General features: G+C 58.6%; 103 protein-coding genes, 1 tRNA gene, 1 pseudogene and 1 riboswitch (1 of these 106 cut by a window edge). Of the genes and pseudogenes, 64 read left to right on the top strand and 41 right to left on the bottom strand.

Annotation, left to right across the window (positions count from 1 at the left end):
* Nucleotides 1–100 precede the first annotated feature (100 nt).
* From HMPREF2562_RS07970 to HMPREF2562_RS07985, 4 genes are all read right to left on the bottom strand, one after another.
* Nucleotides 101–4147 (bottom strand): Pls/PosA family non-ribosomal peptide synthetase, encoded by a 4047-nt coding sequence (locus HMPREF2562_RS07970; protein WP_070549849.1) that lies wholly within the window; start codon nucleotides 4145–4147, stop codon nucleotides 101–103.
* A complete protein-coding gene (locus HMPREF2562_RS07975; protein ID WP_070549850.1) occupies nucleotides 4144–4974 on the bottom strand; it encodes a MarR family winged helix-turn-helix transcriptional regulator in 831 nt (276 codons plus the stop codon). The genes HMPREF2562_RS07970 and HMPREF2562_RS07975 overlap by 4 nt, the downstream gene beginning before the upstream one ends.
* 157 nt (nucleotides 4975–5131) lie before the next feature.
* Nucleotides 5132–5428 carry a rhodanese-like domain-containing protein gene (locus tag HMPREF2562_RS07980; protein ID WP_016421494.1) on the bottom strand — a complete coding sequence of 99 codons (297 nt, stop codon included), beginning with the start codon at nucleotides 5426–5428 and terminating at the stop codon, nucleotides 5132–5134.
* A 153-nt stretch (nucleotides 5429–5581) separates the two neighbouring features.
* On the bottom strand, nucleotides 5582–6055 hold the full coding sequence (locus HMPREF2562_RS07985; protein ID WP_005510088.1) for an inorganic diphosphatase: 474 nt from the start codon (nucleotides 6053–6055) through the stop codon (nucleotides 5582–5584).
* Nucleotides 6056–6179: 124 nt separating this feature from the next.
* On the opposite strand from HMPREF2562_RS07985, the gene dacB reads away from it, so the two are divergent.
* The 21 genes and pseudogenes from dacB to HMPREF2562_RS08090 all read left to right on the top strand — a co-directional run bounded on the left by dacB (nucleotide 6180) and on the right by HMPREF2562_RS08090 (nucleotide 31791).
* Entirely contained in the window at nucleotides 6180–7664 is a 1485-nt protein-coding gene (gene dacB / locus HMPREF2562_RS07990) for a D-alanyl-D-alanine carboxypeptidase/D-alanyl-D-alanine endopeptidase (RefSeq protein WP_224784057.1), read from the top strand.
* 48 nt (nucleotides 7665–7712) lie between these two features.
* The gene (locus HMPREF2562_RS07995; RefSeq protein ID WP_070549851.1) at nucleotides 7713–8993 is read left to right on the top strand and encodes an amidase family protein; all 1281 of its coding nucleotides are present in this window, start codon (nucleotides 7713–7715) and stop codon (nucleotides 8991–8993) included.
* Nucleotides 8977–10059: a tRNA lysidine(34) synthetase TilS gene (gene tilS, locus HMPREF2562_RS08000; RefSeq protein ID WP_256374815.1), complete on the top strand. Its 1083-nt coding sequence runs from the start codon at nucleotides 8977–8979 to the stop codon at nucleotides 10057–10059. Before HMPREF2562_RS07995 ends, tilS begins: the two co-directional genes overlap by 17 nt.
* A gap of 121 nt (nucleotides 10060–10180) precedes the next feature.
* A complete protein-coding gene (gene hpt, locus HMPREF2562_RS08005) occupies nucleotides 10181–10765 on the top strand; it encodes a hypoxanthine phosphoribosyltransferase (RefSeq protein WP_016421490.1) in 585 nt (194 codons plus the stop codon).
* Between the two features lie 267 nt (nucleotides 10766–11032).
* Nucleotides 11033–13711 carry an ATP-dependent zinc metalloprotease FtsH gene (gene ftsH / locus HMPREF2562_RS08010; protein WP_070549852.1) on the top strand — a complete coding sequence of 893 codons (2679 nt, stop codon included), beginning with the start codon at nucleotides 11033–11035 and terminating at the stop codon, nucleotides 13709–13711.
* 9 nt (nucleotides 13712–13720) lie between these two features.
* Nucleotides 13721–14296: a GTP cyclohydrolase I FolE gene (gene folE, locus HMPREF2562_RS08015; protein ID WP_016421488.1), complete on the top strand. Its 576-nt coding sequence runs from the start codon at nucleotides 13721–13723 to the stop codon at nucleotides 14294–14296.
* An 86-nt stretch (nucleotides 14297–14382) separates the two neighbouring features.
* Complete coding sequence (folP, locus tag HMPREF2562_RS08020) at nucleotides 14383–15324, top strand: dihydropteroate synthase (protein ID WP_016421487.1); 942 nt, start codon at nucleotides 14383–14385, stop codon at nucleotides 15322–15324.
* Between the two features lie 5 nt (nucleotides 15325–15329).
* Nucleotides 15330–15734, top strand: coding sequence for a dihydroneopterin aldolase (gene folB, locus HMPREF2562_RS08025; RefSeq protein WP_016421486.1), 405 nt, complete (start codon nucleotides 15330–15332; stop codon nucleotides 15732–15734).
* Nucleotides 15731–16243: a 2-amino-4-hydroxy-6-hydroxymethyldihydropteridine diphosphokinase gene (gene folK / locus HMPREF2562_RS08030; RefSeq protein ID WP_016421485.1), complete on the top strand. Its 513-nt coding sequence runs from the start codon at nucleotides 15731–15733 to the stop codon at nucleotides 16241–16243. The genes folB and folK overlap by 4 nt, the downstream gene beginning before the upstream one ends.
* Nucleotides 16244–16245: 2 nt before the next feature.
* Nucleotides 16246–16752: a DUF3180 domain-containing protein gene (locus HMPREF2562_RS08035; RefSeq protein WP_016421484.1), complete on the top strand. Its 507-nt coding sequence runs from the start codon at nucleotides 16246–16248 to the stop codon at nucleotides 16750–16752.
* Nucleotides 16749–18020, top strand: coding sequence for a DUF6779 domain-containing protein (locus HMPREF2562_RS08040; RefSeq protein ID WP_016421483.1), 1272 nt, complete (start codon nucleotides 16749–16751; stop codon nucleotides 18018–18020). Before HMPREF2562_RS08035 ends, HMPREF2562_RS08040 begins: the two co-directional genes overlap by 4 nt.
* Nucleotides 18021–18084: 64 nt before the next feature.
* Nucleotides 18085–19005, top strand: a complete 921-nt coding sequence (locus tag HMPREF2562_RS08045) for a Rossmann-like and DUF2520 domain-containing protein (RefSeq protein ID WP_070549853.1) — start codon at nucleotides 18085–18087, stop codon at nucleotides 19003–19005.
* 97 nt (nucleotides 19006–19102) lie between these two features.
* A pseudogene (panC, locus tag HMPREF2562_RS08050) lies at nucleotides 19103–20044 on the top strand (pantoate--beta-alanine ligase); the annotation flags it as partial.
* A 314-nt stretch (nucleotides 20045–20358) separates the two neighbouring features.
* The gene (gene panD / locus HMPREF2562_RS08055) at nucleotides 20359–20781 is read left to right on the top strand and encodes an aspartate 1-decarboxylase (protein ID WP_016421480.1); all 423 of its coding nucleotides are present in this window, start codon (nucleotides 20359–20361) and stop codon (nucleotides 20779–20781) included.
* 247 nt (nucleotides 20782–21028) lie between these two features.
* Nucleotides 21029–23206, top strand: a complete 2178-nt coding sequence (locus HMPREF2562_RS08060; protein WP_016421479.1) for a PhoX family protein — start codon at nucleotides 21029–21031, stop codon at nucleotides 23204–23206.
* Nucleotides 23207–23256: 50 nt separating this feature from the next.
* The gene (gene lysS, locus HMPREF2562_RS08065) at nucleotides 23257–24789 is read left to right on the top strand and encodes a lysine--tRNA ligase (protein ID WP_038626637.1); all 1533 of its coding nucleotides are present in this window, start codon (nucleotides 23257–23259) and stop codon (nucleotides 24787–24789) included.
* Nucleotides 24790–24860: 71 nt separating this feature from the next.
* Entirely contained in the window at nucleotides 24861–26354 is a 1494-nt protein-coding gene (locus HMPREF2562_RS08070; protein WP_049190673.1) for a metallophosphoesterase family protein, read from the top strand.
* Between the two features lie 122 nt (nucleotides 26355–26476).
* Entirely contained in the window at nucleotides 26477–27883 is a 1407-nt protein-coding gene (locus HMPREF2562_RS08075) for an acyl-CoA dehydrogenase family protein (RefSeq protein ID WP_070549854.1), read from the top strand.
* A 42-nt stretch (nucleotides 27884–27925) separates the two neighbouring features.
* Nucleotides 27926–29137 carry an acyl-CoA dehydrogenase family protein gene (locus tag HMPREF2562_RS08080; RefSeq protein WP_016421475.1) on the top strand — a complete coding sequence of 404 codons (1212 nt, stop codon included), beginning with the start codon at nucleotides 27926–27928 and terminating at the stop codon, nucleotides 29135–29137.
* A gap of 219 nt (nucleotides 29138–29356) precedes the next feature.
* On the top strand, nucleotides 29357–30814 hold the full coding sequence (locus HMPREF2562_RS08085) for a purple acid phosphatase family protein (RefSeq protein ID WP_048731772.1): 1458 nt from the start codon (nucleotides 29357–29359) through the stop codon (nucleotides 30812–30814).
* Nucleotides 30815–30963: 149 nt separating this feature from the next.
* Nucleotides 30964–31791, top strand: a complete 828-nt coding sequence (locus tag HMPREF2562_RS08090; RefSeq protein WP_049190674.1) for a hypothetical protein — start codon at nucleotides 30964–30966, stop codon at nucleotides 31789–31791.
* 112 nt (nucleotides 31792–31903) lie between these two features.
* On the opposite strand, the gene HMPREF2562_RS08095 is transcribed toward HMPREF2562_RS08090, so the two are convergent.
* Nucleotides 31904–33622, bottom strand: coding sequence for an AMP-binding protein (locus HMPREF2562_RS08095; protein ID WP_038626623.1), 1719 nt, complete (start codon nucleotides 33620–33622; stop codon nucleotides 31904–31906).
* Nucleotides 33623–33995: 373 nt separating this feature from the next.
* On the opposite strand from HMPREF2562_RS08095, the gene HMPREF2562_RS10965 reads away from it, so the two are divergent.
* Nucleotides 33996–34133 carry a hypothetical protein gene (locus tag HMPREF2562_RS10965; RefSeq protein WP_160310025.1) on the top strand — a complete coding sequence of 46 codons (138 nt, stop codon included), beginning with the start codon at nucleotides 33996–33998 and terminating at the stop codon, nucleotides 34131–34133.
* A gap of 111 nt (nucleotides 34134–34244) precedes the next feature.
* Here HMPREF2562_RS10965 and HMPREF2562_RS08100 read toward each other — a convergent pair whose 3' ends face one another.
* A complete protein-coding gene (locus HMPREF2562_RS08100) occupies nucleotides 34245–34958 on the bottom strand; it encodes a hypothetical protein (RefSeq protein WP_049171884.1) in 714 nt (237 codons plus the stop codon).
* Nucleotides 34959–34960: 2 nt separating this feature from the next.
* Nucleotides 34961–35710 (bottom strand): hypothetical protein, encoded by a 750-nt coding sequence (locus tag HMPREF2562_RS08105; protein WP_222865188.1) that lies wholly within the window; start codon nucleotides 35708–35710, stop codon nucleotides 34961–34963.
* A 384-nt stretch (nucleotides 35711–36094) separates the two neighbouring features.
* Here HMPREF2562_RS08105 and HMPREF2562_RS08110 point away from each other — a divergent pair, with 384 nt between their 5' ends.
* The 7 genes from HMPREF2562_RS08110 to HMPREF2562_RS08140 all read left to right on the top strand — a co-directional run bounded on the left by HMPREF2562_RS08110 (nucleotide 36095) and on the right by HMPREF2562_RS08140 (nucleotide 43612).
* Nucleotides 36095–36661 (top strand): hypothetical protein, encoded by a 567-nt coding sequence (locus HMPREF2562_RS08110; protein ID WP_246819342.1) that lies wholly within the window; start codon nucleotides 36095–36097, stop codon nucleotides 36659–36661.
* Nucleotides 36658–37959, top strand: coding sequence for a hypothetical protein (locus HMPREF2562_RS08115; RefSeq protein ID WP_049171882.1), 1302 nt, complete (start codon nucleotides 36658–36660; stop codon nucleotides 37957–37959). Before HMPREF2562_RS08110 ends, HMPREF2562_RS08115 begins: the two co-directional genes overlap by 4 nt.
* Nucleotides 37946–38845, top strand: coding sequence for a hypothetical protein (locus tag HMPREF2562_RS08120; protein WP_049190678.1), 900 nt, complete (start codon nucleotides 37946–37948; stop codon nucleotides 38843–38845). Before HMPREF2562_RS08115 ends, HMPREF2562_RS08120 begins: the two co-directional genes overlap by 14 nt.
* A gap of 115 nt (nucleotides 38846–38960) precedes the next feature.
* On the top strand, nucleotides 38961–40580 hold the full coding sequence (locus tag HMPREF2562_RS08125) for an Hsp70 family protein (RefSeq protein WP_016421465.1): 1620 nt from the start codon (nucleotides 38961–38963) through the stop codon (nucleotides 40578–40580).
* Nucleotides 40580–41173, top strand: coding sequence for a hypothetical protein (locus tag HMPREF2562_RS08130; RefSeq protein WP_016421464.1), 594 nt, complete (start codon nucleotides 40580–40582; stop codon nucleotides 41171–41173). Before HMPREF2562_RS08125 ends, HMPREF2562_RS08130 begins: the two co-directional genes overlap by 1 nt.
* Nucleotides 41170–42765 carry a serine/threonine-protein kinase gene (locus HMPREF2562_RS08135; RefSeq protein ID WP_016421463.1) on the top strand — a complete coding sequence of 532 codons (1596 nt, stop codon included), beginning with the start codon at nucleotides 41170–41172 and terminating at the stop codon, nucleotides 42763–42765. Before HMPREF2562_RS08130 ends, HMPREF2562_RS08135 begins: the two co-directional genes overlap by 4 nt.
* 46 nt (nucleotides 42766–42811) lie before the next feature.
* Nucleotides 42812–43612: a hypothetical protein gene (locus HMPREF2562_RS08140; RefSeq protein WP_224433510.1), complete on the top strand. Its 801-nt coding sequence runs from the start codon at nucleotides 42812–42814 to the stop codon at nucleotides 43610–43612.
* Here HMPREF2562_RS08140 and HMPREF2562_RS10790 read toward each other — a convergent pair.
* The gene (locus HMPREF2562_RS10790) at nucleotides 43609–43803 is read right to left on the bottom strand and encodes a DUF4236 domain-containing protein (RefSeq protein WP_016421461.1); all 195 of its coding nucleotides are present in this window, start codon (nucleotides 43801–43803) and stop codon (nucleotides 43609–43611) included. The genes HMPREF2562_RS08140 and HMPREF2562_RS10790 overlap by 4 nt on opposite strands.
* 231 nt (nucleotides 43804–44034) lie before the next feature.
* Here HMPREF2562_RS10790 and HMPREF2562_RS08145 point away from each other — a divergent pair, with 231 nt between their 5' ends.
* The gene (locus HMPREF2562_RS08145) at nucleotides 44035–44493 is read left to right on the top strand and encodes a hypothetical protein (RefSeq protein WP_038626607.1); all 459 of its coding nucleotides are present in this window, start codon (nucleotides 44035–44037) and stop codon (nucleotides 44491–44493) included.
* A 254-nt stretch (nucleotides 44494–44747) separates the two neighbouring features.
* The gene (locus HMPREF2562_RS08150; RefSeq protein ID WP_070549855.1) at nucleotides 44748–47465 is read left to right on the top strand and encodes an ATP-dependent Clp protease ATP-binding subunit; all 2718 of its coding nucleotides are present in this window, start codon (nucleotides 44748–44750) and stop codon (nucleotides 47463–47465) included.
* A 123-nt stretch (nucleotides 47466–47588) separates the two neighbouring features.
* Here HMPREF2562_RS08150 and HMPREF2562_RS08155 read toward each other — a convergent pair whose 3' ends face one another.
* Entirely contained in the window at nucleotides 47589–48434 is an 846-nt protein-coding gene (locus tag HMPREF2562_RS08155; RefSeq protein WP_049189576.1) for a hypothetical protein, read from the bottom strand.
* Entirely contained in the window at nucleotides 48434–48994 is a 561-nt protein-coding gene (locus tag HMPREF2562_RS08160) for a hypothetical protein (RefSeq protein WP_049189575.1), read from the bottom strand. Before HMPREF2562_RS08160 ends, HMPREF2562_RS08155 begins: the two co-directional genes overlap by 1 nt.
* A gap of 130 nt (nucleotides 48995–49124) precedes the next feature.
* Here HMPREF2562_RS08160 and HMPREF2562_RS08165 point away from each other — a divergent pair, with 130 nt between their 5' ends.
* Nucleotides 49125–49958 carry a DUF1266 domain-containing protein gene (locus HMPREF2562_RS08165; RefSeq protein WP_049189574.1) on the top strand — a complete coding sequence of 278 codons (834 nt, stop codon included), beginning with the start codon at nucleotides 49125–49127 and terminating at the stop codon, nucleotides 49956–49958.
* Nucleotides 49959–50291: 333 nt separating this feature from the next.
* Nucleotides 50292–50468 (top strand): hypothetical protein, encoded by a 177-nt coding sequence (locus tag HMPREF2562_RS10970; RefSeq protein ID WP_005510144.1) that lies wholly within the window; start codon nucleotides 50292–50294, stop codon nucleotides 50466–50468.
* 39 nt (nucleotides 50469–50507) lie between these two features.
* Here HMPREF2562_RS10970 and HMPREF2562_RS08170 read toward each other — a convergent pair whose 3' ends face one another.
* Together HMPREF2562_RS08170 and HMPREF2562_RS08175 are read right to left on the bottom strand one after the other, a co-directional pair.
* Nucleotides 50508–51695 (bottom strand): lipase family protein, encoded by a 1188-nt coding sequence (locus HMPREF2562_RS08170; protein WP_070549856.1) that lies wholly within the window; start codon nucleotides 51693–51695, stop codon nucleotides 50508–50510.
* 137 nt (nucleotides 51696–51832) lie between these two features.
* Nucleotides 51833–52765 (bottom strand): HhH-GPD family protein, encoded by a 933-nt coding sequence (locus HMPREF2562_RS08175; RefSeq protein ID WP_070549857.1) that lies wholly within the window; start codon nucleotides 52763–52765, stop codon nucleotides 51833–51835.
* Nucleotides 52766–52794: 29 nt separating this feature from the next.
* Between HMPREF2562_RS08175 and HMPREF2562_RS08180 the strand changes: the two genes are divergently transcribed.
* Nucleotides 52795–53427: a carbonic anhydrase gene (locus HMPREF2562_RS08180; protein WP_042388218.1), complete on the top strand. Its 633-nt coding sequence runs from the start codon at nucleotides 52795–52797 to the stop codon at nucleotides 53425–53427.
* A 4-nt stretch (nucleotides 53428–53431) separates the two neighbouring features.
* Complete coding sequence (locus tag HMPREF2562_RS08185) at nucleotides 53432–54142, top strand: hypothetical protein (protein WP_016421452.1); 711 nt, start codon at nucleotides 53432–53434, stop codon at nucleotides 54140–54142.
* Here HMPREF2562_RS08185 and radA read toward each other — a convergent pair.
* Both radA and HMPREF2562_RS08195 read right to left on the bottom strand, forming a co-directional pair.
* Entirely contained in the window at nucleotides 54139–55698 is a 1560-nt protein-coding gene (radA, locus tag HMPREF2562_RS08190; protein WP_016421451.1) for a DNA repair protein RadA, read from the bottom strand. The genes HMPREF2562_RS08185 and radA overlap by 4 nt on opposite strands.
* Before the next feature lie 292 nt (nucleotides 55699–55990).
* Nucleotides 55991–56677 carry a hypothetical protein gene (locus HMPREF2562_RS08195; protein WP_016421450.1) on the bottom strand — a complete coding sequence of 229 codons (687 nt, stop codon included), beginning with the start codon at nucleotides 56675–56677 and terminating at the stop codon, nucleotides 55991–55993.
* A 154-nt stretch (nucleotides 56678–56831) separates the two neighbouring features.
* On the opposite strand from HMPREF2562_RS08195, the gene HMPREF2562_RS08200 reads away from it, so the two are divergent.
* The 3 genes from HMPREF2562_RS08200 (at nucleotide 56832) to rlmB (ending at nucleotide 59952) form a co-directional block, all read left to right on the top strand.
* Complete coding sequence (locus tag HMPREF2562_RS08200; protein ID WP_016421449.1) at nucleotides 56832–57407, top strand: CarD family transcriptional regulator; 576 nt, start codon at nucleotides 56832–56834, stop codon at nucleotides 57405–57407.
* Nucleotides 57408–57546: 139 nt separating this feature from the next.
* Complete coding sequence (gene cysS / locus HMPREF2562_RS08205; protein WP_042388940.1) at nucleotides 57547–58950, top strand: cysteine--tRNA ligase; 1404 nt, start codon at nucleotides 57547–57549, stop codon at nucleotides 58948–58950.
* Nucleotides 58951–59007: 57 nt separating this feature from the next.
* Nucleotides 59008–59952, top strand: a complete 945-nt coding sequence (gene rlmB / locus HMPREF2562_RS08210; protein ID WP_016421447.1) for a 23S rRNA (guanosine(2251)-2'-O)-methyltransferase RlmB — start codon at nucleotides 59008–59010, stop codon at nucleotides 59950–59952.
* Between the two features lie 554 nt (nucleotides 59953–60506).
* Here the strand turns inward: rlmB and HMPREF2562_RS08215 are convergent.
* The 3 genes from HMPREF2562_RS08215 to HMPREF2562_RS08225 are packed head-to-tail and all read right to left on the bottom strand — an operon-like array spanning nucleotide 60507 to nucleotide 63018.
* Nucleotides 60507–61379, bottom strand: a complete 873-nt coding sequence (locus HMPREF2562_RS08215; RefSeq protein WP_049189572.1) for a metal ABC transporter permease — start codon at nucleotides 61377–61379, stop codon at nucleotides 60507–60509.
* Nucleotides 61379–62059, bottom strand: coding sequence for a metal ABC transporter ATP-binding protein (locus HMPREF2562_RS08220; RefSeq protein WP_049189571.1), 681 nt, complete (start codon nucleotides 62057–62059; stop codon nucleotides 61379–61381). Before HMPREF2562_RS08220 ends, HMPREF2562_RS08215 begins: the two co-directional genes overlap by 1 nt.
* A gap of 2 nt (nucleotides 62060–62061) precedes the next feature.
* Complete coding sequence (locus tag HMPREF2562_RS08225) at nucleotides 62062–63018, bottom strand: metal ABC transporter solute-binding protein, Zn/Mn family (RefSeq protein WP_070549858.1); 957 nt, start codon at nucleotides 63016–63018, stop codon at nucleotides 62062–62064.
* Between the two features lie 317 nt (nucleotides 63019–63335).
* Between HMPREF2562_RS08225 and HMPREF2562_RS08230 the strand changes: the two genes are divergently transcribed.
* The gene (locus HMPREF2562_RS08230; protein WP_070549859.1) at nucleotides 63336–64442 is read left to right on the top strand and encodes a LacI family DNA-binding transcriptional regulator; all 1107 of its coding nucleotides are present in this window, start codon (nucleotides 63336–63338) and stop codon (nucleotides 64440–64442) included.
* Nucleotides 64443–64544: 102 nt separating this feature from the next.
* Nucleotides 64545–65168: a flavin reductase family protein gene (locus HMPREF2562_RS08235; protein WP_070549860.1), complete on the top strand. Its 624-nt coding sequence runs from the start codon at nucleotides 64545–64547 to the stop codon at nucleotides 65166–65168.
* On the opposite strand, the gene HMPREF2562_RS08240 is transcribed toward HMPREF2562_RS08235, so the two are convergent.
* The 3 genes from HMPREF2562_RS08240 to HMPREF2562_RS08250 all read right to left on the bottom strand — a co-directional run bounded on the left by HMPREF2562_RS08240 (nucleotide 65150) and on the right by HMPREF2562_RS08250 (nucleotide 67909).
* Nucleotides 65150–65626 carry an META domain-containing protein gene (locus tag HMPREF2562_RS08240; RefSeq protein WP_070549861.1) on the bottom strand — a complete coding sequence of 159 codons (477 nt, stop codon included), beginning with the start codon at nucleotides 65624–65626 and terminating at the stop codon, nucleotides 65150–65152. The genes HMPREF2562_RS08235 and HMPREF2562_RS08240 overlap by 19 nt on opposite strands.
* A 14-nt stretch (nucleotides 65627–65640) precedes the next feature.
* Nucleotides 65641–66018 (bottom strand): hypothetical protein, encoded by a 378-nt coding sequence (locus tag HMPREF2562_RS08245; RefSeq protein WP_070549862.1) that lies wholly within the window; start codon nucleotides 66016–66018, stop codon nucleotides 65641–65643.
* Between the two features lie 238 nt (nucleotides 66019–66256).
* Nucleotides 66257–67909, bottom strand: a complete 1653-nt coding sequence (locus HMPREF2562_RS08250; RefSeq protein ID WP_070549863.1) for a threonine/serine exporter ThrE — start codon at nucleotides 67907–67909, stop codon at nucleotides 66257–66259.
* Between the two features lie 360 nt (nucleotides 67910–68269).
* Between HMPREF2562_RS08250 and HMPREF2562_RS08255 the strand changes: the two genes are divergently transcribed.
* Nucleotides 68270–68345, top strand: a tRNA-Thr gene (locus tag HMPREF2562_RS08255).
* Nucleotides 68346–68476: 131 nt separating this feature from the next.
* Here HMPREF2562_RS08255 and HMPREF2562_RS11130 read toward each other — a convergent pair.
* Complete coding sequence (locus HMPREF2562_RS11130) at nucleotides 68477–68611, bottom strand: hypothetical protein (RefSeq protein WP_256374817.1); 135 nt, start codon at nucleotides 68609–68611, stop codon at nucleotides 68477–68479.
* 132 nt (nucleotides 68612–68743) lie between these two features.
* Here HMPREF2562_RS11130 and HMPREF2562_RS10900 point away from each other — a divergent pair, with 132 nt between their 5' ends.
* The 3 genes from HMPREF2562_RS10900 (at nucleotide 68744) to HMPREF2562_RS11090 (ending at nucleotide 69997) form a co-directional block, all read left to right on the top strand.
* Nucleotides 68744–68923 carry a hypothetical protein gene (locus HMPREF2562_RS10900; protein ID WP_141744786.1) on the top strand — a complete coding sequence of 60 codons (180 nt, stop codon included), beginning with the start codon at nucleotides 68744–68746 and terminating at the stop codon, nucleotides 68921–68923.
* Nucleotides 68924–69062: 139 nt separating this feature from the next.
* On the top strand, nucleotides 69063–69635 hold the full coding sequence (locus HMPREF2562_RS08265) for a TetR/AcrR family transcriptional regulator (protein WP_070549875.1): 573 nt from the start codon (nucleotides 69063–69065) through the stop codon (nucleotides 69633–69635).
* Nucleotides 69635–69997: a DoxX family protein gene (locus HMPREF2562_RS11090; protein WP_016421436.1), complete on the top strand. Its 363-nt coding sequence runs from the start codon at nucleotides 69635–69637 to the stop codon at nucleotides 69995–69997. The genes HMPREF2562_RS08265 and HMPREF2562_RS11090 overlap by 1 nt, the downstream gene beginning before the upstream one ends.
* 810 nt (nucleotides 69998–70807) lie before the next feature.
* On the opposite strand, the gene HMPREF2562_RS08275 is transcribed toward HMPREF2562_RS11090, so the two are convergent.
* Nucleotides 70808–72310, bottom strand: coding sequence for a hypothetical protein (locus HMPREF2562_RS08275; protein ID WP_070549865.1), 1503 nt, complete (start codon nucleotides 72308–72310; stop codon nucleotides 70808–70810).
* Between the two features lie 546 nt (nucleotides 72311–72856).
* On the opposite strand from HMPREF2562_RS08275, the gene HMPREF2562_RS08280 reads away from it, so the two are divergent.
* Together HMPREF2562_RS08280 and HMPREF2562_RS08285 are read left to right on the top strand one after the other, a co-directional pair.
* Complete coding sequence (locus tag HMPREF2562_RS08280; RefSeq protein ID WP_016421434.1) at nucleotides 72857–73231, top strand: hypothetical protein; 375 nt, start codon at nucleotides 72857–72859, stop codon at nucleotides 73229–73231.
* Nucleotides 73232–73369: 138 nt separating this feature from the next.
* Nucleotides 73370–74212 (top strand): PaaI family thioesterase, encoded by an 843-nt coding sequence (locus tag HMPREF2562_RS08285; protein ID WP_038626554.1) that lies wholly within the window; start codon nucleotides 73370–73372, stop codon nucleotides 74210–74212.
* A gap of 9 nt (nucleotides 74213–74221) precedes the next feature.
* On the opposite strand, the gene HMPREF2562_RS08290 is transcribed toward HMPREF2562_RS08285, so the two are convergent.
* The 3 genes from HMPREF2562_RS08290 to HMPREF2562_RS08300 all read right to left on the bottom strand — a co-directional run bounded on the left by HMPREF2562_RS08290 (nucleotide 74222) and on the right by HMPREF2562_RS08300 (nucleotide 76294).
* Nucleotides 74222–74995, bottom strand: coding sequence for an esterase/lipase family protein (locus HMPREF2562_RS08290; RefSeq protein ID WP_070549867.1), 774 nt, complete (start codon nucleotides 74993–74995; stop codon nucleotides 74222–74224).
* Nucleotides 74985–75704: an esterase/lipase family protein gene (locus tag HMPREF2562_RS08295; protein WP_038626550.1), complete on the bottom strand. Its 720-nt coding sequence runs from the start codon at nucleotides 75702–75704 to the stop codon at nucleotides 74985–74987. Before HMPREF2562_RS08295 ends, HMPREF2562_RS08290 begins: the two co-directional genes overlap by 11 nt.
* Nucleotides 75705–75871: 167 nt before the next feature.
* On the bottom strand, nucleotides 75872–76294 hold the full coding sequence (locus HMPREF2562_RS08300) for an HIT family protein (protein WP_070549868.1): 423 nt from the start codon (nucleotides 76292–76294) through the stop codon (nucleotides 75872–75874).
* A gap of 80 nt (nucleotides 76295–76374) precedes the next feature.
* Between HMPREF2562_RS08300 and purD the strand changes: the two genes are divergently transcribed.
* From purD to HMPREF2562_RS10975, 3 genes are all read left to right on the top strand, one after another.
* Complete coding sequence (gene purD, locus HMPREF2562_RS08305; protein WP_070549876.1) at nucleotides 76375–77649, top strand: phosphoribosylamine--glycine ligase; 1275 nt, start codon at nucleotides 76375–76377, stop codon at nucleotides 77647–77649.
* 247 nt (nucleotides 77650–77896) lie between these two features.
* Nucleotides 77897–79024: a pyridoxal phosphate-dependent aminotransferase gene (locus tag HMPREF2562_RS08310; RefSeq protein WP_070549869.1), complete on the top strand. Its 1128-nt coding sequence runs from the start codon at nucleotides 77897–77899 to the stop codon at nucleotides 79022–79024.
* Nucleotides 79025–79840: 816 nt separating this feature from the next.
* Complete coding sequence (locus HMPREF2562_RS10975) at nucleotides 79841–79996, top strand: hypothetical protein (protein ID WP_162837147.1); 156 nt, start codon at nucleotides 79841–79843, stop codon at nucleotides 79994–79996.
* A gap of 66 nt (nucleotides 79997–80062) precedes the next feature.
* On the opposite strand, the gene trpB is transcribed toward HMPREF2562_RS10975, so the two are convergent.
* A complete protein-coding gene (gene trpB, locus HMPREF2562_RS08315) occupies nucleotides 80063–81388 on the bottom strand; it encodes a tryptophan synthase subunit beta (protein ID WP_065421709.1) in 1326 nt (441 codons plus the stop codon).
* A gap of 418 nt (nucleotides 81389–81806) precedes the next feature.
* On the opposite strand from trpB, the gene HMPREF2562_RS08320 reads away from it, so the two are divergent.
* Together HMPREF2562_RS08320 and HMPREF2562_RS08325 are read left to right on the top strand one after the other, a co-directional pair.
* Nucleotides 81807–83237 carry a TrkH family potassium uptake protein gene (locus HMPREF2562_RS08320; protein WP_048733103.1) on the top strand — a complete coding sequence of 477 codons (1431 nt, stop codon included), beginning with the start codon at nucleotides 81807–81809 and terminating at the stop codon, nucleotides 83235–83237.
* Nucleotides 83230–83931, top strand: coding sequence for a potassium channel family protein (locus tag HMPREF2562_RS08325; protein WP_070549870.1), 702 nt, complete (start codon nucleotides 83230–83232; stop codon nucleotides 83929–83931). The genes HMPREF2562_RS08320 and HMPREF2562_RS08325 overlap by 8 nt, the downstream gene beginning before the upstream one ends.
* 10 nt (nucleotides 83932–83941) lie before the next feature.
* Here HMPREF2562_RS08325 and HMPREF2562_RS08330 read toward each other — a convergent pair whose 3' ends face one another.
* Nucleotides 83942–84283 carry a cupin domain-containing protein gene (locus HMPREF2562_RS08330; RefSeq protein ID WP_049189687.1) on the bottom strand — a complete coding sequence of 114 codons (342 nt, stop codon included), beginning with the start codon at nucleotides 84281–84283 and terminating at the stop codon, nucleotides 83942–83944.
* Between the two features lie 6 nt (nucleotides 84284–84289).
* A complete protein-coding gene (locus tag HMPREF2562_RS08335; protein ID WP_049189686.1) occupies nucleotides 84290–85048 on the bottom strand; it encodes a thiamine phosphate synthase in 759 nt (252 codons plus the stop codon).
* Between the two features lie 70 nt (nucleotides 85049–85118).
* Nucleotides 85119–85241, top strand: a riboswitch (TPP riboswitch).
* Nucleotides 85242–85248: 7 nt separating this feature from the next.
* Between HMPREF2562_RS08335 and thiO the strand changes: the two genes are divergently transcribed.
* Genes thiO through HMPREF2562_RS08355 form a run of 4 tightly spaced genes read left to right on the top strand, consistent with a single transcriptional unit; the run spans nucleotide 85249 to nucleotide 88760 of the window.
* A complete protein-coding gene (thiO, locus tag HMPREF2562_RS08340) occupies nucleotides 85249–86424 on the top strand; it encodes a glycine oxidase ThiO (protein ID WP_065421710.1) in 1176 nt (391 codons plus the stop codon).
* Nucleotides 86425–86437: 13 nt separating this feature from the next.
* Complete coding sequence (gene thiS / locus HMPREF2562_RS08345) at nucleotides 86438–86671, top strand: sulfur carrier protein ThiS (RefSeq protein ID WP_049189685.1); 234 nt, start codon at nucleotides 86438–86440, stop codon at nucleotides 86669–86671.
* A 2-nt stretch (nucleotides 86672–86673) separates the two neighbouring features.
* Nucleotides 86674–87558: a thiazole synthase gene (locus HMPREF2562_RS08350; RefSeq protein ID WP_206540532.1), complete on the top strand. Its 885-nt coding sequence runs from the start codon at nucleotides 86674–86676 to the stop codon at nucleotides 87556–87558.
* A complete protein-coding gene (locus HMPREF2562_RS08355) occupies nucleotides 87558–88760 on the top strand; it encodes a ThiF family adenylyltransferase (protein WP_049189684.1) in 1203 nt (400 codons plus the stop codon). The genes HMPREF2562_RS08350 and HMPREF2562_RS08355 overlap by 1 nt, the downstream gene beginning before the upstream one ends.
* Before the next feature lie 36 nt (nucleotides 88761–88796).
* On the opposite strand, the gene HMPREF2562_RS08360 is transcribed toward HMPREF2562_RS08355, so the two are convergent.
* A complete protein-coding gene (locus tag HMPREF2562_RS08360; RefSeq protein ID WP_016421418.1) occupies nucleotides 88797–90383 on the bottom strand; it encodes an alkaline phosphatase D family protein in 1587 nt (528 codons plus the stop codon).
* 209 nt (nucleotides 90384–90592) lie between these two features.
* Here HMPREF2562_RS08360 and HMPREF2562_RS08365 point away from each other — a divergent pair, with 209 nt between their 5' ends.
* Entirely contained in the window at nucleotides 90593–92404 is a 1812-nt protein-coding gene (locus HMPREF2562_RS08365) for a BCCT family transporter (RefSeq protein ID WP_049189683.1), read from the top strand.
* 216 nt (nucleotides 92405–92620) lie between these two features.
* Here the strand turns inward: HMPREF2562_RS08365 and HMPREF2562_RS08370 are convergent, their stop codons facing one another.
* From HMPREF2562_RS08370 to HMPREF2562_RS08390, 5 genes are all read right to left on the bottom strand, one after another.
* A complete protein-coding gene (locus tag HMPREF2562_RS08370; RefSeq protein WP_016421416.1) occupies nucleotides 92621–93559 on the bottom strand; it encodes an amino acid ABC transporter permease in 939 nt (312 codons plus the stop codon).
* Nucleotides 93559–94245, bottom strand: a complete 687-nt coding sequence (locus tag HMPREF2562_RS08375) for an amino acid ABC transporter permease (RefSeq protein WP_042388211.1) — start codon at nucleotides 94243–94245, stop codon at nucleotides 93559–93561. Before HMPREF2562_RS08375 ends, HMPREF2562_RS08370 begins: the two co-directional genes overlap by 1 nt.
* Nucleotides 94246–94264: 19 nt before the next feature.
* Nucleotides 94265–95206 (bottom strand): glutamate ABC transporter substrate-binding protein, encoded by a 942-nt coding sequence (locus tag HMPREF2562_RS08380; protein ID WP_016421414.1) that lies wholly within the window; start codon nucleotides 95204–95206, stop codon nucleotides 94265–94267.
* A gap of 15 nt (nucleotides 95207–95221) precedes the next feature.
* The gene (locus HMPREF2562_RS08385) at nucleotides 95222–95950 is read right to left on the bottom strand and encodes an amino acid ABC transporter ATP-binding protein (protein ID WP_042388208.1); all 729 of its coding nucleotides are present in this window, start codon (nucleotides 95948–95950) and stop codon (nucleotides 95222–95224) included.
* Between the two features lie 120 nt (nucleotides 95951–96070).
* Nucleotides 96071–97351, bottom strand: a complete 1281-nt coding sequence (locus HMPREF2562_RS08390; RefSeq protein ID WP_070438806.1) for an MFS transporter — start codon at nucleotides 97349–97351, stop codon at nucleotides 96071–96073.
* A 259-nt stretch (nucleotides 97352–97610) separates the two neighbouring features.
* Between HMPREF2562_RS08390 and HMPREF2562_RS08395 the strand changes: the two genes are divergently transcribed.
* From HMPREF2562_RS08395 to HMPREF2562_RS08410, 4 genes are all read left to right on the top strand, one after another.
* Nucleotides 97611–98060, top strand: a complete 450-nt coding sequence (locus HMPREF2562_RS08395; protein ID WP_070438830.1) for a MarR family winged helix-turn-helix transcriptional regulator — start codon at nucleotides 97611–97613, stop codon at nucleotides 98058–98060.
* Nucleotides 98061–98094: 34 nt separating this feature from the next.
* A complete protein-coding gene (gene purB / locus HMPREF2562_RS08400; RefSeq protein ID WP_070549871.1) occupies nucleotides 98095–99525 on the top strand; it encodes an adenylosuccinate lyase in 1431 nt (476 codons plus the stop codon).
* Nucleotides 99526–99710: 185 nt separating this feature from the next.
* Nucleotides 99711–100640 carry an alpha/beta hydrolase gene (locus HMPREF2562_RS08405; protein WP_070549872.1) on the top strand — a complete coding sequence of 310 codons (930 nt, stop codon included), beginning with the start codon at nucleotides 99711–99713 and terminating at the stop codon, nucleotides 100638–100640.
* A gap of 336 nt (nucleotides 100641–100976) precedes the next feature.
* On the top strand, nucleotides 100977–102953 hold the full coding sequence (locus HMPREF2562_RS08410; RefSeq protein ID WP_016421407.1) for a vWA domain-containing protein: 1977 nt from the start codon (nucleotides 100977–100979) through the stop codon (nucleotides 102951–102953).
* Between the two features lie 2 nt (nucleotides 102954–102955).
* Here HMPREF2562_RS08410 and HMPREF2562_RS08415 read toward each other — a convergent pair whose 3' ends face one another.
* From HMPREF2562_RS08415 to HMPREF2562_RS08445, 7 genes are all read right to left on the bottom strand, one after another.
* Nucleotides 102956–103651, bottom strand: coding sequence for a VOC family protein (locus HMPREF2562_RS08415; protein WP_049173075.1), 696 nt, complete (start codon nucleotides 103649–103651; stop codon nucleotides 102956–102958).
* A gap of 120 nt (nucleotides 103652–103771) precedes the next feature.
* Entirely contained in the window at nucleotides 103772–104347 is a 576-nt protein-coding gene (locus tag HMPREF2562_RS08420) for an NADPH-dependent FMN reductase (protein ID WP_016421405.1), read from the bottom strand.
* Nucleotides 104348–104389: 42 nt separating this feature from the next.
* Entirely contained in the window at nucleotides 104390–105394 is a 1005-nt protein-coding gene (gene nrdF / locus HMPREF2562_RS08425; RefSeq protein WP_080971523.1) for a class 1b ribonucleoside-diphosphate reductase subunit beta, read from the bottom strand.
* Entirely contained in the window at nucleotides 105391–105855 is a 465-nt protein-coding gene (nrdI, locus tag HMPREF2562_RS08430; RefSeq protein WP_080971522.1) for a class Ib ribonucleoside-diphosphate reductase assembly flavoprotein NrdI, read from the bottom strand. Before nrdI ends, nrdF begins: the two co-directional genes overlap by 4 nt.
* Nucleotides 105856–106206: 351 nt before the next feature.
* A complete protein-coding gene (locus HMPREF2562_RS08435; RefSeq protein WP_016421402.1) occupies nucleotides 106207–107169 on the bottom strand; it encodes a MaoC/PaaZ C-terminal domain-containing protein in 963 nt (320 codons plus the stop codon).
* A gap of 53 nt (nucleotides 107170–107222) precedes the next feature.
* Nucleotides 107223–108581 (bottom strand): 3-oxoacyl-ACP reductase, encoded by a 1359-nt coding sequence (locus HMPREF2562_RS08440; protein ID WP_049173074.1) that lies wholly within the window; start codon nucleotides 108579–108581, stop codon nucleotides 107223–107225.
* Between the two features lie 47 nt (nucleotides 108582–108628).
* Nucleotides 108629–109951 (bottom strand): acetyl-CoA C-acetyltransferase, encoded by a 1323-nt coding sequence (locus tag HMPREF2562_RS08445; protein ID WP_070549873.1) that lies wholly within the window; start codon nucleotides 109949–109951, stop codon nucleotides 108629–108631.
* A gap of 296 nt (nucleotides 109952–110247) precedes the next feature.
* Here HMPREF2562_RS08445 and HMPREF2562_RS08450 point away from each other — a divergent pair, with 296 nt between their 5' ends.
* From HMPREF2562_RS08450 to HMPREF2562_RS08465, 4 genes are all read left to right on the top strand, one after another.
* Nucleotides 110248–111141, top strand: a complete 894-nt coding sequence (locus HMPREF2562_RS08450; RefSeq protein ID WP_070438796.1) for a phosphoribosylaminoimidazolesuccinocarboxamide synthase — start codon at nucleotides 110248–110250, stop codon at nucleotides 111139–111141.
* 5 nt (nucleotides 111142–111146) lie between these two features.
* Nucleotides 111147–113378, top strand: coding sequence for a S9 family peptidase (locus HMPREF2562_RS08455; RefSeq protein ID WP_370449653.1), 2232 nt, complete (start codon nucleotides 111147–111149; stop codon nucleotides 113376–113378).
* Between the two features lie 4 nt (nucleotides 113379–113382).
* Nucleotides 113383–114054, top strand: coding sequence for a 5,6-dimethylbenzimidazole synthase (gene bluB / locus HMPREF2562_RS08460; RefSeq protein ID WP_049173072.1), 672 nt, complete (start codon nucleotides 113383–113385; stop codon nucleotides 114052–114054).
* A gap of 133 nt (nucleotides 114055–114187) precedes the next feature.
* On the top strand, nucleotides 114188–114677 hold the 5' portion of the coding sequence (locus tag HMPREF2562_RS08465; RefSeq protein WP_222865562.1) for a polysaccharide deacetylase family protein. 320 nt of this gene lie beyond the right edge of the window; 490 of the gene's 810 nt are visible here — the first part of the coding sequence; it begins with the start codon at nucleotides 114188–114190; its stop codon lies off the right edge, out of view.

A 114677-nucleotide genomic window follows, 5' to 3' on the forward strand; every position in this document is an offset into this window, starting at 1 on the left:
TCCGAAAAATGGCTTGAAAGTGTCATAAACTCTCACAGTTTCACATTTGCAGCCCGTTGTGCCTACCAGGCTCCTACCTAAGCCCCCCACTCAATCCGGGCTACTTCTTGGCCACCACTGGCTCAATTGGGTTACCTCGCCAGGAGGTGTGCGCAGGAACATGGTCACCGCGCATGACGAGAGAACCGGGTTCGACGCGGCAGCCGTCGTCAAGCACAGATGCCGGCAGTGCGACTGAGTGCGGTCCTAGGACGGAGCCGTGTCCGATGTGGACGGTGTCGAGCGTCATCACGCGGTCGGTGAACAGGTGCGTCTGAACGACACAACCACGGCCGACAGAAGCGCCCCGCTCGATTTTGACAAGGTCGGTCTCGGGCAGCCAGTACGTCTCCAGCCACACCCCGTGGCCAACGTTCGCGCCGAGCAGACGCATCGCGCGTGCGATACCGCCGGTGGCCATCGCCGGGTTCAGGTACCACGGTGCGGCAACCATTTCGACGAATGCATCCTGCAGCTCATTGAGCCAGACGAACTTGCTCCACAGTGGGTGATCACCGGGCTTGTGCTTGCCGACGCACACCCACTTGGCCACGACCGTGATGAGCAGCCCCAGCACACCAACAATCAGTAGCACGGCAGGGGAGAGCAGCCACGCGACCAGCAGGCCGAGCAGGGCAGCGCCAACGCCACCTGCAGTGACCAACTCCGCGGTGAACATGCCAAGGGCCTGCAAGATAAACAGCGTGACCGTAGCCAACATGAGAGAGACCATCGGTGCCAGGACGCGCAGTGTCTCGACGATGCCGCGGGCGACCTTCAATCCCGTAGTCGGACGGTAGGTCTGCGCCGACTCATCGCTGGAGACGGTGCCCACGCGGCGCATGCGCTCTGGCGGCGAACCCCACCAGTTGGAGCCGGACTTGGTCTTCTTCGGGGTAGAGGACAGCACGGCCACCAGCGAGTTCTTCGCCAGCTTGCGTTCTGGAAGCGTGATGCCGGAGTTGCCCAGGAAGGCGCGCTTGCCGATGCGGGAGTCACCCACCAGCAGCCAACCGCCGCCGAGCTCGTAGCTGCCGACCATGGTGTCGTCAGCCAAGAAGGACTCGTCCTTGACGTGCAAGAACTTCGGAATACCGATCGCGGTGGAGACTTCGCTGTCGTGACCAATTTGGGCGCCCAGTGCACGCAGCCACAGCGGCGTCAACATGGAGGCGTAGATGAAAAATAGGTCGTGACGGGCAGCGTCCATCAGGCGAATTGTCGCCCACGACTGCCAACCCACGCGCGAACGCACCGGGAACACTCCCGGCTTCAGGCCGATGCTGAACAGGCGCACGAGAATCAGCGTCAGCAGGGCATACACCGCAACACCGACGAAGGTGGCGGGAATAGCCCACAGCACGGCGCTACCCAGCGTTGGCCAGAGATTCGAGGTGGTTAGCTCGGTGGTGCCGTCGATAAGCCCCGTGCCCCAACCGATGACAGCAGCCATCGCGACCGCAGCGGACAGCGGTACGAGTGTCAGCAAAACAGCGGTGAGACCGTAGATAGCCACCCAGTGGCGGCGAGCCGGCGGAACTTCCTCCGGGAAGCGGTGCTTGGACCGGCCGACCTTGCGAGCCGGGGAACCCGACCAGCGCGCGCCAGCCTTGACCTTCTTCTCACCGGTGACGGTGGAACCCGCCTCGATGTGAGCGTCATTGCCAATACGCGCGCCGGGCAGCAGCGTTGAACGGGCACCGATGCGGGCGTGCTTGCCAATAGTGACCTCGCCGACGTGGACGACATCGCCATCGACCCAGTATCCGGACAGGTCTACCTCCGGCTCGATCGAGCAGTAATCATCCAGTTTGACCAGACCCGTCACCGGCGGCAGCGCGTGCAGATTCACACCCTTACCAATGCGGGCACCCAGCATACGGGCGTACCACAGCACGAACGGAGCACCCGCTACTGAGTGGGCACCGGAGCTCTCTGCCAGACGTTCGGCCGCCCATAGTCGCAGATGTACCGAACCGCCACGCGGGTAATCACCCGGGGTGATGTTGCGCGTGAGCAGGCGTGTCGTCGCCGCGTTGATGGGCATGACCCCCAGCGGGGTCAGGAACAACACGGCCAGTACGGTCACCAACCAGCCTGGTAGTGTCAGCGGCCCGCCGATAACCCAGTTGATAATCGCAAGCCACGTTACCCAGCGCATGCCACGTGCCCACTGCAGCGGCACCATGAGGCAGACCTGCGCCCAACGGGTCTTACGGGAGACAGGCGTCGGCTCGGGCACCTTTTCCAGGTGAGCGGTGGGGTCGCTGGTGTCGTCGGCAAGCATGTCGTCGCTGATGAAACCGCGCGCTACCAGCTCTTCAGCGAGATTGCCCAGGCGCGGGTGGTCGTAGAGATCGCGCACGGCGACCTGTGGGGCGCGCTGGCGAATGCGCGCAATGACGCTCGCCGCCGCCAAGGACGTGCCGCCCAGGGCGAAGAAGTCCGAGGCCGCGCCGGGCGCAGGTACGGACAGCACGTCCGCCCAGATATCGGACAGCCACTTCTCTACAGGGCTCAGCTTGTCGACGTCGCCCTTACCCGCACGCGCAGGCAGTGGCCACGGCAACGCCGCCTTGTCGACCTTGCCGGAGGTACGAACCGGCAGCTCATCCATGATGTGCAGGCGTGGCACCATCGCGGCTGGCATGGCATCGCGGAGAGTATCCATGCACTTGTCGTAGTCCATGGCTGCGGCGTCGCCACCGGCGCCGACGTAGCCGACCAGGATGGAATCGCCAGCACCGGTCTTCTGCACCACGACAGTCGCTTGAGTAGCGCCGGGGAGGGCAGCCAGGTGCGCCTCGACCTCGCCGAGCTCAATTCGCCGACCGCCGATTTTCACCTGATCGTCGACGCGGCCGGTGAAGTACAGTCCGTCCTCGTCCATGATGACGTGGTCGCCGGTGCGGTACGCGCGCTCCCAACCGAGAGCTGGCAGCGGTGCGTACTTCTCGGCGTCCTTCTCCGGGTCCAGGTAGCGTGCGAGTCCCACGCCGCCGATGACCAGCTCGCCCTTGGTGCCCGGTGGGACGGGGTTGCCCTCTTCGTCGATGACGGTGAGGTCCCAGCCGTCCAGAGGAAAACCGATGGTCACGGGCTTGCCGGGCCTCAGCTCGATGCCGGAGGCCACGACGGTGGCCTCGGTGGGGCCGTAGGTGTTCCACATTTCGCGCTCTGGGGTGGACAGGCGCTCGACCAGCTCTTGCGGGCAGGCCTCGCCGCCAACGATGAGCAGGCGCACGCTGTCGAGCGCCTCGGCGGGCCACAGGCCGGCCAGCGTCGGAACTGTGGAAACAGCGGTGATGTGGCGGGAAATCAGCCATGGGCCCAGGTCCACGCCGGAGCGCACCAGCGAACGCGGAGCCGGCACCAGGCAGGCACCATTTCGCCAGGCCAGCCACATTTCCTCACAGGAGGCGTCGAAGGCGACGGATAAGCCGGCGAGAACGCGGTCATCCGGGCCGAGCGGTCCTTCCGGGTGGTTGGCCAAGAACCAGCGGGCCTCCGCATCGACAAAAGCGGCGGCGCTGCGGTGGGTGACCGCCACGCCCTTGGGCTTGCCGGTGGAGCCAGAGGTGAAAATAATCCAGCAGTCATCGTCAGGAGTGGGCTCCTGCGAGATGATCTCGCGTGCGCTCGGCGGCGTCGGTTCCGTCTCTTCCTCGTCGGAGTCGGCGTCGGAGTCCAGCGGGCGGGGGCGATTACGTGCCGTGGAGCCAGCCAAATGCAGGCCTTCAGCATCGAAGTAACCGGCGATACCGGCCTCGCCGAAGACCATTTCTGCACGCTCGTCGGGGTCATCCGCGTCCACCGGAACGTAGGCGGCACCGGCGGCCATGATGGACAAAATTGCCAGGTAGAGCTCGCGGCTTCCCGACGGCATCCGCACACCAATGCGGTCGCCGCGACGGATGCCCTGTTCGTACAGCCACGTAGCTGTGGAATCAATCTCGTTGATCAACTCCGCATACGTGACGACAACCTCGCCGTCATCGATGGCCTCAGCCTCGGGGAACCTTCGCGCGGTCGCCCGGACAATGTCAATGAGTGTGCGCTCAAGCGGCTGTTCCGTAGCGCGTAGGAACTTCGCTTCAGTGGTTGTCACTTGAGAGCCCCCTTCTTATTCTTCTTCTTGCGCTTTTTCTTCTTCGACTTCTTACGTTTAGGACGCGGGGCATCGCTTGACGACGTCGCCTGCGTCTTATTCTCCGCCATGTCCTTGGTGTCTGTCTCAGTGGCCGTGACCTCTGGGATAGCGGCCTCGGGGTTCTTCGCGCCGGCATCGGTTTCGGGGCTTGCAGCGGAGTCGTCGGCAAGCGATGCAAGCAGCGCGCGTACCTCGGGTGCGCATTCGGCGACGGCGGCGCGTTCGGCTCTGCGGAGTGAGCGTCGCAGAGATGCGCGGGTGGTGTTGCCCGTTTCTGTCAGCGCGATGAGCTGGCGGCGTCGATCCTTGGAGTCTCGGGTGCGTTCGACTAGATTTGCCGACTCCAGAGAGTCAATCAGGCGAACCATGTCAGAGCGGTCCATGCCGAGCAGCGCGCTCAGCTCGGTTTGAGCCATGTCGCCGCCATCGGCGATGGCCTCCAGAACCCAATAACCGCGGATGGAAATCGACTCAATCTGAGTGCGGCCAAGAGCCGCGTTGACACTGGCGCGGACAGCCGCATCGAGCTGCGCCAGGCACCAGGACGCGGATTTGCGCAGGGCGGCCGGTGCGACGGCGAGTTCGCTTGCGGAGCCGGGCTTGCACTTGGACTTAGTTCTGGCCTTAGCACTGGCCTTGTTTTTGGCTTTCGCTCCCTTGCGGGCCTTCTTCGCCTTGGTGCTGCTCTGTGCGTCGACAGCAGGCACCTTCGCGTCTACGTCGGGTGCCACACCACCGCTGGTGTCGGCTGAGTCCGCCGAGGAAAGTACGGATGAATCAGACATACTTCCCATACTAGACAATCTGGGGAACCATCAATAATGGGACATGGCCAACTAATAATGCCCATGTTTGCCTGCGGATTGTTAGAAGGTCGGTGCTTTGGGGTGGGTAAATAAATGAAAAACTGCCCTGCAGGTAGGCAGGGCAGTTGTAGTTGATTTAGTTGGCCTTCTCCATTGGGCGGCCGAAGTGCTCCCAGTCGATCATGCCGCCGGTGATGACGATGGTGTCGATACCGTTCTTCTCCAACCAGGAAGAAACCTGAGCGGCGCGTCCACCGGAACGGCACATCAGGTAAATGTCGGAATCCAAATCCAGCTCGCCGTAGCGGGACGGAATCTCTTCCATAGGGATGTGAACGGCGCCGGTGGCGTGGCCGTCATCCCACTCCATCTGTGAGCGGACGTCAATGATCTGTGCGTCTTCGGGTACTTCGGATACGTTTACGGTTTCCATAGTGCGCACTATACGCAATCTGGCCTTATCGCCGGAAGCACCAAGGCCGCCGGAGGAAAACTCCGACGGCCGTAGCGCTGAATCACAGGAATTGCGTCAAAGGTGTGAGCCCCAGGAAGGGGGATTGGCTAGCGCAATTCTTACTTGTGGCTCTTACTTGTGGCGCTCGATAGCCTCAGCCAGGATGCGCTCAGCCTCAGCCTTGTCGCCCCAGCCCGAACCGGAAACTTCCTTGCCCGGCTCCAGGTCCTTGTAGTGGACGAAGAAGTGCTCAATCTCGTCCTTGGTGAACTGGGAAACATCGTCGATGTCCTGGTAGTGGTCGAAGCGGACATCATCCAGGACGCACAGCAGCTTGTCGTCGCCGCCGGCCTCGTCGGTCATCTTGAAAACGCCGAGCGGACGAGCCTTGACAATAACGCCCGGGAAAACCGGCTCCGGCAGGATCACGAGAGCGTCCAACGGGTCGCCATCCTCGCCGAGGGTCTCATCGATGAAGCCGTAGTCGGCCGGGTAGGCCATTGGGGTGAACAGGTAGCGGTCGAGGTAGACCTTGCCGGTCTCGTGGTCGACTTCGTACTTGTTGCGCTGACCCTTCGGGATCTCAATAGTGACCTCAACGCTCACGGCGATGACTCCTTATAATCGGTGTACACTTCTCTGACGGCTATCTTATGCGAAACCCGCTCAAAACCGTTTATTTGTGCACCTTAAGTGAGGTTTTGTTTCCAGGAAGAAGGTGTTTGTGACCGTGGGCAGTACCGACTCTGACAGCTCCAAAACCGCCGCTAAGGGCACGGAAAAATCGCCCAGTTCCGTAAAATCCGGCAAATCCAAGAAGTCGCGCGGACTGAAAATCGGCGGTGCCATCGCCGGTGTTGTCGTTATCGCAGCGGGCAGCGGCGCAGCGGTTGTCATCAATAACAATCGTCAGATTGCTGTCGATGCACCGCCCGCGGTCAGTCATGTCTCTGCTCCTGTGACGGCGGCGCAGTCTTCGCTTGACGACGGCGCTCTGGCCCAAAAAGTCAGCGCCATCATGGACGCTGCTGCGGCCGATCCAGCCTTCGGTGAGCTGCATGGAATTGTTAGCGATGCTACGACCGGCCAGAAGCTGTGGGGGATCAATGACACCGCGGTGGCCATGCCGGCGTCCAGCATGAAGATTCTCACTGCGTCTGCCGCACTGTTGGACTTAGGTGAAGATCATCGGGTTTCCACCCGTGTCTCCCGGGTCACGGGCACTAATGACATCGTTTTGCACGGCGGGGGTGACCCCACCTTAAGCAAGGACGGGGAAGGGTTCTTCCAGGACTCGGCTTCAATCGCTGAGTTGGCGAAAAAGATTTCCGTGGTCATTCCGGAGGGGGTCGGCAAGGTTTATCTCGACAACTCTCTATTCACCGAGAGTTTCCACGAGACCTGGGAGCGTGCGGGGCTGGAGGACGGCTACATCGCACCGGTGGAGTCGGTGATGATGGACGCCGGTCGTATCGATCCGACGAATGAAGAATCGCAGCGCAGCGCCACGCCCGCCGCGGATGCCGCTGATGCACTGGCCCAGGCGCTTGGTGCGGAAAACGGAGGCAGCCTGAGGGATGCGGCCAAGGATGGTCAGTCACTGCCTCTGGATCCAGACCCCGTCGCGCTCGTGCAGTCGGCCCCGCTGGTTACCCGTGTGCACGAGATGATGAACTACAGTGACAACGTGCTCGCCGAGTCCATTGCCCGTGAGGTGGCTATCTCTCGCGGCCTGCCGCCGACCTTTGAGGGGGCCGCACGTGCCGTGCGTGACGCTCTCTCGGAGCACGGTTTTCCTCTCGATGGCGCGGTGCTGTCGGACTCCAGCGGCCTGAGCACGGATAACCGTATTTCTCCGCAGCATCTCTCCGAGGTGCTCAATTCGGCCGCGGGTCCGGTGGAATCGGCCGAGCAGGGGGGACTGGCGGAGTCGCAGGAGTCGTCGGAAAGCACTGCGTTGCGGTTGCGCCCACTGTTGGATAGCTTGCCAGTGGCGGCGGTGTCCGGCACTCTGGCGACGCGCTTTGCTGGTCAGTCCGGGGCGGGCATCGTCCGTGCGAAGACAGGCACGCTGAATAAAGCCTCGGCGTTGGCGGGATATGTGGTGACGAAGTCGGGACAGGTACTGACGTTCGCACTGATTTCCAACGAGGCGAGCCTGTTGCCGGCAAGAGCTGCGTCCGATAAGGCAGCGAGCGCCCTTGCGGATATCTAAACTGAGATTCATTTGCCACTGAAAATAATTTGAGGAGATGAATCCGCAATGGCCTCTCACACTTCCGCGATTAGGAACTTGCCAACCGTTCACGAGATTGCCGCACAGGTTCGCGAGGGAAAGCTAAGCCCGGTGGACAGCGTGCAGCGCAGTCTCGACGCTATCGCCAGACTGGATGGAGGGATTCATGCCTTCCGTGAAGTGTGGACGGATAGGGCTCTGCAGGCTGCGCGGGAACTCGAGCAAAGCGAGAAACTCTCGGAGTTGCCGCTCGCAGGTGTGCCATTTGCGCTGAAGGAAAACACCGCTCTAGAGAACCCGTTTGTCCAGCAGTTGACTAGCGCCGGTGCAATCGCGGTGGGAACTACGGTGAATCCGCAGTTCTGTACGTGGGGGACGACGACGCTGCCGGGACTGGCCGTCGACAATCCGATTCTGCCGGGGCACACTCCCGGTGGGTCCTCCGGTGGATCCGCAGCGGCTGTCGCCGCTGGGATGGTTCCGTTTGCGCAGGGCAACGACGGCATGGGGTCACTTCGTATCCCTGCAGCGTGCTGCGGGCTATCGACTCTGAAGGCGACCCCGGGAACAATGCCGGGGCGCGTGGGCGGCAATGACTGGTACGGAATGTCTGTCCAAGGGGTGCTCACAGTCAATAACGAGGACTTGCGCCTGATCACCAAGATCCTCACAAATGGCATAGTGGATGCGGAGGACCCGGCGAAGACCCTGCCTGAAAACTTCGCAGTCAGCGTGGACACCACTGCGCCCGTATTCGGTTTGAAGGCTGCACCGGAGTACGTCGATGCGGCGCAACAGGCGGCGAGAGTATTCGCGGACAAGGGCTTTGCCGTCTCGGAAAAGAACATGCCGTACCCGCTGAACCCACTGCCGATGCTCGCGCGCTGGACTGCGGGGGTGGCGGATCAGCTTCGCGACGAGCCGCGCCCTGATCACCTGGAGTGGCGCAATCGAGTCCACGCCGGCATTGGTCGCTTGCTGCGTTTCACAATCAATGGCCGCCAAGTGGCACGCGATGGCGCTCGCATCGAGCGTGAGCTACCGGGTGACACCATCTTGATTACCCCGGCTCTGGCCAAGAACCCACCGCGAATCCGCGCGTGGCATCGCATGCCCTGGATTGTGAACCTGCTGTCCAATCTGCGTTTCACTCCCTACGTCTCGACGTGGAATTACCTGGGATTCCCGGCTGGCATCGTTGTGGAACCGACCTCTGGGTTGCCGGTGCAACTGATTGCGCGCCCGACCCAGGAGCGAATTCTGCTTACCGCGATGGAAACCATCGCAAGTGGTGGGCGCGTTGGCTAGACCTTTTTGGCCGGACCGCAGCCCTCATTTCCTCATCATTCGGCAAGCTGTCCGCGCGATAGTGCAGCAGGTGGGGCAGGAATTGGGCAGCGGTGTCGTCATTGGGCTTTCCGGTGGTGCGGATTCGCTGGCCCTGACCGCCGGGGCCTGTGCGGAAGCTCTCGGGCCCAAGGGTGCGCTGGCCGGCCGCAAAGTCCACGCCGTCGTAGTTAATCATCAGCTTCAGCAGGGCTCTGCAAAAGTTGCCGAGCGCGCCGCCCACATTGCTCGGGGGATGGGGGCTACGGCCGAGGTTATCGCGGTCGATATCAACAACAATTCCGACCGTGGTCCCGAATATGAGGCGCGTTTGGCACGACACGCAGTGCTACGGGAGGTCGCCCAATCTCGAGGTGCGGCGCTGATGCTCGCCCACACCTTGGACGACCAGGCGGAAACAGTTTTGCTGCGGCTGGCCAGGGGAGGCGGTCCGCAAGCGCTGTCCGCCATCCGCGACAACCTCACGTGGTCTGACGGGACTCGGATTCTGCGCCCGCTGCTCGGTGTGCGACGCTCAGATACTCAGCTCTGCTGCGAAGAGCTGGGCTTGAAGGTGTGGCACGACCCGCACAACCATGACGACCATTACGCCCGCGTCCGGGTTCGAAAGACGATTTTGCCGCTGCTGGAGCAGGAGCTGGGTCCGGGAGTTGCGGAAAATCTCGCTAAGACTGCGGCGATTGCAGCAGTCGACAATGACTTTTTGGACGCTCACGCCGAGTCAGCTCTGCATGCGCTGCTGGGGGAGGAAGAGGCGTTGGCAAGCGGGAGTCTGTCTGTGCGAGGGGTGGCTGAGCTCGACGACGCCATCGCGGTGCGCGTCCTCGCACGTTGGTTGAGGCAGGCGGGTGCGGAGCCCAGCAGTAAACAGATCGGCATGGTGTTGGCGCTCGTGCACCGCTATCACGGCCAGGGCGAAGTGCCGGTGACCCGTGGTCGCGATGGTGCTGACAGAAATGCCAGGTTGGTCGTTGAGCGAAAAGATGGCACTCTACAATTGGTAATGAATCGTCCCGCGGTGCCTTAAGAAGGGTGCCGCAATCCAACTTCCGGCGGCTGAGAACAATCGGTTGCCATAGCTCTGAACTTGCACTGGGGCAGTTACGCTCCATCGACACGCCGCCATAGAAGTGCGGAAAGGAAATGCGATGCATGATGTGAAGGATTTCAACGTCCCCGCAAACCCCTACGGCGATGAGGTAGAGGCAGTTCTCATTGGCGAAGAGGAGCTGCATGCTCGCATTGACGAGATGGCGCATCGTGTGAATGAGAAGTACAAGGATGCCGACAGCGATCTGATTCTGGTCGCAGTGCTCAAGGGTGCGGTGTTCTTCCTGACTGACTTTGCTCGTCAGCTCAGCATTCCCAGCCAGATGGAGTTCATGGCGGTTTCCAGTTACGGAAACTCCACCTCGTCGTCAGGCGTGGTGCGTATTTTGAAGGACCTGGATCGAGATATTGAGGGACGCGATGTTGTGATCGTCGAGGACATCATTGACTCCGGCCTGACCCTGTCCTGGTTGATGAAGAACCTGCGCAACCGTAATCCGCGCTCCCTGGAGGTCATTACGCTGCTGCGTAAGCCGGAGGCTGTGCGCACCAGCCTGGATGTTGCGGATGTTGGCTTCGACATTCCGAACGAGTTCGTCATCGGTTACGGCCTGGATTACGCCGAACGTTACCGCGATTTGCCGTACGTCGGCACGCTTCACCCGCGCGTTTACCAGGGCTAGGTCTGTCTTCGGCGCTATTGCACAGTGCCGATGCTTGACGACGGGCATTGCGCGCGTACCTCCGGCAGTTCTAGCTGTCTTCTAGCGATGAAAAGTAGGAGTTGGAAACTTTTTTCGGTTGCGATGCGTTATGCCTACTGTGGGGTCAGGTGCCATGAGCCCTGGCCCCACGTTGTGTCATTGATGTGTCTTCGAGAAGAACTCGTTGATGCGTACAATTAATAAAAGCAACTAATAGATGTAGAGAGCGAAAAGCGAACCCACTGTATGGACAAGAAAAAGGTGTTCCGGTTTGCCACCGTTGCCGGCATCATCCTGATTATCCTCTTTGCTATTACTCAGCTGGCGGATGATTCCCGGGAATACCGCGAGGTGGATACGTCCGTTGCCCTGACCCAGTTGGATAAGGGCAATGTCACGGAAGCTCAGATCGACGATCGCGAACAGCGAATTCGCCTCACCCTGAAGAAGGGCGTGGAGGTCGAGGGCACTGAGGACGTCACGAAGGTGATGACCAAGTACCCAGCGCGTGCGACCGACCAAGTCTTTGACAAGGTCACCGCCGCCGAGGGCATGGAGAAGTTCGATACCAAGGTCACGCAGGATTCCTTCCTGATGTCCACCTTGGGCTTCCTGCTGCCGATGGTGATCTTCTTCTTCGTCATCATGTACTTCTTCAGCCGCATGCAAGGCGGCAAGAACGGCATGTTCGGCTTTGGTGGCAACCGCGCCAAGCTGCTGAACAAGGAGACCCCGACCAACACGTTCGAGGATGTTGCTGGTGCCGATGAGGCCGTCCAGGAGCTCGACGAGATTAGGGATTTCCTGCAGCACCCAGCTCGCTACGAGGAGCTCGGCGCGAAGATTCCGCGTGGTGTTTTGCTCTACGGTCCTCCAGGTACCGGTAAGACCTTGCTGGCCCGCGCCGTCGCTGGTGAGGCAGGAGTGCCTTTCTACACCATCTCGGGTTCGGACTTCGTTGAAATGTTCGTCGGTGTCGGTGCCTCTCGTGTCCGTGACCTGTTTAATCAGGCCAAGGAAAACAGCCCGTGCATTATCTTCATCGACGAGATCGACGCCGTCGGCCGCCAGCGTGGTGCCGGCATGGGCGGTGGTCATGATGAGCGTGAGCAAACCCTGAACCAGCTGCTGGTGGAGATGGATGGTTTTGGTGATCGTCAGGGTGTGATCATCATGGCTGCGACCAACCGTCCGGATATTCTCGACCCGGCGCTGCTGCGTCCGGGCCGTTTTGACCGACAGATTCCGGTGGGCGCACCAGACCTGAAGGGCCGCGAGGCAATTCTGAAGGTCCACGCCCGGAACAAGCCGCTTGGACCGGATGCGGATCTGACGTCGCTGGCGAAGCGCACCGCCGGTATGAGCGGTGCTGATCTGCAGAACGTGCTGAATGAAGCTGCGCTGCTGACCGCTCGCGTCAACGGCAACATCATTACTGCGGATGCGCTGGAAGAGGCAGTCGACCGAGTTATCGGCGGTCCGCGCCGTACCTCCAAGGTGATTTCCGAGCAGGAGAAGAAGGTCACCGCCTACCACGAGGGTGGCCACACCCTGGCTGCGTGGGCGCTGAAGGACATTGAGCGTGTTTACAAGGTCACCATCTTGGCTCGCGGTCGCACTGGTGGACATGCGCTGACCGTCCCCGAGGACGACAAGGGCATGTATAACCTGCCAGAGCTCTTTGCCCGTCTGGTCTTCGCCATGGGTGGTCGCGCTGCCGAGGAGCTGGTTTTCGGACTGCCGACTACCGGTGCTTCTGCCGATATTGAGCAGGCCACCAAGATTGCTCGCGCCATGGTGACCGAGTACGGCATGTCGCCGGAGCTCGGCCCGGTGAAGTACGGGGAGGAGCAGGGCGACCCGTTCGTTGGCCGCGGTGGCAGCGGCTCTCTGGACTACTCTCCGGAGGTGGCAGCAACCATTGATCAGCAGGTTCGTTTGCTGATCAATAAGGCTCATGACGAGGCCTACGCCATCTTGAAGGAAAACCGCGACACTCTCGATGTTCTGGCTGAGAAACTGCTGGAGAAGGAGACTCTGCGTCGTCCGGATCTGGAAGTTATCTTCACCGATGTCGTTCCCCGTGAGCGCCTGAACTTCTTCGATAGCGACACTAAGCACCCGGCCGATGGCCGCGAGCCGGTGAAGACACCGGTGGAGTTGGCAATCGAGCGCGGCGAGGAACCGCCGAAGCGTGTCAACATCTTCGCGCCGGTGCGCCGCCGCGAACCAGAGAACCAGGACGCGGGCAACAACGGCAATGGTCAGGGGCCGGCAGGCTCCGCTGGTGCCGGTAATGCTAGTGTCCCGGGTCTGCCGGGCGCCCAGCAGGACCGACCGAATGTTCCGGTTTACGGTGGCACCCCACCGCCGGCTGGTTGGACCGCTCCAGGTTGGCCGCCGAAGGATACCGGCAGCACGCACGGTTCGGCTCCCGCACCGGCACCGGCGCCTGCGCCGACTCCTCGCCCGGAGGGGCAGAACCAGCCGGGTTCGCAGGAAGGCCAGGGCAACGCGCGTGGCCAGCACCCGGGCACTGCTAAATACCCGGCAGGTGCGCCGGACTTCGGCTCGAAGGCAACCGGTACGGGTAGTAACGGTGGCAACGGCCCCGCGAATATCCCTGCCCCTCCGAAGATGCCGTGGGACAGGCAGGGCGGACGTCACCGCCAGGACAACTCTGGCAGCGATGCCACCCCGACTACGGTGATGCCGTCGGCAGGACAACAGCAGGAGCTGCGCGGATTCCGCCTGCCGGATAACGAGCAGCCGGAACACACAGAACGTCCGGAAAACCCGAAGAACGCCGACAATTCCGATGACAAGGGGGCACAGATGCACGATTCGGATAAGGACGGCGTCGTCAAGCGAAACGAAGACAACAGCGCCTGGCAGGACAAGCCGGACACCAACGAGGAGCGATAAGTACACATCATGGAGCGCGAATTCGATCAGGGGCGGGCCGAGGCTGCGGTTCGTGAACTGTTGATTGCCGTCGGTGAGGATCCCGACAGGGAAGGCCTGAAGGAGACACCGGCGCGAGTGGCGCGAGCCTACCGTGAGGTTTTCGCGGGCCTGTTTGAAGATCCGTCTGAGGTGCTGGCAAAGACCTTCAACGAGGATCATCAAGAACTCGTTTTGGTGAAGGACATCCCGATTTACTCCACCTGTGAGCACCATTTGGTGCCGTTCTTCGGCGTTGCCCACATTGGTTACATCCCGGGCAAGGACGGTCGTGTGACGGGCTTGTCCAAGCTCGCTCGTCTGGTCGATGGCTATGCGAAGCGCCCGCAGGTGCAGGAACGTCTGACCAGTCAGGTTGCGGATGCCTTGGTGGAGCGGCTGGATCCGGCCTCGGCGATCGTCGTCATTGAAGCGGAGCATCTCTGCATGGCCATGCGCGGTATCCGCAAGCCGGGTGCGCGCACGGTGACCTCAGCCGTCCGCGGTGGCTTCAAGACGGATGCCCGTTCGCGCGCAGAGGCAATGGCGCTCATCCGCAAGAGCTAACGCAACAGTTAAATGGTCGATTGGAAAGGCTGGACAACAAGGTGACTGAATCCCCCTTGCAAGCGCAGGCAGGACAGCAGGCGGAGATGGGTATCGAGAATCAGCTCTGCAAGGTGATGGGCATTGTCAACGTCACCGAGGACAGCTTTTCCGATGGCGGCCTGTACAAGACCTTCGACGCGGCGATTGCCCATGCGCACGAGCTGCTCGCTGAAGGCGCACATATTCTCGACATCGGTGGCGAGTCCACTCGCCCCGGCGCACACCGCGTTTCCGAGGATGAGGAAATTGCCCGGGTCGTGCCGGTGGTCCGTGAGCTCGCGGCAGACGGGCACCTGATCAGCGTCGATACTATGCGCGCAAGTGTCGCAGAGGCAGCAATCGCCGAGGGCGCGGTGTTCATCAACGATGTCTCTGGCGGTCTCGCAGACCCCAACATGTACGCAGTCTGCGCCGATGCCGATGTGCCCATCTGCCTGATGCACTGGAAGACCGATCGCTTCGGCTCCGCTTCTGGACGCGCCGAAACTCACCCGGACGGCATTGTCGCCGATGTCCGTGAGCACCTGCTTCAGCTTGTCGACGGTGCCATGGGCGCCGGCATCGTCGAGGAAAATATTGTCCTGGATCCAGGCCTGGGCTTTGCCAAAAACGCCGATGACAATTGGGCGCTCCTCCACGGCCTGCCGGAGCTTATTGACCTCGGTTTCCCCGTATTGGTCGGTGCCTCCCGCAAGCGTTTCGCCGCCGCCGTTGGCAGTGAGGCTCGCGCGCCAAAGCAGGCTGATGCTGCGACTACCGCAATTTCCGCGCTGTCCGCAGCGGCGGGCGCATGGGCGGTTCGAGTTCACAATGTGGCCGACAACCTCGACGCAGTGCGGGTGGCGCAGGCATGGAACCTTGGCCGCTCACTGACCGGTTACACCGCGGCCGGCGACTATCCGGAAGGTGGCTCTAACCGCGCTGCACAGCACGATGAGTCTCCTGCTGAATCGCCAGCCGAGGCGGCTCTGGAAGGAGACGAGTAGAAACAGTGGCTGATCGCATTGAACTCAAAGGTCTGAAAGCCCGCGGCTACCACGGCTGTCTCGACTTCGAGCGCCGCGATGGCCAGGACTTCATCTGTGATGTCACCCTGTGGTTGGATTTCTCCGGTGCCGCTGCCAGCGACGAGCTGGACGACACCGTCAACTACGCCGACATCGCAGCCACAGCGCACGGAATTTTGACCGGCACTCCGCGCAACCTCATCGAAACCGTCGCGACCGAGATTGCCGAAGCAGTGCTTGCCGACGACGATGGCCGCGCCGAACGCGGATTGTCCCCACTGTTACATGCGGTGGAAGTAACCATTCACAAACCGCATGCGCCCATTCCGCTCGACTTTGATGACGCTGCGGTAACAGCCCGCCGTTCGCGGAAGAAGCGGTTGGCATGATTCGCGCCGTTCTTTCTATCGGCGCGAACATGGACCGCGCGCGAGAAAACCTAACTGGTGTGCAGGCCTTCTTCGCCGATGAATTGGTCGCAGCCTCAAAAATTTATGCCACCCCACCTTGGGGTGGGGTAGAGCAGGGTGACTTCCTCAATGCCGTGCTCATTGTCGATACGTCCCGGACACCAATGGAGCTGCTGGAAGCTGGTTGGAAACTGGAAAATGACGCTGGTCGAGTGCGCGAAATTCACTGGGGACCACGGGCGCTCGACGTGGACATTGTGCAGGTCACTGACAAGGACACCGGCGAGGAGATCATCTCTGACGATTCGACTCTGACCCTGCCGCATCCGTGGGCAACCGAGCGTGCCTTTGTACTGGTGCCGTGGCTCGATGCCGACCCGGATGCCGAATTGGGGGGAGTTCGGGTCGCGGCACTCGTCGATAAGCTGGCACCTGAAGACGTAAACGCAGTGCGTCTAGCAGACAGCGCGGATGGAGAAGAGGCCTAGAGATGAAACCGACCTCACCGATTACGTTGGCTGCATCTGCGCTGGTTCTCGCACTGGCGTCATGGATGATCGTGGCACAGTTTTTCGGTGCGCTCGGGCCACGAAGTTGGTGGGACCTGGGGTTTCCCTGGTTGCTCACAGCTGTCTGTGTGGCGGCAGCGCGGTGGATTAAGTCGGTGCTGAAAGAGGGGAAGGTCGGGCAGGATCGCAGCCAGGTGCAGCCGTTAACGTTGTCGCGATGGCTGGTGGTCGGTACGGCATCCGCGTGGTTGGGTGCGATTCTCGGAGGACTGTACGCCGGTGGCGTGCTGTGGGCCTTGCCGAAGTGGACGGAGCTTGCGGCCGCACAGGCCGACGGGCCGATCATGATTGTCGGCACAGTATCCGGCATTGTGCTCGCTGCGGCGGGGCTGTGGCTGGAAAAAGTTTGCCAATTGCCAACTGATGGCGAAAATTCTTCGCCTCCTAGCGGGGAAATGGGAACTAACTCGGTAGGGTGGGAGTTATGACTGACCTCTCCAACGCCGGTAATGACCCGAAGCGCTCGGGTGATGCCGCATATTTTCAGGGCGACGCGGCAGCTACTTCGTCGGATATGGCCGAGTCTCCGTCTCCGTCGCCTTCTTCGGCTTTCGAAAGCTACTCCGCTGGGGCTAACTCCGGGGCTGATGCGGCATATGCAGATGAGCAGAGCAATGATGTGACGAAATTCAGTTCTACCGATGGTATGACGGAGAAAACCGCCGTCATTCTCATGGTTGTGCTGCTGGTGCTCGCGGTGATTGCCAGTATCGTCATGCTCTTTGCCTCCTCTGCCGGGTGGATGAAGGTTGCCGTGCTGCTGGCGTTGTGGTCGGCAGTTATCGGGGCTGTGCTGGTGACTCGATACCGCAAGACCATTGCGCTGGAGCGCAAGCGGTTGGAGACAATCGAGGAACTGCACAAGGTGGAGCTTGACCGCGAGCTGGCTACTCACCGTGAGCAGGAGCTGATTCTCGAGCAGAACTACCTGGACTCGCTTGAGGGTAACAACGATGACAACATTGCGGCGCTGCGCGCTGAGGTCTTTGCACTGCGTGCCCAGCTTGCTGAGTTCATGGGGGAGGATTTCGACGACGAGCAGGTTGCTCTTCGCGCCCAGGCCGAGCGTCTGCGTGAGCTCGACTCGCCACAGCAGGCCTCGCCGATGAAGGATCCGACCGGTCACGACCGGCCGACACCACGCGCGACTTCCCACCGCGCTGAGATGACCGCTAACGGCACTGTTGGCGTTCATACCCAGCACGGCGGCACGGGCTCCGCTTCCTCCGCTTCGCCGGTTGAAGACGCCGAGGCCACCGACATGCGCCGTACATTCTCGCCGTCTGGCCAGCCGGTTGACGTCCACGAAGTCGCCGATTCCAAGGATGACGAAGCCGTTTCCAAGGAGAAGTTCTCCACTAACTCTTTCCGCGCCATCAACTGGCAGGAAACCCCGGCCGAGGACGCCGCAGAGGATGATTCTCAGGGCGGTGCTCACGAGGCACACGGTGCACGGCACCCATTCGCTGCGCCGGAATCGGACGATGCCTCGGACTCTCCGACTCGCCAGCTGCAGGCCATTCGCGATGAGGACCTCGCAGAAGAGCCAGCTCAGAAACCGGCTCAGGCTCCTGAGCAGGAGCCTGCAAGCCACGGTCGGCGCCGTGCTGAGGACAACAAGGGCAGCCTGACGGTTGCCGAGCTGATGGCGCAGATGCGCAAGAAGAGGGAGCAGCGCGAGGACGAAGAGGCCTAGTCGCTTACCGAGTATGCGCGGCCTACTCACTGCACATAGCTGGTTTGGTCTAACCTAGTCAGTCATGACGCAAAGCCAGCATGATTCCCATCCCCATCGGACAACCGCTCCGCGGTTGGCGGTGGGGATTATTTCTGCCGGAAAAGTCGGGGTCGCGCTCGGCCAGGCGTTAGAGCACTGTGGGCATCGTGTCACTCACGTGGTCGCGCGCTCACCAGAATCTGTCACACGAGCGCATCTACGTCTCCCGAACGCACAGGTTAGTAGCATTGCCGACACAGCTTCCACCTGCGAGCTCATCGTCATCGCCGTGCCGGATCGCGCCATCGCAGAGGTCGCGGAGGAAGTCGCCCGCCATGTCGGCCCCGGACGCATCGTCATGCATACTTCTGGTTCCCTCGGGCGTGCCGTGCTCGATCCGGTCGCACTCACCGGCGCGCTGACCATCGCCGCCCATCCCGCAATGACATTCGCAGGGCTTGACGACGACTCCGAGCTCCTGACCGGCTGTCCATGGGGCATCACTGTTGGGGATGAGCTCGCGAAAACAGTCAGTGAACTGCTCATTGGTGAACTCGGCGGTCGTCCGGTGTTCATCAACGAACGTCACCGCGGTCTCTATCACGCGGCTATGGCCCATGGCTCAAACGGTCTGGGCGCAGTTGTGGTCGATGCAGTAGAAATGCTGGCAACCACTATCGGCGGAGATACAGCAGCCGAAGACACCGACCTAGCTGAGCTGCGTCGAGGCCAGGCCGCCGAGCTGCTCCGCCCACTGCTGGAAGCTTCATTGGACAATGCCTTGAGGTGGGGTTCCCGGGGGCTGACTGGCCCGGTGACGCGGGACGACCTTGGGACCGTCGTCAAGCACGAACGTGAAATTGAAGCGGTGGCACCGGAAATGGGAACCGCCTACCTGGCCCTTGCCGAGCGCATCGCCGAGCTGCACGGCGCCAACGAGGTTTTGCGGTACCTACGCCGATGAGCTGAGCGGACTGGCTGTTCTGGTCATCCGGGATGTGGCGTAAGGTATTGCCGTCGGGCGAAAAGTTTGGTCCGGTAGATCTGAACGCGGAGGAAACATGACGGGTTATACCGCCGGAGAGACAACTGTTCACAAGACTATTGCGGGAATCGCGCAGGTCACCCGTGCGTTGCGGAAGACCGGGCGGCCGGTGGTGCTCGTACCTACGATGGGTGCGCTACACCAGGGGCACCTTGAACTAGTACAGGCCGCGAAGACGCTGCCGCGCGCTGTTGTGGTGGTGTCGATTTTCGTCAATCCGCTGCAGTTCGGTGAGGGGGAGGACTTTGACGCCTACCCGCGGACTCTGGAGGAAGACGTTGAGAAGCTCCGCGCTGTCGGTGCTGAGCTGGTCTTTGCGCCGAACGCGAAGGAGATGTACCCCAACGGTTTCCGCACGACGGTGCAGCCGGGGCCGCTGGCTTCGGAGCTCGAAGGTGCTACTCGCCCGGGGCACTTTGCCGGTGCGTTGACGGTGGTCAACAAGCTTTTCAACATCACCAACTGCACTGATGCCGTTTTTGGTGAGAAGGACTACCAGCAGCTGTGCCTGATGCAGCAGATGGTCACTGACCTGAATATGCCGGTGCAGTTGCACGGTGTACCGGTGATTCGCGAGGCCGACGGGTTGGCTATGAGCTCCCGCAACCGCTATCTGTCCGAGGAGCAGCGCAATCTCGCAGTAACCCTGTCCGCTGCGCTGACTGCCGGTGCTTTTGTCGCGGACCGTGGTGCGGATGCTGTGCTGGAAACCGCGCGTGGTGTGCTCGCCAGCCAGCCTGAAGTCGAGTTGGATTACTTGGAGCTGCGTGACGCTGCGCTCGCCCCGCTTTCCGACGAGGCGTTGCGCGGCGACGGCCAGGAGACTGAAGCTCGCCTGCTGGTTGCTGCGAAGGTCGGCACTACTCGTCTCATTGATAATGTTGGCTTGATTCTGGGTGCGCCGCGCCCGGATTCGGCAAACGGTTTCGGGCAGCTCGGGCAGAAGGACGCCGAAATTGCGTCGGCGGCTCTGTCGGCGGCGGGGCTGGACGGCGAATTGACTGAGGAAGAGGCCGCTGAGTTGGCTGAGCTGCAGGAAAAGGTTCGTGCTGCTCGAGATGCTCGTCTGAAAGATGAGTCCAGCAGAGAAACTCTGAAGAACGCTGGCTTTGGCGTTGAGCAGGACAGCGAGTAGGACGGCTTTTAGAAGTAGTTTCTCGTGGCTGGGAAGTTGTCGTATTATAGTGTGCCGACTAATAACCTGCCACGCTAAGGGGTGCCGCGGTAGGCAAGCATCCAGGGGACAAATCCAGGAAGGGACCTACCTTTTTCATGTTTCGCACTATGTTGAAGTCCAAGATTCACCGCGCCACGGTGACTCAGGCTGATCTTCACTACGTTGGATCGTGCACGATTGACGCTGATTTGATGGAAGCGGCCGACCTGCTTGAAGGTGAAGCCGTCGACATCGTCGATATCAATAATGGCAACCGGCTTACTACTTACTGCATTACCGGAGAGCGCGGCTCGGGCATCATTTCCATCAATGGTGCCGCCGCTCGTCTGATATCGCCGGGTGATCTGGTTATTATCATCGGCTACGGAATGATGGATGACGCTGAGGCGCGTACGTACAAGCCGAATGTCATCTTCGTCGATGAGGACAACAAGATTCTGGAAAGTGGCAACGACCCGGCGGATGTGCCGGAGGGTTCTGATTTGAAGAATCCGCGTAGCCCGGAGAACCAGGGCTAGTCCACGTAGCCCGCAGAGCTGGGGCTCGACTGCGTAGTTGGAGAGAAGAGTCGAGCCGGAGAATCACAACACCAGGGTGTTCACTTTGCGTTAAAGCGCAAGTCATTAGACCGTCAGCTAAAGCTCATTGGCGAGTTGATTTTTAGAAACCGAAAGGTAACGCAACGTCCTTAGCTTCTTAGAGGATCTAAAAGTTTTAGTTTTCCATTTCCTCACCTAGTCGAAGCTATACAAAGGCGGTCTCCCCGTGGTTCGTATTGGCAAGAATCTGCTGACAAATCCTTTTGCTACCTCTCGCAGCTCTCTGACCTGCACTTACAAGTGTGGTAATGCTTGTGCTGACGATGCTCCGAACGAGTTCTCGGACAACCAGTACTTCGGTGATGTTGCGAAGGAGGCGTTCTCCCAGCGCGCATTCTCCCGTCGCGCGGCACTGAAGGTCACTGGTGCTAGTGCTCTTGCGGTCGGCGGTGGCGCCGTGCTGGCCGCTTGCTCCTCTGATGATTCGGGCAGCGCCGCAGGTGGCTCCGACGCCTCCGGTACCGCTGCTGCCGGTGACGGTAGCAAGGGCGAATCGCCGGAGGGTATGCGTTTCGACGCCGTCAAGCCGAACACGGAAGACGCAGTCGTTATCCCGGACGGCTACGAGCAGAATGTTCTGATTCGCTGGGGCGACCCAATCCACGAGGGTGGCCCGGAGTTCGACTTTGACAAGCAGACTCCGGAAAACCAGCTGAAGCAGTTCGGCTTCAACAATGACTTCGCTGGCCTGATTAAGGCTGAAGACGGCACACTGCTGTACGTCTGCTCGCACGAGTACACCACCGAGCCGATGATGTTCCGTGCTTACAAGAAAGAAGATGCTACTAAGGAGCAGGTCGACATCGGACTGGCTGCCCACGGCCAGACCATCCTTGCTGTGGAAGAGGATGACAAGGGATTCCTGAAGCCAATTCTCAGCGACAAGCGTAACCGTCGCATTACTGGCTTCACCGAGTTCACAGTCGACGGCCCGGCTGCTGGTCATGATCTGCTGAAGACCAAGGCTGACCCGACCGGTATGAAGGTCGAGGGAACTTTGAACAACTGCTCCGGTGGTGTTACTCCGTGGGGTACCTACCTGTCCGGTGAGGAGAACGTTGACCAGTACTTCGGCAACGTTGGCAAGCTCGACGACGAAGAAGCTGTTAAGAAGCTCAAGCGCTACTCGGTCAAGAATGAAGAGCTGTCCGACCGCGCGTGGGAGAAGTACTACGACCGCTTCGATGTCTCCAAGGAGCCGAACGAGCCGAACCGCTTCTTCTGGCTGGTAGAGATTGACCCATCTGACCCGAACTCCACCCCGGTCAAGCACACCGCACTGGGCCGTTTCAAGCATGAAGCCGGTCAGATCTACGTCACCGACGACGGCACGGTCGTGTGCTACTCCGGCGACGACGAGCGTTTCGAATACATCTACAAGTTCGTCTCCTCCCGCAAAATTAAGGAGGGGGACCTCAAGCACAACATGGGCATTCTGTCCGAGGGCACGCTCTACGTCGGTAAGTTCAACGGTAATTCCGAGTCCGAGATTGACGGCTCCGGTGAGCTGCCGAAGGACGGCCGTTTCGACGGTGACATTGAGTGGCTTCCGCTGATGACCGCCAAGGCAGACGGCAAGCACGAGTCCCACGTTGATGGCATGACCGCCGAAGAGGTTTGCATCTACACCCGCATCGCCGGTGACAAGGTCGGTGCGACCCGTATGGACCGCCCGGAGGATATCGAGCCGTCTCCGAAGACCGGTAAGATCTACGCGGCGCTGACCAACAACAAGTACCGCGGTAAGGCTGGCGCGAAGGACGACAAGGGCAAGGAACGCAAGGATGGTGCAGGGCGCCCGCTTGCCGACGCCGTCGAGGTCGCACCAATCACCGAGAACAAGAATGGCCTTGTTCTGGAGATGGAAGATGACCACGCCGGTACCAAGGGCAAGTGGAACCTCCTGCTGGTCTGTGGTGACCCGAACGAGGCTTACACCTACTTCGGTGGCTTCGACAAGGAATCGGTCTCGCCAATTTCCTGCCCGGACAACGTCGCCTTTGACGAGTACGGCAACCTGTGGGTTTCCACCGACGGCAACGCGCTGGACTCCAACGACGGCCTTTTCGCCGTTGCCGTCGAAGGCGAGCGTCGTGGTGAGACCAAGTGCTTCCTGACTGTTCCGGTTGCTGCAGAGACCTGTGGTCCGCAGATCTTCTCCAACCGCGTGATGGTCAACGTCCAGCACCCGGGCGAAATCGAGACGGATCAGGGTCATCCAGTCGGCGACAACCCGGACCCGACCACCAACCCGACCTCGCACTGGCCGGACGGCGGCAAGGAGCAGCCACGCCCGGCCGTCGTTCAGGTTGTACGCACTGATGGCAAGAAGATTGGCGTCTAAAGGGCACTCAACTAGCAGGTCGGCGGTGTAGTCGGCTAACCTTTATAGCCGTGACTGACGCGAAGAAGACCCCTGAAAACACCGCCACCGTTCCTGAGCAGCTGCGCATTCGCCGCGAGAAGCGTGACCGCCTGCTCGAGGCTGGAATTCAGCCGTACCCGGTTGAGGTTCCCCGTACTCACTCTCTCAAGGATGTCCGTGAAGAGTGGGGTCACCTCGAGGCTGGCGAGGAGACTCAGGATGTCGTGACCGTCATTGGTCGTGTCATGTTTATTCGTAACACCGGCAAGCTCTGCTTTGCCGCTCTGCAGGAGGGTGACGGCACGACCCTGCAGGCCATGCTTTCCAAGGCTGAGGTCGGCGAGGACGCCCTGGCTGCTTGGAAGTCGGACGTAGATATGGGCGACTTCGTCCTCATTACTGGCCGCGTAATTTCTTCGCGCCGCGGCGAGTTGTCCGTGATGGCTACGAAGTGGCAGATGGCCTCGAAGGCTCTGCGTCCGCTGCCGGTGTCGTTCGCTGATCTGTCCGAGGACAGTCGCGTGCGTCACCGCTACACGGACCTGATTATGCGTGAGCAGGCGCGTACTAACGCACTGACTCGTATCAAGGTCATCCGCGAGCTGCGCCACGCCCTTGAGCGTCGCGGTTTCCTCGAGGTCGAAACCCCGATGCTGCAGACTCTGCACGGCGGTGCAGCTGCACGTCCATTCGTGACTCATTCCAACGCTTTGGACATCGATCTCTACCTGCGTATCGCGCCGGAGCTTTTCCTCAAGCGCTGCGTCGTCGGCGGTATGGAGCGAGTCTTTGAGATCAACCGTAACTTCCGCAACGAGGGTATCGACTCCTCGCACAGCCCGGAGTTCGCGATGCTGGAGTACTACGAGGCATTCGGCACCTACGATGACTCCGCCCGCACCGTCCGCGAGGTCATTCAGGAAATCTGCGTCGCGGTCTTCGGTTCGACGACCGTCACGCTTGCCGACGGTACGGAGTTCGACTTCGGCGGCGAGTGGAAGCAGATTGAGATGTACCCGTCGCTGAACGAGGCACTTGCTCGCAAGTTCCCTGGTCAGCCGGAAGTCACTATTGACTCGACCGTCGAGGAGCTAAAGGCAATCGCCGATGTGATTGGCCTTGAGGTTCCGGAGAAGGGCGGCTGGGGCCACGGCAAGCTGGTTGAGGAAATCTGGGAGCTGCTCTGTGAAGACCAGCTCGACGGTCCTATCTTTGTCCGCGACTTCCCGGTCGAGACCTCTCCGCTGACTCGTCAGCACCGCTCCAAGCCTGGCGTGACCGAGAAGTGGGATCTTTACGTCCGTGGCTTCGAGCTGGCTACCGGCTACTCCGAGCTGGTTGACCCGGTTGTCCAGCGTGAGCGCTTTGAGGATCAGGCGCGACTGGCCGCTGGCGGCGACGACGAGGCCATGGTTCTGGATGAGGACTTCCTGCACGCAATGGAGCAGGGCATGCCGCCTACGACCGGTGTGGGCATGGGCATTGACCGCCTGCTGATGGCCCTGACCGGCCTTGGCATTCGCGAAACCGTGCTGTTCCCGATCGTGAAGCCGGAAGCGTAAGCGACTGAATTCATGTGTAGTTATCCCGGTGTTATCACCGGGATTATTTTTATCCCGTAATTTCTTCACCCGTGAATTCGGTAAATGGGAATAAGAAAATTGATCGGCGATCCGTATTGCGCTTGGGAGCAGTAGCGGGTGCGGGGGCTGTAGCGGTTGCCGTCAATAGCGTCGGGACGCGAGCAGTTGCATCGGCGGCCCCGAACCAGTCGCCGTTTCCATTCACCGGGTTGACCAGCGGCCTTGTTGTGACGGACCTGGAAGTCGTGACCGTGACCGATACGTCGGTGACATTTTCGTGGGCGACGTATGCAGGCCCACATCCAGCGTGGGGGAAGCTGGCTCCACTGGCGCCAGCCGACACTGAAGTTGCGCTAGTGCCAGTCGATGCCGATGAGGGCGGCGAGCTACCCGTGGTACATAAGGACGAGACGCAGGTTGGCTACCACTTTGTGACCGTCGATAAGCTGCGCCCTGGAACCACGTACCGTTTCGAATGTCGATCGAATGGACTGGTCGCCGAGCCGGGATTAATTACCCGAAACCTCCCCAATGCACCCGAGCAAACTGGACAGTTCACGACGTTGGTCGCTCCGGAAGGGGAGTACCTGACCACGATTGCCATCCTCAATGACACGCATATTGGCGAAAATGGGCACGGTATTATCACCGGCGATTTCCCCGCTCCTATCTTTTCTGAACCGGGTGCCGCGCCGTATCCCGAGGTCATGCTGACGGCTGCGCTCGCCGAGCTGCGGGGGATGGGGATTGAAAAGGTTTTCGTCAACGGTGATGCCACGTCGGAAGCACGTCCGGCGGAGGTGCGTCGATTTGCCGAGATTATGAATACTTTTGGTGCTCAGGAGCGGCAGTGGTTTGTCACCCGCGGCAATCATGATCGTCCGCATAAGCCGGATGCCGATCCATCTGCTGGCTACGACGAATTCCCGGTTTTGGAGGGTACCGAGAATCATCGCGATCCCTTCGGTGTTCTCCTGGGGCGTCCGCGGCAGGAACTGTGGGTCACTCAGCAGGGGCCGGTCCGTGTCATAGGGCTGGATTCATCGAAGTTGGATGAGTCCGGCGGCGAAATTAGCCCGGAACAGTTCGATGCACTGGAGCGGGAATTGCAGCGTGACCCCAGTAAGCCGACAGTTGTGCTGGCTCATCACCCAATTACCTCCGAGGCTGGTTGGACACATGCTGCCGGGCCCACCTTCATTCTCAACAGCGCTGATGCACGACGCTTGCAGCAGATGCTTAACGACGCTCCGGGTGTATTCTTTGCGGGGGCAGGTCACACCCACCGTGCAAAGCGTACTCGCGGTGATTTTGGTGCCGGCGTTGATTATTTGGAGACCGGCGCGTGCAAGGCATACCCCGGTGGCTACACACTGCTGCATGTCTACTCCGGTGGTTACCAGGTTAATTTCCATCGTTTGAGCAGCGAAGATGCGCTTGCATGGACTGCGCGTGCCCGTTGGGCGATGTACGGCTTCGAGCCCGAGGCGCTGCTTGGTGAGCTCGCTGATCGCAACTACGTTGTTAACCGCGTTATCGCCTGACAAGTTAGAAACCTGAAAGTTTTCTGTTGCTTGGCAATGTTTTTTCAATTCCTGTGACAACGGTCACGTGATTCATTTATTGTTATGCCAGTAATAGTTCTGACTCGAAAGGCCATGATCACATGAGCGAGAAGAAGAACCGCGAAGATTCGACTGTCGGCCGCAATAACCCTGGTCGCGACGCTATCGGAGCGGCAATGCGGTTCATCACGTCGATTACTGGTTCGGACTTCGCCCAGAAGTACGACCTTCAGCCAAAGATCGACCGCGTGGTGTACCAGTCCACCAAGTCCGGTTTTAAGACCCTTGGTGCCGCGAACCGTCAGTTTAAGAAGATTTCCGGTTCCGGTAAGCCGGAGCGTCCGGCTGAGGAAGCCCAGGCTGCACAGGAGGCCGCAGCCGAGGAGAAGGCAAAGAAGCTCTTCGACCTCACCCCGACCGAGGATCAGCAGATGATCGTCGAGACGGTTAAGGAGTTTGCTGAGTCGCGCTTGCGCGAGGCTGCTTACAAGTCCGACCACGAGGCAACTCCCCCGGAGAATCTCGTCTCTGAGGCTTCTGAGCTGGGCGTCACTATGATCAACGTCCCGGTGGCTTTCGAGGGCATCGCTACCGGCGAGGACGTCACCACCAACGCGCTGGTCGCGGAGGCTCTGTCCTACGGTGACATGGGTCTGGCTCTGGCAGTGCTGGCTCCGGCCGGTGTCGCTGCCACCCTGACCGCTCACGGCTCCGACTCGCAGCAGAAGACCTACCTGCCGGCATTCGCTGGCGAGAACGTCCCGGCCGCCGCTGTTGTTCTCGCAGAGCCGCGCCCGCTTTTCGACGCACGCAAGCCTGAAACCACCGCAAAGCGCGAGGGCGATTCGCTGGTCCTCAACGGTGTTAAGTCCTTCGTTCCGAACGCCGGCGCAGCTGAGCTGTTCATCATCGGTGTTGAGCTCGAGGGTAAGCCGGCTCTGGTTATCGTTGAGTCCGACACTGAAGGTCTCCACGTTGAGGCTGACCCGTCCATGGGTCTGCGCGGTGCCGCAATGGGTCGCGTCATCCTGAAGGATGTCAAGGTTCCGGCCGAGAACATTCTCGGCGGCGCTAGCACCTCGGCTGCAGACCGTGAAGAGGCATACCTCGACATTCTGCGTCGTTCCCGCCTCGGCTGGGCAGCTCTTGCAATGGGTACTTCTCAGGCAGTTCTCGACTACGTCATTCCTTACGTCAATGAGCGTCAGGCATTCGGCGAGCCGATTTCCCACCGCCAGGCAGTGGCCTTCATGGTCGCCGACATCAAGATTGAGCTCGATGGTCTCCGCATGATTACTCTCCGCGGTGCTTCCCGCGCTGACCAGGGTCGCGGCTTCGCTCGCGAGGCAGCTCTGGCTAAGACCTTCGCCACTGAAAAGGGTATGAAGATTGGTTCCGACGGTGTGCAGCTGCTCGGTGGCCACGGCTTCACCAAGGAGCACCCGGTTGAGCGTTGGTACCGTGACCTCCGCGCAATTGGTGTCGCCGAAGGCATCGTCGTTCTGTAAACCGCTAGATACTTCAGCCGAAAAGAATTAAGAGGAAAGAAAATGATTAACCTCGAACTGCCGAAGTTCCTCAAGGCGGGCGCGTCCCAGTCGCATCAGGCCGCCGCTGAGATCTTCCGACCGATTTCCCGTAAGTACGATCTCGCTGAGCACGAGTACCCGAAGGAACTCGACACCCTTGCCTCCATGATGGACGGCATGGCAGATGGTGGCCGTGGCTTCTCCGGTGCTTCCGGTGGACGTGGTGACGATAAGAAGCCGAAGCGCACCGGTGTAAAAAACGGTGGCAACATGGCTTCGCTGCTCAACGTTATTGAGACCTGCTGGGGTGACGTGGGTCTGACCCTGTCCCTGCCGTACCAGGGTCTAGGTAACGCAGCTATCGCAGCTGTTGCTACCGATGAGCAGCTGGAGGCTTTCGGTAAGACCTGGGCTTCCATGGCAATTACCGAGCCGTCCTTCGGTTCTGACTCCTCCGCAGTTTCCACCACCGCCAAGCTCGATGGTGATGAGTACGTCATCAACGGTGAGAAGATCTTCGTCACTGCTGGTGAGCGTTCCGACTCCGTCGTTGTGTGGGCGACCCTGGACAAGTCCAAGGGCCGTGCTGCCATCAAGTCCTTCCTGGTGAAGAAGGGCACTCCGGGCTTCACCGTTGAGCGCCTGGAGGAGAAGCTGGGTATTCGTTCCTCGGATACCGCAGTGCTCCGCCTGGACAATGTCCGCGTTCCGAAGGAGAACCTGCTGGGTTCCCCGGACATTGATGTTAAGAAGTCCTTCGCCGGCGCAATGGCGACCTTCGACAACACTCGTCCGCTGGTTGCGGGTATGGCCATCGGCGTCTCCCGTGCTTCGCTGGAAGAGCTGCGTCGCATCCTGGAAGAGGCTGGCATCGAGATTGACTACGATGCACCGGCACACACCCAGAGCGCTGCTGCAGCTGAGTACCTGAAGCTGGAGTCCGATTGGGAGGCTGCATACCTCCTGGCTCTGCGCGCTGCGTGGATGGCTGACAACAAGCAGCCGAACACTCTGGAAGCTTCCGAGTGTAAGGCCAAGGCCGGCCGTGCAGGCACCGAGATTTGCCTCCGTGCCGTTCAGCTGGCAGGTACCTTCGGTTACTCTGAGCGTAACCTGCTGGAGAAGTGGTCCCGCGACGTCAAGATCCTGGACATCTTCGAAGGTACCCAGCAGATTCAGCAGCTGGTCGTTGCTCGCCGCACCCTGGGCCTGTCCTCCAAGGAACTGAAGTAGTTACAGTTTCAGAGCAATCTACATACTGGTGAGCCGGTAAAAGCTCACAAAGATGCTCAAGCCACATTTTCCTAAAACACCGTCCTGCCATGACTTGGTAGGCGGTGTTTTATTTTGCGCTGTTTTGGCCGTGTGTCTCTTGTCGTTGCGTTCCTATTTTTCTGAGATTAGAGGGAGAGTTCATCTAATTTTCATCTTTAGGTTCTAGGCTTATTTGCCATGAGCATTTCCCGCCGGGCCTACCTCTCTGTTGCAACTCTTGCTGCAAGTTCAATGGCCGTCGCGAAAACCTCGGGAGCGTACGGCCTTGAGTACGTCACGTCGGGTCTGGGGCTTACCCAGTCGGATTCCAAGTCGTGGCAGGTACTGGCTAGCGACTTGGAGGTCATCACTGTCACAGACACGTCAGTGGCATTTACATGGGCAACATATGCTCCGGGAGTGCAGACAGCGTATGGCTTCATTAAGCCGACCGTTCCTTCGGATGAGCGGGTGCTGCTTGGTCCTGCGGATTCAACGCAGTTAGAGCTCGTGCACGAGGGGTACTCAGAGTCGGGCTACCACCATGTGGTCATTGACGGGTTGGAGCCGGGACGGGAGTACCGCTTTGAGTGCTGGTCACACAACTGTCGCGCGGTTCCGTCGCTGAATATCACCATGAGCAAAACGGCACCGGAGAAGACAGGCGTCGTAAGCACTCTGCCAGCGCTGGAGGGTGCACATTTGGCGACGTTCGCGCTGACGAATGACACACACATTGGTAAGCCCAATCATGACGGCATTCGCATTGGCAACCTCGGTCTTTCCTCCGGTCCGGGAGAGCAGCCTTTTGCCTCTATGCAATTGCAGGGTCTGGTGGACACGGTAAAGGCTGCCGGGTTAGACACTCTCGTCATCAATGGCGATTGCACGGATAGCAACCGCCCTGAGGAGTATGACGAACTCATCAGGGTTTTGGATACTTTCGGTGAGTTTGGGAAAAACTGGTTTGTCACCCGTGGTAATCACGATGTGCACCCGCCCGGGCTACCCAATATCAATGGTTTCCGGGGACGCGGAATCCGCAAAGGCAAGACCGCGGTTCCGGATTACTTCAGCCAGCGTCTTGTGCCGACGCAGCAGCACTGGTCGACTCGCGTCGGCGAAGTGCGCCTCATCGGTGTTGATACCGCCGAGTTTGGTTATGCAGGTGGACGTATTAATGAGCGGCAGATGCGTGCATTGCGTGCCGAACTCGCAGACGATCCAGAGCGTCCGACAATTTTGTTTGCGCATCACCCGTTTACTCAGGATGCGGTGCGTTCGCATTTCGGTGGTGAGGCATTCATGGTCGAGGCGCAGCAGGCCAAGATTTTTCAGGAGATTCTGGCCGCCACGCCGGGTGCCAAAGGCGTGTTCGCTGGTCATACGCACCGCAGCCGCCGTGGTATCGCTGACTACGGGGATACGGACTTCTGTGAGCGGGGTGCGGCACTCGGCTATCCGGGTGGATACACACAGATTCGAGTTCACACTGACGGTTACCAAATTAGCTACCACCGCACTACGACACCTCAGTCTCTGTCCTGGTCAACGAAGACTCGTTGGTCGATGTTCGGGTTGGAGCCAGAGTTTATGCTGGGAAAGATCTCCGATCGGAACTACGTCAATTTCTTCAAGAACAAAGTGCCACTCTGAGCTAGTGCTAGCTTCTAGCAGGGTACGCTGGGCAACGCATAGTGTTAATGGAAAATACGTAGTGGCAAGTTCCGCTGTGGGCGAAGTCGCAAGCCACCACGTTATTGGCCGAGCACAAGTGTGGCTCTGAAGTAATAAGGAATTTAGCGATGACCGACCAGTACAACCCGCGTTCGTCCTCCCCGCAGGATTGGGAGCAGGACGGTTATGCAACATCTGCCTGGGAGCAGCCGCAGGGTGGGGCTCAAGACGAGTACCAGCCTCAGTACCAGTACCAGTCGCAGGGGCCGAACCAGGGAGGTTCACCCCAGCAGTATCCGGCTTATCAGCAGGCTCCGGTACCTGAGCAGAAGAGCAACAACGGTCTGTACGTGGTTTTGGGCATCGTCGGTGTCGCACTTGCAGCGGTCGCCGGTATCGGTGGCGCGTACTACCTGAATAATTCCTCCGATAATTCCCCGCAGTCTCCCGATACGGTTGCGGCAGGGGACTCGTCGTCAAGCACTGCGTCCCCGGCGCCGGTGGAGACGTACACGGAAACCTATACCCAGACCGTCGAGCCGGAAACGACGAAGCAGCCGGAGAGCAGCGCTCCTACCACTACGCAGCGGGGAGATTTTGGTCTTCGCGCGTTCGGTATGAATCGCGATGATATCGATGCCAAAGGTTGGGTTGGCAGTACCGCTCGCTGCTCGGGTGGGTATTACGCGCGTGTGTTGGCGGAGACTTCTTCGGGTAAGGCCGTGATTTGTGAGAACTCCAATAACCGCCAGCAGCGCCATTACATTGGTGACTTCGGTGAGATTTCGGATACCCCGGATGCGTACACAGTAGATAGTTTCTCCGGGAACCGTGCTGTCGCGAAAAATGGTGGCTACACGTATACCGTCACTCCGAATGCGGTAACCGTGACCCAGGACGGCGAAGAGATTTTCCGTGAGCCCGTCACGGACTACGGTGTTTTGAACGCTGGCTAATCAGCTCTAGTTCTTCCTAGGACACGCAAAAAGGACGCGGTAACTTCCATAACGGAAGTTTTTACCGCGTCCTTTTCGTGTCTGCCGTTCGCTTTACGACGGTCCCTGCGCCCTAAGCCACCTTCTCCTCGGTGACATTCTCCCACGGCTTCGGCAGGTGGCGAGGAACCACCTTGCCGACTGCGTTGCGTGGCAGTTCATCGAGGAACACGGTCTCGCGCGGAACGGCGAATCGGCTGAGGCGCTGCTTGACGTATGTGCGAATCTGCTCATTGGTCAGGGCGCGGCCCTCAGGGGAGTCGTCGCGGACAACCCAGGCGACCAGGGCCTGACCGAAGCGCTCATCCGGGACACCTGCGACTGCGCACTCGCGGATACCCTCGAGCTGGCTGAGTGCATCTTCGGTCTGGCGTGGGAAGACGTTCTCGCCACCGGAGACAATCATGTCGTCCTCGCGACCGGAGATGTAGAGCAAGCCGTTTTCCATGCGACCCAGGTCACCGGTACAGACCATGCCGTCAATGACCTGCTTGTCCGCGCCCGGGCGGGTGTAGCCCTCGTACAACATGTTGTTGCCGACGAAGATTCGACCGGTCTCGCCGTCGGCGACGCGGTTGCCGTCTTCGTCGAGAATCTGGACACGAGTGCCCAGCGGTGCGCGACCAGCTGTGGTTGGGTTTGCCTTGAGCTCATCCGGGTTAGCAATGGTTGCCCAGCTGACCTCCGTGGAACCGTACTGGTTGTAGAGAACCGGCCCGAAGCGCTCGAGGGTCTTGGTGACAATTCCCTCTGGAATAGCCGAACCGCAGGATGCGATGACCTTTAGCGATGTCGCGCCGATGTCGTAGTTGTCCGGGAGAATCTCAATCATGCGCTGCAGCATGGTCGGCACCAGGAAGATGGTGTGCGGAGAGTGCTGCTCGATAATGCGCAGGCTGTCGGCTGGATCGAACTTGCGGCGCATAATCATGGTGGAACGCAGTGCGATGCACAGCTGCGCAGTCGCGAATCCCCAGGTGTGGAACAGCGGAGCCGCAAGGTAAGCCGGGCGACGCTGACGCAGAGGAATTCGGCTCATGATGGAAGATGCCGGCATCCAGCTGCGCGGCTCCGGACGCTTGGCACCCTTTGGAGTGCCGGTGGTTCCGGAAGTCAGAATAATAACGCGGCCACGGCGCGGGCGGGTTGGCAGCTCGGCGGTCGGCCACTTTGCCGGCGGTGCTGTCTTCAGCATCTCCTGCATGGAGGTCCAGCCCTCGCGAACGCAGGAGGTGTCACCGTAGTTTTCAAACCACGACACGGCGACCGGGCACTCATCGAAGTCCTCCGGCAGCATGTGAGTGAATTCCTCATCAATGAACAGGAAGTCAATCTTCTGTTCACGAATTACGGCCAGAGTCTGCTCGGCGGAGGCGCCGGTATTGAGCAGCACCAGGTCGGTGCCGAGACGACCGTGGGCACACAGAGCCATAATGAAACCGCGGTGGTTGCGAGCCAGCACACCGATGCGGTCGCGCTGCTGAATATCGCCGTGACGGAGTGCTCGCGCCAGGGCAGTGGAGCGCTCGTGCAGCTCCTCGTAGGTCAGCGAGCCGCCATCATCAATAATCGCAGTGTGGTGCGGATCGCGGCCGGCTGCAATGCCGAGGAGACCAGCTGGCAGGAAGTCCCAGCGGTAGATGGAACTTAATGCCTTACCAGCCGCGCCGGGCCCCATCGAGCCGAGGACGCCAGCCTGAGTCACCGGTGCGAGTCCGAGAACGAGGTCCGAGGTAGCTCGCGAAGCTTTGCGCACCTTATTGAGAATCGAGGTCTGTGGATTAGATGTCATAGTCACTCATCTTCCGTGGTTCATGTCCTGTGGTCTTCGGAGAGGCCTAATCAGGCGAAACCTCATCGGTAGGACTGCCGATTTAGTTTCTTTTACAGTAAGAATAAGTGTCCTAGGTCACTTTTGCGTAGCTTTTTGCAAAATTTTTTTATCAGAAACGAATAGTTGTGAAGATATGTGGCGTGACCAGTGAAGATAGTCAAGTATCAGTTCTCTTTCGCAGCTCAATGGGTGCTGACCTTAGCCGGGGAGGGGTTCTGGTTTGGATCTGATTCTTTTGGGGAAAGCTCCTGAAACCTGTTCTTATCCAGTTGCGCTCTCGACTCGGTGGCGAAGGGCGAACCTATCCGATACGACTCCAGTCCAGACCACTATGGTGACGTCGACTGAGGAGCTGGACGATGATCGCGATGACATTGATGACACGGATGATGACCGTGACGATGGCATGGACGACGATGATCACGATGACTTTGATGACGACGATGACGATGACCGCGTGAACAATTAGTTTTCTAATCGGCACCGTAGATTTTGTGAATCATCGGCCCCCCCACGTAACCCATGAACCCCCGCTCACTAGTGAGCGGGGGTTCATGGGCGTTTATGGCAGGGACGCTATTTATTGTCCTGCGGTGTCCTGTGCCATATTCTGCTTAGCGGCATGGCTGACATTGTCGGCGATATCTGTTGACAGTTGTTCGGCATCATCCCACGGGCCAGAATTGGATACCCACACATTGAGCTGTATATGCCCGGTTCGGATGGTTTCTAGGTATCCGTCCTGGTCGTTAATGGTAGATGCACGAGACTGGGCGTCTTCGTCTGCTCCACCAACAAGAATGAGAATTGTTCCATTGGAATCTTCAAAGTTGTAGCCACAGCCAATACCTAAGTCCTTCACGCTAGTCGGCACAGCGTGAGTCTCTTCCGGCATGTAGTCGCCAGCATCACAGACGTTAAGCCAGCTGAGCGCCATTTTGTAGTAATAGGAGGCTATGGAGGCCTGGTCGGAATTGGTGTTCTTGTCTTCCAATTCCGAGTTTGCTTCTTCCAGCTCATCAATCTTTGCTTGCAGCTCGCTTTCCCGCTCCTCTGCCTGCTGTTGAAACGAGTAAATCTCTTCACTCGCGCTTGCAAGTTCGGACTCAGCATTCTTACCGCCCATGGCAAACCCCGCCGCGCCGGCAACAATCACTCCGACTGCGCCGAGGATGAGCGGCAGCGTCAAAGGTTTACTCTTTCCGGACTTAGTGCCGGAAGCTCTCTCCGACACTTTCTCGGAAGTGCCCGACTGGTTGCTATTCCACGGATCGATGGGTTCGTGAGCGTTCATTTTTAACCGACTACCTTCACCTTCTGTGCGATTGTGATTGGTTCGAATCCTGGCTGCTGAGCTGTCACAGCAACGATGTATTCACCGGGTTCTGTAAATGTTGCGTAGGCCTTCTCCCCAAACCGGCGAACGATCTGGCAAGGAGTATGTTGTCCAGTCACACCTGCGCTGGCACTTGCAGTCGGTTTGCCCTCAGAATCGTAGACATCCACCTTGTTTTCACAGGTTTCCGTACCACCAGACTGGCTGAAATTCCACAGCAACCTCGCGTTTGCTTCGCCATCAACCAGGGGATAGGTCAACAGGCTATTGGCCCCCTCGAAGGGAAGCGTGATCCGAGCAGTGTCGAAGCCGCCCAATTCTTTCTGGTGAGCAGTTGCGTCAATCTTGACGTTTTGGCGCTTGGCACTGCCGGGCTCCATGCCGCCAATTTTGGTCAGCTCCATCGAGCTATTCAGCGTTACTGCACCGGAGTCGGCATCCGAGTCTGAAAGTTCGCTGTTGGGAGAATTCTTATCCTGCGAACTGTTGGCATATTCCTGCTCTGGCTCTTCCGACCCGGTCGAGCTCTCAATCGAGCTAGGAGTTTCGGATTGTGCATCAGAAGCAGGGGACGTTTCTGTAACTGTCACCACCGCGGGGGACTCCGGGACAGCGTTGTTAGTGGGCATACCTGAGCAGCCAACCAGAGTCAGGGTAGCAGCGGCGGCTGCCACAGCTAAAACGTGCTTTGAATGAAACTGGGATGTCATGGGCGTTAAAAACCTCCGAGTTAAGCGCCGAATAAGCGTTTTCTTCATCTGCTTGACGACGCTATAGCGGAGGCCTCAGAAGCGGTACGGGAGTTCTCCCGGTGACTTTCACTACCCGTGCAGGTTTAACTAAATCCTGTCGGGTTCAGCGAATTAATCGTTGGACAAAAGATTGAGGGAAAGAACCGTTTAATGAACCTCCAACAGCTGAAAGATGTGGCCAAAAGCTACTTCTCAAAAACCACAGATATTGTGAAGGGTGTTCCAGATCGTACTAAAGGTTGGCGCGGTGATTTGGAGGATCAAGGAATTATTCCAAACCGTGTTGGTGTAGATCAAGAAGGTCGTATCATTCCGCCATTTTTTGTTTGGTGGGCACCCTGGATGTTTCGAGTCGTACTCATTATCGCCGGATTCATAATTGGCGGAATTTTGGAATCCACCAATAGTGGGCCATATCCAGATACGGCGATGTTGATTCCATTCGCCATGGGGTTTGCGATGTGGTTCTTGCGAAATCAGACTAGTTGGATTCCCGGCCTCATTATCACGGTGCTGGCAGTCACCGCAGCATCGCTTATGTCTAAAAGCGTCCTTATTTCGCTCGAAGCATTAATCCTTTTCGCTCTCGTAGTCCTAGTGGAATACATCTACGCTCGCGCCGCATTCGACTACAACACTGCCGCGGCGTTTGAAGAGATGAAGCAGGCGCTTTCCACGTACGGCACTGCCTATGAGCTTGAAGAACGAGAGGACACCAACGTCAACGGAGAGACTCTGACAACTGTCTCCGCGCTTGATTCGGGACGCCCTGCTAGGGCAATGATTCGACTGTTGCCGGAGCATGTAGACCCCGGATGGCTTATCGCAGTAGATCCCGCCAGGCGGTTTATGACAGGCCTATCTCCAGAACAGCGTGTTCGCATCAGTGAGATTCAGGAGCAGATGTGAGTCTGAATCCCGCAGTTCGAGACAACCTAGCTGGAAATCTATTTTCACCAGGCGCAGTGCCAACGGGCGCCAAGTTAGCTCAGCTGATTGCTGACATTCCCATGGGCGGAGATGCCTCTTCCTCGGATTTTTGGGAAGCGCGTGTCCGTTTAATTCGAGACCTGTTGTTCTTCGGTAAGCAGTCCCAGCGCGCACTGGACATTATCGATGAGCTGCACACCGAAGATTTTGTCGACGCAGTGCGAAAGAAGTTCGGTGTTTCTTTTCGACTTGTTCTCAAACGAGTACAGCGTCCTCAGTACTTCTTCACTGATGTGCAGATGAAGGCAGTTAAAGAGGGGTTCTTGAAGCCGTATGCAAAGGGCAGCGGAAAAGCGATTACCGAGCACGGGCTTGAAGAGTTCTTTGATCGGATATTGGTTCCAACGTCTAACCGCATGGAGCTCCGTGAATACGTCGACGTTGAAGATAGCCAGGAAATTGAGACTGGTCCGACGAACAACGCGGAGAAACGAGTCTGGGCGGCCTTTGATGAGGCCAGTAGTGCAAATACCGACATTCGGTCGATTGCAGATGTCATTGCGAACGGTTTTCGTGAACAGTCCGAAGGCTTTATTGACGGCAAACCGATCGATAGCGACATGCTGAAGAGTGCAACTAAATCCATCGGTGCGAGTTTTCGTACCGGCTCGCCAGAGGCTGAAACCCGCACCGGTCTTATTCGAAGGTTGCAAGCAGTCGATGATCCAGCGGATTTAGTGACTCGACATACTTTCGGTCTGCTTAACGACGAATCGTCGCTGGACCCAACGAGACTTCGTAAAGAATTGCAAATTGCTGAGGGAGCCTACTGTTCTAGTTCCGATTCGACAATTGAGAATCGCGTCCTTCAAAACGTCAATCGAGACGATGTCTTGAAGGCTGATACCGGAAGGGGAAAATCGGATTTTAAGACGCCCCATGCCGGTGAAGGGGATGCGATTGCCAAGGAGTTATTACGATTTCTTTCTCCATTTGTTGTGCTCGGTTTAATAGTGCAGTTCATGCAGGAGGGTAATGGATTTATTGCTGTACCGGTTCTGGCTATTTTTGTCGGTATCTTGTGGGCGTTGGTAAAGAAGCGAGTGGCAAAACGATGGATTGCTGTTTTTGGAATCGTATATTTCATTGCCATGGGGGTTATAAATGATAATTTCTATGAATTAGGATGGGTTCTATTTTCTATATTTATCATTACATTTGTGTCGATTGCCTATCTATTCGCTAAGGGGAAGGAATATAAAAATGGGGTTCTTTAATAACAAAAAGGATGAAAATAAAAGGTCGGTTAAACATTCAGACGGTCGTGTTGATGAGTATCAGGAACGAGATCCTAAGTATCCGGAGGTTGACTTCGGTGGAGCGCATAATTTCGCCCCGCTGCCGAATTTTGATGAGTCCTTCGGCCCCCGGGGCACGGTCGACAATGGTGATACCACAGGTCAGGAGCCGGTCGAGTATTCCGGAGATCCAAAACTAGACACCGACGAAGCTGCATGGTCCAAGGTTGAGAACGTCGAATTTGACGGTGTTGAATTTGGTGGTGCCGAGTTTGGCCATGATGAAGACACCGCGGAAGGAGTTCCAGCCCAGCAGGATTTTCCTCCCGCGACAGTGGAAGAGCTCCCAGAAACGGATGCTGAAAGTACCGCAGGTGTTGCGGCCGGGAACGTCGTAAAGCAGTTGGATTTGATTCAAACACGGCTGGACACAATGAACGCAGTATTGCGCTCTCAAAGTGAAGAGTTGGAAGCGCTGACTGATCGTCGTTGGTACGCCCAGTTGATGCCGCTGGCGGAAAAGTTGGCGGCCATCCATGACGGGATTTGCGCTGACCTTTCGCGGCTCGAAGAAACTACCGAAACTGATGGCAGTGACCTGTATTCGACCCTGGATTTCCTGCAGGACTCGATCGCAGATGCGCTTCAGTCCATGGGAGTGGCAATTACAGAGGCGAAGGTGGGCGATGCCTTTGATTCTTCAATTCACCGTCGTACCAAATTCGCGGATTCGGATAACCCCGCGCTGCACCGCACGCTGGCGCCATCACGACGAATCTCGCACTACTACACCTTCACCAGTTCTACCAGTCCAATTGTGGTGGCCAAGGCGCCGGTCACGGTGTACCGGCACAGCGGCAACTAGGCCAAAACTCGAGTCTGAACAGAGCACAGCTCGAGTCCGGCCAGCACACAACTAGAGCGCTGACACGGCAAAAGAAGTCAAGAATCCAACAGATTTCAGAATAAGGAGAAAAATCATGGCTGAACGTATTTACGGCATCGATCTGGGCACATCCAATAGCGCAATTTCCTACGTGGACTCACTGGGTGTTCCTGTCATTCAAGAAAACCTCGACGGAGATCTGTCGACACCAAGTGTGGTGTGGTTTGAATCGAAGGCCAATACCGTTGTCGGAAAGCTGGCACGTGAAGAGAAGCTCTTCAGCCCCAATGACGTCATCGAGCTGGTGAAGCGGAGCATCGGCACCGATAAGAAATGGAATTTCAGCGGGAAGGCGTATACCCCGGAGGAGATTTCTTCATTGATTTTGCGCTCGTTGGTTCCAGACGAAGCAGCTGACGACGAGATTTCGGCAGTTATTACTGTGCCGGCATATTTTGGTGCGAAGGAGCGCGAGGCAACTCGCAACGCAGGGCAGATTGCTAATTTCAATGTGTTGGAGCTGGTAGCAGAACCGGTTGCTGCGGCCCTCTACTACGACTCCAAGCAGCCTCTAAAGGACAAGACCTTGCTGGTGTATGACCTCGGAGGCGGTACATTCGATGCCACGATTGTGCAGGGGATTGACAACACCTTCCGGGTTATTGCCACCGACGGTGATGCTCGACTGGGCGGTGCTGACTGGGATAAGGCGCTTGGTGAATTTATCCTGGATAAATTCATTGAGCAGACTGGTGACGAGGAGGCGGAAAACGATGAGACCTTCGTCGCTAAGTTGCATGAGCAGACGGTGAACTGTAAAGAGGCGCTGAGTAATGCGGAAAGCGCCACTGTGCGACTTGCCAGTGACTCTGGTTCCCGCGCCAAGATTGCCGTTACCCGCGAAGACTTGGAGCGTGTCACGGCGCCATTGCTCGAGCAGACGGAGATTCCTTTGACCCGTGTATTGGAGACGGCAAAGGAAAAGGAGCCGGGACTGACAATTGATGAGGTCATCCTGGTGGGTGGATCTTCGCGAATGACCGCCGTAACCAAACTGGTGGAGCGTCTGACGGGTAAGAAGCCACTGTTGGTTGAGCCTGATCTAGCCGTTGCTAAGGGTGCTGCCCTTGCTGCGATGATCAGCAAGCTCGGGGGAGTGGTTAATGCTGAGTCCAGCCCTGCTGTCCAACAGCAGTCAATTGCGCAGATCGCGGCTGAGACAGGGATTGACGCCGGGCAGCTAGCCGCGCTGTCGGAGAAGAAGGTGGCAAATGTATTGCCAAAGTCGATTGGCATTCGAGTTGTCGATCATCTGAACAACCCGTACATCGACTATCTGGTCAACCAGAATGACATGATTCCCCTGTCTGAGCCGGTGGTCCGGGAGTATTCGACCGTAGCTGATGGCCAAGAGGAAGTAGATTTGACGCTGTATCAGCAGGCCAGTGACGTTCCATCCGAAGATGTCGCTCTCAATGACATCATTAGTGGATCGGAATCTATGCTGACAGGTATCCCGCCGTTGCCCAAGGGTCAGCCAATTCAGGTTAAGTTCTTTGTAGCAGCAGACGGCATGATTACCGTGGAAGGCACTCACGTTCCATCGGGTCGCTCAATCGAATCCCACGTGCGCATTGGTGTGATGAATGAGGAAGAGATTTCGGCTGCTCGCACGACGATGATGAAGGTTTCTGTCAGCCAAGGAGATAACTGATGACCGACGATCGCACTCTAATCCCGGGCGTCGATGACATTGACAGCGGTGCAAATTCCGATACTGATGGTCGAAATCGGAAGATTCTGCTGTTCGTGCTCGCCATTCTGGTTGTCGTCATCCTGGCAATGGTGGTCTGGATCCTAAATTTCCGCTCTAACCAGCAGGATAACGCCGACGGGTTGTTTGAAACCACTGAAAGCACCGAAGTGGAAGTCTCGCCGTCCTACTATGTGGGCGATGATCAGGAACCAACCTCGACTACAATCGCACCGCCTGCCGACGATCGGTTCGTAGACCCAGAGGTCTTAGCGTCGACCGTTGATCCGACGTGCCCGATGCTGCAGAGTGCCTGGTCAAACCAGGGCTCCGATATGGACTGTGAAGCATATTACGAGGTAGTGCGGGCGCTCAGTAAACAGCGGCAAGAGCAAGGAACACTGCCAAAGCAGACGACAATCGAGATTGAGTATGACGGTCAGCCACTGACGATGGAATGCCAAGAAGTTTCGCCTAATTATGATTGCCGCTCTGAGTCTGGGATTCAGATTATGGTGGGTAATCTCGATGGGTCTGGGCAACGGAACCGATGACTAATCTTCCCCAGGTAGGCGATATTTTTGAGGGCTACGAGGTTGAAGCTCTCATCGGTGCCGGCAATATGGGGACTGTTTTTCGAGTACGAAATCCCAAGCTGGGCCGAAACGAAGCACTGAAAATCGTCCCACTGCCGGAAGAGGCCAGTGCTTCTAAGCGAATGGAGGCACTGTTCCAGAACGAGGTTTCTATCGCAGCCACTGTTCACGTTCCCAACGTTGTGACCGTGTTCGATGGCGGGCGAGCCGGGAACCTGCTTTGGTTCACCATGACTCTTATTAGCGGTAATTCGTTGGGCGCTGAACTGGCCGAATATCCGCCGCGCACTTTCGATAAGAGCGAGGTCATGTCGATTGGTGTGGAGATTGCTACCGCGCTAGATCGGCTAGCAAAGCACGAACCAGCGGTGATTCATGGTGATGTAAAACCATCAAATATCGTCGTAGAGCGAGATTCGTCGGGGCTTGTGTTAAGCGCGACGCTTGTGGATTTCGGTGTATCAACCGCCACTGAAATCGACAGTGTTGGCGTGACCAATCGTGTTGCCGGCTCATTGCCCTACATGGCGCCAGAGATCTTCACTAAGGGTTGCATTAGTGCAGCTAGTGACGAGTATGCGTTTGCGTGCACGATATTCGAGCTGTTGCAGGGATATAAGGCATTTCCAGCTACTGACGCGGCCAGTGCGCGGCAATTGCACTGCGGTAAGCGACCGGTTACCAACCTCGGTGCGGTAGTTGATTCGGTCTTCGCCAAGGCGTTGGCGGTTGACGCCGATGAACGCTACGAATCCTGCAATGCGTTTATTAGCGATCTCATTGCTGCGCTAAATGGTGGTGCCGTCGAGGTTCGCAATCCGAAGAACCGGAAGAAAGCCCTTGCAGCGTTCTCCGTAGTGGCATGTCTAGGCCTTATTGGTGGTGGCATTGTTGTTGCCGAACGTAGCGGCATTGGAGATGGCGGTCTCTTTAGTGCCAAGCACTTGGCACAGCCAGTAGCTATCGGAGGTTCTGCGGAACCGATGCGACTTCGCGCTCCCGATTTGGCGAAGGGGCCTCGGATTCCGGTGGGTGACCGATGGACCCTTACGTCGTTAAGCGACGTCCCCATCGGTGAGAAGAGCTGGCAGGGGATTCAGCGGATGGGAACATTCAACGGTGCTGCATATCACGCGACGCAGTTTGCTTCGGCAGATGAATTCTTGCTGCCATTTCGCCACGGTATTGATGAGAAGAAGCCGATTGCAGAGGCTGAAAATGACAAATGGCGGGGTGAAATTCTGGATGCCGTGAGCAAGAACCGGTCAGTGGCTGAACCAGCTGGCTCTGAAGTGGTGAAACTGCGAATGGAGCCCGATGGTCGCCGGCTGGATGTCCTACAAACGTCAGGCTCATTTCAAGCTGTGAACAGCGAAGGTTCCGAGGCAACACGGCCGATTAATTACTGCTTGGTTCAGCCGGCGGAAAGTTCTGCGCCATCCAGTCCCGAAGTGCTTCGTCCGGTATTTGTCGTTTTGAGTGAAGGCGATCCTTGTCCTGCTGCCTATGACACGGTGGCGGCGTGGGCAATGCAAACCACGACGAATTAAGCGATAACGCCGAGAATATTTGTTATATTTCGGATAACTATCATGAATGCCAGTCACTTCAGCCGTCGTTGGGCGATTCCCCCAGGAGCGTTGGGTAGGGTTCCTGATTCGCGGTTGGTGGCTGGTGGTGCGAGAGAAAGGCCTGGTCAACGTGACATCGCTCCCAACACTTGTGGTTGATAATTTGTGTGGGGATGCGATTGTTGCCAATCCGAGTGAGGGATTGACCATCGGGCGTGACGCCGACCTCAAAGTGGGCGAAGATAACCGCTACATGCACCGCATAGCAATGTATGTGTATGCGGAATCCGGAATGTGGTTTCTGCTCAATAACTGCGAGCACGTGACTGCAATGGTGCACATTCCGGAGGTGTCGCGGTCATTCCGGCTGGCTCCGCAACAGCGTTTTGATTTGAGCTACCCGGAGTATTTCATCCGCTTTTCCGTCAAGGATGACCAGTACGAAATTCAGATTAAACAGGATATTGAGCACGCCGATGCGAAGGTCGTGCTGCCAACTGACGGGACTGAAACCATCTCGGTTGGGGAGCTGCCGGAGCGCCAGCGTGCTCTGATCGCTGCATATGCGGAGGATTATCTGCGCGGCCGAATCGACACCATTATGGTTTCATGCACCGATGCCGAGGCCGGCCGAAAGCTGGGAGGCAAGACCGCAAAGGCAGTCGAGCATTACCGCACCGCACTTTTTGAATCCGCTTTGAGCAAGGGGCTGGTCTCAAGCAAGGAGTGGCAACGGGTTAATCAAAAGAGCCGTCTGCAGCTGGTAGTTGTCGCTGCAATCGAAGCACGATTGGTCACTGCAGACGACTTGAAACTGCTCGCTTAACGACGGTACTTGCGATAAGTCAATCCTTTAATTGGCGTGTTCACAGTAGTGGTTCGGCCGCCACGGGCATTCTTCGTCCACCGAACGGGCCCCATGCGATAGGAATATCCGAGGCCAGAACGCGATAGCGTAACCCGGGAGTTGCGGGTGGGGCGGAAGGTCTTTCGGAAGCTGAATAGTTTGAAAGCCATTGATATAAATCCATTCTCGGTGCGTCACAGACTGCCATGCGCTCTGACCGTGCTGCTTTGGACAGCATCGCTCTCTGACTGCATTGTGCCGGTGACATAAGCGGATAAATCGTGGTGCGTTTGATGGCACCACTGTCCAGATTTGGGCAGTCCAGCATGGTTTAGCTAGGGGAGAACTCCCCGGGGAGAACTCCCGTTTCTTTTGTGTCCGAGAGTTTTTAATCTGAGATCATGTTCACCAAGAAGATTTCCGCTGTAGCCGCCGCAATCACTGCCGCCACTGCGCTTGCTGTTGTCAATCCGTCCGTCGCCGATGCAGCTACGAACTACCCCAAGATCAACCGTGACTATGTCAGCTATTCCACAGACGGAGAAACCGTAGTCTGTGGTGGGTCGGTAAATCAGGACATGTTCCGCTGCCAGACCACAGCTAAGTGGGGTAACAAGAAGAACGCCCACAATCTGGTCACCTTTGATCTCGAGGATGCATCTGGAAGTTGGGAAGCCGGAATGAGCGGTGGAAATTGGGATGCCTCGCGCCCGCCATTCCGACTGAAGGAAGGGAAGAAGTACAGCTTCCACGGGATCGTGGTCCTGAATAAGAATGGCACCCTGTACTTCAGTTCTCCGTACCACGAGGTGCGCGGTGAAGTGACTCCGTATGAGTGGGAGATTATGGAGACTGACTGATATCCCGTGCAAATACTCCTTCTTGTCTGGCGTTTGGCTTAACGCGCAGGAGTAATTCATTCCAACATTCGTTTCCTCCCGGTGGCATTGCCGCCGGGAGCTTTTGCTGCCGTACGAGCAGTGATACCTCTCTCGACCAGGCTGTTCGCTACTGGCGTACGGCTATAGGGATTAATCTGTGTCGCGTCGCGTTTAAGCTAGGTGAAACAACCTTTATTGAATTACGGCAAAAATAGACACTTGAAAGGGCAGTGATGTTCGAGAGGTTTACGGACCGAGCACGTCGCGTTGTCGTCCTGGCACAGGATGAGGCACGCGAGCTCAATCACAATTACATCGGCACGGAGCACATCCTGCTCGGCCTGATTAGTGAAGGCGACGGTGTAGCTGCCAAGGCGCTGGAGTCCATGGGTATTTCCCTGGATGCTGTGCGCTCTGAGGTAGTCGACATTATTGGTCGTGGCTCCCAGCCGCCGAGCGGTCACGTGCCGTTTACCCCGCGTGCAAAGAAGGTGCTGGAGTACTCTCTGCGCGAGGCTCTGCAGCTGGGTCACAAGTACATCGGTACTGAGCACCTGCTGCTCGGCCTGATTCGTGAGGGCGAAGGTGTTGCTGCTCAGGTCCTGGTTAAGCTAGGCGCTGACCTGCCGCGCGTACGTCAGCAGGTTATTCAGCTGCTCAGCGGTTTCCAGGGCGATGAGTCCGATGGTTCTCCGGAGCAGCGTCCGGTCGGTGCTACTTCCGGCGCTCGTGTGCAGGAGGGTAACCACCAGTCGGGTTCGCTGGTGCTTGATCAGTTCGGTCGTAACCTGACCGTTGCTGCACGTGAGGGCAAGCTGGATCCGGTTATTGGCCGCGAGAAAGAAATCGAGCGCATTATGCAGGTTCTTTCTCGTCGCACCAAGAACAACCCTGTGCTGATTGGTGAGCCTGGTGTTGGTAAGACCGCCGTCGTGGAGGGGCTTGCACTGGACATTGTCAACGGTCGTGTGCCGGAGACGCTGAAGGATAAGCAGCTTTACTCTCTCGACCTGGGCTCGCTGGTTGCGGGTTCCCGTTACCGCGGTGACTTCGAGGAGCGTCTGAAGAAGGTGCTCAAGGAGATTAACCAGCGCGGTGACATCATCCTGTTTATTGACGAGATTCACACGCTGGTTGGTGCCGGTGCCGCCGAGGGCGCAATTGATGCAGCCTCGATTCTGAAGCCGAAGCTGGCTCGCGGTGAGCTGCAGACCATCGGTGCTACCACTTTGGATGAGTACCGTAAGCACATCGAGAAGGACGCCGCTCTCGAGCGTCGTTTCCAGCCGGTGAACGTGCCGGAGCCGAGCGTGGATCTCACTATCGAGATTCTGCGTGGTGTTCGCGATAAGTACGAGGCTCACCACCGCGTATCCATCTCGGACAAGGCGCTGGTTGCGGCAGCTACCCTCTCGGATCGTTACATCAACGACCGCTTCCTGCCGGATAAGGCTGTTGACCTTATTGACGAGGCCGGTGCTCGTATGCGCATCAAGCGCATGACTGCCCCGGCTGACCTGCAGGAGATTGACTCCAAGATTGCCGATGTGCGCCGCCAGAAGGAAGCCGCCATCGACGAGCAGGACTTCGAGAAGGCAGCTGGTCTGCGCGACAAGGAGCGCAAGCTGGGCGAAGAGCGCCGCGAGCGCGAGAAGAAGTGGCGTGCGGGCGAGTCCGACACCATCGCTGAGATTGGCGAGGAACAGATTGCGGAGGTCCTGGCTTCCTGGACTGGCATTCCGGTGTTCAAGCTCACCGAGGAAGAGTCCTCGCGTCTGCTGCGCATGGAGGATGAGCTGCACAAGCGCATCATCGGTCAGGAAGAGGCTGTCAGTGCTGTCTCCCGCGCTATTCGTCGTACCCGTGCTGGCCTGAAGGACCCGAAGCGTCCGTCCGGTTCGTTCATCTTCGCTGGTCCGTCCGGTGTTGGTAAGACCGAGCTGTCGAAGGCTCTGGCCGAGTTCCTCTTTGGTGAGGAAGACGCACTCATTCAGATTGATATGGGTGAGTTCCACGACCGCTTCACTGCTTCTCGTCTCTTCGGTGCTCCTCCCGGATACGTCGGCTACGAAGAGGGCGGCCAGCTCACCGAGAAGGTGCGCCGCAAGCCGTTCTCCGTCGTGCTTTTCGACGAGATTGAGAAGGCCCACAAGGAGATTTACAACACCTTGCTGCAGGTCCTGGAAGACGGTCGTCTGACTGACTCGCAGGGTCGAGTGGTGGACTTCAAGAACACGGTTCTGATCTTCACCTCGAACCTGGGTACCAGCGACATTTCCAAGGCTGTTGGTATGGGCTTCTCGGGTGTCGGCGAGGCCGATGAAGATGGCAAGTACGAGCGGATGAAGGACAAGGTCCACGACGAGCTGAAGAAGCACTTCCGTCCGGAGTTCCTGAACCGTATCGACGAGATTGTGGTCTTCAGGCAGCTGAGCCAGGCTGAGATTGTCCAGATGGTCGACCTCATGCTGGCCCGCGTCAGCGACCAGCTCGACGAGAAGCGCATCACCATGGAGATTTCCGACCGCGCCAAGAACCTGCTGGCCAAGCGTGGCTTTGATCCAGTGCTCGGTGCCCGTCCGCTGCGTCGCACGATCCAGCGCGAGATTGAGGATCAGCTCTCCGAGAAGATTCTCTACGGTGAGGTTGGTCTCGGCGAGACCGTCTTCATCGATGTCGAAGGCTGGGATGGCGAGTCCAAGGACGTCGACAAGGCGAAGTTCACCTTCACCAACAAGGGCAAGGCCGGTAACGTTGATGCCGACGGCGGTGCTCTGGCTGACTCCGAGGAAGACAAGGACGTTCTCGGAAATGCTGACGGCACCCTGAGCGTTGAAGCCGACGACATCGAAGGTGCTGCTGACCAAGCCGCTGCCGAGGCAGAGGTCGACTCCGATGACGACGGCCACAACCCGCCACCGGCTGGTGCGGGTGCTGGCCAGCCGCTCTAAGAGGTTTAGCCGCTAGCAGTACCAACGAACACTGCCGCCCCAGTTCCGACTCCATTATGGGAGGAACTGGGGCGGCAGTGTGTCTATATGCGGTCTTTCCTAAAAGCGCGGATAGTTGTAGTTCTACTTGGCCACGCCGAGGTCGACCAATGCTTTCTTTGCCACTTCGGGGTCATCATTTTTGATCATGTACTCAACGATTCCCTGGTCCTCTGGGAGGATTTCCGCAACTGTGATGAGGGACTCCACTCTCTGCGCCTTGAATGTGGAACCGCGCGTTGATTCTGCCGGAATCTCAACGGCATCCAAGACGGGCTTGCCGTCACGAACGGCGGCGGTGGCGGCAGGGTCATCGGTGAAGACTACGTAACCAACGTCGGGTGCCTTCGTAGTATCCACGGAACAGTTGGTACCCATTGCCTGTGGGGCAGGGGCGCTATCCGCACCATAGTAGCTAAACACCACTTCATAGTCTGTGCAGGCCCGCACGAAACTAGCAATCGGTTCGGGTGCGTGGTCGGCAGGGGTGAGGCCGCCAGCGGTATCCCCACCAGTGGCACCGGTAGCGCCACCGTTGGAAGCGCCGGGATCGGCAGGTGCTTCAGCGGCGGACTGTGCGGGAGCAGCGGACTCGTCTGACTTGTCACTAAAGAGCGCGTCTTTAGCTGCAACGTAGGCAATCGCTAGCACCACGATGCCCGCTATCACTAAGGGAAGGAGTAATAGCTGCTTCTTTACACTGAGACCTTTCGATGCGCCGCTGGCCTGAGCACCTGTCGTGCCCGCACTGGAGTTTGACCTGGAGATAGCAGTCGTATTTGCCGGAGATGCTCCAGTTTCTAGTAACGAGCCATGCTTGATGTAATGGCGATAGCCATTTTCCGCAATAGCCAGGTTTTGCTCGATGTGTGATGTGTCTTCTGCCCCATTAAATCGGTCGGGCGAACCCGGGTATGCAAGTCGAATCATTATTCAGTCCACCACCGTGAATCAATGTCGGAATACAGGGAGCGCATCGACTCTGCAAGCTCTTCCAAACTATTGCGATTGAGACGGTGCTTGTTTTCTTTCCATCGCTCAAAAAGCTCCGTCGACGACACTGCACGCGAGGCCTCAGTTCGTGCCTCTCGGCCTGCGGTCAGAGCCCACTGGGCGGCAAATTGCACACGTTTCGCAGCCTTTTCTGTGAAACCGCTCCACACTTTATATGTGTTGTAGAGCTGGACCACGACGGCCCAGCCGCCCTTGTAAGGCAGAACTGTGACGTTGCCCAGGTTGTCAAGTTCAAGGAACTCAAAATGGGATGGATCCTTCTTATCGGCGGTCACGAGGATCCTGCGGTTGGTGACAAACGCGGCACCATCCACCCCACTTGCTTTCGTAGCGGCGGCTTCCAGCACAATCTCGTCGACACCAAGGCCTTCTGCAACGGCTGCGGCGGCAGCGTGCACAATCTCGGAATCACCAGCACGTTTAAGTGCAGCACCGAGATCTGGCCGGTCTGTCATTGCAATTTGGGGTCCTGTCATGCACACGAGACTAACAACACAATAAAAACCGCGCCTGCCGTTCAGTGCTATGACATAACTCACCCCAGGTGTGGGGTGGCGTGTGAAGTAACGCTGACTCAACCCCGAAACCTCGGTACGTTGTGTGGGTATGAGCTCAACGTTCACGCCAGCAAAGTTTGATGATACTTGGATCTACCGCCTTACAAAGTTCCCATGGCCGGAACCGGCGCCGAGCAAAGATGAGGTGCGCCGCCACTCCTGGGGCATGCTGTACAAGAGCAATAAGGCGTTTGCGACCCCGCTAGGGGTTGAGGCCATCAACGCAAGGGCGGCCAAGTACTACAAAACATCTCTCGAGCAAAACTGGGGGGTCACTGGTGCACAGGAAGCGTATCAGGTTATTGATGCTCTGCTCGAAGGTGGCCAGCACGTGGAAAATGACCTGCTTTTACCGCTCGCATATGCAGTGAAGGACATCTCTGAGAACGAGCTCGAGGCAGAGATGGAGGAGCGAATCGAGTTTCTGAAAGACTTCTTTGTTGTCCAAGGCGTGGATCCGCGTGGTGCAGAACATAAGTTCCGTTACCTTGTACGGATGTTGCGCTCGGAGGGCTTTGCCAAAGCAGCGGCCCCGGCACTGCCCGCCACTACTCGCGCATGGGACATAATCCGTGTTCACAGCGTTGGTGGCGCGGCAACGGAGCTGGGGTGGATCTCTCCAGAAGAGTTCCTTCAGATTTCAGACAAGGCCGTGGCGGCGCTGCAGCGCTACTTCGTGTCGTGGGCTGACGTAGCCGCAAGTTTCTGGTGGGGTCGAATGATCTGGGCGAGTGATGGTGAGCCCGACGTCACCGCTGCGATGAAGGATCAATCGCAACGGCTCACCGAGCTGCTCGCACACAGTGATTCGCCTTGGGTGCGCGTGCCCTTGCACGACATCCAGGCCGAGGAGCCATTCGCATCCCTGGGCGGTTTGCACTAACTAGCTGTCGTCATTGTTCGGCGCGCTGTGGCGGTGGCCGGTTTCATGAGCTCACTAGGGGCGGTCACAAATAACGGATTGAGGCATCTATGGCGCAGGGACGGCGAGTTCAACGACATCTGCAAGGCGAAGTTACCTTCACCAATATGAGGCAAGGTCGGTAACGTTGATGCCGATGAGCGGTGCCTTGGCCGATTCTGAGGAAGATGACGGGCGTTCTCGGCAGCGCTGACGGTATCCTGAGCGTTTGTATCTGGCGACATCAAAAGTACTGCCGATCAGGCCACTGCCGAGGCAGAGGCCGAATCTGATAACTCCGAGGGAGAGAACTAAATGGGGATTCAATTTCGCAAGAAGCAGAACCTGGACAAGGACACGTGGCTGAACTACTCGGGTTCGGGAGTCTCTGGTTCTAAGCGTATCGGCCCAGTGACAATTAACAGCCGTGGCGGGTACACCGTCCGACTGGGCAAGGGCCTAACCTTCCGTGGTCGCTGGAAGAAAAAGTAGCTGTACTTGCTAGATGGAGGAAAGTGGCGGTTGTCGCCGCTAGTACCCCATTTTCTGATTCACCCAGGCAAGCATCTCTTCGTGGGTGAGCACGTAGGCAAGGCCGTGCGTCCCATCACCGAGGTCAGTGTCGACCTCCACGTAGGTGATGTCGGCGCCGGCCTTTTGCCACTTCTGCACAAGCTCGCGTGCCGACGTCACGGGTAACACATCATCCAATGCGTTATGGGTAACGAACACGGGCATACTGGGAGTCTTTGTGCCCAGAGCCTGCTCGTCCACGTGGCGTCGAACGACGGGGGAGAGCTCCGGCGAGCGCAGATTTTCCGCTATCCCCAAGTCGTTGGCCGTAAATGCCTTGGTGTCATTGCGAGGCCAACGTTCGACAGTGGCGCCAATGCATTCATCGGCGGTGAGCTTCAGGAAGTCCTGCCCCAGCGGGCTCAGCATGCGCTCGATCGGTTCTTTGGTCTCTGGGTACTCTGCAATCAAGCCGTTCATGAAGTAACCGACGAGTCCCGCCAGCGCCGAGCCGCGAATATGTAGCGCAGTGTCGGTGAGATCGGCTGGAATAGCCCCGGCGTAAACAGCGCGGATGTTCAGCTCCGAGGCGTACTCATCGGCTAGCTCGGCGGCTGCAGCGGTGGCACCTCCGCCTTGTGAGTAGCCGAAGAGCGCAATGGGAGTATCTGCAGGTAGTTGTAAAGCTTCAATAGTCGCTCGTGCCATATCGAGCGTGTTATTCCCGGCAACCTCACGGTTGAGGTACGGATGTACCCCGGGCGTGCCGAGCCCCTGGTAATCCACGATGGCAACATTCCATCCCTGTGCCAGCAGCTGAGGTGCCGGAGGCGTCGGAGGTGCTTCGTAGCGCAGCGCAACCGAACTGGCGCAGTTATCGGCCATCCCGAGAGTCCCCGGCGCAATCACCGCCAGAGGCCGTGGGGACTTCTCTGACCAGCGGGCATAGGGCTGCAGTACGGTACCAGATACCGCTGTTTGGCGGCGGTCGCGTGCACCTGTGGAGGAAAACACGACCCGCTGTGCGCGTGCGGGCGCATTGACCGGGAATGGTGTCTGCGTAATTACCTGCCCCGGAGGCAATCGCTTCACCGTAGAAGAGTCAGAATCTGGGGAGCCGAAGCCGATCGCACCTAGACCATCCAACGCTGAGCAACCACTGAGCACACCCGCGCTAGTGCCAATCAGCGAAATTCCGAGCATCATGCTCAGCGCAATTCTGCGCTTACTAGCCCCAAAGAGACAGCGTTGGCGCTGAGATCGATGGAGCGAGGCATTCATGCTCCTAATTCTAGGCAACGCACTTGTTCGAATCTGGTCTTTACCGGAGCATTGCCTCGGCTTTAACGGGGCAACTGGAAGCGGCCATCGGGAGTTTGCTCCGCAAGTCCGTCGTCAAGCAGGGAAAACAGTGCGCGGGAACGCTGATGTGCATCATCCCAGACCGCATCGAGAGCGGCCTGTTCGACGGGGGAGTCGGCGGCGCGGAGCACGTCGAGAAGCAAGCCCCGGACTTGGCGGTCGGTGCCTTCGAGCTTCTGCACACGCCGTTTAGCAGCGGCGATTTCGTGGTCTTCGGGTTCGGGGCGACCGGCGGCGATCCAGGCGCAACTGGTAGCGATGGGGCAGACCTCGCACTCGGGTGTCGTTCGGCAGACGGTAGCGCCGAGTTCCATGAGTGCGACGGAAGTCTCGGCTGCAGTCGTGGGGTCGAGTGGTAGGAACTCTTCGACGAGGGTCATGTCGGCGCGTTTGGCGATGCCGGGAAGGTACGTGCCCTGGCGGTGTCGCCGGAGTACGCGGCGCACGTTGATGTCCACCACCGGCGTGCGCGCGCCAAAAGCAAACGCCGCTACCGCCCGAGCGGTGTAGTCTCCTACCCCCGGAAGGGCTAACAGTGTGTCCACGTCACTCGGCACTTCGCCGTCGTGCTTTTCGACGATCTTTTCTGCGCATTCACGCAGCCGGAGTGCACGTCGGGGATAGCCGAGTTTTCCCCACATACGCAGGACTTCATCTTTGGGGGCGACTGCCAGATCGGCTGGGGTGGGCCATTTTTCCAGCCAGGCGCGCCACGAGGGGATGACGCGGGCGACGGGAGTCTGTTGACTCATCACTTCGCTGACGAGCACAGCCCATGGTGAAGTGCCTTTTTCACGCCAGGGAAGTGGCCGCATATTGGCGCGATACCAATCGCGTAAGGCGGCATCGACGTGTTCGTCGAAGTCGTCGGATTGGTTAATTGCAGAGGTCAATCTACATTCTCGCTTTCCCATAAACAGCGGAGTCGTTGCACAATATAACTATGAGCAATTCTGAGAGGACTCCTGAGAGTGTATGGCAATCGATGGTGCGCGGAAACCTCCGCTTCTGCGAGAGCAAGACGGCGCATCCTCGCCAGGACTTGGTTCGTCGTAAGCAGCTGACGCAGGGGCAGAAGCCGAAGGCCGTTGTGCTGGCTTGCTCGGATTCCCGTGCACCGGTGGAGATTATCTTCGATCAGGGCCTGGGCGATGTATTCGTGATTCGTACTGCCGGTGAGATCACCGACCTGTCGGTGCTGGCTTCGCTGGAATTCGCAGTTGATGGTCTGGGAGTTCCGCTGGTGATTGTTCTCGGCCACGAGTCCTGCGGCGCTGTGGCTGCGGCGAAGAATGCACTGGACGGTGGCGAACTGCCGGGTGGTTTCCAGCGTGTGCTGATTGAGAAAGTCACCCCGTCGCTGTTGGCGGCTCGCAAAGATGGCGAGACGGAAATCGACGAATTTGAGCGGCGCCACGTGCGCGAGATTGTTAATCACATTATTGATCGCTCGCCAGAGATTTCATCGCGCTTGGTGACCGGCGAGGTGGGCGTTGTCGGTATGCGGTACCGCTTGGAGGACGGACGCGCTGAGACCGTCGTTACCCATGGAGTCAGCGAGAACCCGCTAACCTAAATGTGTGACCAATAAGCTGCCTCCAGAAATCTACCGGCGTCGGCGTATCGCCGCGGCGGTGTTGCTCGTTATCATCCTCGTTCTCCTGGGCTGGGGTATTTCCGCACTGGTAAACCGGGACAGCGAGGATTCTGAACCGGTGAATGTCACCAGGGATGACGGGAAAGAGGTGACCCCTCCGGAACAGCCCAAGGAACCTTACGCGCCTAAGTCTGACAAGGACTCGACGAAGGACAAGTCTGACAAGGATGCCAAGACGGACGCTAAGGAAGGCGAAGATTCCGCGAAGGATGACGCTCAGGCGGCGCTTGCGAACAAAAAGGACTGTAGCCTTGCAGACCTGCAGGTGACAGCCACCTCGGATCAGCCGAACTACGGCGATGAGCAGCCGACTCTGGCAATTACCGTCCACAATCCCACCGGCGGTGAATGCCGCGTGAACCTCGATGAGCAGCAGTTGCGCTTCGAGGTGTACGACCTGGCAACGTACGAGCGCGTCTGGTCGGATGTGGACTGCAATGACTCCGAAGGCCACGGTGAACTGGTATTGGCACCGGGCGAGGAAGTCAACTATGCCGCCACCTGGTCGCGTCTGACCTCGGCGCCGAACAAGTGCTCCGAAGAAGACCGCGTCCCAGCGCCCTCCGGGTCGTACATCTTCTACGGCGTGATTGGTGACAACAACTCTGACGCCTACACGTTCAACATGCGCTAGCGCTTAGTTCCCAACCCAAGCTCAATGGCCTCGGCAACGGTGCCTGCTTCCAGCAGCCGCATCCCCGCCGGGCCTTTTGCGCCTCTGGGCACAATTGCCGTGTCGAAGCCCATTCGATGAGCTTCCTTAAGCCGCCACTCCAAATCGGTCACTCGGCGCACTTCGCCGGCCAACCCCAGTTCGCCGAGTGCAATGGTTTTGTCCTGGAAGGTCCGCTTAGTCATGGATGAGGCCAGTGCCAGCGCGATTGCCAGGTCCGCGGCAGGCTCCGACAGCGTCATACCGCCGACGGTGGACACGTACATCTCCATGCGGGCCAACTGCTTGAAGTTTCCATGTTCAGTCAGCACGGCCGCGACCATCGGCACGCGGCGAGGGTCGAGGCCAGAGACATTGCGTCGCGGGTTGTGCGCCTCGGTATTGATTACCAGGCCCTGCACCTCCGCCAGCAGCGGTCTGCGGCCATCCATGGCCACGGTAATTGCAGTTCCCGAGGTCGGCGTTCGGTGATGCAAAAACAGCCCCGAGGGATCCTCAACTTCCGCAATGCCGCCCGCCGTCTGCTCGAAGCAGCCCACTTCATCGGTGCTTCCGAAACGGTTTTTCAGGCCGCGCAAGAAGCGTAGCCCCGAATGCCTATCACCCTCGAAGTTGAGCACCACATCAACCAGGTGTTCCATTGTGCGCGGGCCGGCCACATTGCCGTCCTTGGTCACGTGTCCTACCAGGAAAATCGCAGTTCCGGTCTCCTTTGCCAGCGCCGCCAGCGCAGAGGTTACGGCGCGAGCCTGGGCAACGCCACCGCGAGCACCTTCGACGTCGGCACGCATCGTCTGCACAGAGTCCACAATGAGCAGACCGGGGGAGAGCTCCAGCGTCAGATCGATGACGTCCTCGATATTCGACACTGCCGACAGGTACAGCGAGTCCGACAGTGCGCCAGTGCGCTCGGCACGCAGCCGCACCTGACCGACCGATTCCTCACCGGTGACGTAAAGCGTCGGCCCCAAATCGCCGTCCGCGCAGCGGTAGGCCACTTCAAGTAGCAGCGTCGACTTACCAACCCCCGGTTCGCCTGCCAAGAGCACCAACGAACCCGGCACAATACCGGAACCGAGCACTCGATCCAGCTCGCCGATGCCCGTGCGCACCGCGTGCGCAGCCTTGGCGGAAATCCCCGTGATCGCGGTCAACTCGGAAGATGAAGTGGGGATTCGATCTGTTGCGGAGGTCTCGGCGAGGAAACGTTCCTCCGCCTCGTCGTCAAGCGCGCGCTGTGCTAGACGCTGGCTTTCAGCCGCGACGGAAGTGGAAGATGCTTTACGACGACCACCCCGCGCGCCGGGTTCCGTCGCGGCAGCGCTACGGCGACGTTGCTTGGCTGCCCGCGCGGCAATTTTGTCCTCCAGCGTGGAGGCGGACTTCCCACCGCTGGAGCGGATAGTGACCTTCTCTAGCGTGCCCCACTCTTTGCAGTTGGGACATTGGCCGACCCATTTCGACACCTGCCAGCCGCATGCTGAGCATTCGTAGGCTTCGTCTTTGGTCTTGGCCACGGTGCAACCACCTTTGCTTCAAGAGAGGGGACACGACAGACTCCACAACGTGTGTTGTGCGGTATGCGGTGAATGTCGCGAGAAAATTTACCCCAGATACGCGAGAGCGGGCCAGGGCAGTGTCAATGACTTGTGTCAAGGATGACTGTACTGCCGTGACCCGTATCAAGCGACCAATCGCCCATGCCCGCTCGATGAAGCGCCTCGCGTTATTTGCGGGACAGGACTGCGCTGTACCAGCGCCTAAAAGTGCGCTGCGCGCGAACAGCGCAGGAACACCACTGTGCTGCGATTACTTGGATTCAATCATGCCGTCAGCACCGCGGTTCGGTGCGCCAGCTTCCAGAATGTCAGCAGAGATGGTGATGTCCAGGTCGTAGGTGTTGGTCTGGCCCTGCGGGTCAGTGAACTCGAAGGTGGCCTCGCGGTTCTGGCCAGCAGCGCTGCTCTTGTCGCCAACCAGGGTGCTCGGGTCCAGCTCATTGGTGTAGTACGCGATGCAGCCGGTGTTGTCCTTGGCGGTCTTAGCCAGCGGATCGATGACGGACTTCGGGCCGGCAACAATCTGGCACTCACGCGGCAGGGAGTCCTCGCCCTTTGCAGCCTTAGCGAAGGAAGGTGTCTCAGCGACCTTCTTCAGCTCAACCTCGCCGATACCTTCAACGGTGACGGACTTCAGCTTGTAGACCGACTCGGTAGCGCGCTGCTGGTTGCTGGCGGAGAACTTCAGACCAGCGGTACCAGCCTCCGGGTCAACCAGGATATGAGCGTCGCGGATGTTGACGAAGCCAAGAGCCGAGTTGGTGTTCTCAGCACCCTTGCCGGCAGCATCTTCGCCGCCGTTCATCGCACCGTCTACAGCCGGGTGCTGATTTGCGGTCTGCGAAATCTGACCGGCGCCACAAGCAGCAAGTGCAACTGCGGATGCTGCGGAGACGGTGATGAGGGCGCTGCGGCGAAGTACGGACTTGAAGGCCATGACTAGATTTCCTCCAGTAGCTTGAGGATGGGCGATAGGATTTTCAGTATTTAAAGAACACCTTAGTGTCTTCCTAAGATGTTCTCATACTACCCGTAAAATCATGGGGGGACATGATAGGGTGGAAGGCCGTTGGAAAGGGCGTGTGCATTACATGGAATTCAGCATTGGGGATACCGTAGTTTATCCGCACCACGGAGCTGCGAAAATCGAAAACATCATTGAACGAGAGCTTAACGGTGAGACCGTTCAGTACCTCGTACTGCAGATTCTGCAGAGTGATCTGAATATCCAGGTGCCCGCCAAGAATGCCGAGCTGGTCGGTGTCCGCGATGTTGTCGGTGAAGAGGGGCTGCTGAAGGTCTTCTCCGTTCTGCGTGAGACCGACGTAGAAGAGGCCGGCAACTGGTCCCGTCGCTACAAGGCCAACCAGGAGCGCCTGGGTTCGGGCGACATTAACAAGGTCGCTGAGGTAGTTCGTGACCTGTGGCGCCGCGATCAGGATCGCGGTCTGTCCGCCGGCGAAAAGCGTATGTTGAGCAAGGCTCGCCAGGTTCTCGTCGGTGAGCTCGCGCTTGCCGACGGCGTTGATGAGGCCAAGGTCGAGGAAGTTTTTGCCCGCGTCGATGCCACTATCGAGCGTCACCGCGCGCTGGCACAGGAAGGTACCGCCGGTGAGAAGAAGGACGAGGCCGACGATAAGCCGGTGGACCTGGACGCAGACGCATAAGTCGTTTCCCTTCCTCGGTTCCTTCCAGTAGGGATTTTCTGCACTTTTCCGGTTAACGGCTAGCGCACATACATTGCCCGTGTGCGCTAGCCGTTTTCTCTTTTTCACCCGTATCTATTTCCCCGCTATGCTCGGGGCTGTGACTTTTCAAATCTTCGATACCGCAACCCGCCAACTGAAGGATTTTGAGCCTCTCCGCGAGGGGCATGCCTCCATTTACCTGTGCGGTGCGACCCCGCAGGCTCAGCCGCACATTGGCCATGTTCGCTCCGGCGTGGCCTTTGATATCTTGCGCCGTTGGCTGATCGCCAAGGGGTATGACGTCGCCTTTGTGCGCAACGTCACCGATATCGATGACAAGATTTTGAACAAGGCCGCCGAGCACGGCCGTCCTTGGTGGGAGTGGGTCTCTCGCTTTGAGCGCGAATTTACCTGGGCTTACAACCAGCTCGGTGTTCTCCCGCCGAGCGTTGAGCCGCGCGCTACCGGGCATGTCACTCAGATGGTGGAGTATATGCAGCGTCTGATGGATAACGGCTTCGCCTACGCTGTCGATGGCAGCGTCTATTTCGACGTGGATGCCTGGTCCAAGGCTGAAGGCAGCGACTACGGCAGCCTGTCCGGCAACCGCGTCGACGAGATGGAGCAGGGCGAGACCAATACTCCGGGCAAGCGCGGTGCGCACGATTTCGCACTGTGGAAGGCTGCCAAGCCGGGCGAGCCCTCGTGGCCGACGCCGTGGGGCAATGGCCGGCCGGGCTGGCACCTGGAGTGCTCCGCCATGGCCACCTACTACTTGGGCTCGGAGTTCGACATCCACTGTGGCGGCCTCGACCTGCAGTTCCCGCATCATGAAAACGAGATTGCGCAGTCGCACGCAGCCGGCGACGGCTTTGCTCGCTACTGGATGCACAACCACTGGGTCACAATGGCCGGCGAAAAAATGTCGAAGTCGCTCGGTAACGTGTTGTCCGTGCCGCATATCCTGACCATGGTTCGTCCGGTTGAGCTGCGTTACTACCTCGGTAGTGCGCACTACCGCTCCGTGCTGGAGTACTCCGAGGAGGCTCTGCAGGAAGCGGCAGCGGGCTACCGTCGTATCGAGGCGTTTATGCACCGTGCCGTCGATAAGCTCGGCGATATAGAAATCGGTGAGTGGACGCCGGCGTTCGAAGCAGCGCTCGACGACGACCTCGCCGTCCCACGCGCGCTCGCGGAAATCCACAACGCTGTTCGCGGAGGTAATCAGGCGCTTGCCGACGGCGACGAGACCAAGGCCAAGGAGATTGCCGGTGCTGTCCGCGCTATGGCCGCAGTCCTTGGGTTCGATCCGCTGAATGAGCAGTGGGCAACCTCCGATTCCGGTTCCGATGCGGCAATGCATGCGCTCGGTGTGCTGGTTGAGCACCAGTTGGAGGAACGCACCCGGGCTCGTGCAGAGAAGGACTGGGCTACGGCTGATGCTGTGCGCGACCGTCTGAAGGAAGCGGGTATCGAGGTAACTGATACCGCGGATGGTCCAGCATGGTCTGTCGCTGACTAGGGCTGAAAAGCTGGCTTTAGGCTAAAGAAAACTATTAACAACAGGAAGCAGGTAGCTATGGCAGGCAACGGTCGTCGTGGTGCAGTGCGCAAGGCAAGCAAGAAGAACGTTGGCGGCTCCGGTGGCCAAAAGCGTGGCTTGCGTGGCAAGGGGCCGACCCCGAAAGCAGAGGACCGCGTTTATCACGCAGCTCATAAGCGGGCGAAAGAGAAGCGCCGCCGTGACTCGGGGCGTCATGAGCGCAAGGGGGATGGCACCGAGCTGGTAGTTGGCCGTAACCCGGTCGTGGAGTGCCTGCATGCAAAGGTGCCAGCGGCCGCGCTGATTGTGGCGCTGGGTACCGACAATGACGAGCGCCTGCAGGAGTCAGTGCGTATTGCTAACTCCCGTGGTATCCCGATTCGCGAGGTACCCCGCCACGAGTTGGACACCATGACCGGCAACACCATGCACCAGGGTATCGGCCTGCAGATTCCGCCGTACAAGTACGCATCTGTCGAAGATCTGATTGATTCTGTGGCCCAGACCGGTGAGCCGGGCCTTATCGTCTGCCTGGATAACATCACTGATCCGCGTAACCTGGGTGCGGTCATTCGCTCGGTGGCGGCCTTTGGTGGTCACGGTGTGGTGATTCCGGAGCGTCGCTCGGCTGCCATTACGGGCGTCGCCTGGCGTACCTCTGCTGGTACTGCTGCGCGTCTGCCGGTTGCGCGGGCGACCAACATGGTGCGCTCGCTCAAGCAGTTCCAGAAGGCTGGTTACCAGGTCGTTGGACTGGATGCCGGTGGCGATCACACTCTGGACACTTACGACGGCACCACCCCGGTGGTTATGGTCGTCGGCTCTGAGGGCAAGGGACTTTCGCGCCTGGTGCGCGATACCTGTGACACCATCATGTCCATTCCGATGACCGGTTGGGTTGAGTCGCTCAACGCTTCCGTTGCTGCCGGCGTGACTCTGAGTGAGTTTGCCCGCCAGCGCCGGGCTAAGAGCAGTCAGTAGCGCATTTGATACCCCCGTAGGCGCCATTATCAATTCGTTATAGTAATGGCGTTTACGTGGGGTATTTTGCGTTCTAAATGGCGGCCGGTACTTATGGCTACCCCCAGTAGTTCAGCGCTTTAAAGATAATTCTATTTCCGGCGTGCGCTGCAGAAATGACGGCGTTATTATCACTTCCAACAGAAAATTATCCGTAGTTTCCTGAAGGGGAGGGCGGGCATATCATGCTCCTAGAAATGGGGGCGTAATTGGCCGTAGTTTAGGGAAGCGCACGGACCTAGCGGTGGCTTGTACAGCTAGCTTTGGGTCACTGAGATGTCAGACCACGACATCCTCAGCGTTAGTTTTTCTGTCTGCCGGGGCAACCCATTTCGGCAGTCTCGCAGTCTTAAAAAGAGCTGGGGGTATTGGAGTCTGCTTTTAGAGAATCCAGCAAAAATACGGGCAGCCCCTCGGTGGCGAGAGGGAAGGTGCGCACCTTCTCCGCAATCGTCACTCGAGGGGCTGCCCGATGTTTTTGTTGTTTTAAAAGCCACTCCGAAAAGCGTATGTGTCTATTTGCTCCACTTGGCAGCCTGGACGTCGTCACGCGTTGCCTTGCGCGATTGCACCGTTCCGATGGCGTAGCAGATCAGGTAGATGACAAATGCGATTGTCGTCACTAGAACGCTGACCGGGATGCCCGGTGCGAGTGAGAGAACAATGCCGCCGACGGCCGCGACCTCGGCGAAGATGGTCGACAGGATGATGGCCTTTACAGGAGAGGCGGTGACGAATGCGGCCGCAGCACCAGGGGTGATGATGAGGGCGATGACGAGCAGAGAGCCGACAATCTGTACGCCCTGGGCGGCGACGAGACCGGTGAGAATCGCGAAGTAGATCGATAGCGCCTTCACATTGACACCACTAGCGGCGGCCATGATGGGGTCGGCGGAGGCGAATAGCAGCGGCCGCCATTTCCAGGCAACGCCGCCGACGACGATGACCGCGACGATGGCCATCGTCCATAGAGAAGTGTCAGTCAGACCAATGATCTGGCCGGTGAGAAGTGAAAACGCGGTACTTGTCCGGCCAGGGTAGAGGTGGATAAACAGCACCGATAAGCCCATGCCGAAGCTCAAAACCACGCCCACAACCGCATCTTGGCGCCCTCGAAGCGACAGTGCTGCCAGGACTATTGCGATGAGCACCGAGCCGATAATGGCGCCGCTGCTGACACTGACACCCAGTAATAGAGCCGCGGATGCGCCCATGAGTGCCAGCTCACTGGTGCCGTGGACAGTGAAGCTCATCTGCCGCATGACGATTAGTGGCGAGATGATGCCGGAAATCAGCCCAAGCAGTGCCGCTGCAATGAGGGCATTGTGGACGAAGCCGACCTGGAGTAGAGCGGCGGTGTCGGAGAAATACTGAGCCAGTAGGGTCATTAGGCGATAACCAACTTTCCCTCGACACGGGCAACCACAATTTTGGTTTGGTAGAGCTCCGAGAGCGTCTCTGAGGTGATGATTTCCTCGACCGATCCGACCGCATGTCCATGCGGCGTGAGGTAGAGCACTCGGTCACAGACACCCAGGATGGGATTGATGTCGTGGGTGACAAAGACGACTGCCGTGTCATTTTCCCGGCGATGCCGGTCCAGGTGCTCGACCGTGGTCCGTTGTGCCGCAGGGTCGAGGGAGAGCAGAGGCTCGTCGCAAAGCAAAAAATCCGGTGCCGAAACGAGCGCCTGCGCCTGACGCACAAGCTGTTGCTGACCGCCAGAGAGCGTGCCGACACGACGGTCCGCAATACCCGTTGCGCCGACAAACTCCAGCATCTCGTCGGTGGCGGAGCGGTTCTTGCCAGCTGCCAGCTCGACGAGGTCGCGAACCCGAATGGGCAGCGAGGGCTCGAACATCCGCTGCTGCGGAATGTATCCCAGATTCCCGTCGACTTTTACTGAACCGTGAGTCAGCCGCCGCATGCCAAGGGCGGTGGTCAGCAGCGTGGATTTGCCGACGCCGTTCGGACCCAGGATGGCCAAGAACTCGCCGGGCTCGATATCCAAATTCAGACCGGACCACAGCGGTTCGACGGCTGCGTCAGTAAAAGTCAGTGAGGGCAAAGTTATGCGGACTCCATATCGGAAAGGGTTTGCTTGTAGAGGTCAAAGAACGACTGGTCAGTGCTCGGCGACTCAAAAACATCGACGATTTTAACGCCCTTTGCCTTGGCTGCCTCGACGAGTCGCTGCGAGACCTGGTCGTGGGTCTGTGGCGAGTCGATGAGGTAGTCCAGCTCGCCGGACTCGATCAGCTTGAGCATTTCATTGACATCGCTTGCCGACGGCTCGGACTCATTCAGCGTGGACTGGCGGTAGCCCTTCGGGGTGATGTCCTCGACCTTCGTGTCCTTCAGGATGTCATCGGCCAGCGGGTGAACCTGAGCAACCTTAGCGGCCTTGAGCTTGCTCTTGGCCTCTTCGATGTCCTTGATTTCCTTATCGACAGCCTTGGTGTCGGCCTTGGCGCCCATCTTGGTCAGAGCTTCGGCGAGCTGCTCTGCAGTTTCTTCAACCGCATCGGTGTTGTACCAGACGTGCTCGTTGGCCTCGCCATCGTGGTGGTGGTGCTCGTGGCCGTCGTGGTCGCCATGGTCGTGGTCATGGCCCTCGTGATCGTGGTCGTGATCGTGGTTGTGGCCCTCTTCCTGCGGCAGCGCAGAGATGATGACCTTATCCTTTGCGTCACGCAGAGAGGAGGTCAGCCATGCGTCGTAATGCCCGCCACCTGCGACGAGAATATCGGCGTCCTCTACCTTTGCCATGTCGGCTGCGGCCGGTTCGTAGGAGTGAGGATCGATGTCGTTGGACGCGATAATCGGGTCGATGGCGACCTTCTCGTCGTCGGTGACTGCGTCGGCGACGTCCGCCCAGACCTTGGTGGAGGTGACCACCTTGATGGTGTCTTCGGACTTGCCCGCGGACGTGGTGCTGTCATCATTGCTGGAGCATGCGCCGAGACCTGCGACGAGGCCGGCGCTGGCGACTAGCGCCGCGATGCGCGTGGAAAAGCGTGCCTTCATTTTTGTATCCAATCCTGTTGCGAGCTGAATTATTTCCTCTATTCAGCTTCTGAGCATTAACCGCTATTGAAAACAGTTGTCTTTTAGTTCAAAGAATATAGTAGGGGCTGCGGAGACCCAGTCACAAGGCGGATCGCTGCCGGAGTGGCAGAAATGACAGTCGCGCACATTCGTTGGGTAAAGTTGTCCGCGATTAGATGCGTGTAATGCTCGTTGCAGTTCTTTTCCATAAAACTGAGGTTTTCTACCTGAGATAGCTGAGCGAAGATAGCTGAGCGGGCAGTCACTGTTGGTTTTTCAAGAAGGGTCGGTATTCCGTGCAAAGTCGGCGTCGTCGTGGCACCTTGGCTTCCATCGCAGCAGAACTTGGGGTCTCGCGCACGACTGTGTCCAATGCTTACAACCGCCCTGACCAGCTCTCAGAGAAGTTGCGCGAGCACATCCTGGAAACTGCGGAGCGGCTTGGCTATCCGGGGCCGGACCCAATGGCTCGGGGTCTGCGCATGCGCCGGGTTGGCGCCATCGGCGTGCTGTTCACCGAGCACCTCCCATTCGCTTTTGAAGACCCTGCGTCGGTGGATTTTCTCGCCGGCCTTGCAGAAGAGCTCGGCGAAATGGGCGACTCCATGTTGGTCATTCCAGCTTCCTCCGAGGAGGGCGGGGACGTAGATCTCAATCTGATTCGGCAGGCGGTGGTCGACGGCTTCGTGGTCTACTCCGTCGCGGACAACGATCCGTTCCTCGCTGCGGTGCGCGCTCGCGGCTTGCCGACGGTCGTGTGCGACCAGCCTGCAGATGCGGCGGCTCTACCGTTTGTGGGCATCGACGACCGTGAGGCCATCAAGCCCGCGGTGCGGCACCTGACTGAGCTGGGGCATCGCAAGGTGGGAATCCTTTCGGTGCGTTTGTCGCGTACCCCGAACTCGGGATATGTCACGGAGAAGCGGCTGGCAGAAGCTCATCACCAGGTGCAGAAGAATCGTGTCGAAGGTGCGCTGGAAGCGCTTGCTGAGGGCGGTATTCAGCAGGCAGATGTGCCTATCATCGAGCGTCACCTCAATGACCGCGAGAACAACCGCGATGCGGCTCGCCAGCTGCTGACCGATAACCCGGATCTCACGGCAGTGGTCTGCACTACCGATACTCAGGCAATTGCGGTCTTGGAATATGCCGAGGAGAACGGAATTCGTGTTCCGGAGGATCTGTCCATCACCGGCTTTGATGGAATTGAGCGCGCCCTCTTCCACAAGCTGACCACTGTGATTCAGCCGAATAGGCAGAAGGGCATTGCCGTCGGCCGCGCGCTGGCCGAGGAGCTTGAGGTCGCACACGAGGACGGCGGTCGCGCTCCTCGCGTCTTGTTGGAGACTGAGTTTGTCGTTGGAGCGACAACTGCAGCGCCGTCGGCACTGTCAGCCGGGTAGCGGGCCGACGAGGTAACAACATCGTGGCGCTATCGGAGGTTCCTGGGGTGGTAAACCCCACCTCGTCTTTACTGTGTTCGGATTCAGATTAAGGTCTATTACATGACAGATTCAACAAATTCGAGCACCGACCGATCAGCCGCGGCTTTCAATAATCTGGAAGCCACCGGCCACGACCATGTCGAACTTGGCGGCCCCGTCGAATTAGATGAAATGTCTATCCGTGGCGCGATGAGTGAGTTCACCACTGGCGTGACCATTATCGCCACCGAGGACGAAGGTGAGCCGTACGGTTTTGCCTGCCAGTCTTTTTCCTCTCTCAGCCTCACTCCACCGATGGTTCTGTTTACTGTCATGAAGACCTCGCGGTCGTGGCCGCACATACGGAACGCTGGACGTTTCTCCGTCAATGTGTTGGCTGAGGATCAGGAGGATATCTCGGCAGCCTTCGGTCGCAGTAATGGCGAAAAGTTCAAGACGGGGAAGTGGACCCGCTCTGAGCTGGGAAATCCGTTATTGCACGGCTGCTCCGTGTGGATCGATTGCACGGTAGTTGATGTTTACGAAGGCGGCGATCACTGGATCGTGACGGCGGATATTGTGGCCATCGGCAAGCGTGAAGAAATCAATCCGCTCATTTACCACCGCGGTTCTTACGCACGGGTTTCTCACCCCGGCATCGATGCGCCTGTTGATCAAAAGTGGCGTCAGCGCCCCTCGGTGTAACCCGAGGTTGTCGCAGTCCAGCCACGGCGATCCTCGCCTGGCTTGGTGTCTTTCATCTCTCGCATGCGCAGACCGTTGTTGTCCTGCTTGTAGGCGAATTCGCCCGCAACAATCTTGTGGAAGCGCTCCGAATAGGTCTGCGCCTGGTCTGAGCAGTCCAAACTGCGAGTCTGCTCCGGGGTGCCGAATTCGACCGCCTCGCCCTTCCACTGCAGCGAACCAGAGCCGTTGCCACAGGAATCAGCAAAAGTATATGTTGTCTGCCCCAGCGTAATAGTTGGCGCCTGAGTTCCGTCCGGCACACCGTGGGGCAGGTTTGGGTCATCAAAAATCGCGGTTATCTGCCATTGCTTGCCGACGATCTCCGCTGCCGGCTTTGCCTGGCATGCGGTAGCCGTCATGGACACCGCCGCAACGACAGCTACTGTGGCAACCGCCTTTTTCCCGCTCCGCCCCATGCTGCGTGACCCCGTTAGTTAGCTGCCTTCTTGGTGCTCTTCTTAGCAGCCTTCTTCGCCGTCTTCTTGGCAGCCTTCTTCGCCGTCTTACGAGTGGTCTTCTTTGCTGCCTTCTTGGCCGACTTCTTTGCAGTCTTCTTTGCGGTCTTCTTAGTGGACTTGCGTGTGCGCTTTGCGGTCTTCGGAGCGTTTTCCTTCTCGTACTCCTCGTGAACCTTCTTGAAGCTCAGGCCTTCCTTCTCCACTCCGAGCATGCACATCAGAGTGACGGCATCGTAGAAGTCCTCGGCGAAGGTAGCCACAATTCGCCGTGCGCCAGCAGCGGTCTTTTCTTCGACCTTGTGAAGAGCCTCGTTCTGAGCAGTGCGAGTGTCTGTGACCTTCGGTGGCACGAATCCTCCTGGCAAGCATGGCCTTAATTGCGCCCAATACACCTACTTCTGCCAGCCATCTAGCCATATGCTCCCGTCACTGAGCTCAACCGAGTTCAGCGGAGAAGGAATGGGATTGTGATGACGCAGTTTCGGCTTTAAGCGCTACTTACAATTCAAAAACCTAATTCTACCACGTTGTTGATAGGTCGCGCGGTGTGGACAACCTGGTTCCGGAAGCGACCAGTTCACGCAGCGACTAGTCCAGGCGCGGGTTCATACCGCCCTTGAAGCGGTAGTTGCGTGGACGGCGAGGCTTGTTCCGCGGATTCACAGGACGGATGCGACGCATACCGGCTCGGATTGGACGGGTCAGGCCACTGTCTTCGCGCAGTGCGCGAGGGCGACGGAGCCTACGCGCCATCCATTCACCGAGGACAATGCCCGCAGCTAGTGCCGTCGCAATGCCCAGCGCTGAGGCCAGCGCCGTAAACCCCTTGGTCGGGTGGTCGTGCAGCAGTGCGTGCATACCGCGGTAGATTGTCATACCCGGAAGCAGTGGGGTTACGCCTGCCACTGCCGTAATTAGCGGCGGGATGGACCAACGTCGTGCCAGCAGGCCACCGATGAGACCAATCAGTGTTGCTGCCGCGCCTGCGCTGGTCACCGGATGAACTCCCAGCGGAGTCAACACGTAGTAGTAGGTCATTGACCCCAGCAGGGCGACCGTTCCGGACACTGCCAACGCGGTGAACCCAGCATTCGAGGCCAACGCAAATGCGATTGAGGCGGTAGTTCCCGCTATCACCCGCACTGTCGCCTGGGCCAGGTTGAGGTCGGAGCCCGCGATGACGTCGGGAAGCGGAATGCCCAGCATTCCAGAAAACTCGATGCCCATCGCGATGCCAGCGACGATGCCGCCGGTCAACAGCATGGTGTCGAAGAAGCGCGCTGAGCCAGTCACTGGCGCGCCGGTGATGCCGTCTTGCAGTGCTTGCACGAGGGTTAGGCCGGCGAGCATCACGATGATTCCCGAGGCAATTAGCCTGGATGGCTGCATTTCAAAGGGAAGGTATGCCTGTGCCGCATTGAGTACAGCAGCGGAGAGTGTGGCGATGAGACCGCCGACTGCGTTTTGGAAGAATGTGGGCAACTCGCGGGCGGCAAGCTCGCCAATCACAATGACAATGGCCAGTGTGACGGCAGCCGCGATGAGAGCGACCTCGAAACTCGAGCCGAGCAGCACTGTCACAGATGAAGCCAGCAATGCCCAGCCAGTGTAGATGACGCGGAGGCGGTATTTTGCGGGCTCACGCTCGACCTTGTCGATAGCCTCAATAGCCTCCTCCAGGCTCAGATGGCCCGCGCGAATTCGGCGGATGACACGGTCCGTGTGGCGCAAGCGCTCGAAGTCGGGCACTGGTGCGGTGACTACGCGCATAGCCGTAATTGGTGTGCGGCGGGCACCGATGAGGTGGTAGACCGTCACCGAGGTCAACGTGATGTCAACCTGGATCTGGGTGAGGCCATAGGCTGAGGTCACGGTCTTAATCTGCAGCTCGGTGTCGCGGTTGCCCGAGCCACATGCCAGCAGCAGTCCTCCGATGCGAGCAGCGAGATCGAGTACGGCCGTAACCTGGCTGGGGTCGGAATAATCAATCGGTGCCAGCGGCAGTGGGGTAGTGGTCGAGTGCACTAGGTCGACAGTTGCCGTTGGGCCGGAAACGAAATCAATCACGCGCTGCTTGAAGGTGGACTGATTGTCGATTGCAGGAAACTGGGTCTGCGGAGTGTCGTCGTAAGAGACAGTGGGGTCAGCGGGGTAAGCGACAGCGGCTTCGGCATCGTAGGCATCATCCTTCGCAGCGGAGTTTTCTTCGGCGTTGGATTTGTTGCCACCATCGAATGGCATGTCGACACTTCCTTTCCCCGATACTGCCTGGGGTGCGTTGCAGCGCTATTGCAAAGACGAGTTCTAGAGGCGTTGCAGCAACATAGCCCCAGTGATTTAGCGATAGTCACACTACCCCGTCGGTGACGGAGAATCTCAATTCGTTTTCGGTGGGGTGAATTTACCTATCTGAGCGGGGCTTTTAGTGTGCAGAAAAGTGTTCAAGAAGTGCGGTTGCAGTATTCCTGTGGTGTCGTTTTTAACTTCTGCTTGCCAACCTGTACAATCGCCTGTCAGCGGCACAGCTGAGTTCGATTCTCAGGTTGACTCTGATTCTTTCGAGCCAGCGACGGCTAACGCCAAAAGGGTCGCTTTAAAGTTGCCGGGATGGCGCAATTGGTAGCGCAACTGATTTGTAATCAGTAGGTTACGGGTTCGAGTCCCGTTTCCGGCTCCAAAGCCCCAGGTCAGGAAGTTTTCTGGCCTGGGTTCTTTGGTTTAAACGGTGCTTGCAACGGTATTGCAATTGTTTTCGTCGTCTCAATGCAAAAAACCCGCACCGGGAGGGCGCCGGGGGGGGGGCAGCGACTAGCCGCCGAAAATCGCCAGTGCGTCGGTGGCGAACGCCTCGATAATCGCGGAGTTGGCAAACCCACCCGCGCGGTTGATGTAGGCCGCCTCGGTCGTAGAGACGGAGGCATGCCCCAGTTGCAAGGTGGCCAACGCGGCGTTACCGGCCCCAGTCGTAGCTGTGGCTGCCGTGTGACGTAGGCCATGACAGGATATTATCGCGGGCAGTAATTCCCTATCCGTCTGTGTCAACATCGTCGCCGGCGAGGTGTGGCAAGCCTGCTCATGTTAGAGCCCGGCCAGAGTTTTGCCAGGGTGGGGCGTGTGCCGGATGGGTCGTCGCGCATAGGCAGTACCCGCGTCGTCGGTGCCCCTGTCGTGCGTTGGCCGTGGAATAAGCTCGATAGGCTTATCGGCCAAGCGCTCGGCAATCCTCGAGTCTATTGGTCTGAGAAGCTGGTCTAGCAAAAACATGTAGGTGTGACGATCAGCTATAACTTTCCTCCCTGTAAGCAGGAAACCCGCTCGCCTCTCATGACGGCAATGTACTTGGATAACCACATCGCTACTTGACCGTAGATTGATGCAGCGATACGCTTTGAACATGTTCAGTGAACAAGTTCAATCAAGTCGTGCTACTCAAAAGGAGGCGACGCGCAATAAAGTCTTGGACACCGCCTATGCCCTTTTTGTGTCAGTCGGGTACGCGGATACAAATGTGCGTGCCATCGCGCAGAAAGCCAACGTCAGCGTTGGAACCGTTATGAGCGTCGGGAGCAAGCAGTCGCTGTTGGTTCAGACCGTCGGACATCGAATCACCGTCATGCACGATGAGCTCCGCGGACAATCAGACAACCTTCTCGACGTTCTCGCTCCTTTTCTGAAAATGTTTACTGGGCAGGAAGAATTATCGAAAGCGTATGGCGCTGCCCTAATCACACAGGGAAGCAACGGAGAGATTCTCAACGGGCTTCGAACTCTCTTGGTAGATGAAATCGTGTTGCGCCTAGGCAACATGCTCCCTAAAGATGACGCTAGAGAGTTCGCAACAATCCTTTACAACATTTATCTTGGGTTGCTTCTTGGCTGGGCTGCCGGTGCATACGACACCGACGAACTATCCATTCACGCGAACAGCTCCATCTCCCGTCTTAAAATCGCGTACGGAGTAAAATAATGATTCTCGAATCTTCGCCTGCTTGGCCCTCCATCATTCTTGCCGCCATTTTGTTCGGAGATGCGGTACTCTCGCTCAAACCCGTAGCATTCATCGAGGCCTGCCTCAGAGGAGTACGACTTCCTACAGAGTGGTGGTGGGCTCTTATCGTTATCAAGTGCCTAGCAGCAAGTGGACTCATTATTGGGCTCTGGATACCAGGCATTGGAATAGCGACGATGGTTGGAGTCATTGCCTACTTCTGCACCGCAGCAATCGCACATATCCGAGCCAAGTTTCTAGGTAGCGAGTTTTGGGTCAATTGCTTAGGGATGCTCGCTATTTCACTAGGTGCTCTCATTGCAACACTACTGATAGCCTGAGACGACCAATTTACCAATTGTGTTCGCCCATTGAGGGGCGCCGTTGCCCGCGCCGGGCGGCCTGCCGCGGGTGCCTGTGACCCGCTAGCCGCCTACCGCCTCGCCGGCCTGTCGAAGGGTATGAGCGTCTGCCTCGGTGCAGAAGGCATGACAAAGCCCTAGCTGATTGGTCGGGGCTGGGGGAATTGCGGAGTGGCGGGCTGCTGCGGGACTGGTAGATAGGTGTCCAGCTCTTCGACGGGTATCTGCAGTACTGCATCCGAGATGCTAGTGGCGAGGGCTGCGCGACTGGGCCCGCGCCGGGATGTCATACCCGACGACGTGGGGTGGCAGGAGCAGTAACCGGAATTGAGGGGTTGGGGGCAATCTCAGTCCCTTTTTATGCGCGGGGTAGGGGGCGACGGGCAGGGGTTGCTGGGGCAAGGGGTGTGTGGCCCCTAGCCGACACCGCGCAGCCACCACGGGTTAAGTCTTGTACTCAGGCTGTGGCGTATGTCTAGCTGCGGGTCTACTTCGGAAAACTCCGCACTTCCCCAAAGGCTTTCCTCAAAAATTAGTAGGGGAGGTGCCCCTGTGCGGCGCGAGAAACGGCCTTTGACAGGCATAAATGGCATTATAGGTCAAACCTTTACAGGGTGCCCTAACGGTAGGTTACGGGTTCGAATCCCATTTCCGGCTCCAAAACCCCAGGTCAGGAAGTTTTCCGGCCTGGGGTTCTTTGGTTTAAAGGAGAAAAGTAGGGGGTTAAGTAGCGTGAGGGGTGAAATCGTCTAACAGAACGTCCGCATCCCTTCTGCCCCGTAAGCCGGCTTAGAAGCTGGAAGAACCACCTGAACCGGAAAACCCCGAGCTAAACCCGCTGTTGACGCCGCCGCTACTAGAAGAGCTGTCGCGGGCAGTGGTGGCATCGCTATCCCAGGTGCTCACGACATAGAAGGGCACGTAGCCGTGGTAGCCGGAGCCAGCGAAGAAATTAGAGTCGTAGATGCGCGTGCGCTCGGGGCGCTCGTCGGCCTCATTGCGCTTCTGCAGCTGGGACTGCACGTGCTCCGACAAGAGCGCGGAGCGATCCAAGAGTTCTAGGTAGCGCTCCATGAACTGCGGATGGTGTGGTTCCTTGGATAATTCAGTGGCGGCATCTTCCAACTCCTTCGCGTGGCGCTCAAGCGTCGAGTCGATGCTTGCGGCCAAGTAGCCTGCCTGTGCCAGATCCTTCCCCAGCTCGTAGAGTTCATAGCGGCGAGCATCCGCATCAGCGTTCTCAATGCGGTGCAGCTTTTCAATATTGACCTCAGCGGTTTCCACGCGCTCGCACAGTTGGCGCGCATTGGCGATGAGCTCAGAGCGTGAGCGGAATTGCTCATCTGGCGCATCCGCCGGAATCGACATGAGGGAACCAACCTGGCTATCGATCGCTAGGAAGTCATCGCGCAAACCCTCCCAGTCCTGGCGCAGGCGCTCATCCACCAGTCCTGATTGGAGCGAGTGCGCTCGAATATCAATCTCCCTTAGCCGTTGCGCCACATCGGTGTAGGTCTGCGACACGTAGTCCCAGTCCTCGCGTGCCTGCTGTGCCTTCTTCTGTCGGCTGCGGCGTATACCGCCGGCGAGGCCGACACCAGCGCCGCCAACGCTCAGGCCCGCCACCCCGAGGCCAACGGCCGCCCCCATCCGATCCTCTTTTGCGCCCTCGTACTGAGTATCCGCAGCACGGTCTACGTCGATTGCAGCCGCTGCGCCAGCAAAGAGGCCAGCAGGAATGTTGCCATCCCGCACGCCCGGCTTAATTGCTTCGATGGACTGTTTCAGATGGCTGTCATTCTTGCGTAGCTTCATTTGAGCAGCCACGTCCTCACCCGCGAAGACGAAGGCTTGGCGCGGATCAAGGCCCACGCCGACGAAGACCTGGCCATCAGCAAACTTATCCTTGCCGATGAGCTCCTGGTGGTTATCGCGCAGGTACTCCTCTACGGAGTCATTAACGTTTTCCTTGTTCTCGGCAAAGACCATGTAGTGCAGCTCTTGGACCACGTCAGGGGCGGCGATCAGGGAGACATCGCGAAGCATGCGCTCTTCTTCCTCTGGGGTGAGCACATCGTCCGGGTCCATGATGTCAGCCTGTACCTCACGCTGCGCAGTCTTCATGACGTAGTCGGAGCGCTCGGGCACATCGAGAATTGCCAAGCAGGTGCCCGCACCGACACCTCCGAGAAGTAGGCCGCTCACTGCTGCTGCGCCGATGATGGAGCCGATGGAGGTCACTTTGGAGCTGCGGTTGGCTGCAAAAGGTTTAATATCGCGAGAGTCGGTCACGGTGATTCTCCTATTCGCGAGCGATTGGCCCCGCCAGTTTTATCCGGTCTAAGGGGGCCGGGGCGGGGAGCAAAGGATTCTTTTGAAGGCAGATTAAAGGGCAAATGCCTGTCGGGGGCTGGGGCGGGGGAATTTTCTGTCACTTATGCGCACGTTGTCGGAAGTCCCGGTCGACATATGGATGAGCTTTCCACTTATGGCCACGCTGCTGCGTATCGATAGGTGAATATTGCATCGATAGGACAGCGCAACACCGACAGCCGGACAGCGCAACACCGACAGCCGGAAAATCACAGGCCACGGAACGTTCACATCTGCAACTCTAGCCCCATGCTTCACAGGGGTTGCATGCGCATGTAAAGTGGACTTTGTTTTTAAGTCATAAGCGTCGATAGGGCTGGTCTCGGGGAAGGGCCTGCGCTATGGGCGCTTTTGGCATTTTTCTGCAAAACCTTCCAGAAAACCCCACAAGCTGGGGTGATTTCTCCGAGAAAAATATTCTACGATAGAGCCATGTCAGAGGTGCTCTTTGTCAGTAGTTCAAACATGGGACTCTCACGCGTACTCGAAGGGCTGCTGCGGCAAGCTGCCCCAGGCCTGACAGTTTTGTCAGCAGGTATCAGCATCGATGATGATGACCGCGGTCTGGATGAAGACGCGCGGCGTGCGCTCTGTGAGGTGGGGGCACGGTGCGATGGCGATCCTCATCAACTCACGCCGTCTCTCGCAGACAGTGCGGATGTGGTCATTGTTGTGGGGAAAATCGACGTTTCGGACTACATCGCGCCAGATGTAGAGACTGAGCGCTGGGAATATGATGACCCAGCTGACCGCGGGATTTATGGTTATTCCCGCTACGCGGAATTGCGGGATTTCTTCACTCTGCGCGTCAATACGCTGGCGGAACGGTTTGCTGCCTAAATAGTCGCTGAAATAGTCGCTGACTTAATAGAAGGTAGGGCGCGGGAACCGTCGTAAAGCATGTGCTGAAGCTGACACACTTTTGTTTTCTGACAATAATGCCCGCGTTCGCCCGGTCAACACCTAATGTAAGTAGTTATGTCTATTGGTCCATCGCTGCGACGCACCCTGTACAAACTTGCTGAGAAAGAGATGTCCCCGGCTAAGGCAAAGTTCTTGCTGAACATTTGGCCGCCGCTGTTTGGCACCGGCATCCGTATCACCGAGATTGCGGATGACTGGTCTGAGGGACGATTGGAGCTGCGCCTAAACGCTCTGACTGCGAATATGCATGGCGCGGCATTTGGCGGTGCACTGTTTTCGATGACGGATGTGCTGTTTGGCACGCTGGTTATGCAGCGCCTGGATGTCAAGAAGTACGAGGCGTGGACGCGAACTGGGTCGTTTGAATTTATCCGGCCGGGTAAGAATGGTGCGTACCTCGAGGTAGAGGTGCCGGATGAGATGGTCGAAAAGCTTAAGGCCGAAACCGAAGGTGGCTATTCGACGGTCGTTCCATACACCTCTGTAATCCGAAACCGCGATGGTTCCCTGGTCGGTATTGGTCAGCAGGAGCTCTACGTGCGCCGTCGTGGTCGTAAGAAGCCGCCGGCCAATCCGAATCAGCAGGATCGTGTTGCCGGTGAGAACCTCATCTCTGCTGCTCGCACTCTTGCGCGGCTGGGGATGCGCGGGGTGGAAAACCGTGATGTGCTCGTCCAGCAGGAACGCACCGCACGACGCTGCATTTCGCCAGAGTCGCGTGCAGTCGCATGGCTCCACGGGGTCCTCGAGTACGGCGATGTCACTGTCGACGACTACCGCGCCGCAGGGCTTCCCGACGTCGTCATCGAGGCCCTCACCTCCGATAACCCCTCGCCAGCCGCGCAGCAGCTGCTTGCGGATGTCGTCACCGCGCGCGAGTCGCTGACCAAGTTCTAGGTCGAAGCCCTACGCCAATAGCCGAGTGATTAGGTCGATCACCTCGGAGTCTGTTTGCTGCTTCCAATGCGCAACAGACCTGCCCTCCAGCTCGGTTTCGAGCAAAACAGTTTGGCTGTCTGGCAGGAAGCTCTGCGCGGTATCGGACCACGGAATGACCAGGTTGTCATGGTGGCTGATGACATTAATCCAGTCAGGTGCGGCTGCCTTGCGCCCTCGGAGGTGCGGGGCAGTGTTGGCTGCAGGAAGTTCATATTTTCCTGCAGCTACCGCAATCTGATCGGCTAAAGCCTGTCCCATTAGCCAGCGGGCAGGAGTCCCATTCCACCAGCCCAAAATGCGGGAGATTCCAGTCAGATTTACACCGCCGACAGAGCCCGACACACTGATGACACGTCGAAACGAAAAACGCTCGCATTCATGGTTTGCAAGACGCGTAAACAGCAGGAAAGCCAGTAGCCCACCCTGCGAGTGAGCCACAATATCGACCGTGTCCGAGTTCGTTTCAGTGCAGACTCCGTTGATATAGGACTCGACTTCGGCGACAGAATCTACAAGGGCAGCAGTGCCACGGTCTCCGTAGGACGGTACATAGACTCGGCGGCCGAGGGTACGGAGACCGTCGGCAAGCGGTGCCCACGCGCCGGGACTATCGAGCGTGCCATGAAGTGCGATAACCGGAACGGGGTCTCTGAGGTCCCCCGACGCTGGACTCGGATTTGGTGAGGACGGATGTGCGGCTGTCGGTGGGAAAATCCGCGTTAGGAGCGGTCTATTCCGCATGCTCGATTGGGTCAAAATCCTCGCCTACCAGCTTGAATAGTGCCTCGCGAGTAAGTGCGCGGGGACGCCAATCGTGCGCCATCTGCTCATGCAAAATTATTGCTTGAGGGAACGTGTCCTGCACATAGAGATTGGTGACCATGCCTGTGTCACCATCATCCAAGAAACAGGACTGTGGCGGGGAAATGAGCTGGTCATACTTGGTGGCAATGCAGGTGTAAGTAACACCGGGACCGAGGATATCGTGGGAATTGGAGTTCAAAACCATCTTTGAACCCGTGAGCTGTTCCAAACCGGAAACGCCCCAGTAACTCTGAACGAAGTTGCTCATCAGCGACTTTGTGCCGGGGATCTTAGTGATACTGGAAGCGATGCCGCCCAGATTGGTGCCGTGATTGGGCGCGGCAAGGCAGACAACATGCTTGATGTACTTGGAAATGCGCAGAGAAAGCAGAGTGGCAATTAAGCCGCCTTGCGAGTGCCCCACGATAACGGCGTGCTTTGCGTCAGTGGCGTGCAGGACAGCCTTGATGTAAGGCACGAGCATGTCGATGGACTGATTGATGGGGTCTGTTGCACGGTGTCCAAAATCTGGCGCGAAGACAGCCCAGCCATCCTCCCGTAACTGACCGCCGAGGGTCTCCCAAATACCCTTGACCTGGCCTGTTCCATGCAGGAGGATGACCGGCCACGGCCGGGATTTGGACACTTTGGCTCCCCAATTATCTTCGAAAACACCGCGCAGCGGACGGAAGATGGCATAGGGGAGCGATGCTGATCCTTCAGCTGCAGCCGGTTTTTGCGCCTCCGGTTCCTGCGCTTCAGGGGCAGGAACCGGAAGTTGTTCTTCCCGAAAATCCTCGTTTGAAGCGGCGATTAGCGCACCAACTTTCCGTCTTCATCAGTCCCGAGGACCTTCCGTAGCTTAGCGGCGGCCTCATCCATGGACTCTGCGGAAGGATTGCGATCGACCGACTGGAGGTTGTAGCCGGACATGTCGTGGGCAGGGAAGATATGGATGTGGGTGTGCGGAACCTCGAAGCCGGCGATGAGGTAGCCAGCACGTGGAGCGTCAAAAGCGGAGACAACAGCCTGACCAACCTTGTGGGTAACCTCATTGAGGTGAGCCCACAGCTCAGGCGAGGCGTCTGTCCACTTGTCCACCTCTTCAATAGGGACAACCAGAGTGTGACCAGGTGCGATTGGCTCGATGGTCAAAAATGCGACGACCTTGTCATCGCGGTAGACAAAACGACCGGGGAGTTCACCGTTGATGATTTTGGTAAATACTGTGCTCATGTGCCAAGGGTAACCCGAATAGCGGATTGAGGGGTTGGGCGCGATGAGAGTTATCCGGGCTGATTAGTAAGATGATTGCTATGCGCATCCTCGTAATTGGCTCCGGTGCCCGTGAGCACGCCCTGTTGTACGCAATGAGTAAGGACCCGCAGGCTACTGATCTTCACGTAGCCCCTGGTAATGCGGGTATGAGTGAAATTGCCACCATGCATCCACTGGTCGTGGATGACCCCGCTGGCGCTGTTGCGCTGGCCAAGGAAATTGGGGCCGATTTGGTTGTTATTGGCCCGGAGGTTCCGCTGGTCGCGGGTGTGGCAGACGCGCTGCGCGACGCTGGCTTTGCAGTTTTTGGCCCGAACGCGGACGCGGCTCGGATTGAGGGGTCTAAGGCTTTCGCTAAGGACGTCATGAAGGCGGCTGGAGTAAAGACCGCCTCGGCAGAGGCCATTCAGCCGGAGGCTTCCGATGAAGACATCGAGGCCGCCATTGACCGCTTTGGTCCGAACTGGGTCGTGAAGGATGACGGTCTGGCTGCTGGCAAGGGCGTTGTGGTCACTAAGGACCGCGCTGAAGCTCTTGAACACGCAAAGGCGGTGCTGGCAGCCGGTAACCCGGTGCTGCTGGAGTCCTTCCTGGATGGCCCGGAGGTTTCCCTGTTCTGCCTGGTCGACGGCGAAACCGTCGTCCCGCTGTTGCCGGCTCAGGACCACAAGCGCGTCGGTAATAACGACGAGGGGCCGAACACCGGTGGCATGGGCGCTTACAGCCCGCTGTCCTGGCTGCCGGAAGGCGCAACTGAGCGCATCGTCACCGAGGTCTGCGAGCCGGTCGCTCGTGAAATGGCCGCTCGCGGCTGCCCGTTCCAGGGTCTGCTGTACGCGGGTCTGGCCTGGGGCGAGGACGGCCCGGCTGTCATTGAGTTCAACTGCCGTTTCGGTGACCCGGAGACCCAGGCCGTGCTGGCGCTGCTGGAGTCCCCGGTGGCGCAGCTGCTCAACGCCGCTGCTACCGGCACATTGGCGGACTTCGGTCCGCTGTCTTGGCGTGATGGGTACGCTCTGACTGTTGTGCTGGCAGCTGAAGGCTACCCGGTGTCGACGCGCACGGGCGATGTCATTGAAGGTGCAGAGCCTGGTCGTGAGGCAGATGGCATTCTCCACGCAGGTACTGCCCGCAATGCTGCAGGTGAGCTGGTCTCCGCTGGTGGCCGTGTGCTCAACGTCATCGGCGTTGGTGACACGCTGGAAGAGGCTCGCGACAAGGCGTACGAGACCATCAAGACCATTAAGCTCGAGGGCTCGCACTACCGCACCGACATTGCACTACCTGCAGTTGAGGGCCGCATTTCCATTTAAATAATGCTCGAGGCGGTCAGGCTGCACTCGAATACCTCACTGGTGCACCCACCCGGGCTGAATTGGATTTCCCGGGGGCCTCGGTGGCTGCAAAGATGAAGGTATGCACGCCGAATCTCCGCAGTCGCCAAAGTCGTTGCAGTCACCGCAATCACCGCAGCCGTTAAACTTCTCGGGGCCTCCGCAGGCATCCCAGCCCGAGCGCGATCTAGCATCCCGCCGCAGTGAGGTCGCACCTTTCCATGTGATGGATGTTCTCGCGCTCGCACAGGAGCGTCAGCGTACTCACGGTGACGCTCTGTTCCTCTGTGTGGGGCAGCCCGCGACTGCGGCCCCGGCTGCCGCGATTGCCCGTGCTCGTGCCGATTTGGAAAATCAGGTTCTGGGCTACACTGCGGCCGTCGGCACGCCTGAGCTGCGCGAAACCATCGCCGCCTGGCATCGTGAAAACTACGGCACGGCCACGGAAGCTGCCGATGTTGTCATTACTACCGGTTCTTCCGGCGGTTTCGTGGCACTTTTCCTCGCAGCGCTCGACGTCGGCGACGATATTGTGCTCGCGCGCCCGGGCTATCCCGCATACCGCAATACTCTGCAGGCGCTCGGCGCCAACATTGTCGAGATTGACTGTGGTCCCGAGACCCGCTTTCAGCTCACTGTCCAACACCTGCAGGAACTTCCGCGCGTGCCCAAGGCCGTGATCGTCACCAGTCCGGACAATCCCACTGGCACCATTATCGATGCCGACGAGCTGCGTGCCATTGCGAAGTGGTGTGAGCAGCACGATTGCCTGCTCATTTCCGACGAGATTTATCACGGCATTACTTATGGCCGACAGTGTGCGTCTGCACGCGAGTTCTCCGACGCGGCGGTCGTGGTCGGCAGTGTCAGTAAGTACTTCTCGATGACCGGCTGGCGCGTCGGCTGGCTAATCGTTCCCAAGTGGCTGCGTGCGCCGCTTGATCGCCTCGAAGCCAACCTCACTGTCTGCCCGCCGGCAATTTCGCAGGAAGCCGCGGTAGAGGCGTTCAGCGCCGAGTCCATTGTCGAGCTCAATTCGCACGTGACGCGTTACGCGCGCAACCGCGACGTTTTGCTCGAGGGGCTGCCCCGCGTCGGTCTCGGTAATATCGCCCCACCCGACGGCGGTTTCTATATCTACGCCAATATCGCAGGGCTTTACGACGACCCGAACTCCGTCGACTCCATGACTTGGGCTCGGGAACTGTTGGCCGCAACGGGCGTGGCCGTTGCCCCTGGAATCGACTTCGACACAGAGAACGGCCATCAGTGGGTTCGCCTCTGCTTCGCCGGTGAGACGTCCGAGATGGAAGAGGCTGTTCGGCGTATTGGGGTGTTCACTGATCGTCGTTAAAACGGCTTTTAGTGGCGCTCGCGGTGTGATTTACCTCACCCTTTTAGGGGTGTTTTTCAGTCGGGCGAGATAGGGTGCTCGACGGGCGAATCGCTGCTTTAAACCCTCTACCGACGGTCGCTGGTAGAGCCGATGTTGGGGGCATTCCTGGAAGGGGCCGTTGGGGCTCTGTTTTCTTGATCGCCGGTTTGCTGTAAAGGCGGAAAAACTGCCTCAGATTGAGGGTTCTGTGGCTGCGGTCACATCAAGTGAGGCTGGGGTTGGGTCGATAGTGGGGTGGGGTGGCCTTCGCGGCAGCATCTTTGACAGCCGGCAGCTCTGTCGGTGGTCTATTTCCGCTGGCAGGGGCCCCTTTTTCTTTAATTATCGATGGGGTTGACCTCTGAGGAACTGGCGGCTATCCCTGCGTGGGGTGACGATTGAGCGCGGTGTGTAACCCACATTCAATGTTGGCTGCAAGCGCTTTTAGTGGGGATAGTTTATGTCTGACCAAAAGAGACTTCCGCGCCCTGTTTTTGGTTGTGTAAAAGCGTGATTTTTGAAGCCGTTATCAACGGCAGTAAAGCGAGGTATGGGGCGGCGTCGAGGGGCGCTGTTTGTGGCTCAGTGCCTGAGCTAAAAAGCGTCCAAAAGTTAACAAAAGGTTAACTAAAAATAAAGTTTAGCGCTTGCCAGGTCTTGTGTTGTCGTCTACGGTTGCAAGTCATAAGTTCCAAACGATTCGATGAAACGACGTTTCAACTGCGGAATCGCAAAGAATCGGTTGGAGAAGTCCAACAATAAAGATCAAAGAGATCTTAAGAGAGGTGACCTCTGATGAACGCATTCAACGAGATTATGGATACTGTGTCCCCGATTTTCCAGGACGGCAAGGAATCCAAGCAGGATGCGCTGGCATCGCTGCTTGCCGAAGCCATCGTGGAGGCGAACCCGAAGCAGGGCATCGCCGCCGACGATCGCCGTGCTGCCTAACAAGAATTAGCTTTGGTCCGATTCCTGCTAGGCAGCTAGTGGGGAAGCAATCCCTACTGGTTATTCCTACTGGTTCAGGAACTCCCGGACCTGCTCCATATCCTTATCACCGCGACCCGACAGGTTCACGAGCAACAGCAAAGGCTCATCGCCTTCGTGAACCGGCAGCCCGAGCTCGCTAACAGCGGCAGGGTCGGTTTCACGGAGTCGCGCAATCTTAATGGCCTGCGCCAGCGCATGCGAGGATTCCATCGCCGGAATAATGCCCTCCATGCGGCTGAGCAGCTGGAACGCTTCCAGCGCCTCCTCGTCGGTAATTCCGACATAGCTGGCGCGGCCATTCTCCTTCAGCATGCCGTGCTCCGGGCCAACAGACGGGTAATCCAAGCCCGCCGAGATGGAGTGCGATGGCAACACCTCGCCGTCGTCGGAAAGCATGACAAATGAGCGCATGCCGTGAAGGACACCAGTCTTGCCCGCATTGATGGGCGCGCCGTGACGGTCGGTGTCGAGACCCTCACCTGCGGGTTCGACGCCAATGAGGGCGACATCGGAGTCGTCGATGTAGTTAGCAAATGCGCCGATGGCGTTGGAGCCGCCACCGACGGCTGCGATGACAGCGTCGGGAAGCTTGCCGTAACGCTCGGCCATCTGACTGCGTGACTCCTCCGAGATGACCTGCTGGAATTCACGCACGATAGTGGGGAATGGGTGCGGTCCGGCGGCTGTGCCCAGCAGGTAGAAAGTGGAGTCGAGAGTCTTGCTCCACTCGACCAGTGCCTCGTCAATAGCATCCTTCAAACCGGCCTCGCCGGTGGTGACGGGAACGACCTTCGCGCCCATGAGCTCCATGCGCTCGACATTGGGGTGCTGGCGGGCGACATCGTGTGCGCCCATGTAAATCTCGCACTCAAGTCCCAGCAGTGCTGCGGCCATCGCGGTGGCCGTGCCGTGCTGGCCTGCACCTGTCTCAGCAATGAGGCGGGTTTTTCCCATGCGCTTTGCCAGCAGCGCCTGGCCGACCACATTGTTGCCCTTGTGCGCGCCGCCGTGGTTCAAGTCCTCGCGTTTCAGCACAATCGTCGTGTTCGGCGTGGATAGACGACGGCATTCGAACAGCGGGGTCGCGCGGCCGAGGAAATCGCGACGCAGTTCTTCCAGCTCGCGCTGGAACTCCGGATTGCTCATCGCCTCGATGTAAGCCGCTTCCAGTTCATCGAGAGCTGGCAGCAGGAACTCTGGCACTTCCTGTCCGCCGAAGCGACCGAAAAATGCAGGTAAGAGGGTTTCGCGCACCTCGCCCGCGCCGTTAACGCTTGCCGACGGCACCCTAGTTGCAGTCGGTGCTGAAGCCTTGGCGATGGCATCCGCGCTGGGGTTGTAATCAGTCATTGAGGGGGCCTTTCGTTGCTGTTGTTTATTTCAGCGGGCCCTGGTTCTCTTCGTCGAGCCGACAAAAGAAAAGAGCCCGCCAGTTTTATCTTCTTGCGAGCTCGTACTTGACGGGTTTGCCGTCGACATTAATGAGATGACGTGACGTTGCTCGCGGACTTAAGCGAGCCACCACCACTGTGCGCCGCACGGCGCGGGTGTGTTCATCAGGGGTGTCATCATGAATCTGACCATAACTCAAGGTTTCCGCAGTAGCCAAAGCGGGTGGGGTGTGGGGGCGGGGATTGGGCGCGAAATGTGTACGGGATATCGCAACTGTGCCTGGGGTGTAGGGTAGTTCCCCTATTAGTCGGGTACGCGTAAGGGGCAGAATTCTCGGATCCCCTCGACACCGCTGGCCACGAGGACTAACGTTCCGATGGTGATTACGCTGTCGCGGCAGACCACTAAATCACGTCGGGGAGTTCGTCCCACGACGTTGGTGGTGTGGTGCTATGTCGCCCTCATAACCGTTGGCACGGTTTTGTTAATGCTGCCGATCTCGGCAGCCAATAGCCACCCCACGGGGCACTGTGCCCCGAGCCCTGGGAATCTGTGCCTGCCCACGGCGCTGTCTGATGCTCTGTTCACAGCCACCTCGGCAACAAGCCTGACCGGCCTGATCACCGTAGATACGGCTACCCATTGGTCAACCTTCGGCAAGGTTGTCATCATGCTGTTGATTCAGCTGGGTGGCCTTGGGTTCATGACCTTGGCTTCACTTTTTGGCCTCTTCGTTGCGGGAAGACTCGGCCTTAACCGCCGTGCTGGTGCGCGCGTTGAGGGCCGCGGTATGGACATGGGCGAGATCTCATGGGTTGTCCGTGCTGCCGTTAGCTTCACGCTGTTGGTGGAGTTTGTTGTGGCAGTGGCACTTATGCTGCGGTTCCACCTAGGTTATGGGTACGGCTGGGGGAGAGCTGCGTGGGAGGGCTTGTTCCATGCCATCTCAAGCTTCAACAATGCCGGTTTTGCTCTGTATACGGACAACGTCATTGGGTTCCGCAGTGATGCCTGGATACTTTTGCCGCTGGCCTTCTCTCTTATCGTTGGTGGTCTGGGTTTTTCTGTTCTGCTCGAGGCCTGGCGACACCTGAAAGCGTGGCTTAGTGTCCGCACGCGAGGGCAGTTGCCTAAACGCTGGTCTCTGACTACTCGCTTCACTATCAAAGGCACCATCCTGCTGATTGCTTTGGGCACAATCATGGTGGCATTTGGTGAGTGGTCCAATGCCATGTCTGGATTCACTACAGGGGAGAAGATACTCAACTCATTCTTCGCTAGTGTGAGCCCGCGTACCGCGGGGTTCAACGCACTCGATTACGCGGACTTCCACCCATCGACACTGCTGGGCACTGACTTCCTCATGTTCATTGGCGGCGGCACCGGTGGTACTGCAGGTGGCGTGAAAATCACGACGTCGGCAGTCATTCTCGCCGCCGTTCTCGCGGAGATTCGCGGTGACACCTCCGTGTCCGTGGCTCGGCGGCGCCTCAACCCAAAAGTGCTGCGTCAGGCCCTCGTCGTTCTTGCATTCGGTATTGGCCAGGTTTTTCTGGCAGTAATCGCCGTCAGTTTCCTAGCGCCACAGTTTTCTACTGACCAAATCCTGTTTGAAGTAGTCAGCGCCTTCGCCACGGTAGGCCTATCCACAGGCATCACCGCTAATCTACCGGTGGCGGCACAGGCAATCTTCATCGTGCTGATGTTCGCCGGACGTGTTGGCCCGATCGCTTTGGCGACGGCCTTGGCCGCCCGCCCACGCCAGCGCATCTACGAATATCCGGAAGAAAGGCCCTTCATTGGCTAACTCGAAATTCAACCCGTTTGCTGGTTTTGCAGAGCATTTCGCCAACCAAGCCAGCTCTTCTCCTGTTGTCATTCTCGGCATGGGGCGTTTCGGACAGGCGCTCGGCGAGGAGCTGGTCGCTGGCGGTATCGAGGTTCTCTGCGTAGACCACCGCGAAAAGGTGGTCCAGGAGCTGTCCTCGACCTTCGATCACGTGGTTACCGCCGACACCACCATGCCGGAAGTACTGAAGCAGCTCGGTGTCGATGAAGCCGAACGCGTGGTCATTGCAATCGGCAGTGATATCGAGGCGTCGTTACTGACCGCATCCGCGCTGGTGGACATGGATGTACCGCTGATTTGGGCGAAAGCCGATAACCAGGCTCACGCCAAGATTCTGGGCCAGATCGGTGTGCACCATGTCATTCGCCCGGAGGCAGACACCGGCCGTCGTATTGCGCACCTAATCGGCGGCAAGGTCCAGGACTTCCTGGAGTTCGATCGCGACTACGCAGTCGGTAAGGTCACGCCGCCGATCCATTGCCTGGATAAGACCGTGGCGGAGATTAACCAGAGCGCACCGGTTACGGTTGTCGCCGTGCAAAAGCGCGGTCAGCGCTTCCGCCCTGCGCTTGCCGACGACCGCATTACCGCAGGTGACCTGTTGATTGTCTCCGGTGCCATTCGGCAGTTGGAGACGTTCGCCGGGGAGTAGGCGCTGATTGCTACTTGTCGCCGTGGCTGTCGATTCCGTCGACGCCTGTGACCGTGGTCAGCAAAAACACGGAATCCGCTAGAGCCTTCACTCCGTGCTTGACGTGGGTGAGCACTTTGAGATTGCCCTCGGAAATCGTGGTTTTATCGGCACCGGTGATTTCAACTTCGCCAACAAGCACAAGCATCGAGGCTGCGGGCGGCGAGTTATGGGCGGAAAGCTCAGTTCCTTCAGTCAGTGCGATGAGAGTCTGGCGTAGCGGGCCGTCGTGGACAACAATTTCCGCAGCGCGGCCATTGCTATTCGCTTTAGCTTGAGTCAGAAGGTCGTCTTGTTGTGAATTAATATTCACAGCGTCCTAGCTCCTTGGTGAAACCACAGCGCGCAGAGCACGCGCTGCCTCTTCCGGATTTGCTGCCTCGGTTAGTGCGCGAACCACCACAATGCGCTCCGCGCCAGCGGCGATAACTTCGCCGGCGGTCTCGGCGTTGATACCGCCGATTGCCCACCATGGCTTTACCGGGTCACTTGCGCCGCGGTCGTGCGGGCGCACAATATCGGCCACGGAATCCTGGTGGGACTCCGCTGAACCCTGTGCACGCGCCCTCCGCACGAGTGCCGCAGCTTCACGGACCATCTCGACTCCGACGGGCTGACGGTCGGGCTTCGTCGGGGTGGCATACACCGGACCGATCACCGCGTAATCGATGCCATCGTCGGCAAGCGAGGTGGCGAACATGTCCAGATTTCGGTTGGATCGGCCGATGAGAACCTCGGGGCCAACGATCTGGCGGGCCTGCTCGGTGGTGAGGTCTTCCTGACCCACATGCAGGATGTCTGCGCCGGTCAGCGCGGCAATGTCGGCGCGGTCATTGACGGCGAAGAGCTTGCCGTGTTCAGCGGCGACCTCGGCGAGGGTCTCCACAGCGGCAATCTCGTCGCGGGTGTCGACTTTCTTGTCGCGCAGCTGGATGATGTCGGTGCCGCCTTCGTAACAGGCGTGCAGGAATTCACGCAGATCACCGCGGGATGCGCGCGAGTCGGTGCAGAGGTACAGGCGGGCGTCGGCAAGCAGGGCGCGTCGTGTTGTGCGAGTGGCAGCTGATGAGGCGTTCATGTCCCCATGTTAGGCGAGGTTGAGGATGCGGTGTCGTGACGGAGAGCCCGAAGTCATATGATGGGGGAGTACCACGTTCCGCGGGAGCCGTACTCGGTATCGATGAGATGCCGCTGGCTGAGAGGGCGAATAACGCCGACCGCTTTTACCTGATGCGGGTTATGCCGCCGGAGGGAGGAATGGCAGTGAATGCTGCCGCTATGGGTGCCGCCTCGACAAGTGAGGGCGGCACAGGGGATACGTCGTCAAGCGTTGTTATCGCAGGCGCGGGCATTATCGGCTTGGCGACGGCATGGAGACTACTCCGCCAGGGATTCGATGTGACCGTCCTCGATGCCGAGCCCGTTTCCGGCGCAACCTTCGCCGCGGCTGGCATGCTGGCGCCGGTTGCCGAAGTCGTGTGGGATCAGCCGACGCTGTATCCGCTGATGGTGGAATCGGGCAAGCTCTACCGCGACTTTGCCCTGGCTATCGCCGAGGAATCGGGCCACGATGTCGGCTACATCGAGAATTCCACGTTTGTTTGTGCGGGCGATGCTGCCGACCGGCAGACACTCAGCGAGCTCGTTGAGCTGCAGCATGACATGGGCATGGAGATCAACCGCATCACCGCCACCGAGGCGCGCCGGGCAGAACCGGCACTGGGGCCGGGCTGTGTTGGTGCGGTGGATATTCCGGGAGATCACCAGGTCAATCCGCGTCTGCTCGCAGAGGCGTTGCTGACCATTCTAGGAGACCGCGTCATCCGCACTCGCGTGGAAGAGGTTATCTACGCTTCCGATGCCGACCCCCGCCAAGCCATTGGGCTGCGCGGTACGGACGGAAATGACTACCTCGCCGATGAGGTCGTTTTGGCTGCGGGGCTGAACACCGCCGATATGGCCGGTCTGCCGGAGAATCTGAATCTGCCGCTGCGCCCGGTCTATGGGGATGTGCTGCGTCTGCGGGTGCCGGAGCGCTTGCAGCCGCTGGTCACCCGCACTATTCGCGGTGTGGTTCAGGGGCGTCCGGTTTATATCGTCCCGCGTGCCGACGGCACCGTCGTGCTCGGCGCAACCTCGCGTGAAGATGACCTGACCGGTGTCTCCGCCGAAGGAGTCCACCAGCTACTCCGCGACGCATACCGCCTGGTGCCCGGCATTCTCGACTGCGAAATCTACGAGATGACCGCCCGCGCCCGGCCGGGTTCCCCGGACGATGTCCCCATGATTGGCCGCGTGGCTCCAGGACTGACCGTGTCCACCGGCTACTTCCGTCACGGCATTCTGCTTACGGCCATCGGTTCCAAGCTCACGGCCGATGTCGTCGCAGGTCGAGAAAATGATAACGACCCAGCGCTTCTTTCCGCCGTCGATCCATTCCGCTTCAGCGACTAGAGGAGGCTCGCTTATGTCCACCACAACACTCAATGGCGAAGGCTACACACCGGCTGCGGGGGAGATGGTCGCAGATCTCGTCGCAAAGCACACGGGGCACGCGCTTAACGACGACGGCACCGCCGCGAACGGTACCCGCCTGGGGATTGCAGTAGCCGTGGATGGTGCGGTGATTCCGCGTGCCAAGTGGGCGACCACGCCCGTGGCAGGTGCAATCGACATCGTGACAGCAGTTCAGGGAGGCTAGAGATGACTGAGAAGTCCGCACAGGAAAATATGTCCGCACAAGCAAACGAAACCGGGGCGGCGAGCGAACTGACGCGCGAACTTACACAGGAACCGCTGCGCATTGGTGGGCTGGAATTGAACTCCCGTCTGATTATGGGAACTGGCGGTGCGACCAGTATGGATACGCTGGAGCGCGCGCTGGTGGCTTCGGGCACCGAGCTGACTACGGTGGCGATGCGCCGCTTTACGCCCGGCACGAAGCAGAACGTTTTTGAGATTCTGCAGCGCAACAATATCGCGGCGCTGCCGAATACCGCGGGGTGCTATACCGCTCGTGACGCGGTGTTGACTGCGCAGTTGGCCCGCGAGGCGCTGGAGACCAACCTGCTGAAGCTCGAGGTCATCGCCGACGAGGACACTCTGCTGCCGGACCCGGTCGAGCTGGTCGCCGCTGCGGAGCAGCTGGTGGCTGACGACTTCGTGGTTTTCGCTTACACCAATGACGATCCGGCGCTGGCCAAGCGCCTGGAGGATCTGGGCTGTGCGGCGGTCATGCCGGCGGGCTCTCCGATTGGCACTGGCCTGGGAATTCTCAACCCACACAACATCGAGCTGATTGTTGACCGCGCGAATGTGCCCATCATCCTGGACGCGGGCATCGGCACCGCCTCCGAGGCAGCGCAGGCAATGGAGCTGGGCTGCGATGCGGTGCTGCTGGCATCCGCCGTGACGCGTGCGCATGATCCGGTGGGCATGGCCACGGCGATGCGCTTCGGCGTTGAAGCGGGTCTGACTGCTCGCGAGTCCGGTCGCATTCCACGCCGCCGACTGGCTCAGGCGAGCTCGTCGTTTGAGGGAATCATCACCGAGCGTGTCAGCGGCGCACGCGAGCAGGATTCCCTGTAATGGCTGAGCAGGGTGTCAATCTATCGGATCGCGACCTTCGCCGGTACGCGCGGCATCTAACATTGCCGGGCTTTGGCGCTGAGGGGCAGCGAACTTTGCGAGCTTCCCGCGTCCTCGTCGTCGGAGCTGGTGGCCTCGGATCGCCCGCGTTGTTGTACCTGGCAGGTGCAGGGGTCGGACACATCACCATCATTGACGATGACGTGGTCGACGAGTCCAATCTGCAGCGCCAGGTTATTCACCGCGAGTCTGACATTGGTCGCCCGAAGGCCGAATCCGCCGCCGATGCCGTGCGGCGCCTCGACTCCGAGGCATCGGTGACCGCAATTGTCGACAGGTTGAGCGTCGACAATGCCGAGAAGCTCTTTGCCACTCACGATGTAGTGCTCGACGGCGCGGACAATTTCGCCACCCGCTATCTGTCCTCCGATGCTGCGGAGCTGACCGGAACCCCGCTGGTCTGGGCTACGATTCTGCAGTTCGCCGGGCAGCTGTCCGTCTTCTGGCCAGGCCACGGACCCATGCTTCGCGATCTCTACCCCGACATCCCCGACCCCGGCTCCGTACCGTCGTGCGCCGCAGGTGGTGTCCTCGGCGCAATGGTCGGACAGATTGGCTCCATGATGGTCGTCGAAGCAATCAAGGTGCTCACCGGTGTCGGCAAGGTCGCCGTCGGCAAGCTCGTGCTTATCGACGCTCTGGAGGCAACCACCCGCACACTGTCCTTTGCAGCCGACCCGGAGCGCGAACCCGTTTCCGACCTGACCGAAATTGCGCAGGTGTGCGCAGCATCGTGGTCCGAGGATGAAGAGGACCCGGCGCAGAGCGTGCGCAGCATCGGTCCCAACATGGCGCACGAGCTTCTTGCCAGGGGAGTGCCTCTCATCGATGTACGTGAACCCGATGAGCACGCGGAGGTCGCCATTGCCGGATCGGTGCTTGTACCGCTCGGCGACATTCGCAGCCGTGGGTGGGCTGCTGTGAATGAGGCACTTGCGCAGGCTGACGGTGTCGCAACTGGGGCAGAGGGAGTTCTCATTCACTGCCACTCGGGGGTCCGCTCGCAACAGGCGATTGAGCTGCTGGCCAGCGAGATTGAGGCTGATGGCGCCATACCGGAGCTCATCAATCTGGACGGGGGCATTGTGGCCTGGCAGGCTGCGGGGCAGGAGACCGTCGTAAAGCGTGGCGGAACGCACTAATTAGTGGCTACCGCCACGCGCTGTTGAACAGTGTGCCTACGCCTGCGGCTTCAGCGTTGTCGACCACAACTCGGTGCCACGAGTGGTGAGCAGACGGACGGTCATCTCGCGTGAGTCGCCGTCGATATCGACTTCGCCGAAGTGCTGGAAGTCCTGTGTGGGGTCGGCGTTGGCATTGTCTTTACCCGGTGCGTGGACGTACTCCACCTTCGGCCCGAAGGTCGAATCCATTTCGTTGGGGCCGAATGCGCCCGCGTGGAGAGGACCGGAGACGAATTCCCAGAAGGGTGCGAAGTCGGTGAACTGTGCGCGCTCTGGGCTGTAGTGGTGAGCCGCGGTGTAGTGCACATCGGCGGTGAGCCAGACGACATTTGAAACATCTTTAATGGCGCTGAGCAGGCGGGCGATTTCACGTTCACGTCCTGCAGGTGCACCGGCGGCACCATTGGATACGCTTTCTTGGTCACCATCGTCGCCGTCGGGGACGATGATTCCAAGCGGTAGGTCATTAGCAACAATCTTCCACGTCGCGCGGGAGTCCTTGAGGGAGTCGATTAACCAGTTGGTCTGCTTTTCGCCAAGGATTGGTTCTTCGGTTGTCGAGCGCGGATTATTGGAAGTGTTTTCTCCCTTGTAACTGCGCATATCCAGAATGAATATGTCTAGCAACGGGCCGTAGGAAACCTTGCGGTAGACGCGCCCATCTACAGCCATTTGTTGATCAATTGGCTGCCACTCATGGAAGGCCTGGTAGGCACGCTTGGCCAGGGTGTTGACATCGCGCTCGGTATAGCGATCATCGTCTAGGACTTCGTTGGGGTACCAGTTGTTGACTGTTTCGTGGTCATCCCACTGGACTAGCTGCGGAACCTGCGCATTGAAGGCCAAGTAGTTCTTGTCCATGAGGTTGTAGGAGTACTGGCCACGATACTCTTCGAGGGTTTCAGCAACCTTGGATTTGGCCGGAGTGACATGGTTGCGCCACACAGTGCCGTCGGAAAGCGTGACGGATTCATCCAGCGGACCGTCGGCATAGCAGGTATCGCCTGAGTGAATGAATAGGTCTGGATTGCGCTCCATCATGGTGGAAAAGCCGGTGTATCCACCGATTTCGTCGTTAATTCCCCAACCCTGACCTGCGACATCGCCGGACCAGTGCAGGCGGATGTTGGATGCGCGGTTTGGGGCAGTACGGAAGGTGCCGATAACGGGATCAGAGCAGATTCCAGTATCTGCCTCTTCGAGCGTGACACGATAGAAGATTTCCTGCCCCGGTTCGAGACCGACGACACGTAGACGTCCGGTGCCGTCAGTGTCTGGAGTTAACAGAGAGTTACTGCGGAATACCTTGGCATTCTGGAAGCTCTCAGTTGCAGCAGTTTCAACCACCATATGGGCGGGGCGGTCTGAGCGAGCCCAAATCAATGCGCCGTCGCCGCGGATATCGCCACTTGCAACGCCGTGGGTGAGCTGTGGCCGAGAACGCAGTAACCCTGGGGAGGCCAGTGACGGCGAACCCGGTGTAGCTGAAGCCGCAGCTCTAGAGGCATGAGCGAGCGTGACTGAAGTGGCAAGTGCGGTGGATGCGCCTAAACGTAGAGCGCTGCGACGGGAAAGCTGCATGGAGTCGAACGATAGGTTTTCCACTTTGACGTTCAGTTAAACCAGCGTGAACTCGAAGGAAAAAGTCGCAATTACAGAACAAAGGCTTAGTTATTGAGAATGACTGGGCTTCCTTTTGTAACGTAGATAACCGACTTGGGAGGAATGTGTCTTCCGAGCTGTCTTTTCTGAGACAAACAATCTAGAAGTGAAAGGCGCTGACCCCGATAATGGGATCTACACAAACGCCACAAGTAAAAACGCAAGAAAAGAAGTCGGGCGGTTTTCTTAAGAACCTGCCGACCGACCCGTTGATCTTCACGACGGCGATGGGTTTCATTGTCCTCTTTGTGGCAGTGACCATAGCGCTGGGGGATACCGCTCGGGATGCCTACTCGGCCGCTTCCGATTGGGTTACGTCTAACATGGGCTGGCTGTTCATCGGTGGTGTCTCGGCAAGCTTTATCTTCCTCATCGGCTTGTTTGTGTCCCGCTACGGACGCATCCAGCTTGGCGATGATGACGAAGAGCCCGAATACACCATCGCCGAGTGGTTCGGCATGCTCTTCGCCGGTGGTACTGGCTCCATGCTGATGTTCTGGGGCGTGGCTGAACCGCTCAACCACGCTTACAACCCGCCGTTCGGTCAAGAGCCGATGAGCCGCGAAGCTCAGAACACTGCGATGGCATTTACCATCTACCACCTGGGTATTCACATGTGGGTCATCATGGCGCTGCCGGGGCTCGCGCTGGGGTACTTCATTTACAAGCGTCACCTGCCGCCGCGCGTCTCCTCCATCTTCGCGCCGCTGCTCGGTACCCGCATCTACTCATGGCCGGGCAAGCTTATCGACGCCGTCGCCATCATCGGTACCGTCGTCGGTATCGCGGTATCGGTGGGCATGGGTGCGCTGCAGATTAACTCCGGTGCTGCACGTGTAATCGGTACCCCGGAAAGCTCGATGGTGCAGCTCATTCTGATTGCCATCATTATTGTGATTGCCTCGATTTCCGTGGCCCGCGGTCTGGACAAAGGTATTAAGGTGTTGTCCAATGCGAACATTTGGGCCGCCATGGCATTGATGGTCTTCGTGCTGCTCATGGGCCCGACATTGACGCTGCTGCGCCAGACCGTCGATACGACAGGTGTCTACTTGGATGCGCTGCCTCGCATCATGTTCTGGACTGACTCCTACGACGTCAACCCGAATTGGAAACAGGGCGCCTGGACGGTCTTCTACTGGGCCTGGACAATCTGCTGGTCGCCATTTGTGGGCATGTTCGTCGCCCGTATTTCCCGCGGCCGTACTGTGCGTCAGTTCATTGCCGGTGTGATTGCACTGCCGACAATCGTGTCAATCATGTGGTTCTCTATCTTCGGCCGCGCTGGCTTCGAACTGGAAAATGAGCAGCCGGGCATTCTGACGGAACCAGTCGTCGAAGGAGGGGATCCCTCGCCGGCTCTATTTATCCTGCTGGAGCAGTACCCACTGGCAACCCTTGTCAGTGTGTTTGCGCTCTTTGTGATTATGATCTTCTTCGTCACCTCCATTGACTCCGCTTCGATGGTGATGGACATGATGTCTACCGGTGAGGAAAACAAGGCTCCGACCTTCTACCGCGTGCTGTGGGGCGTCATGATTGGTGCTGTGGCAGCTTCTCTGCTGCTGATTTCTGGTGAAACCGCACTGGAAGCGCTGCAGTCTGCCGTGATTGTTATCGGTGTACCGTTCTTCTTCCTCCACTTTGTGATGATGTACTCCTTGGTCAAAGGCATGAGTGATGACCACATGGCAGTGCGCAAGCCGGTTACCCGCCAGTGGGAGAAGACCGATACTCCAGAGAAGTTGGAGAAGCACGAAGCCGCACCCGCGCCGGGCTACGACGAAGAGGGCAATGAGCTGCCGCGCTTTGAGTACACCCACGATGAAGAGGGACGTCTGGTTATTCAGTCCGATGTGGTCGTTGAAGGCGAGTTTGAGTCTGGCGAAAAGTCGGAATCAGAGAGCCCAGAGGAGTCGGGGACGAAGTCTGAGTCGTAGTAGAGCACGGTCGCAGTAGTGCCCGGCACTTGTGGCCACGCTATTCACCTATCGTTGCGCTGTAGCGTGGCCATCAGTGAGTAGCTCATCGATAGGAGCGAAGGCAAAGGCCGTAGCCAAACAAAAACGCCGCCCGGCGGAAACCATAAGCAGTTTCCGTGGGCGGCGTCGCTGTGTTCGTCGTAAAGCAAGTGTGGCGTTAAGCCGTGATTAGCTTTACTCGTAGGTGCCTCGGAGGTCCTTGTAGTCCTCATCGTGCCAATCCACGTTGGCCTGGTCCTTGGTGGTGACACCGACATCAGGCTGATGCGGGACCTTCGCAATGATGTTGCGGCGGGCGCGGCCGGCGCGGAGCTGGCTTTCGATACGCTCGGCAAGGTTGGCCAGGCCGAAGTTGATGGCAATGAGAATGATCGCCACGACGACCAGCGATGGAATCATGGCGCCGTAGTACTCGCCAAGCTGGCGGCCAGAGCGGACAACCTCGACGTAGCCAATCATGTAACCCAGCGCGGAGTCCTTCAGCGCAATGACCATCTGCGAGATAATCGCCGGCAGCATGGCGGCGACTGCCTGCGGCAGCAAAATAGTGACCATCGTCTGGCGGTGGGAGAGACCCAGCGCAATCGCGGCCTCACGCTGGCCCTTCGGCAGCGACTCGATGCCGGAGCGCAGTGTCTCGCCAATGACGGAGCCGTTGTACATGGTCAGGCCAAACACAACGGCGGCAAAGCCGAGGTAGTTCGACGGAAACAGCTGCCAAAGCGCGAACACCGAGTAGGCAAACAGCATGAGCACCAGCACCGGAATGGCGCGGAAGAACTCGACAATCACCGAGCACAGCCAGCGCACCGGTGCGACCGGGCTCAGCCTGCCGACGCCCAGGAGAGCGCCAATAACCAGTGCCAACACAATAGAGACGACAGCCGCGACAATGGTGCTGACCAGACCGGGCAGAATGTATGTGGTCCAGGTTGTGGATTCGAGGAAGAACGACCATTTATTGGCCTCGAACTGGCCCTTGTCGGCCAGCTTCATTCCCACCCAGGCGAGAATCGCAACGGTGATTGCGGCCACGATCCAGGTGAGGGTTCGGTTGAAGCGCTGAGCCTTGGGGCCCGGCGCGTCGTAAAGAACTGTTGCGCGAGTAGCCATTAGCGCTTCACCGCCCATCGCTTGCCAGCCCAGCCGAAGAACAGGCCGGTCGGCAGAGTCAGAATAATAAAGCCGACAGCGATGATGCCGAAGATAATCAGGATATCGCTGGCGTAGTTTTCGGTCATGGTCTTCATCAGCAGCGACGCTTCAGCCACACCGATTACCGAGGCAATCGTGGTGTTCTTGGTCAGCGCGATCAGGGTGTTGCCGAGCGGCACGATAGCGCCACGGAACGCCTGCGGGAAGATGATGTAGCGGAAGCTCTGGCCGAAGCTAAGCCCCAGGGAGCGGGCGGCTTCGGCCTGACCGAACGGCACAGTATTAATACCGGCGCGCAGGGACTCCGCAACGAAGCACGAGGTGTAGGCAACAAACGCCAACACCGCGAGACGGAAGTTCTGCTTGACAATGAAGGAGTCATTCTCCGCAGCCAGCAGCAGCCCCAAGTTGTAGTAGAGACCCATCGAGGCCAGCAGCACAATCAACGTCAGCGGGGTATTGCGGACAATGCTGATGTACCAGGTCGACAGGGTACGTAGGATTCCCACGGGGCTCACGCGCATAGCGGTGAGAAGCGTGCCAAAAATCAGGGAACCAATTGCCGAAGCAATCGTCAGTTTGATGGTTACCCAGAAAGCCGGAAGCAGTTCCGGCCCCATTTCACTCCATAGTTCTGGATTCATTGTTTGCTCGCACCCCTTCCTACTTCTTCTCTACGAACGACAGATCGCCGATTGCCGGCTTGTCGTCGAGCTCGAACTTGTCGCCCAAATGCTTCTTCAGGATCTTCTGAAGCTCACCGGTGTCGTACAGCGACTCCAGCGCCTCATTGATGGCCTCACGGCTGGCATCATCACCCTTGGGCAGGCCGATGCCGTAGTACTCATTGGTCCAGTAGGAACCATCGGGGTTGCGCAGCTCGACCACGCGGAAGTCGTCGCCGAAGCGCTCCTTGTAGCGCTGGGCGAAGCCCGCGAGAATAGTTGCATCGGTAGTCAGGGCATCGACGACACCCTGCTTCACACCTTCCGCGCACGCGGCGTAGGTATCGAACTCCTGCAGCTGCACCTCCGGTAGAGCGTCCTTGACTTTCTGCGCTGGGGTGGAGCCGGATACAGAACACAGGCGAGTGCCCGGGGCGACGTCGTCAAGCCCCTGGATACCCTCGGAACCGCGCACCAACAGTGCCTGGTGCGTGACCAGGTACGGGCCGGCGAAGTCGACGGCAGCCAGGCGGCCAGCGTTGATGGAGTAGGTGGCGGCGATCATGTTGACCTCGCCGTTGTTAATCAGCGTCTCGCGCTGAGCGGACGGGGTCTCGCGCCACTCCATCTCGGGCACATCCCAACCGTTCTTGTTGGCGATGTACTCAATGACGTAGCGGGAAACATCGTTGTCGACGCCCGCGAACTCACGGTCCGGAGTGCGCTCACCGAGGCCCGGCTGGTCAAACTTCGTACCCAGCGTCACGTGCCCGGCTTCGATATCGGCCAGCAGGTTTCGGGGTCCGCCGCTACCGCAGGCCGCGAGGCTCATCGTCGTGGCAACAGCTACGACAGCCGCCGCAACTCGCTTGCCGACGACACCTCGGCGGCCCTGGTTGCGACTGCGTCCCCGGCCTCCTCGTAATAGTGAAAGCTTCATGGTGACCAGCCCCGCCTAGTGTCCGACGATCTTGGCCAAGAAGTCCTTGGCGCGATCGCTCTGCGGGTTGGTGAAGAAGGTCTCCGGGTCGGTGTCTTCGACAATCGCACCGTCGGCCATGAACAGGATGCGGTCGGCCACGCGGCGGGCGAAGCTCATCTCGTGGGTGACACAGACCATGGTCATGCCGCCCTTGGCCAGGTCGGTCATGACATCGAGGACCTCGTTGATCATTTCCGGGTCGAGCGCGGAGGTGGGCTCGTCGAAAAGCATGACCTTCGGGTCCATGGCCAGGGCGCGTGCGATGGCGACGCGCTGCTGCTGACCGCCGGAGAGCTGCGCCGGGTACTTGTCAGCCTGTTCCGCAATGCCGACACGGGCGAGCAGCTTGTCCGCACGCTCGCGGGCCTCGGCTTTGGAGATCTTGCGGACCTTCAGTGGGGCCAACGTGACATTGTCGCGAATGGTCATGTGGCTGAAGAGGTTGAACTGCTGGAAGACCATGCCGACCTCAGCGCGCAGGCGGGTGAGTTCCTTACCTTCTTCGGGAAGGAGCTTGCCGTTGATGCGAATTTCGCCGCTGTCGATGGTTTCCAGGCGGTTGATGGTTCGGCACAGTGTGGATTTACCAGAGCCGGAGGGGCCGAGGATAACTACGACCTGGCCAGCTGGGATTTCCAGGTTGATGTCGCGCAAAGCGTGGTAATCGCCGTAGTGCTTGTTCACCTCGGCAATCGAAATCATGCTCTGTGGTGTGGATGATTCAGTCATGGGGGAAAGTATAGGTGACTCACGACACATAACTGCTATCGGTGTTCCTTGTCCGATATTCACCTGTAAAAAGTGACTGCACACCAATTAGTTCTAAAGATCCACGCGATGGCGCTGCGCAACAGGCTTGCGGCCATGTACGAACCAGTAGAAAACGGCCGCGAGAACCACCACAACCGCCAGGCCTGCGTACATCTTGTCGAAGCCAATCGTGGCAGCTACCGAGCCCAACACGATTGGGCCGAGGCCGATGCCTGCATCGACAAGCAAGAGCAGCGTAGAGATACCCGTGCCCAACTTGTGCGCCGGCGCCAGGTGTACGGAGATGGTCTGGCACGCCGGCATCAGCGTGCCGTAGCCCAGGCCGCAGAGCGCGCCAGCGGCGATGACGTGCCAGTCAGAGGTTGCGAAAGCCAGAACAAGGAGCGAGATGGTGAAGCACACCAGGCCGATGGCAATTACCGGGTTGTCGCCGCGGCGATCCTGTAGGCGTCCCAGCGAGAAGCGTGCTGCCATCATCGCCACCGCATAGGCGATGAAGAAGAAGCTGGCGCCCCTAGTCAGGCCGCCCAGCTGAGAGTATCGGTTCAAAAACGTAATCACGCCCGCATACGCCAGGCCGATGAGCAGCATGAACAGGCCGATCGGCACCACTCTCGGCGTCATGATGTCATCGAAGGAAAATGTGCGCTTCGTCTCGCTTGCCGACGAATCCTCGGTGACCTCGGCCTTGGTTTCCGCAGTGGTGGGCCCGTTGTGTTGTGGCAGAACGAGTGCTAGCACCAGTCCGACAATGGACAGGCCGAGGGCTGTGGCAAAGAGGACGCTGTAGCCGACCGAGCCAATAAGGGCTAGGCCGAGAGCTGGGCCAATCGCGGTGGCCAGGGTGGTGCCGAGCGAGATATAGCCAGTTCCCTCTGCGCGGCGCGAAGCCGGAATAGCGGTCTGGGCGGCGGCCATCACGGCGGTGGAAGCTAATGCGTAGGTCAGGCCGTGGATGATGCGGATTGCAATCAGGACCGGCAGGGATGCGGCCCAAATGTAGGCGGCACAGGCTGCCACGATGACAGCGAGCGAGCCAAGCATGATTCTGCGACCACCGAAGGTGTCCACCAAGTAGCCGGAAAAGAGTCGCGCGATGGTGGCGCCGACCACGAAAGAACTGGCAGCGAAGCCACCGGCGGCATCTGAGGCGGAGAAGCGCTGGACGGCGTAGAGCGCCATGACCGTGATTGAAAGGTAGAACACCAGGTACATGCTGAAGTTAATCAGCCAGCTGATGATGAACGCGGGGGAGAAGAGCTTGTCTTGCCCGTGCTGCTCGTCCTGCTCGTTCTGTCTGCGCCTGTTCTGCGTGGTCGTATGCGTTGTCATGCTGAAAATACGGTCTCTTTTCTCGTTTGAAAACGATCGTGGAATTAGTGCTGTGGCAAAACTGCTTCCCGGCATTTGTATTATGCAAAAATGCAGTTAGGGGTCGAATTATAACAATTGATTTGTATGATGCAAACGCGCTTTTTCGGCCTTAACCCCATCCGCGGCGCGCTAGAATAGGAGCTGTTCAGCAAACAGATACATCCCGCAGGCCCATTAAAGGGCCGACATATAGGCGACAAGAGGATTGACTGCCATCGTGCGAAACGACGACCTAGCCGCGCTCGTTTACGAGAACATGCTGCTATCTCGGGTGAGCTCCAGTGGCTACCGACCACATCGCAAGGGCATCCTGTTGGATCGCTCCGCCGCAGCACTACTGGCACGACTGGAAGCGCAGCCGGATATGACAGTCGCTGAGCTTTCCGATGCGCTGGGGCTGGACATTTCTACGGTGCACCGCCAGCTGGCCGCCGCCATGCGGCAGGGGTATATCGCGAAGAGGTCCGCGCCGTCGTCAAGCGCGAAGGTGCATAGCGCGACCGACAAGGGGCTAGAGCTGCTGCACCGGGAAATCGAGGCGCGTAAGAAAACCGTCGATGACATTACGCATGACTGGGAGGACTCGGAGCTCGTGGAGTTCGTGCGATTGATGCGCAAATTCAACGAAGGCGTGGAAGAAATGCGTGGTCACCCATGGCCTAGATAACCGCGGATGCCGGGGTCATGGAATACTTGAGGGCGTGGCTGAGAAAAAGAAGATTGCAAACGTCCTTGCTAACCGATACGCCTCTGCGACTCTGGCGGAGTTGTGGAGCCCTGAGTACAAGATCATCCTCGAGCGCAAGCTCTGGATTGCAGTTTTGAAGGCCCAGGTCGCCCGCGGAATTGAGGTTCCGGAGGGCACTATCGAGGCGTATGAGAAGGTCATCGACCAAGTTGACCTCGACTCCATTGCCGCCCGTGAGCGTATTACTCGCCACGATGTGAAGGCCCGCATTGAAGAGTTCTGTGAACTGGCTGGCACCGAGCACATTCACAAGGGAATGACCTCACGAGACCTGACTGAAAACGTCGAGCAGCTGCAGGTTCTGCAGTCGCTGAAGGTCGTGCGTGACAAGGCCGTTGCCGTTGCCGCCCGCACTGCTGAGAAGGCCTCCGAGTACCAGTCGCTGGTCATGGCGGGTCGTTCCCACAACGTCGCCGCGCAGGCAACTACTTTGGGCAAGCGCTTCGCCTCCGCTGCGGACGAGATGCTGCTGGGCATCGAGCGCGTAGAAGACCTGATTTCCCGCTACCCACTGCGCGGCATCAAGGGCCCGATGGGTACCGCCCAGGACATGCTGGATCTGCTTGACGGTGACGAGTCCGCACTGGCCTCCCTGGAAAACGAAATCGCTGAAGGCCTCGGCTTCGACCGCGTCTTTGACTCCGTTGGTCAGGTTTACCCGCGCACCCTCGACTTCGACGCTCTGTCCGCACTGGTCGAGCTGGGTGCAGGCCCGGCATCGCTGGCCACCACCATCCGCCTGATGGCCGGTAATGAGACCGTCACCGAGGGATTCAAGGAAGGCCAGGTCGGCTCTTCCGCCATGCCGCACAAGATGAACGCCCGCTCCTGTGAGCGCGTCCACGGTTTCCAGGTCATTCTGCGTGGTTACATGACCATGCTCTCCGAGTACGCCGGTACTCAGTGGAACGAGGGCGACGTTTCCTGCTCTGTGGTCCGCCGCGTTGCACTGCCGGATGCCTTCTTCGCCATGGACGGTATGTTCGAAACCTTCCTCACCGTCCTGTCCGAGTTCGGTGCATTCCCGGCCATGATTGACCGTGAGCTGGAGCGCTACCTGCCGTTCCTGGCTTCCACCAAGATTCTCATGGCAGCCGTTCGCGCTGGTATGGGCCGCGAGGAAGCCCACGAGATCATCAAGGAGCACGCCGTCGCCACCGCACTGGATATGCGCGAAAAGGGCGCTGAGCAGAATCTCACTGAACGTCTCGCTGCAGATGAGCGTTTCCCGCTGGATGCCGCAGGGCTTGTCGACGCTCTGGCGAACCGCCACGCGTTCATCGGTGCCGCGGAATCCCAGGTTGACCGCGTAGTTGCACGTGTGCAGGCTGTCGTGGACAAGTACCCAGAGGCCGCGGCCTACAAGCCGGGCGAGATTCTGTAGCTTCGCGAGCGTCACGCGCGAAACGCGTAAACGCAAAAACGTAAAGACGTAAGGTCCCTTGAAAAACTCTGTCACGTTGGTGGCAGAGTTTTTCTTTGTTTGTTGGCGAAACCACCAGTGAGCAGCCAACTTCCTCGGTACGATGAGCGGTAAGTATCGAAACCTCTACGCGAAAGGTGCCCGACGTGACATCGGCTGTTAGGACTTCGCTTTCTCGCCCAGGTGCCACATTGAATGTGCTGCGCTGGGTTCCAGAAAATGACAAGGGCGCGCCCGTTACTCCTAAGGGAGTGGTGCAGATTGTCCACGGCATGGTCGAGTACGCCAACCGCTACGCCAAGTTCGCCGAGTACCTCGTATCCCAGGGCTATGCCGTCGTCGCGCACGACCATCGCGGCCACGGTATGACCAAGACAGATGCTGGCATCCCGGGCTACTTCGCTGACTACGGTGGCTGGAACTTGATTCTCGAAGACCTCCACGCGGTGCGCCAGTATGTTGATGCTGAATTCCCAGGCAGCAAGCACTATATTCTCGGCCACTCCATGGGGTCGCTTCTGACTCGTAACTACATCGCCAAGTACGGCGAAGGGCTCACCGGCGTCATTATCATGGGTACTGTGTCGTGGCCAGGGGCTAAGGGCGACGCGGGAATGAAGGTGGCAAACCTGCTGGCTAAGATTCGTCCTACCGCGCCGGGCAAGCTGCTCAACACTCTCACCTTTGCTGATTACAACAAGGGCTTTGAGCGCCGCACTAAGTTTGATTGGCTCACCCGCGACCACAAGGTTGTTGATGCTTATATTGCGGACGACAAGTGTGGTTTCGTTCCCACCAATGCCTTTTTCCGCGACCTTCTCGTCGGCACGCACTACGCGAACTCGCCTGAAGCCTATGAGAAAGCGCCTGATGAGCTGCCGCTTTTCGTGGTTTCCGGTGCCGTTGATCCGGCGGGTGGCGCTGCCTGTGTGACTGAGGTCGTGGGCAAATACCTGAACGCGGGCAAGAAGGACGTGCGCTTTAAGGTCTATCCGGATGGTCGCCATGAGATTCTCAACGAGTTGAATAAGGAAGAGGTCTACTCCGACATTGTGGCGTGGTTGGAGTCCCGCTAGGGGGAGCTGGTTAATAGACAAAAAGTATGCCCGTTCGGCGGGTCGACCGGTGGGCATCTTTTGCTACTTATCCCAATGCGAGTTACTGACTGCGTTTATGTCAGCGGCGGCAGGGCGATGCAAGTTACTGACTGCGTTTATGACAAAAATGGCCTGAAAAATTGCCTGAAAGTGTCATAAACTCATACAGTTTCACATTTGCAGCCCGTAATCATATTTGGCGCCCGTAATTTTTGGGGTCTGCCCAGTCATTATCTTGAGAATCAGACATACTTTTGTCATGTAACGTTCTTTTTACGCTTGAAGATTTACGCTTGAAGAAAAGGAACCGACCACATGATCAGAAGAAGACAACTCTCAGCGGTCGTGCTCACCATCTCCATGCTGCTGGTGCTCGTAGGCTCTTTTGCGGGAATCACAACAGGGCGTGCACAGGCGCAAGAGGCCGCGAGTACTATCTCGCCAACCATGGTGATCCTGGATGCTTCAGGGTCAATGCTTGCCGACGACGCGGGCGGCCAGACCCGAATGGAGGCAGCGAAGACTGCCACGAGTAAGTTCGCGGGATCGGTGTCAGAGGACTCCGAAATTGGGTTCATGGTCTACGGCACGGAAGTTGGCAATTCGCCGGAGGAGCGGGAAGCTGGCTGTCAGGACATCACCACGCTGCTGCCCGTGCAGGCGGGTAACTCGGCGAAGATTCCTGCTGAAGTAGGAAAGGTCCAAGCCTCCGGCCACACCCCGATGGGGCCTGCGCTGCGTCAGGCTGCCGATGAGTTGCCGAAAGAAGGGCAACGTTCGATTGTGTTGGTCTCCGATGGTGAGGACACCTGTGCTCCGCCACCGGTGTGCGAGGTAGCCAAGGAACTCAAGCAGCAGGGCATTGACCTGGTCATCAACACAGTTGGTTTCCTTGTTGATGCAGGTGCACGTGCTGAACTGGAGTGCATTGCTGAGGCCACTGGCGGTGAGTACCTGGACGCCCAGGACTCCGATTCGCTGGCTGAGTCCATGAAGACGCTGGCGACCCGCACCGCACGCACCGCGCAGTCCAGCGCGCAAGAGATACAGGGCGGCGACGCTCCTACGAGCGCTACCAAGGTGCCTGCCGACGTGGAAACGTTCTCGACCAAGCTGCGGGAAAAGACTCCTGAGTCCGAGCGCAGCATCGGTAATCAGGAAGGCGACGGTGCTGAGTACTTCTCCGTCCCGGTTGCTGAGGGAGAGCGGCTTGCAATTAGTGCGGCTACCGTGCCGGGAGCGTCGTCAGGCGCGACGTTGATGGACCTAGATGTTCGTAACTTCGCGCTCACTATGCATTTGGATGACAGCAGTTGCTTCCTGGCCAATGATTTCGGCAATGGCATCATCGACTCCAATGGCCCCTTTTTCGCATCGATAACAACCAAGCAGTCCGGGGGAGCTGAGGGGGACTGTAAGCCGGGCAATGTGGTGTTCTCCGTGGCTCGGAAAGGCGGCTCCTTCGAGGGCCAGGACATTCCTGCAGAAGTAACCATCAAGCGTTTCGCCAACGAAAACCTGATTGATGTGCCGGAGGCGTTCCCGTCCGACAAGGAGAGCTTGAACCCTCCGCCCGCGACACCGGAAGCAGATCAGGCTAAGAAGGTCACCCCAGGTTCGTGGTTCGATGACGCCACGGAACTTACTGCCGACAACATCAGCAGCGTCACGGCCGACATTGTTCCTGGTGAGACGCACGTGTACAAGATCAAGTCCGAGTATGGGCAGCAGCTCCGCGGCGCCGTCAAACTCATTGACGCCCCAGAAGCGGACAAGCTTGCACAGATCTCCGGCCTGGATATCAAGACGCTGAACTCGGCACGCCAGCTCGCCGGCAGCGAGGAAAACCGTCCGGCCAATGAACACCAGATCGGTGAAGAGACTACATTTGGTAACTCGGCCCGGATTAACTATCGCAATCGGATCGGCGAAGATAGTGAAAAGTCGGGCGATTACGAGGCTGAAAGAGCCTGGTTGGATGGCGACCAGTACATCGTTGTCTTCTTCAACAACAGCTGGGGTGCCGGTCAATCCCACGATGTCGCGGGTGTTCAAAACGTCCCGGTGACTTACCAGCTGACCACGGAGTTGGTCGGCGAGAAGATTCCGGGCCCAGCTTTTGAACAGGTCGCGCACAAGTCGCCAAGTAGCGAGGCCCCGACTAGTAGCCAGCAGAATCCGAAGGGCACCGAAGAAAACGAGGATGACGGCTCTTCCAACATGATGTGGTTCTCTATTGGTGCAGTTCTGTTAGCCGTCGTCGGCGCAGCAATCGCGTTGACCCGTAAGTAACGCTAGAGCGTCCAGTACACGCCGAATCGGTCAGGCTTGACGACGGCTTCCGTGCCCTCGGCAACCTCAGCGCCTGTTAGGCCAAGCGCTTGGCAGGCGCTTTCGACCTCTTCGGCCGAATCGCTGGAGAGGCGCATCGCCACACCGTCGCCGAAGGTGAAATTGTGCATGCCCGGCGAGTCGAGCGTCATGAAATTCCCTGACCCGAAAAGCCGGTTGTATACCTCGGTGGCGGCGGCAGCCTGTGGTTCGTCGCCTGTCCACATGAAGTAGGGAATAACGGCGGGATTCGCTGTCTTTGCGGCAGCGTCCGTGCTTGCAGCCCCGCTGGTTAAGGAATCAATCATCAGTTGCCAGTTGACCCCATTGCCGTCGACCAACCAGCCAAAGAGCGGCGAGAAATCGTAGCTGGTCAGGGGCATGAGCGTAGCACCACCGCTGATGGTTTCATCACCCGCCATCAGATGCTCCCACAGTCTGCGCAGCTGGTTTTCCTGACCAGGGGCAAATCGCACCATAAAAGACACAGCGGGGGTTAATCGGCGGTTCCCGTTCTCAATGAGTTCAAAGTCCATCCCGCCGATGGTGAGCGTGGTGGAGTTGGGCTTGATGTTGGAGTGAAAACCTTCGGCGTAAAACCGCGCAGCGGCGCGGGGGTCGTCGTTAAGCGCGATCACGGCCGAGATAGAAACAGTCATGAAAATGAGCCTAACGACGAGCGCCTAACCGCGCAGAGAACGCAGCGTTTGATCCTAGTCAGTGAAGAATCTTCATACGGCGATATCCCCAGTAACGCTGCGCTGATTAGGGGATTTCAGTTAGTGGCGTGGGCTCTGCTCGCGAACTAGGTCTGCAAATCTGTTGATGTAGTCGCGAACAAAGTCCTCAGTGCTTGACGACGTGAATTCTCCTTGTTCGTCAATGAGTGTTGGCGATTGTCCCAGGAAGACCTCTGGCTGACCGAGCATCGGCATGTCGAAGTACGACAGCGCGAGTCGCAAGTTCTTCTGAGAGCTATAACCGCCCATACGGCCGACGGAGTGGCTGATAATTCCCGCGGGCAGGTTCTTCCATGCCACATCACCGTTGGGCTTAGATCCGATGTCAACGGCATTCTTCAGAGCTGCAGGAATTGTGCGGTTGTTTTCTGGGGTGACAAATAGGATGCCATCGCTGGCTTTAATGGTTTCCCGGAAACTGGTGTATTCCGCGGGAGTCGCAATATCGGACACTGCGGGGTCGTCGTAGTCGAAGTTGTAGAGAGGGAGGTCACGAATCTCGACGATGTCGACTTTGAAGTCATCGGGGAAGTACGTGGCTGCCTTGAGTGCAATCTTTCGTGCATAGGAGGCTCGACGCAAGCTTCCTACCAGGATAGAAATCTGTGCAGTCATGCGAATGTTCCTTTCTTAGGATGTATGGGGAAAGACGTGGATTTAGAAATCCCAGTCTTCATCTGCGGTGTCTTCGGCTTTTCCGATGACATATGCGGAGCCGGAACCGGAGAAAAAGTCGTGGTTTTCATCTGACCCCGGGGTGAGGGCGGCGAGAATTTCGGGCTTGAAGGCGGTCTCTTCATGGTTAAACCGCTGCGGGTATCCCAAGTTCATGAGCGCTTTGTTGGCGTTGTATCGAATGAAGTTGGCAACGTCGTCGTAGAGCCCGAGTGGTTGGTATAGGGCTTCGGAGTACCTCAGTTCGAGCTGGTATAGATCATCGAGAAGTTCGAAGACGAAAGCCTTCATCTGCGTTTGCGTGGCGGTGTCGTAGGTTTCTACGCCTCGCTGGAATTTGTAGCCGGAGTAATAGCCGTGAACAGCTTTGTCACGCAGAATCAGGCGCACCATGTCGGCGGTATTGGTCAGGATGCCACGTGATGCGAAGTGCAGCGGGAGGTAGAAGCCGGCGTAGAGCGAGAAGGACGAAAGAAGCGTTGCTGCCGCCTTTCGCTTGAGTGGAACGTCGCCGTAATAGTGTTTGAGCACAGCTTTTGACCGAGCCTGCAGGATGTCATTGGCGACTGCCCATTGGTAGGCAGCGTCGATGTCAGGGGTATTGGATAGCGTAGAAAATACTGAAGAATAAGACTTTGCATGCACTGCTTGCATGAAAGCGATATTCGTGTAGACGGCCTCTTCATGTTCGGTGCGGGCATCTTGAATTTGGGAAATCTCCCCGACAGACGCCTGGACTGTGTCGAGCATGGTCAGTCCGGTGAAGACCTTCATGGTCAGCTCGCGTTCTAGATCGGTGAGACGTCGCCAGTCTGCAAGGTCATTGGACAGCGGAACTTTTTCGGGCAGCCAAAAATTTGCTGTTAGGCGATTCCACACTTCGAGATCTTTGTCATCTTGCACTCGGTTCCAGTTGATTGGCCGAAGGCGGGCAGCTGGGTCCTTTCGAAAAGACGGTGGCGTAGTTGAATAGCTGTAGATGTTCAAGAAGTAGCGCTCCTCCAGAATTTTTCCAGGCCCTCTTTGACGTTCTCCACATCGTGGTCTGTCCCCAGTAGCTCATAGTGGTATAGCTCCGGAACCTGGCATTTTGCAGAAATGATGGCTCCGGCTATGCAAAAGTCGGTGCCGAAATTTGTGTTGCCCGAGGTGATGACACCGCGGATGAAACTCCTGTTGGTTTCGTCGTTGAGAAAAGCGATGACTTGCTTAGGTACCGCGCGGCGCCGACATCCGCCACCATAAGTCGGTGTGATCAGGACAAATGGGCTGCAAACGCGAATCATTCCGTCTTTTCGCGGATGTAACGGGATGCGTGCTGCTGGTTGAGCCAGCTTTTGGACGAACCGGTGAGTGTTTTCAGAAGCACTGGAGAAGTACACGATTCGGGGTGACTCCTCCGGTGGGAGTTCCGTGAAAGTCAGCGGCGTCTTCGATGATGAAGACACTCGATTACCTCCTATGTTCAATGGATTGAACATAAAATAGAGGAGTGAATGGGGTGTCAACAAGGCGTTGCCTACATGCGGTTGAAAAGTGCTTAGTCACGCAATTGCGAAGTAAAGCCGCGACTCTTCATTAACGGCGGAAAAACCCAGCAGCTGATCTTCAAGGCGGGAAAGTGGCGGGGTTGCCGGCCGGGGGGAGAGGGAGGAGGTGGTGTCTCTCGGAGGGGGCTCCAGTCGTGCCCCGGGCAAAAGCACAACAGGGAAACAAAACCGCCGCGCTTTGGAAAGGCCCAGTCGATGAGGAGACTGGTTTTCCAAAGCGCGGCGTTTTCTACAGCGCTTTCGCATCAACTACTTCAGCGGACGAACACTTCCGGTGAAGTGCGGACGCTTCTTCTTGCGATCCCACGCGACAATGTTGACTGCGCGGCCGATGTTGGAGCTGCCCTCAGTCAGGTTGTGAGCAGCACCTGCACCGTCACCGGTGTGGGTGAGTGCGACATTGATGGTGGTCGGCAGAACGACCGGCGCACCGAAGGAAATCTGGAACTCGTACGACTGACCCGGCAGAACCTGTGCCTCAGCCAGCGCGCGGGAGGCGGTGTACATGCCGTGTGCAATCGCTGCTGGCATGCCCAGAGCCTTCGCGGAGACAGAGGTGATGTGAATCGGGTTCCAGTCACCGGAAACCTTGGCCCACTTGCGGCCGGTGTTGCCAGCCAGCTTCCACTGAGCGGTGGGGAAGGGAACCTTGAACTGCTCGCGTTTGATGGTCTCGGCGCCGGACTTGATGGCCTCACGCTGTGCCTGGACCTCTTCGAAGCCCTCGGCATCCTTCAGGCGAACGCCCTTGGCCAGATACACCGACTGCTCCTCGACCAAGGTGGCGCCGGATGTGGACGATGTAACAGTTGACTCCAGAACAACCTCAGTGCCCGAGCGGTGAGCGCGGAATGCGGCAACCTTCACCGCGATATCAACTTTGCCACCGAGTGTGACAGGCGAGATTTCGCGGTAGGTGTTCTCGGTGTGGACCAGGCCCATCATCGGCAGCGGGAAATCATCCGCAGCCATTAGCTCCATCTGGATGGGCATGATTAGGGCGTGGATGTGGCCGAAGAAAGCCTGTTCAGACTTCGGGGCGCCAACGACGTCGCGGAAGTCCTGGTCACGGTCGGCATCGACAGTGACGCCCTTGACCACTAGTTCATCGACCTTGATTTCGGTGGAGTTCGGGCGTTTCTTCGCCGAACCAGCAGCTGCCTTGGCGTAGAGCGGAACCAGATTGGGAATGGCATCCAGGGTCTTAGCCATAAGTTTTCCTCTTTCCTCCTTATCGGGAGCCTATGCGGAAGCCGCGACTTCGCTTAGGCGCCGACGATGTTCTGACCGCAGACGCGCAGGACGTGACCATTGACGCCGAGAGCGCGGTCGGAGACCAGGAAGGCGATTGCCTGGGCGACATCGCCCGGCTGGCCACCCTGCTGCAGCGAGTTCACGCGTCGAGCAACCTGGCGGTTGACGAACGGAATAGCAGCGGTCATGTCGGTCTCGATGAAGCCCGGAGCAACAGCGTTGATGTTGCCGCCGCGCTTAGCAAACTCCTCAGCGTAAGCCTCGACCATTGCGATAACGCCGGCCTTGGAGGTGGCGTAGTTGGTCTGGCCGCGGTTACCTGCGATACCGGAGGTGGAAGCCATGGTGGCAATACGCGGAGCCTTCTCGAAGGCCTTGTGGTTCAGCAGCTGCTCGTTCATCTTCAGCTGAGACTCGATGTTGACGGCGATGACCGAGCCCCACTTGGCGTCGTCCATGTTGGCGAACATCTTGTCGCGGGTGATGCCTGCGTTGTGGATGACGATGTCCAGGCGACCGTAGCGGGCCACAGCGGCATCGGCAATGGCGTTGCCGGCGTCGTCGGCAGTGATGTCCTGCTGCAGAGCCAGGCCACCGAGCTCGTTGGCAACCTTGGACAGAGCCTCGCCCGCCTGTGGAACGTCGATGACGATGACCTCTGCGCCGTCAGCCTTGAGCTGGCGAGCGATAGCGGCACCGATACCACGGGCGGAACCGGTGACAGCGGCAACCTTGCCAGCCAGCGGCTTATCCCAGTCGGACGGGATCTCGCCCGCGTCGGAGGTGACGCGGAGGAACTGGCCGTCGATGAAGGCCGAGCGGCCGGAGAGGAAGAAGTGCAGGGAGGAAATCACGGATGGCGCGGTGACCGAGACCCCCGGAGCAACGAGGATGCCGTTGGCGGTGGAGCCGCCACGAACCTCGTGGCCGAGGGAGCGAATCAGGCCCTCGATACCACCGGCGACAGCGTTCTCAGCGATCTCGGCCGGGGTTGCGTTGTGGTGAGCATCCTTGGCGCGGGAGACGGTGACGATGCGACCACCCTTGTCCAGCTTGCGCATGTGCTTTGCAGCAGCGAGCACTGGGCCCTGCAGCTCTGCCGGACGCTTGGCCTCAGTGGCGACGAGGACAATGGCACCAATCTTGTCGTCAGCGGCGTTGCCACGACGGACCTGCAGACCCCACTCAGCCAGCTGAGCTGCAACTGCGTCTGCATCTGCACCCTCGCCGGTGACGAGCACCTTGTCGTTGTTCAGCAGCGGACCGCCCGGCTTGTGGCGGCGCAGGAACGGTGGCTGCGGCAGGCCAGCGGCCTTAGCCAGTCCAGTGAGCGGACCACCGTTGACGAGTTCCTGGTACTTATCGGTCATGGAAAATTCTCCTTGAAAGTAAAAGTGTCTTTATCGGTGGTGCGCTTTTAGACGCGAGCCTCGAGAACTGCGACAACACCCTGGCCGCCCGCAGCACAAACGGAGATCAGGCCGCGAGTGGTCTTGCCGGTCTCGTCTGCCTTCTGGCGCAGCATCTTGGCGAGGGCTGCCACAATGCGGCCGCCGGTAGCGGCGAATGGGTGGCCGGCTGCCAGAGAAGAGCCCTTGACGTTGAGCTTCTCGCGCGGGATGGAGCCCAGCGGGCCTTCCAGTCCGAGCTTGGTGCGGCAGAACTCCTCGTCCTCCCATGCCTTCATGGTGGACAGGACAGTGCCGGCGAAGGCCTCGTGGATCTCGAAGAAGTCGAAGTCGTCGAAGGTCCAGCCGTTGCGGGCCAGCAGGCGCGGGGTGGCGTAAGCCGGAGCCATCAGCAGGCCCTCGTCGCCGTGGACGAAGTCAACTGCGGCCGCCTCGGAATCGACGACGTCGGCAAGCATCGGCAGACCGCGCTCAGCGGCCCACTCCGGGGTGGAGACGAGGACGGCGGAGGCGCCGTCGGTAAGCGGAGTGGAGTTACCGGCGGTCATGGTCGGCTCTGCTTCCAGGCCGCGGCCGAAGACTGGCTTGAGCTTGGCCAGCTTCTCCGGGGTGGAGTCCGGGCGCATGTTGGTGTCGCGGGAAACGCCCTTGTACGGGGTGACGAGGTCAGTGAAGAAGCCCTCGTCGTAAGCGTTTGCCATGTTCTGGTGGGAAGCGGCGGCGAGCTCGTCCTGCTCGGCGCGGGTAACGCCCCACTTGGCGGTGGTGATTGCCTGGTGCTCACCCATGGACAGGCCAGTGCGTGGCTCGCCGGTCGACGGAGTGTCTGGAGCCAGGTCGGACGGACGAGCCTTCAGGAAGACCTTTGCCATGTCCAGAGTGGACTTCTGGCGGCTGGCCTCCAGCAGGATCTTGCGCAGACGGTCGTTGACAGCAATCGGAGCGTCGGAGGTGGTGTCCACGCCGCCGGCGATGGCGGAGTCAATCTGGCCCAGCTTGATCATGTTGGAGACAGAGTTGAGGGCTTCCATGCCGGTGGCACATGCCATCTGAATGTCGAAAGCCGGGGTGTCCGGCGCCAGTGCGGAGCCGAGGACACACTCACGGGTGAGGTTAAAGTCACGGGAGTGCTTCAGTACAGCGCCGGCGGAGACTGCGCCGAGGCGCTCGCCGCCGATACCGAAGCGAGCGACGAGACCGTCGATTGCGGCGGTCAGCATGTCCTGGTTCGACTCGTTAGCGTATTCCTTGTTAGAACGAGCGAACGGAATGCGGTTACCACCGACGACGACTGCGCGGCGCAGAGAGTTATTGTTGGCCTGAGCTGCCATGTGATTGTTCCCTTCAAAATCCTTGAAGTGTGACGTGAATTACTAAATTTAGACAATACTGGTATCGGTGTTTTCTGTCACGTTTTTAGAAATATTTTTGTCCAGTCATCTACCGAGCGGGGGAGGTGAGAGGCAAACACCGTCGTCCACCTGTGAAAAATTCGATGGGCAGCACTCCGAAATCTCAAAAGTTTTCCCGCTTGACGACGGTAATTGCGTCAATCCCCACTAGTTGGGGTGGCGGCCGGAGGTATCAATAGAGTGCAAAGGCGTATAGGGGTTTAGACTTTATCGCCATGCGACCTGAACTTTCCTCGTATAACCATCTTTCCGCGGGCAAGGTCCGGGAAATCTACGAGATTGACCCTGAGACTCTGCTGCTTGTGGTCAGTGACCGTATTTCTGCCTTCGACCACATTCTGGAGACCCCGATTCCTGACAAGGGTCGAGTGCTCACCGCGATGAGCGTGTTCTTCTTCGATGAGATTGACTTCCCGAACCACATGGCTGGCCCGGCTGACGATGAGCGCATTCCGGAGGAGTGCCTAGGTCGTGCGCTGGTGTGCAAGAAGCTGGACATGCTGCCATTCGAGTGCGTCGCACGTGGCTACCTGACAGGCTCTGGCCTGGTCGAGTACAAGGAAAACGGCACTGTCTGTGGCATTGAGCTGCCAGAGGGCCTCGTCGAGGGCTCCAAGTTGCCAGAACCGATTTTTACCCCGGCCACCAAGGCTGAGCTGGGCGAGCACGACGAGAATGTCTCCTTCGACGCCGTTGTGGAGTCCCTGGGGCAGAAGCGCGCCGAAGAGCTTCGCGATGCCACCCTGCGCATCTACTCCCAGGCTGCTGAACTGGCTGCTAAGCGCGGCATCATCCTGGCCGACACCAAGTTTGAGTTCGGCCTCGACTCCGACGGCAACCTGGTGCTGGCCGACGAGGTTCTCACCCCGGACTCCTCCCGCTACTGGCCAGCCGACTCCTACCAGGAGGGTTCGGTTAACCCGAGCTTCGACAAGCAGTACGTCCGAAACTGGCTGACCTGCTCCAAGTCCGGCTGGAAGAAGGGCGAGGGCACTCCGCCGCCGGCGCTGCCGGGTAGTGTTGTGGAAGCAACTCGCGAGCGGTACGTCGAGGCCTACGAACGACTGTCGGGCCGCCGCTTCTCGGACTGGATTGGAGAACCTGCGTGAGCGAAGTGACCTTGGACTCGGCATCCGTCGGCAAGCCTGCAAAAAAGGATTTGCCCGCACCCCGTGCACAACGGAAGCCGGTGACTCGGTCCTTCCACGGAAGGGACTTCACCGATAACTTCGAGTGGCTCCGCGATAAGGAAAACTCCGAGGTTATCGACTACCTAGAGGCTGAAAATGCCTATACGGAGGCTTTTACCTCCGATCTTGACGGCACCGCGGACGCGATTTTTAAGGAGATCAAGTCGCGCGTGCAGGAGACCGACATGTCGGTCCCAACTCGCCTTAACGGCTGGTGGTACTACTCGCGCACGCAGGAGGGCAAGTCCTACGGGATGAGCTGTCGCGTGCGTGCGGAGGCCGGTGACGGTCTTGCCGCGTGGACGCCGCCGACCATCGCCGACGATGCCCCAGCACCAGGAGAACAGGTCATCCTGGATGCCAACGAGCTGGCCGAAGGCCATGATTTCTTCGCCCTCGGCGCAGCGAGCGTCTCCGCGGACGGCAATCTGCTGGCCTATTCCACCGACGTCACAGGCGACGAACGCTACACGCTGCGCGTAAAGGATCTGCGCACGGGTGAACTGCTTGATGACGAAATTGCGGGCATCGCCGCAGGTGCTACCTGGGTCGGCTCCGAGTGGATCTTCTACCAGAAGGTCGACGAAGCCTGGCGGCCGGATTCCGTGTGGCGTCACCGCGTGGGCACCTCCACCGAGGATGATGTCTGTGTCTTCCATGAGCCCGATGAGGCCTACTGGGTTGGAGTCGGCACGGTACGCAGCGAAAAGTACCTGATTATTGAGAGCTCCTCGAAGATTACTTCCGAGGTTTGGTACCTGGACGCCAGTGACCCGACCGGTGAGTTCACCTGCGTGCGCCCGCGTGAGGCCGGTGTTGAATACGACATCGATCACGCCGTCATTAGTGGCCGGGATATGTGGCTGATTACACACAATATGACTGGTTCGAACTTCGCACTGGCCATGGTGCCGGCGGGGTCTTTCGACAGCATTTCGGATCTCACTGAGCTGGTTCCGCACCGCGATGACGTCCGCGTTGAGGGCGTCGACTGCTTCGCTGGGCACATCGCGTTTGGTTACCGTCGTGGCGGTATTGGCCGTGTGGCGCTGGCGGTATTGGGTCAGGATGAGGATGGTGCTGGCTCCGCTGGTGATGCCTCTGATACAAGCCATGCTGCTGCTCCAGTGCCAGCGTCCGCTGTGAACTTCGTCGAGCTCGACTTCGACGAAGAGCTCTACTCTGCAGGCACTACCGGCAATGCTGAATGGGACACCCCGGTGTTGCGCTACGCTTACGGCTCCTTCACCACGCCGTCGCAGCTTTGGCAGATTGATATTGCCTCGGGCAAGCGGGTGCTGCTCAAGGAGCAGAAGATTCGCGGGAAGTTTAATCGCGGTGATTACGTCGCCAAGCGTGAATGGGTGAGTGCAGCCGACGGTGCCCAGATTCCGGTATCGATTATCCACCGCGCGGACCTGGACCTGAGCAAGCCGAATCCGACGCTGCTCTACGGCTACGGTTCCTATGAAGCCTCGATGGATCCTGGCTTTTCCATCGCGCGACTGTCGCTGCTGGATCGTGGGATGATTTTTGTCATTGCACACGTCCGCGGTGGTGGCGAAATGGGCCGCGGCTGGTGGGAGAACGGTCGCGCAACCACGAAGAAGAACACATTCACTGACTTCGTCGCCGTCGCTGACTACCTGCTGGATTCTGGGTGGACCACACGCGAGCAGCTGGTAGCACTCGGCGGTTCGGCGGGCGGCATGCTGATGGGCGTGGTCGCGAACATTGCTGGCGATAGGTTCGCGGGCATTCAGGCCGTGGTCCCGTTTGTCGACTGCCTGACATCCATGCTGATGCCAGAGCTGCCGCTGACCGTGGTGGAGTGGGATGAGTGGGGCGATCCCTACCACGACCCGGAGGTCTACGACTACATGGCCTCCTACGCGCCGTACGAGAACATCTCGGCCGATGCGAAGTACCCGAAGATTCTCGCGATTACTAGTTTGAACGACACCCGCGTGCTCTACGTGGAGCCGGCAAAGTGGATCGCCAAGCTGCGCGAGGTTGTCGGAGGCCAGCCGGGGCAGTTCCTGCTCAAGACCGAGATGTCCGCAGGTCATGGTGGTGTTTCCGGTCGTTACGAACGCTGGCGTCAGACTGCCTTCGAGTACGCCTGGATTGTCCACACTGCTGGTGCGGTGGAGTAACGGCATGGATATGCGCACGCTGCTGTCCGCGCAGGGTTTTGACACCGATTCGCTTTCCGACGATCAGTTGGCCGTCTACCACACCCTTTTTCGGCGGCGGGATGTGCGCCGCGAATTCGCCGGAGAAGTGGTGGACAGGGAGCGATTGATGCGCGTGTTGGCGGCGGCCCATGCAGCCCCGTCGGTGGGGCTGTCCCAACCGTGGGACTTTCATATCATTCAGAATCCGGACCGCCTGCAGCAGTTTGCCGACCACGTAGCCGGACGTCGCGCTGAATTCGCGGCCAAGCTCGAAGGCGAGCGGCGTGAGACCTTCAATCCGATTCAGATTGAAGGAATCGTGGACTCGGGAACGGGCATCGTCGTCACCTATGACCCGACCCGTGGCGGCAAGAACATTCTCGGCCGCGACACCGTCGATGACACCGGCCTCATGTCAGTCGCGCTGGCTATTCAGAATCTGTGGCTGGCTGCTACGGCAGAGGGGCTCGGCGTCGGCTGGGTCAGTTTCTACCATGAGGATTTCCTGGCTGACTTTGTCGGTGTCGAGGCACCCGTGCGCCCGGTGGCCTGGCTGTGCATTGGTCCAGTAACGCACCTGGCCGAGGAGCGTGACTTGGAGAAGTTCGGTTGGCGCAAGGGACTGGCTCTCGATGAGGTTGTGCATTGGGGATAATCCGCGCTGCAGACGCACATTGATGTGCTGCGATGGCGCTTTTTGAACTCTTATTTGAAAGGCTTCTGAGTATTCTCCAAGCCTTGTCCTCTCCGTTACCAAAAATTTACATACGCCTGTTTTTGTTGAATCCATGGCAGGCAGTGGGGTGCAAGAACAGATTCGGACGACCGACCAGGTCATTCGTCCAGCGGGCAAAGAGCTCGTAACTGTTGACGGTGGTGTGGTCGGTTCGCCGCTTTTGGTGTCGGTGTCGGGTTTGCGCGATGGCACATTGCTCGACGTCGCTCGTTTCGTGGCAGCGATGGAACAGCGCGGTATTACACCGTCTCTGCTGGTAGCGCCGCATGCGGGTAAAAACTGGTCGTTGCGGGAAGCTCCGGCGGTGCTGGATTGGCTCCGCCGTCGTAGCGATGACGGCATCGAGATTGTTCTCGCGGGGTTCGATCAGTCAGTTCGAGGCCGAGGCGCGGAATTTGCGTCGTTAAGCGAACATGAAGCGCGTTTGCGCCTGACCGCCGCAACGCGCCAGATGCGTGCGATGGGTTTTGAGACGGACGTCTTTGCACCACCGAAGTGGACCATGTCGCCCGAGACCATGAACGTGCTGCCGGAGCTGGGCT

The organism is Corynebacterium sp. HMSC077G07 (assembly GCF_001809225.1).
Classification (GTDB): domain Bacteria; phylum Actinomycetota; class Actinomycetes; order Mycobacteriales; family Mycobacteriaceae; genus Corynebacterium; species Corynebacterium jeikeium_D.

Excerpts from the sequence above, each read along its gene's own strand:
- HMPREF2562_RS08215 (WP_049189572.1), bottom strand. The coding sequence starts at position 61,379 with ATGACCCTACTGGCTCAGTATTTCTCCGACACCGCCGCTCTACTCCAG.
- HMPREF2562_RS10900 (WP_141744786.1), top strand. The coding sequence starts at position 68,744 with ATGTTAGAGCCCGGCCAGAGTTTTGCCAGGGTGGGGCGTGTGCCGGAT.
- HMPREF2562_RS08285 (WP_038626554.1), top strand. The coding sequence starts at position 73,370 with ATGTCTATTGGTCCATCGCTGCGACGCACCCTGTACAAACTTGCTGAG.
- HMPREF2562_RS08435 (WP_016421402.1), bottom strand. The coding sequence starts at position 107,169 with ATGGCTAAGACCCTGGATGCCATTCCCAATCTGGTTCCGCTCTACGCC.
- HMPREF2562_RS08265 (WP_070549875.1), top strand. The coding sequence starts at position 69,063 with ATGTTCAGTGAACAAGTTCAATCAAGTCGTGCTACTCAAAAGGAGGCG.
- ftsH (WP_070549852.1), top strand. The coding sequence starts at position 11,033 with ATGGACAAGAAAAAGGTGTTCCGGTTTGCCACCGTTGCCGGCATCATC.
- HMPREF2562_RS08300 (WP_070549868.1), bottom strand. The coding sequence starts at position 76,294 with ATGAGCACAGTATTTACCAAAATCATCAACGGTGAACTCCCCGGTCGT.
- HMPREF2562_RS08170 (WP_070549856.1), bottom strand. The coding sequence starts at position 51,695 with ATGATGCTCGGAATTTCGCTGATTGGCACTAGCGCGGGTGTGCTCAGT.
- HMPREF2562_RS08375 (WP_042388211.1), bottom strand. The coding sequence starts at position 94,245 with ATGAATCCAGAACTATGGAGTGAAATGGGGCCGGAACTGCTTCCGGCT.
- HMPREF2562_RS08410 (WP_016421407.1), top strand. The coding sequence starts at position 100,977 with ATGATCAGAAGAAGACAACTCTCAGCGGTCGTGCTCACCATCTCCATG.
- HMPREF2562_RS08390 (WP_070438806.1), bottom strand. The coding sequence starts at position 97,351 with ATGACAACGCATACGACCACGCAGAACAGGCGCAGACAGAACGAGCAG.
- HMPREF2562_RS08235 (WP_070549860.1), top strand. The coding sequence starts at position 64,545 with ATGACAGATTCAACAAATTCGAGCACCGACCGATCAGCCGCGGCTTTC.
- HMPREF2562_RS08415 (WP_049173075.1), bottom strand. The coding sequence starts at position 103,651 with ATGACTGTTTCTATCTCGGCCGTGATCGCGCTTAACGACGACCCCCGC.
- HMPREF2562_RS08450 (WP_070438796.1), top strand. The coding sequence starts at position 110,248 with ATGCGACCTGAACTTTCCTCGTATAACCATCTTTCCGCGGGCAAGGTC.
- HMPREF2562_RS08180 (WP_042388218.1), top strand. The coding sequence starts at position 52,795 with ATGAGCAATTCTGAGAGGACTCCTGAGAGTGTATGGCAATCGATGGTG.
- panD (WP_016421480.1), top strand. The coding sequence starts at position 20,359 with ATGTTTCGCACTATGTTGAAGTCCAAGATTCACCGCGCCACGGTGACT.
- HMPREF2562_RS07995 (WP_070549851.1), top strand. The coding sequence starts at position 7,713 with ATGGCCTCTCACACTTCCGCGATTAGGAACTTGCCAACCGTTCACGAG.
- HMPREF2562_RS08370 (WP_016421416.1), bottom strand. The coding sequence starts at position 93,559 with ATGGCTACTCGCGCAACAGTTCTTTACGACGCGCCGGGCCCCAAGGCT.
- HMPREF2562_RS08355 (WP_049189684.1), top strand. The coding sequence starts at position 87,558 with ATGGCTGAGCAGGGTGTCAATCTATCGGATCGCGACCTTCGCCGGTAC.
- HMPREF2562_RS08075 (WP_070549854.1), top strand. The coding sequence starts at position 26,477 with ATGAGCGAGAAGAAGAACCGCGAAGATTCGACTGTCGGCCGCAATAAC.
- HMPREF2562_RS08150 (WP_070549855.1), top strand. The coding sequence starts at position 44,748 with ATGTTCGAGAGGTTTACGGACCGAGCACGTCGCGTTGTCGTCCTGGCA.
- HMPREF2562_RS08380 (WP_016421414.1), bottom strand. The coding sequence starts at position 95,206 with ATGAAGCTTTCACTATTACGAGGAGGCCGGGGACGCAGTCGCAACCAG.
- folE (WP_016421488.1), top strand. The coding sequence starts at position 13,721 with ATGGAGCGCGAATTCGATCAGGGGCGGGCCGAGGCTGCGGTTCGTGAA.
- hpt (WP_016421490.1), top strand. The coding sequence starts at position 10,181 with ATGCATGATGTGAAGGATTTCAACGTCCCCGCAAACCCCTACGGCGAT.
- HMPREF2562_RS08350 (WP_206540532.1), top strand. The coding sequence starts at position 86,674 with ATGACTGAGAAGTCCGCACAGGAAAATATGTCCGCACAAGCAAACGAA.
- HMPREF2562_RS08365 (WP_049189683.1), top strand. The coding sequence starts at position 90,593 with ATGGGATCTACACAAACGCCACAAGTAAAAACGCAAGAAAAGAAGTCG.
- bluB (WP_049173072.1), top strand. The coding sequence starts at position 113,383 with ATGGATATGCGCACGCTGCTGTCCGCGCAGGGTTTTGACACCGATTCG.
- folP (WP_016421487.1), top strand. The coding sequence starts at position 14,383 with ATGGGTATCGAGAATCAGCTCTGCAAGGTGATGGGCATTGTCAACGTC.
- HMPREF2562_RS08080 (WP_016421475.1), top strand. The coding sequence starts at position 27,926 with ATGATTAACCTCGAACTGCCGAAGTTCCTCAAGGCGGGCGCGTCCCAG.
- HMPREF2562_RS11090 (WP_016421436.1), top strand. The coding sequence starts at position 69,635 with ATGATTCTCGAATCTTCGCCTGCTTGGCCCTCCATCATTCTTGCCGCC.
- HMPREF2562_RS08335 (WP_049189686.1), bottom strand. The coding sequence starts at position 85,048 with ATGAACGCCTCATCAGCTGCCACTCGCACAACACGACGCGCCCTGCTT.
- thiO (WP_065421710.1), top strand. The coding sequence starts at position 85,249 with ATGGGTGCCGCCTCGACAAGTGAGGGCGGCACAGGGGATACGTCGTCA.
- HMPREF2562_RS08085 (WP_048731772.1), top strand. The coding sequence starts at position 29,357 with ATGAGCATTTCCCGCCGGGCCTACCTCTCTGTTGCAACTCTTGCTGCA.
- HMPREF2562_RS08250 (WP_070549863.1), bottom strand. The coding sequence starts at position 67,909 with ATGCCATTCGATGGTGGCAACAAATCCAACGCCGAAGAAAACTCCGCT.
- HMPREF2562_RS10965 (WP_160310025.1), top strand. The coding sequence starts at position 33,996 with ATGGTGACGTCGACTGAGGAGCTGGACGATGATCGCGATGACATTGAT.
- HMPREF2562_RS08135 (WP_016421463.1), top strand. The coding sequence starts at position 41,170 with ATGACTAATCTTCCCCAGGTAGGCGATATTTTTGAGGGCTACGAGGTT.
- HMPREF2562_RS08095 (WP_038626623.1), bottom strand. The coding sequence starts at position 33,622 with ATGACATCTAATCCACAGACCTCGATTCTCAATAAGGTGCGCAAAGCT.
- HMPREF2562_RS08420 (WP_016421405.1), bottom strand. The coding sequence starts at position 104,347 with ATGACTGCACAGATTTCTATCCTGGTAGGAAGCTTGCGTCGAGCCTCC.
- HMPREF2562_RS08445 (WP_070549873.1), bottom strand. The coding sequence starts at position 109,951 with ATGGCAGCTCAGGCCAACAATAACTCTCTGCGCCGCGCAGTCGTCGTC.
- HMPREF2562_RS08225 (WP_070549858.1), bottom strand. The coding sequence starts at position 63,018 with ATGAAGGCACGCTTTTCCACGCGCATCGCGGCGCTAGTCGCCAGCGCC.
- HMPREF2562_RS08040 (WP_016421483.1), top strand. The coding sequence starts at position 16,749 with ATGACTGACCTCTCCAACGCCGGTAATGACCCGAAGCGCTCGGGTGAT.
- HMPREF2562_RS08280 (WP_016421434.1), top strand. The coding sequence starts at position 72,857 with ATGGGACTCTCACGCGTACTCGAAGGGCTGCTGCGGCAAGCTGCCCCA.
- HMPREF2562_RS08440 (WP_049173074.1), bottom strand. The coding sequence starts at position 108,581 with ATGACCGATAAGTACCAGGAACTCGTCAACGGTGGTCCGCTCACTGGA.
- HMPREF2562_RS08290 (WP_070549867.1), bottom strand. The coding sequence starts at position 74,995 with ATGCGGAATAGACCGCTCCTAACGCGGATTTTCCCACCGACAGCCGCA.
- HMPREF2562_RS07980 (WP_016421494.1), bottom strand. The coding sequence starts at position 5,428 with ATGGAAACCGTAAACGTATCCGAAGTACCCGAAGACGCACAGATCATT.
- HMPREF2562_RS08360 (WP_016421418.1), bottom strand. The coding sequence starts at position 90,383 with ATGCAGCTTTCCCGTCGCAGCGCTCTACGTTTAGGCGCATCCACCGCA.
- HMPREF2562_RS08160 (WP_049189575.1), bottom strand. The coding sequence starts at position 48,994 with ATGACAGGACCCCAAATTGCAATGACAGACCGGCCAGATCTCGGTGCT.
- HMPREF2562_RS07975 (WP_070549850.1), bottom strand. The coding sequence starts at position 4,974 with ATGTCTGATTCATCCGTACTTTCCTCGGCGGACTCAGCCGACACCAGC.
- purD (WP_070549876.1), top strand. The coding sequence starts at position 76,375 with ATGCGCATCCTCGTAATTGGCTCCGGTGCCCGTGAGCACGCCCTGTTG.
- thiS (WP_049189685.1), top strand. The coding sequence starts at position 86,438 with ATGTCCACCACAACACTCAATGGCGAAGGCTACACACCGGCTGCGGGG.
- HMPREF2562_RS08165 (WP_049189574.1), top strand. The coding sequence starts at position 49,125 with ATGAGCTCAACGTTCACGCCAGCAAAGTTTGATGATACTTGGATCTAC.
- HMPREF2562_RS10790 (WP_016421461.1), bottom strand. The coding sequence starts at position 43,803 with ATGGCTTTCAAACTATTCAGCTTCCGAAAGACCTTCCGCCCCACCCGC.
- rlmB (WP_016421447.1), top strand. The coding sequence starts at position 59,008 with ATGGCAGGCAACGGTCGTCGTGGTGCAGTGCGCAAGGCAAGCAAGAAG.
- HMPREF2562_RS08240 (WP_070549861.1), bottom strand. The coding sequence starts at position 65,626 with ATGGGGCGGAGCGGGAAAAAGGCGGTTGCCACAGTAGCTGTCGTTGCG.
- HMPREF2562_RS08140 (WP_224433510.1), top strand. The coding sequence starts at position 42,812 with ATGCCAGTCACTTCAGCCGTCGTTGGGCGATTCCCCCAGGAGCGTTGG.
- HMPREF2562_RS08100 (WP_049171884.1), bottom strand. The coding sequence starts at position 34,958 with ATGAACGCTCACGAACCCATCGATCCGTGGAATAGCAACCAGTCGGGC.
- HMPREF2562_RS08195 (WP_016421450.1), bottom strand. The coding sequence starts at position 56,677 with ATGGCCTTCAAGTCCGTACTTCGCCGCAGCGCCCTCATCACCGTCTCC.
- HMPREF2562_RS08045 (WP_070549853.1), top strand. The coding sequence starts at position 18,085 with ATGACGCAAAGCCAGCATGATTCCCATCCCCATCGGACAACCGCTCCG.
- HMPREF2562_RS08125 (WP_016421465.1), top strand. The coding sequence starts at position 38,961 with ATGGCTGAACGTATTTACGGCATCGATCTGGGCACATCCAATAGCGCA.
- HMPREF2562_RS08130 (WP_016421464.1), top strand. The coding sequence starts at position 40,580 with ATGACCGACGATCGCACTCTAATCCCGGGCGTCGATGACATTGACAGC.
- HMPREF2562_RS08385 (WP_042388208.1), bottom strand. The coding sequence starts at position 95,950 with ATGATTTCGATTGCCGAGGTGAACAAGCACTACGGCGATTACCACGCT.
- HMPREF2562_RS08120 (WP_049190678.1), top strand. The coding sequence starts at position 37,946 with ATGGGGTTCTTTAATAACAAAAAGGATGAAAATAAAAGGTCGGTTAAA.
- HMPREF2562_RS08105 (WP_222865188.1), bottom strand. The coding sequence starts at position 35,710 with ATGACATCCCAGTTTCATTCAAAGCACGTTTTAGCTGTGGCAGCCGCC.
- HMPREF2562_RS08155 (WP_049189576.1), bottom strand. The coding sequence starts at position 48,434 with ATGATTCGACTTGCATACCCGGGTTCGCCCGACCGATTTAATGGGGCA.
- HMPREF2562_RS08200 (WP_016421449.1), top strand. The coding sequence starts at position 56,832 with ATGGAATTCAGCATTGGGGATACCGTAGTTTATCCGCACCACGGAGCT.
- HMPREF2562_RS08320 (WP_048733103.1), top strand. The coding sequence starts at position 81,807 with ATGGTGATTACGCTGTCGCGGCAGACCACTAAATCACGTCGGGGAGTT.
- HMPREF2562_RS10970 (WP_005510144.1), top strand. The coding sequence starts at position 50,292 with ATGGGGATTCAATTTCGCAAGAAGCAGAACCTGGACAAGGACACGTGG.
- HMPREF2562_RS08175 (WP_070549857.1), bottom strand. The coding sequence starts at position 52,765 with ATGGGAAAGCGAGAATGTAGATTGACCTCTGCAATTAACCAATCCGAC.
- folK (WP_016421485.1), top strand. The coding sequence starts at position 15,731 with ATGATTCGCGCCGTTCTTTCTATCGGCGCGAACATGGACCGCGCGCGA.
- HMPREF2562_RS08110 (WP_246819342.1), top strand. The coding sequence starts at position 36,095 with ATGTTTCGAGTCGTACTCATTATCGCCGGATTCATAATTGGCGGAATT.
- HMPREF2562_RS10975 (WP_162837147.1), top strand. The coding sequence starts at position 79,841 with ATGAACGCATTCAACGAGATTATGGATACTGTGTCCCCGATTTTCCAG.
- HMPREF2562_RS08090 (WP_049190674.1), top strand. The coding sequence starts at position 30,964 with ATGACCGACCAGTACAACCCGCGTTCGTCCTCCCCGCAGGATTGGGAG.
- HMPREF2562_RS08310 (WP_070549869.1), top strand. The coding sequence starts at position 77,897 with ATGGATGTTCTCGCGCTCGCACAGGAGCGTCAGCGTACTCACGGTGAC.
- HMPREF2562_RS08035 (WP_016421484.1), top strand. The coding sequence starts at position 16,246 with ATGAAACCGACCTCACCGATTACGTTGGCTGCATCTGCGCTGGTTCTC.
- HMPREF2562_RS08145 (WP_038626607.1), top strand. The coding sequence starts at position 44,035 with ATGTTCACCAAGAAGATTTCCGCTGTAGCCGCCGCAATCACTGCCGCC.
- trpB (WP_065421709.1), bottom strand. The coding sequence starts at position 81,388 with ATGACTGATTACAACCCCAGCGCGGATGCCATCGCCAAGGCTTCAGCA.